Consider the following 88,085-nt stretch of genomic DNA (forward strand, 5'->3'; position numbering starts at 1 on the left):
TGCCCTTCAGCACCAGGCTGACGTGCTCGGCGATCGCGCCGTTGGCGATCTTGCTGCCGTCGAGCGCCGGGAATGCGCCCGCGCCCTTGCCGGTCGGCTGGTGGCAGACCGCGCAATTCGCCGCGTAGACCTTGCCGCCGCGCTCCATCAGCTCGGCCATGGTGTAGGTCTTGTTCGGATCGTCCTGGCCGGCGGCCATTTTCTTCTTCTGCGTGTCGACCCACTTCGCGTAGTCGTCGGCGGACAGCACTTCGACCACCACCGGCATGAACGCGTGTTCCTTGCCGCACAGTTCGGTACAGAAGCCGCGGAATGTGCCGACCTTCTCAGCCTTGAACCACGTGTCGCGCACGAAGCCCGGAATCGCGTCCTGCTTCACGCCGAAAGCCGGCACGTACCAGGAGTGGACCACGTCGTTCGCGGTGGTGATGATGCGGATTTTCTTGTCGACCGGGACGACCAGCGGATTGTCGACTTCCTGCAGATACGTGGTGGAAATCGGCTCACGGCCATCGGTTTCCGCACGCGGCGTGGCCAGCGTGGACAGGAAGTTGATGCCTTCGCCCGGGCCCTTCACGTAGTCGTAGCCCCATTTCCACTGATAGCCGGTGACCTTGATGGTGACGTCGGCGTTCGTGGTGTCTTTCATCGCGACCACCGTCTTGGTGGCGGGCAGCGCCATCAGCACGACGATGATGAACGGCACGATCGTCCAGATGATTTCGACGGTGGTGCTTTCGTGGAAGTTGGAAGCTTTGTGGCCTTTCGATTTGCGGTGCGCAAAGATCGAATAGAACATCACGCCGAACACGCCGACGAAGATGACCAGGCAAAGAACCAGCATGAACATGTGGAGGCTGAAAAGCTCCTCAGCGATTTTCGTCGCAGGCGGCTGGAGATTGATCTCGTTGACGGCAGGGCCGCCCGGAACATCGCCCACTGCCAGGGCCGCGCCGGCGAAAAGCAGTCCGCTCATCGCCAGCACGCCCATGAGGGCTCGCTTGATTGTTTTCATAGCTTCCTTACCCAAAATTTCCATTCAAACCCTCGACCCCGCTGGCAGGTTGCCTCGCGCTCCCCGTGAACGCCGCGCGACTCCACGCGTCTAAGAAAACGTCTGGGTCGCCCCAGGTTTTCTTCCCCCTTGGAGGGCCCGGCGCCAAGCGCCAGGTTTGGGGGCCCCTAACAACGCGTGAGCCACATACGCAATTCGCCTGCGAACTGCGCGCGCCGATACTGCGCGAGATGTTGCCCGATCATGATCGTCTGCCCGCGCGAGACCAGTTTGATCCGGTCACGCGGTGTTGCGCCCGCCTCGATCCGCACCCAGCGCGGATTGAACTCGAACTGCGTAAGCTGCTCGGCGCTGACCTGCTCGATGACGAGCCGGTTCTGAAACAACCGGATACGCTCGTAATCCACAGCATGACGCGCATATATGGCAAACGCGATGCCCACCGCCAGCAATTCGACACCGGTGAACGGCAACACCAGCCAGGCGCCGACCAGAACCAGCATGAAAGCAATTGCCAACGAGAACAACGCAAGCGACACGTAGAAACATACGAACTGCCGCGGCGATATCGAACAGTTGCGTTTCATCGTCCAGTCTTTGAGAACTGGTTCTGAATCCGCCAGCAGATCTGATGCTCCCATCGCTGCCTCCCGCCGATTGTCTCCAATCGCCGCCCGCGGCCATTGCTCGCGACCATTATTCCGGCCGCTCGATCACCGCTGCGCCATCTTATCTTGCTGCCCTGTGCCTCGGGCCTGCCGCCCCAAATGTGGGAACTCCGGGCGACAAACTGACGCATTATAGGCGCGATCCATAGCATCCACAAGCAAGCCTCTATTGGCCCACAAGCCAGGCGCGACAAGCCTCCGCGCCGTTTTGACGCACCTTTTGCGCGTCTTTTGAAGCGGTAATTTCAGACATAACAGATGTCCTCTTTACCGCCTCGTCGATTCCTCAACGATTCCTCGACGAACCGCGTCCGATGTCCTCGATTCGGACGATGCCGTGACCTTCCGCCGTGGTGCGCGGCACGGCTTTCCATGCGTGTCCGTAGATCACTTCGAAGGTCAGCGCGATCGTGCCGTCGGCACGCCGACGGGCTTCGAGGGCCGCCAGCAAAGCCTTGTGCAGCCGGCGCGCGGCGGCGCTCGACGACGCTTCGCGCTCGAACGGATAGGCGCCCCAGCGGCGCACGTCGGCGAGCAGCGACTGCGGCGACTTATAAGTAATGGTGAGCACTTCCTGGTCCATCACAGGAATCTCGAAGCCGCTTTCGACCAGCATGTCGCCGAGATCGTGCATGTCGACGAAGTCGATCACGTGCTTGCGCGAGGCAACGCCGTGCGCAGCCTCGACTTCGGCGTAGGCGCCACGCAATTCCTTGAGCGAGTCTGGACCGAGCGTGCTGAACATCAGCAGGCCGTTCACTTTGAGCACGCGCTGCCACTCGGGAAACACGAGATCGGGCCGCGAGTGCCAATGGAGCGCCAGGTTGGACCAGATGAATTCGAAGGCGCCGGCCGCGAACGGCAGCGCCGAAAAGTCGGCTTGCGCGAAACGCGGACCGCGGGCGCCGAGCGCTTTGCCGAGCGAGGCCGGCAGAAAGCGCCGCCAGCTCGTGTCGCCGGAATCGTGTTGCAGCGCGCGCGTGAGCATGCCGTGCGACAGGTCGGAGCCGAACACCGGCGCTTCGGGAAAGCGCTCGCGCAAAGCGGGGATGTCTTCGCCCGCACCGCAGCCGGCGTCGAGCACGCTCGCCGGCGTGACCTTGATGTAGTCGAGCCGCTCGCGCATGCGTTGCGCGATTTCACGAGGCAGGAACGCGACGTCGCTGAACGTCGCTGCGCGGCGGTCGAAGATCCGCCGGAGGCGCCGGGAATCATAGGCCGGACGGCCTGATTGAGCGGGAGTTGGGGACATGAGTGTCGTGCTGGCGTGGAGCAGGAAGTATACTCGCTCGCTTCCTTCCATTCAGCGTGAGAGGCCTTCGCGGGCGGTCCAATCATGCCATTCCGACCCAATTCGTCATTTTCCGGCGGCAGATTCGCGCGTTTCGCGCGCACCTTGCAATCGGCCTGGCCGCGCGTGATGCACGCCGCGTTGCCGAACCTCTGCGCGTTATGCGGCAATTTGTCGCATACGACGCTGTGCGCCGGTTGCGACGAAGCCTACTGGAACGAAAGCCGGTTGCGCTGCACCGTCTGTGCGGTGCCCTTATCCAGTTCGCGATGGGCGGCGCGCACGCAATATCGCTGTGCGGATTGCATCGACGAGCCGCCGCCGTTCGACGCGACCTTCGCCCTCGCCGACTATCGGGCGCCGCTCGACACGTTGGCGGTCGGCCTGAAATTCCGCGCCCGCCTGCTGCTGGCGCGCGAGTTCGCACAACGGCTCGCACGTCTTGCACAGGACTCGTGGCAAGACCTTACTGAATGGCCGGATGTGATCGTGCCCGTGCCGCTTGCAAGCAAACGTCTCACCGAGCGCGGCTACAACCAGGCGTGGCAAATCGCGAGGCCGCTGGCCCGCGCGCTGGATGTACGCAGCGACGCGACCTTGCTGAATCGCGTGATTCACACCGCGCCGCAGTCGCGGCTCGATCTCGACGCCCGCCGCCTGAACGTGGGTCGCGCTTTCAAGGTCGCCGGGCCCGTGCAAGGGCTGCACGTCGGCATCGTCGACGATGTGATGACGACCGGCGCCACGCTCGAAGCGCTGGCGCGCACGCTCAAGGCAGCCGGCGCGCGGCGGGTCACCAACTTCGTCGCGTTGCGCACACCGAAAAACTAGTCTCCACCTGAGTTCACCATGTTCAATGTCGTTCTCGTAGAACCGGAAATCCCGCCGAACACCGGCAACGTGATCCGCCTGTGCGCCAACACCGGCGCCCGGCTGCATCTGATCGAGCCGCTCGGCTTTCCGCTCGACGACGCCAAGTTGCGCCGCGCCGGCCTCGACTATCACGAGTACGCGCAGATGAACGTGCACGCTGACTGGGCGGCGTTCATCGCCAAGGAATCGCCGGACCCGGCGCGCATGTTCGCCTTCACCACGCGCGGCTCGGGCCGCTTTCACGAGCACGCGTTTCAATCCGGCGACTGGTTCGTGTTCGGCGCCGAAACGCGCGGCCTGCCCGACTCGGTGCTCGACCAGTTCGCCAACGAGCAACGCGTGCGCCTGCCCATGCGTCCGGGCAACCGCAGCCTGAATCTATCGAATACCGTCGCGGTCGTGGTGTTCGAAGCGTGGCGTCAGACCGGCTTCGAAGGCGGCGCCTGACGGCGTTTCAATTCGGCCGCGTAGCGCGCGAACATGGCGTCGTCGAAACAGGCGAACACTACCTGCTCGATCTGCGGCGTGCGCGGCAACGTGTCGAGCACCGTGCCGACCGCAATTCGCACGGCCTCGTCAGCGGGAAAATGGTAGATGCCGCAACTAATCGCGGGGAACGCGATGCTGTTGCACTGCGCCTCGCGCGCCACCTCCAGCGAGCGCTGATAGCAGGACGCGAGCAAGTCGGCCTCACCATGCGTCCCGCCCCGCCAGACCGGGCCGACGGCATGAATCACATGTTTAGCCGGCAGACGGTAGGCGCCGGTCAGCTTCGCGTCGCCGGTCGCGCAACCGCCCAGCGTTTCACATTCGCGCAGCAAATCCTTGCCGGCCGCGCGATGAATCGCGCCGTCCACGCCGCCTCCGCCCAATAGCGACGTATTCGCGGCGTTGACGATCGCATCCACGGCGAGCGTGGTGATGTCGACCACGCGTGCTTCCAGCGTGCAACGATTGAATCTGAGCATGGGAACCTCGCTGATCCGAAGCGTCGATAAAAACGTGGACAGCGATAGCGGGCAGCCGTTCAGCGCATTTGTGCGCTAAACGGCTGAAAGACAAGGCTTATTCAGCTTTGGAGTCGCGCCGCAGCAAGGCGCTGACGGCGTCGCGCGGCGCCACGCCGTCGAACAGCACGGCACAGACCGCCTGCGTGATCGGCATCTCGATTGAATGAGCGCGGGCGATCGCGAGGACCGCTTGCGCGCAACGCACGCCTTCGGCCACGTGACCGAGGGCGCCGAGAATATCGTCGAGCGTGCGGCCTGCGGCGAGTTGCAGGCCGACCGTGCGATTGCGCGACAGATCGCCGGTTGCGGTCAGGATCAGATCGCCCAGGCCGGTCAAACCGGTGAACGTTTCCGCCCGTCCGCCGAGCGTCACGCCGAGGCGCGACATTTCAGCGAGGCCGCGCGTGATCAGCGCCGCGCGTGCGTTCAGACCGAGGCCGAGGCCGTCGGCGATGCCCGTTGCAATGGCCAGCACGTTTTTCACCGCGCCGCCCACTTCCACGCCGACGACGTCGTCGCCGGTATAGATGCGCATGGCGCCATGATGAAACGCGGCGACCGTGCGCTCGCGGCACGCCGCCGACGCGCTCGCGATGGTCAGCGCGACCGGCAAGCCCTGCCCGACTTCGCGCGCAAAGCTCGGACCGGACAACACGCCGTTACTGCCGTGCTCCGGCAATTCGGCCGCGACCACCTGATGCGGCATCAACTGCGAATCGGCTTCAAAACCTTTGCACAACCACACCACATGCGCCGGCACTGTGCCCGCGTCGCGCATGGCCTGAAACAGACCGCGCAGTCCGGCGACGGGCGTCGCCACGACGCATAACGCATCGTCGGCGAGCGCGTGGTCGAGCGCCGCGTTCAGATCGGCTTCATAGCGAAGCGCCGGCGGCAAAGCAACGCCCGCCAGATAGCGGGCGTTTTCGTGCGAAGCGGAGAGATCGGCAATGAGCGCGGGCTCCCGCGCCCACAACACCGTGTCGTGCCGTACGGCCAGATGGCCGGCGAGGGCTGTGCCCCACGCGCCGGCGCCAAGGACAGCAACCTTCATGGCCGGCACTGCTTGCGACACCGCGTGTGACACATCAATGCGTGACGCCGTTCTGCGCCGCGCCGTCCTGGCCACCCATCTGCGCGAGGCGTTGCTCGTACAGCGCCTGGAAGTTGATCTCGGCGAGGTGGATCGGCGGGAAACCGGCGCGGGTGATCGCGTCGGCGATGTTCGAGCGCAGGTACGGGAACAGGATGGTCGGGCAGGCAATGCCGACCAGCGGATCGATCTGCTCAGCCGGAATGTTGCGGATGTCGAAAATGCCGGCTTGCTTGGCTTCGATCAGGAACGCAACCTTGTCCGACACCTTGGCCGTGACCGTGCCCGTGACGAGGATTTCGAACACGGTGTCGGCGAGGCGCTCGGCCTTCACGTCGACTTCGACTTCGACCGAGGGCATTTCCTGCTCGAGGAAGATGCCCGGCGAATTCGGCTGCTCGAGCGACATGTCCTTCAGGTAGATGCGCTGGATGTTGAAGAACGGCTGGTTATTCTCGTCGGACATGATGAAGTGATTCCCTGATAGGTATGCATGGCGGCGGCCCATGCTTGCATGGGCCGCCAGATCGTTGCGGCGCGCCGCCCGCCCTGAAGAGGCGAGGCGCGCCGGCTTGGTGTTCATCCGCCCTGCTCACGCGCCTGCGGGCGCGCGAATTCAGGCGGTTGCTTCGAGCAGCGGCATCAAACCGCCCGCGCGATCGAGCGCGGAGAGGTCATCGTACCCGCCCACATGCGTCTCGCCGATGAACACTTGCGGCACCGTGCGGCGACCGGTCCGGGTCATCATTTCCTCACGACGGGCCGGGTCTTTGTCGATCAGTACCTTTTCAACGTGCTCGACGCCGCGCGACTTTAAAAGACGTTCGGCCATCTGGCAATACGGGCACACCTGGGTGCTGTACATGATCACTTTGTTCACTTCGCTGCTCCTTGTTTCACAACCGGCATACCGGCTTTCTGCCAGGCGTCGACACCGCCTTCGAGAACATGGACTTCCGCATAACCTGCATCCTGCACGATACGCGCTGCCTTGTTCGACTGCTGGCCGGTCTGGCATACCAGCAGCACCGGGTTGCTCTTGTTTTTCACGAGTTGCGCGACTTTTGCCTGCAACTCTGCAAATTCAAGGTGCCGTGCCGCGGGCAAATGCCCTTTGGCGTAGTCGGCGGACGGACGCAGATCGATGACCGCCGCATTGCGCCGGTTGATCAGTTGCGTGGCTTCAGCGGCCGACAGGCCGCCACGGCCGCGCCGGCTGATCGTCGGCCACAGCAGCAACCCACCGGAGATGAGGACGATCGCGATCAGTACAAGGTTTGTGTAATCAGTGAAAAACTTCACGGAAAATCCGCCGAAAAAGGGAGAAATCGGAAAGGGCAATCCAGCCATTATAAAATAACCATCTGACGCGATGGCGGCGCTCCTCTAGAGGACCTCCGCGGCGCTTGACGGCTTCTTCACTACCGACCGGCAATCTCATGTACAAACTCGTTCTCATCCGCCACGGCGAATCGACGTGGAACAAGGAAAACCGCTTCACGGGCTGGGTCGACGTCGACCTCACCGAGCAGGGCAACAATGAGGCGCAGCAAGCGGGCGTGCTGCTGAAGGAATCGGGCTACACGTTCGACATCGCCTACACGTCGGTGCTCAAACGCGCGATCCGCACCTTGTGGCACGTGCAGGACAAAATGGATCTGATGTACCTGCCGGTGGTGCATTCGTGGCGTCTGAATGAACGCCACTACGGCGCGCTGTCGGGGCTGAACAAGGCGGAAACGGCCGCCAAGTTCGGCGACGAGCAGGTGCTGGTCTGGCGCCGTAGCTACGACACGCCGCCGCCGGCGCTCGAACCGACGGACGAGCGCGCACCGTACGACGATCCGCGCTACGCCAAGGTGCCGCGCGAGCAACTGCCGCTTACCGAATGCCTGAAAGACACGGTCGCGCGCGTTCTGCCCCTGTGGAACGAGTCGATTGCGCCGGCCATCAAGTCGGGCCGCAAGCTCGTGATCGCGGCCCACGGCAACTCGATCCGCGCACTGGTGAAATACCTGGACAATATTTCGGACGACGACATCGTCGGCCTGAATATTCCGAACGGCGTGCCGCTCGTCTATGAACTCGACGAAAACCTGAAGCCTATCAAGCACTACTATCTGGGCGACCAGGAAGCGATCGCCAAAGCGCAGGCTGCCGTCGCCAAGCAGGGTAAGGCGGCGGGCTGATCTGCCATCTTGCCGCCATGCTGCTGTCAGAAATGCAGCGCAATGGCGGCAGAAGGGCCGCGCCGCCCGGCAAGACGCACCGGTCAGCGCGGCTCACGTCATTTGCGAGCGCCCTTCTGGCCGCCATCAGTCCGTTACGGCACATTACTTCATAGTTGTGCGCGCAATCCCACGAACCGGGCCCGGCGCGTGCTGTCGAATCACGATTGGCTGCGCCGCGCCCTGAGTTGGCGGGTGTGCAGTTATACTTGTCCGTCCCCATCTCTATCGACGCTGCCACGCGCTTCCGACCGCAACAGACTCTATGCGAAAGAACCTGAAAAATATCGGCCTGATTGCCGCGGGCCTTGCTACCGGTGTATTTGCCACCCTGCAACTCTCGGCTTCGGCCCAGCAACCCGCCAGCGCAGCGTCGAACGCTGTTGCACCGCTGCCGCTGGACCAGCTCAGGCTCTTTGCCGAAGTCTTCGGGCAAATCAAGCACGAGTACGTCGAACCGGTCGACGATAAAAAGCTTCTCACCGCCGCCATCAAGGGCATGGTGTCGAGCCTCGACCCGCACTCGTCATATCTCGACAAGACCGATTACGAAGAACTGCAGGAGCAGACCAAGGGTCGCTTCGCCGGTCTCGGCATCGAAATTTCGTCCGAAGACGGATTGATCAAGGTGATTTCGCCAATCGAGGATACGCCCGCGTTCCGCGCCGGCATCCGTCCGGGCGACCTGATCACCCGTATCAACGACAAACCCGTGCGCGGCATGACGCTCGACCAGGCGGTCAAGCAGATGCGCGGCGACCCGGGCACCAAGGTCACGCTCACGATCTTCCGCAAGACCGACGACCGCACGTTCCCGCTCACCGTCACGCGCGCAATCATCAAGGTCCAGTCGGTCAAGATGAAGATCCTCGCGCCGGGCTACGCCTATGTGCGGGTAACCAGCTTCCAGGAGCGCACCACGCCTGATCTGGCCGCGAAACTGCAAGACATCGCGCGTCAGCAGCCGAATCTGAAGGGCCTCGTGCTCGACCTGCGCAACAACGGCGGCGGTCTGCTGCAAAGCGCAGTCGGCGTGGCCGGCGCGTTCCTGCCGCCGAATTCGGTTGTGGTGTCCACCAACGGCCAGATTCCGGATTCGAAACAGGTCTATCGCGACACCTACGACAACTACCGCCTGCAATCCTTCGACAGCGATCCGCTGAAAGACGAAGCGCCGATCTTCAAGACCGTGCCGATGATCGTACTGACCAACGCGTACTCCGCGTCGGCGTCGGAAATCGTCGCGGGCGCGCTGCAGGATCAGCATCGTGCGCTGATCGTCGGCAAGACTACGTTCGGCAAGGGTTCGGTGCAGACCGTGCGCCCCATGACGGCCGACACCGCGCTGCGTCTGACCACGGCGTACTACTACACGCCGAGCGGCCGTTCGATCCAGAACAAGGGCATCCGTCCTGACATCGCGGTCGATCAATACGCAGAAGGCGATCCGGACGACGCACTCGTCACCCGCGAAGTCGACTACTCGAATCACCTTGCGAACACGCAAGACCCGAACGAGAAGAAGGAAGCGGAACAGCGCGAACAGGAACGCATGGACCAGTTGCGCCAGCTCGAAGAGCAGAACGATAAGAAGACGCCGGAACAGCGTCAGAAGGATCGTGAGCGCAAGCCGGTGGAATTCGGTTCGACCGACGACTTCATGCTGCAACAGGCTCTGAACAAGCTGGAGGGCAAGCAGGTGCAGGAATCGAAGTCGCTGACCGAGCGCCGTCTCGCGCAGAACAAGCCGGCCACGTCGGCGTCCGCGCCGGTCGCGGTGAAGCCGACGCAACCGGTGCCGGGCGCATCGGGCCCGGTACCGGCGCCTGCTTCGCAAAGCAACTAAGCAGCAAAACCTGACGTGTCTTCGCAGCGGAACATGCTGCGAAGACACGCTGTCATACCCGGCACCAGCAAGAACACCCGCTCCCGGCGCGATTAAAATATCGAAAACGCGCACGGCAGGCCCATCGGTCCTGCATCTCAGCGCGCGACACATTCACGCGCCCCGCCATGAACGACGATCAACTCCTTCGCTATTCCCGCCACATCCTCGTCGATGAAATCGGTATCGAGGCGCAGCAGCGCTTTATCGACGCGCACGCGATCATCGTCGGCGCTGGCGGCCTGGGTTCGCCCGCTGCGATGTATCTGGCGGCGGCCGGCGTCGGCCGCTTGACACTCGTCGATGCCGATACGGTCGACCTGACCAACCTGCAGCGGCAGATCCTGCACGTGACCGCTTCGGTCGGACGCAAGAAGGTGGAGTCCGGGCGCGACGCGATCGCGCAGATCAATCCCGAGGTCGTGGTGAACGCGGTGGCCGAGCGCGTCGACGACGCGTGGCTCGACGCGCACGTGCCGAATGCGACCGTCGTGCTCGATTGCACCGACAACTTCGCGACGCGCCATGCGATCAACCGCGCCTGTGTTAAGCACGGCGTGCCGCTGGTGTCGGGCGCGGCGTTGCGCTTCGACGGCCAGATCAGCACCTTCGATTTCCGCGACGAAGCGTCGCCCTGCTATGCCTGCGTATTTCCCGAAGACCAGCCGTTCGAGGAAGTCGCGTGTTCGACCATGGGCGTGTTCGCGCCGACGGTCGGCATCGTCGGTTCGATGCAGGCCGCCGAAGCGCTCAAGGTGATCGGCGCAATCGGCACGCCGTTGCTCGGCCGCCTGATGATGCTCGATTCGCTGCGGATGGAGTGGACCACGATGCGCATCGCGCGCCAGCCGGATTGCCCGGTATGCGGGCAGACGCACACGGCTTGACGCCAGCGCCTCAGCCACGCACAGAAACAGAAACGCCGCACATTGCGCGGCGTTTCTGTTTCTGACGATGTGAACGCGGCGACTCAGGCCAGCATCACGCGCTTGAGCGCAGCCTGCACTTCTTCCGGTTCGAACGAAGCCAGCACATCCGCCACCGGCTTCTCCAGCGTCTTCAGATGCGAGCGCAGCACTTCCTGTTTTACCACCAGCAGTTGGCTCGGATGCATCGAAAACTCGGTGAGGCCCATGCCGAGCAATAGACGCGTCAACGCCGGATCCCCCGCCATCTCACCGCACACCGAGACCGGTACGCCGGCCCGCTTCGCTTCGCGCAGCGTGAATGCGATCAGATACAGCACGGCCGGATGCAGCGGGTCGTACAGATGCGCGACCGAGTTGTCCGCGCGATCGATCGCGAGCGTGTACTGGATCAGATCGTTGGTGCCGATCGACAGAAAATCGAGCCGCTTCAGGAACAGCGGCAACGCGATCGCGGCAGCCGGGATCTCGATCATCGCGCCGACCTGCACGTTCGGATCGTAGGCCATGCCCGCGTCGTCGAGCTGGCGCTTGGCTTCGCGAATCAGATCGAGCGTCTGGTCGATTTCCTGCGCATGCGCGAGCATCGGAATCAGAATCTTCACCGAGCCGAACGCCGACGCACGCAGAATCGCGCGCAACTGCGTGAGGAACATCTGCGGCTCGGAGAGGCTCCAGCGAATCGCTCTCAGCCCCAAGGCCGGGTTCGCTGCGGTTTCGTAGCCGTCGCCCCCGCTCATCGAATCGAGCGGCTTGTCGGCGCCCACGTCGATCGTGCGGATCGTGACCGGCAGGCCGTTCATCAACTCGACCGCGCGACGGTACGCGCCGAACTGCTCTTCCTCTTCCGGCAAACGGTCCTTGTGATTCATGAACAGGAACTCGGTGCGGAACAGGCCGACGCCCGTCGCACCCGCGTCGATCGCGGCGAGCGCGTCGTCCGGCAACTCGATGTTCGCGCACAGTTCGATGCGGGTGCCGCATAGCGTCTGCGTGGGCGAAAACTTCAGCCGCTGCAGCTTGCGCTGTTCGAGCGCTTTCTCGCTCTGCCGATATGAGTACTCTTCCAGCACGATCGGCGCGGGGTCGACGATCACAATGCCGTGATCGCCGTCGACGATGATCAGGTCGTCCTGACGAATCAGCGCGCTCGCGTGCTGCACGCCGACTGCGGCCGGAATGCCCAGGCTGCGCGCGACGATCGCCGTATGCGACGTGCGGCCACCGAGGTCCGTGACGAAACCCTGAAACGTCTGGGTCTTGAACTGCATCATGTCGGCCGGCGCGATGTCGTGGGCGACCACGATCATCTCGTCGCAGGCGCCGTGCACGCCAGCGCCCAGCGCCACCGACGCACCGGCAAGCGCCTTCAGCACGCGCTCCACCACCTGTTCGATGTCGGCTTTGCGCTCGCGCAGGTACTCGTCTTCGATATCGTCGAAATGACGCGACAGGCGCTCGAGTTGTTCGGTCAGCGCCCACTCCACGTTGTAGCGGCGCGTGCGGATCAGGTCGAAGGTTTCCTGCACGAGCATCGCATCGTTCAGGATCATTGAATGAACGGTGATGAACGCGCCCATTTCACTGGGCGCGTCCGCGGCGAGATCGGCGCGCAGCGTGTCGAGCTCTTGATGCACGTGTTGCTGGGCCGCGCGAAAGCGTTCGATCTCGCTCTCGATCTGGGCGGGTTCGATCAGATAGTGGTCTACGTCAAGTGCAGCCGGGGCGATCAGATAAGCCCGCCCGATGGCGATACCGCGTGACACGGGAATTCCATGCAGCGTGAAGGACACGCGCACCTCCTCTAGTTGTGTAATGCCGCGGCAAACCGCTGCAATGCTCTCAGACACTGGTCGTCATTATAAATTCCGCGCCCTTTGCAGGTGCGCTGGGGCTGTGTGCAGTGCAGCACGAATACCGTAAGCAGCCGTAGTGATACGCCTTCATCCGTCTCGCGTTTCGGCAATGCGAATCCTGCATGTGCATCTCGACGCGCGCGCCCTCACGCGCGTTTCGTCCGGCCATTGTCACGCGCTAAAAAAAACGCCGCGGACAACCGCGGCGTTTTTTGCTCATCGCAACGTGGACGCGTTAGCTCACTGCCCTTCGCCGAATTTATCGGCAATCAGTTTCAACAATGCGTCCATCGCTTCTTTTTCGTCCGAGCCTTCCGTTTCGATCAGCACCGTGCTGCCGATGCCCGCGGCCAACATCATCACACCCATGATGCTCTTGGCATTGATGCGGCGGCCATTGCGGCTCATCCAGATTTCCGCCTGGTAGTTGCCCGCGAGTTGGGTCAACTTGGCCGACGCGCGCGCGTGCAGCCCCAGCTTGTTCACAATAGTCGTTTCCTGTTGCAGCATGTGATGGTCCGAAGCGCGGGTAAGTGTTGTGAAAAGTGAAACTGCTAAGCGGTTGCAATGCGTTTGACACCCTGACACGCCGGCCGAGCTACTTACAAGCCAGCCGAGTCGGCTTTCTGCGTCAGGTCGGCGTCGGCCGGCAAGGCGGGCAAGCACGCGCCACCGCACGCCGCATCGGGCGGCAGAGCCGGCAAACAGTCGCCGGACTCCGCAGTCGGCGCGACGGGCGCCGGGGTCGCCGGTCCGATCGCATGCACGCCCTTGGTGGCGCCGGCGAGTGCCTTGTCGACCAGCGTGTCGAGTGGCGTGGCGCGATAACAGACCGCGCGCACCAGCATCGGCAAGTTGACGCCGCACAGTACGCGCACGTCCGGCAGCGACGCGAGCCGTCCGGCGATATTCGCCGGCGTGGCGCCGAACATATCCGTGAGGACGAGCGCGCCGTTTTCTTCCTTGAGGCGCTCGATTTCCGAGTTCGCAAACGCAACCTGCTGTACGGGATCGCAATCCGGCGATACGTCGATTACGCCGATGCGAGCCGGCAAACCACCATAGATGTGCGAAATACAATCGCGCAACGCGGTGGCGAACGGAGCGTGCGCAATGATCAGAATGCCTGCCATGTCAGCCTTACTGCAAAAGAACGGCCCCGAACCGTGGACCGGGCTCAAGCCCGGTTCGTCAGCGCCCTCTGCCGGCCGTGGGCCATGAGGGCCGGAACGCATCGTTTGACGAGCGGCCCGCCGCGCATGGCCTCGTGCCTGCGCCGGCGAAACACTGCTCGCCTACAGTCCGCAAACCATGCCTATGACACCCGTCAGGTGCCAGCGATTGCGCCTGGCGCGGAGGAGCGGGCATTGTATCAGGCTCATTTTCGCGCCAAATCGGGCGTGCTGCGTGATGCGGATTTACTACACAGTTTGGGGGACATGGCGGGCATTCAAGTGCCGCCAATCGGCCGCGCCATCAAGCCGCCGCGCGCTCCAAGGCGTCGATGAACATGGCGGCGACGTCGAAGCCGGTTTGATCCATGATCTCGCGGAAACACGTCGGGCTGGTCACGTTCACTTCGGTCAGCCAGTCGCCGATCGCGTCCAGCCCCACCAGCACCAAACCGCGCGCGGCCAGCACCGGCGCCAGCGTATCGGCGATCTTGCGGTCATGCTCGGTCAGCGGACGCGCCACGCCGAGGCCACCGGCCGCGAGATTGCCGCGCACTTCATTGCCCTGAGGAATACGCGCGAGCGAATACGGCACGGCTTCGCCACCGATCAGCAGGATGCGCTTGTCGCCCTCCTTGATCTCGGGGATGAATTTTTGCGCCATCACCGAACGCGCGCCATCATGACTCAGCATTTCGATGATCGAACCGAGGTTCATGCCGTCGGCCTTCACGCGAAACACGCCCATGCCGCCCATGCCGTCGAGCGGCTTCAGGATCACGTCGCCGTGCTCCTCATGGAAGGCGCGCAAGCGGGTTGCGTCGCGCGTAACCAGCGTGGGCGCGACGAACTCCGCGAACTCGCCGATCGCGAGCTTTTCCGAGTGATCGCGAATCGCCTGCGGTTTGTTGAAGATGCGCGCGCCGCCGCGTTCGGCCATTTCGAGCAGCCACGTCGACGTGACGTATTCCATGTCGAACGGCGGGTCTTTGCGCATCACCACGGCGCTGAAGCTTTTGAGCGTGCGCGGCGCGGCCGGTTCGGCGTCGTACCAGACTTCGCGATGCAGATCGGTGACGTCGCCGACAATCGCAAAGCGCTGCACGTTCGCCTCGACGTCGCCCCCCGTCCACGCCAGATGCTTCGGCTCGCACGTGTACACCACGTGACCGCGGCGCGCCGCTTCGGCCATCATCGCGTAGGTCGAGTCTTTGTAGATCTTGAATTGCGTGAGCGGATCGGCGATGAAAAGAATGTCCATGAAGGTCCCGGTGCGCCCTGACGGGCTTGGCATTGATCGTAAATATAGTCGTTGAAAATGGCGATGGCGGCACGCATGCCGCCATCGACCACCCAAGGTGGCTTAGACCTGAATCGCTTCCGGATCGGTCTTTTCCAGTTCCACCGATGCGGCCAGCAGTCCGAGCCGCGCCACCACGCCGTACATATAGAAGCGGTTCGGCGGCGCCGCGCCGGGCTTGGCGTGCGCGTCGGGCAGCGCCGTATGCTCGAAGCCGAGCGGCACGAAGTGCATGCCCGGCGCGTTCAGATTCTGATCGCGCTCGCGGCTGCCGTGCACGCGATAGAAGCCGCCCACGACATAGCGGTCGATCATGTACACGACCGGCTCGGCCACTTCTTCCCCGATGCGCTCGAAGGTGTACACGCCTTCCTGCACGATCACGTCATGCACTTCGAGGCCATCTTTGGTCGCGGCCATCTTGGCGCGTTCGCGCTTGGTAAGCGCGGCGACTTCCGACGCGTCGTGCACGGTCATCACACCCATGCCGTACGTGCCCGCATCCGACTTGATGACGACATACGGTTTTTCGGAGATGCCGTACTCGCGATACTTCTTGGCGATCTTCTTCAGCACCCCGTCGATCGCGTCCGTCAGCGCTTCCTCGCCGGTGCGTTCCTGGAAGTCGACGCCTTCCACGTGCGCGAAGTACGGATTGATCATCCACGGATCGATCTCGACCATCTTCGCGAACTTTTTCGCGACGTCGTCGTAGCAGGAAAAATGCGTCGATTTACGGCGCACGGCCCAGCCCGCATGCAGCGGCGGCAGCAGATACTGCTCGTGCAGATTTTCGAGCACGGGCGGAATGCCGCCCGACAGATCGTTATTCAGCAGAATCGAGCACGGGTCGAAATTCTTCAGGCCGAGGCGCCGCTGCGAGCGCTCGAGCGGTTCGAGCACGAGCTTCTGGCCGTCGGAGAGGGCGATCGTGACCGGCCCGTTGATGGTTTCGTCGAGCGTGCCGAAACGCACGTTCAAGCCGGCCTGGCGCATGATCGCGGCCAGACGGGCGACATTCTCGAGATAAAACGCATTGCGCGTGTGGCGTTCGGGAATCACCAGCAGGTTCTTGGCGTCCGGGCAGATCTTCTCGATCGATGCCATCGCGGCCTGCACGGCGAGCGGCAACACTTCCTGCGGCAGATTGTTGAATGCGCCGGGAAACAGATTGGTGTCGACCGGCGCGAGCTTGAAGCCCGCGTTGCGCAGATCGACGGAACAGTAGAACGGCGGCGTGTGCTCCTGCCATTCGAGCCGGAACCAGCGTTCGATGGCGGGGGTAGCGTCGAGGATCTTCCGCTCAAGATCGAGCAGCGGGCCGTTTAACGCCGTAACTAGGTGCGGAACCATTGATCACTCGCAGACTGGAGAAAAAAGATTGTAGAGCAAATGCTTTGTCCATTTGGGGACGGTTTCTCCATTCGCAAGCGGACGCGAATGCATTCTCGCTATCGCCATGATAGGCGGGGAAAACTACCGTTTACAAGATAGCCCGCAAGAAAAAAGCCCGCCATGAAGGCGGGCCAAAATCGCTGCGCTTATTCGTGATCCAACGAGCCCGGGAGCGCGGGCTCGCGGTGCGTTGCTTATTCGACGTGTTCGCCGTGCAGCGTCACGTCCAGACCTTCGCGTTCCTGTTCTTCGGTTACACGCAGGCCCATCACCATGTCGATCACCTTCAGCAGGATGTAGCTCACCACACCGCTGTAGATCAGCGTCGTCAGCACGCCCTTGGCTTGCAGGATCACGCTGCCGTCCGCGCCGCCGATGTCCTTCACCGCGAACACACCGGTCAGCAGCGCACCCACGATACCGCCGATGCAGTGCACGCCGAACGCGTCGAGCGAGTCGTCGTAACCGAGCTTGTGCTTAAGCCAGGTTGCCGACCAGAAGCAGACCACGCCTGCCACGATACCGATCACCAGCGAACCCGCCATACCGACGAAGCCCGAAGCCGGCGTGATCGCCACGAGACCCGCCACTGCGCCCGACACGATACCGAGCACCGACGGCTTACCCTTGGCTGCCCATTCGGCGAACATCCATGCGAGTGCTGCTGCCGCCGTTGCCACTTGCGTGGCGAACATCGCGAAACCGGCACGGCCGTCAGCCGCCACTGCCGAACCCGCGTTGAAGCCGAACCAGCCTACCCACAGCATGGCGCCACCGATCAGCGTGAGCGTCAGGTTGTGCGGCGCCATCGCTTCCTTGCCGTAGCCGACACGCTTGCCGAGCACCAGAGCGCAGACCAGCGCCGCGATACCGGCGTTGATGTGCACCACCGTGCCGCCTGCGAAGTCGAGGATGCCCGCGCTAGCCAGCCAGCCGGTCGGTTCCCAGACCATGTGCGCGATCGGCGAGTAGACGATGATCGACCACAGCGTCATGAACACCAGCATGGCCGAGAACTTCATACGGTCGGCGAACGCGCCCGTGATCAGCGCCGGGGTAATGATCGCGAACGTCATCTGATAGACGACGTAGACCGTTTCCGGGATCGTCGGCGCGAGGTGGCTGACGGTCAGTGTCGTGGCCTTGTCGCCCTTGATGTAGTTCATGCCCGACATGAAGAAGCGCGAGAAGCCGCCAATGAACGATCCGCCAGGCGTGAAGGCGAGGCTGTAGCCCACCACGACCCAGATGATCGACACGAGGCAGGTGATCGCGAAGCTTTGCATCAGGATCGCGAGCACGCTCTTCTTGCGGACCATGCCGCCGTAAAACAGCGCCAGACCCGGAATCGTCATGAACAGCACGAGCGCGGTGGAGGTCAGCATCCAGGCGGTGTCGCCCGAATTGATCTTCGACGAATCGACCGAGAACGGCGCGGTCGGGGCAGCCGGCGCAGCGTCCGATGCTGCGGGTGCGGCGGCAGCCGCGCTGGCAGCCGGTGCGGCGGACGCGTCAGCGGCCGGTGCCGAAGCCGCGGCGGCAGCAGGTGCTGCCGAAGCGTCCGGCGCCGGCGCGCTCGCCGTCGTATCGGAAGCAGCGGCCGAGGCGGCTGCGGGGGCGGAAGCGTCGTCCGCGAGGGCGGCGCCGATACCGCCCGCGAGCAGCGAACCGGCCATCAGCAAGGACATCATTAATTTGCGCATCTTTCGTTTCCTCTTGTCGCTATCTGTGTCGCTATCTTTTGGTATTACAGAGCGTCCGCGCCGGTCTCCCCGGTACGGATCCGAATCACTTGTTCGATCGGCGTGACGAAGATCTTGCCGTCGCCGATCTTGCCGGTGCGTGCCGCGCGTTCGAGCGCCTCGATCGCCTGGTCGACGATGTCGTCCGAGACAGCGGCCTCGATCTTCACCTTCGGCAGAAAATCGACGACGTATTCAGCGCCGCGATACAGCTCCGTATGGCCCTTCTGGCGACCGAAGCCTTTGACTTCCGTCACCGTGATGCCCGAGACGCCGATGGCCGACAAGGCTTCGCGCGCCTCATCGAGCTTGAACGGCTTGATGATTGCGGTAATGAGTTTCATGAAATCCCTCGCTTAGTTGCGTAACCCGTTTGCGTAACCCGTGTTGCCTGACTTTCGTTGCGTAACTCTCGTGCGTTCCCGTAACACGTTCGCGTGGTCTCGTTCCGCTGCCGGTAAAAAGGCGCCGGCAGTGCGCGCGGGGCAGTAACAGCAACTCGCATGCCATGTTGTGTCAGACTCCGCACCGTGGCCGTCGCAAAAGGGGCGCAAGCCGCCCTGGCCGGACGGCCAACGTTGGCGGGGGCACGCTGGCGCGGCGTATGGATCGTTGCTAGAGTGTTCGAAGGTTTTGAACGCACGGGCGCGCACCAAAGGGGCTCATGCGGCAGCGGCACGCAACGGGCCATGCACCAACACCGCCCATTTGCCGTCACAAAGCACAGGCGTAACGAAACATGCACAGTTTTTGTGCACCTAGGGGAACACCATGAAACAACCGAACGATGTTTTTAACGACTTTCAGGCCCGCATGAGCGAGCTGTTCAAGAACTCGCCGGCCAAAGATGTCGAACGCAACGTCAAAGCCATGCTGTCGCAGGGTTTCTCGAAGCTCGATCTGGTCACGCGTGAGGAATTCGATACCCAGACCCAGGTGCTGGTGCGCACGCGCGCTCGCCTGGAAGAGCTGGAACGCCGCGTCGCCGAGCTCGAACAGAAGCTGCCGGTCACGCAAACGCCGTAACGCTTTGCTCGCGGCGGAGTCGCCGCGCAGTGCTGCACATCACAGGCAAGCGAGCCGTGACGTCATCAGCGTTTTAGGGGACTTGCGCGCGCCCTCGGCGCGCCGTCCGACGGGAGAAAACATGTCGCTTGCCGTGGTGCGCAGTCGCGCGCCGGCCTCTGGCCGCGCGCCCGAAGTAACCGTCGAGGTCCACCTCGCGAACGGATTACCCTCTTTTTCGATCGTCGGCCTGCCTGATCTGGAAGTGCGCGAAAGCCGCGAGCGCGTGCGCGCGGCGCTGCAGAACTGCAATTTCGACTTCCCCGTCCGACGCATCACCGTGAATCTAGCGCCCGCCGATCTGCCCAAGGAATCCGGCCGCTTCGATCTGCCAATCGCGTTGGGCATCCTCGCCGCGAGCGGCCAGATTCCCGCCGAGTCCTTGCTGCATCGTGAATTCGCGGGCGAACTGTCGTTGACCGGCGCGCTCAGGCCGATGCGCGGCGCTTTCGCCATGGCGTGCGGAACGGCGCGCAGCGCCGTGGCTCAAGGCGACGGTGCGGCGCAGTCCGGCGAGATTGAGAGCTCGCTTGCCGCATGCGAGTCGCCCGCTCATTCCACGCCTCAGCTCTATCTGCCCGCTGCAAGCGCGGCGGAAGCGGCGCTCGTACCCGGCGTCGATGTCTACGGCGCGACCGATCTGCCTTCGTTGTGCGCTCATCTCGCGGGAGCGCCGGACGCGCGGCTCTATCCAGTCGCCGTGCCGGACCTCGCCGAAAGCCCAGCCGCCGTCGTCCCGGACATGGGTGATGTCATCGGGCAACGCGGCGCGCGCCGGGCGCTTGAAGTCGCCGCGGCCGGCGGCCATCATGTCTTGCTGGTCGGGCCGCCGGGCGCGGGCAAGTCGATGCTCGCCGCCCGCCTGCCGGGCCTGCTGCCGCCCATGACCGACGACGAAGCGCTCGCCTCCGCTGCGTTGCTGTCCGCCAGCCGGGCCGGTTTCACGCCCTCGCAATGGCGTCGACGGCCGTTTCGCGCCCCGCATCATTCGTCGAGCGCCGCGGCGCTGGTCGGCGGGCGCAATCCGCCGCAGGCCGGTGAAATCACGCTGGCGCATTTGGGCGTGCTCTTTCTCGACGAACTTCCTGAATTCGATCGCCAAGTCCTCGAAACGCTGCGTGAGCCGCTTGAAGCCGGGCGCATCACGATCTCACGCGCCGCCTTGCAAGCGGATTTTCCGGCAGCCTGCCAGTTAATCGCCGCCATGAATCCGTGCCCATGCGGCTGGCGCGGCGATCCCAACGGCCGCTGCCGCTGCACACCCGAGATCGCTGCGCGCTATTTGCGCAAGCTTTCCGGGCCGCTGCTCGACCGGATCGACATCCAACTTGAGATACCAGCGCTCACGCCGGCGGAACTGTCCGCCCGTTCAACGGCGGCCGGCGAGACAAGCGCGGCCATTGCGGCACGCGTCAGCCGCGCCCGCGAGCGGCAATTGAGCCGTCAGGGCAAAACCAATCGCGAACTGGGAGGACGAGAAGTGGACGAGGTCTGCCGCCCCGACTCGGCGGGCGAAGCCTTGCTGCGCGAAGCAGGCGAGCGCTTCGGCTGGTCAGCGCGTGCGTACTACCGGGTTCTGAAGGTGGCGCGCACCATCGCCGACCTCGCCGGCGCGACCATGCCGAGCGCCGCGCAGATCGGCGAAGCGATCCAATATCGCCGGGCTTTTGGCTCCCTATGAGGTGAAAAATCTGCTGTCAAGACTTGACTTATGCACACGCGCACGTTCCAGATAGATTTTGAAACAACTGAAAGGTACGTCGCGGGCAGCATCCAAAAAGCATTGATTTAATTGACTTTTTTTAACGACCTTGTGCGAGGCGAATCTGACAGAGTGCCCATAGAATGGGCATCTCCGGCCAATTTGCCCGAGTTCTCAACAGAGTTATCCACAGGCGCGGTGAGTAACAGGAAAACTTCAACGTAAACCGGGAATTAGCGCGCGATGCTGCGAAGGAACTTTCACTGTGCGCAGCGCCTCAGTTGAGCCCCATCACGCGCCGAATCGGACTAAAATACCGCTCTCAATACAGTTGGAAGGACGAAAAAAATTGGTCGATCTGTTCCTGTTGCATCGGCTTGGATGCAATGATCGCCGCCTGATAGACGTGCCGGCCGCGCGCGACGAGTCGTGCGTAGACGGTGCGCGCTTCGTGTTGCGAACCCGCCTCGCCGCTCAGCTTCATTTCCAGGCCAAGCACCTGGCCGCCGGCCGCCAGCGGGATCTGCACGGCACGCGCTTCGGGCGCGGCGCCCACGTTGCGGGCCAGGCCGTTGCGCAGGAAATCGAGTGCGGCGCGTTGCGTGGCCGCGTCGTCGTTGGGCAGCATCACGGTGCCGACCGCGAAGACGGCGTCGCCAGCTTCGGCCGTCTGCATCGCCATCTGCATCGGCGTGCCGTTGATCTGCACAGCCCGCTGATCGTTGCCCGGCTTGGCGGGCAAGTCGACGGTATAACCGTTGTCGTTATTCATGATGGTCCGCCAGTCGAAGGTCGGCGAGCAGGCGCTCAGCGCGGCACCCAAAACGACCGTGCAAGCCAGCGTGCCGAGGATTGCACGCGCGCTCGACAGCCGAGACGTGGAGTCGGCCGCCACACAACGCGGAGAGCGCTCCGTCGAGCGGCTGGCAGAAGTAGGACGGGACGGAATTCGAGCGAGGAAGTGACTGACGCGGCCAACGCGACTGACGCGAAAAACAGTTCGGAACATGGGGACAGAAGATCGGACTGACGAGAACGTAAAACCCTATTATCCGCTCCCGGCCGACGTCCTGCCGCGCCGCCGGAATGGGGCTACAATAGCGACGCTGTTCAGCACGGGCCGTAAGCCCAAACCGACGCACTGTCCCGCGCGTTCCGCGCGACTCTCGAGGTTCCGTTCATGAGCTCCACCCCGTCCACCGCCGCCCGGCGCGCGAGTCCGCTTCGCTACATCATCATCGCCGCCGTGGCCGTTGCGATCGCCATCGCCGGTTATTTCGCGTTTGCCGGCCAGCAGCGCGTGCCTGATGCGACCTTCACGTTGCTGTCCGGCCAGAAAGTCTCGACCGCCGACCTGAAAGGCAAGGTCTACCTCGTCAACTTCTGGGCGACGAGCTGCGATACCTGCATGAAGGAAATGCCGCAGATGGTCCAGACCTATAACCGCTTCAAGGGGCAAGGTCTCGAATTCGTCGCCGTGGCCATGAACTACGACGCGCCGATGTACGTGGCCAACTACACGCAAACTCGCCAGTTGCCGTTCAAGGTGGCAATGGACGACGGCTCGGCCGCCAAGCAGTTCGGCAACGTCCAGCTCACGCCGACCACGTTCCTCATCGACAAGGACGGCAAGATTCTGAAGCGCTATGTCGGCGAACCGCAATTCGCGGAACTCGACCAGTTGCTGGAAAAGGCGCTCAAAGCGGCTTGACGGGATTCAGTTGATTCAAAAAAAACGCCGGCCTCGCATCTCAAGGCCGGCGTTTTCATATCCTCACCGTTCCCCTTCCCCTTTGGCCGCGAGGCCATATCGCTTGATCTTTTCATAGAGCGTCGCCTTGCCGAGTTGCAGCTTGTCTGCCGCGACCGCGACCACGCCGCCGGTCTGCTCCAACGCCTCCGCGATCACCGCCCGCTCGAATTGTTCGACGCGCTCCTTCAAGGGCTGCGTGTCCGCACCGTCGTCGCCGAAAGACATGACCGGATCGTCGGCGATGCCGAGCACAAAGCGGTCGGCGGCGTTGCGCAACTCCCGCACGTTGCCCGGCCAGTCGCGCTGCATCAGGCTCGCGCGCTGACGATCGGTGAGAATCGGCGCGGGGCGTTGATAACGCACGGCCGCGTCCAGCAGGAAGTGTTCGAAGAGCGGCACGATATCCTCGCGACGCTCGCCCAATGGCGGCAGCGCGATCGTCACCACGTTCAGCCGGTACAACAGATCGCGCCGGAACGAGCCGTCCGCGACATGCTCGGCCATGTCGCCCTTGGCGGCGGCGACCACGCGGCAATTCACGCGAATCGGCTGATTCGAGCCGAGCCGCTCCAGCACGCCGTCCTGCAGCACGCGCAGCAGCTTGACCTGCAAGGCGAGCGGCATGCTCTCGATTTCATCCAGAAACAGCGTGCCGCCCGACGCATGTTCGAGCTTGCCGATGCGGCGTTTCGCCGCGCCGGTGAAAGCGCCCGGCTCGTAGCCGAACATTTCCGACTCGAACATAGGCTCCGGCAACGCGCCGCAGTTCACCGCGATAAACGGTTTGTCACGGCGCGGAGACAGTTCATGCAGGCTGCGCGCGATCAATTCCTTGCCCGCGCCCGTGTCGCCGTTGATCAGCACCGAGGCGTCGGTCGGCGCGACATTGGCGATCAGCCGCCGCACCTGTTCGATGGCCGGACTCCTGCCGATGATGCGCGGCGCCACCGAGTTCTGTTCCGCCAACTCACGGCGCAGCGCGAGGTTCTCCAGCACCAGCTTGCGACGCTCCAACGCGCGCCGCACGGTTTCGATCAGACGTTCGGACGCGAAAGGCTTTTCGATGAAGTCGTACGCGCCGTCGCGCATCGCCTGAACGGCCATTGAAATATCGCCATGGCCCGTCACCAGAATCACCGGCACGTCGGGCGCGCGCTCGTGGCATTGCGCGAGCAGATCGAGGCCGCTTGCGCCCGGCAGGCGAATGTCGCTGACGATCACGCCGGAGAAGTCCGCGCTGATCGTCTTCGCCGCGGACTCCACCGAGGCATGGCCGATCACGTCGAAACCCGCCAGTTGCAAACTCTGCACGCTGGCGCGCCGCACCAGTTCGTCGTCTTCGATATACAGCACTTGCAGGCCGTGGTTCAGCATGGCGTCTTCCGTGTGATTCAGGAGCCCGTGGTCAGCGGGTCCGATGTGTGGTTCGTCTGCACGCGCGCACGGCGCAGCGTCAACACGAATAATGCACCGCCGTCCTGCGCGTTGCGCGCCACCAGCGTGCCGCCGCAATCGCGCGCGATCGACGACGAGATCGCGAGGCCGAGCCCCAGCCCGTGGCCCATTTCCTTGGTGGTGAAGAACGGTTCGAACAGATGCGGCAGGACATCGTCGGGAATGCCGGGGCCGTTATCGCTCACGGCGAACGACAGATTCGCATCGGCGACTTCGATCTCGATCGAAATGCGCGGCGGGTGCACGTCGGCGGTTGCATCGAGCGCGTTGCCGAGCAGGTTGATCAACACCTGTTCGAGCCGCAGATCGTCGCAATGCGCGATCAGTTCGGGATGATCGTCGGCGAGATTCAGCGGCGTGCGCATGCCGCTGTCCGCATCGAGCAAAGCAAATTCGACCTCGACGCCCTGCAAGCGCTTTTGCAACAGCGCGACGACATTGCGCAACGCCCGCACGATCGGCGCGCGCGCACTGCGTGGCCGCGCGCGTCCGACGAACAGTTTCAACTGATTGGTGATCTTGCCCATGCGCTCCGTGAGCGCGGCGATCGCTTCGAGATTTTCGCGCGCCGACGCCTGGTCGCCGCGCTCGAGCAGCACACGCGTGTTGTCCGAGAAACCGCGCAACGCGGCGAGCGGCTGATTCAGTTCGTGCGTGATACCGGCGGCCATCTGACCGAGCGCGGCGAGCTTGCTCGCCTGGATGAGCTCGTCGTGCGCGGCGCGCAACTCCTGCTCGGCGCGCGTGCGTTCGGCCACTTCCTTCTGCAACTGTTCATTCGCCTGAGAAAGATCCGCGGTGCGCTCGGCCACTCGCCGGTTCAGTTCAGCGTAGGCTTTTTGCAGAAGCGCGCGGCTGCGCATCACCTCGCGCACGCGCGCCCGGCGCATTCTCCAGTAGAACGCGAGCAACACCAGCGACACGTAGCCGAAGGCGGTCACGATGGTCGCCTTGCGCGCGTCGGCGTCGACCGGATCGACGGGCGACAGGGTGATCAGATGCCAGTCCGGCTCGCCCATGCCGCGCCGCGATGCCAGATAACGCGGAGCGTAGCGGCCGCCGCCAATGCGCACGATCTGCGCGTTGCCTTCGAGCGTGCGTTCGATCGACACCGGCAGCGCCGCGATCGGCTGCTGCGCGTATTGACGCGCCTGGTAGATCGAATCGGCGATGGGCCCCGACAGCGGCCGGATCGTATGGTATTTCCACGCCGGTACCGACGACAGAAAGATCACGCCGTGGTCGTCGGTCACGACGAGCGGCTCGGACGCATCCGCGCCCTGAAACCATTCGAGGTCGAGTTTGACGACCGCCACGCCGACGATCTTGCCCTCGCGCCGCACCGGCTGCGAGATGTAGTAGCCCGGCGCCTGCGAGATCGTGCCGATGCCGAAGAAGCGCCCCACGCTGCCTTTGACCGCATCGAGAAAATACGGCCGGAATTGATAGCCCGCGCCGACGAAGCTGCCCGGCCCGCGCCAGTTGCTCGCCGCGACGCAAAAGCCGTCGAGCGGAATGATGTAGGTGACCGTGGCGCGCGCGTGGCGGTTCAGGTCTTCAAGATAAACATTGGCGCGCGCGACATTGGCCGGAGTGGGACTAACCAGCACGTCCTGCACGATGGGATGTTCGGCCAGCAGATAAGGCAGCGATTCGTAGCGTTCGAGCGTGCTCTTCAGCGCGCTGGTCGTACGGTCGACCCGTACCGAGGCGTTGCGCCGCAAATGGTCGATGCCGCTTTGCCACGCGATGCTGTACGTGAGCCCGCACGCCACCACGAGCCCGGCGACGAGCGCGAAGAGGATCAGCAGGCGTCGCGTCACGTTGGCAATATCCGATCGATGAGGATCGTTTATTGTGGCATAAGGCGACGCGTCGTCGGCGCTAGCCTCGTCGGCCGACGGCGCGGGAGTCTGGCCGGCGGGCACCGGATTCATACGCTGGTGTCCGCGGCCGGGAGGGTTGCGTTACAAGACGTTGCCGATGCGCGGCTTAAACGCCGGCCGGCTCTTTGACCGTCACGTCGCCACGCAAGGCGGCGTTCAGCTTGTTGCGGTCCAGTTCCTTTTCCCACGCCGACACCACCACGGTCGCCACGCCGTTGCCAACGATGTTCGTCAGCGCGCGGCATTCGCTCATGAAGCGGTCGATACCGAGAATCAGCACCATGCCCGACAGCGGAATGGTCGGCACCACGGCCAGCGTCGCGGCCAGCGTGATGAAGCCCGCGCCGGTCACCCCGCTCGCGCCCTTCGAGGTCAGCATCGTCACCGCCAGCAGCGTGAGCTGCTGCGTCCACGTGAGGTCGGTGTTGGTGGCTTGCGCGATGAACAGCACGGCCATCGTCATGTAGATGTTGGTGCCGTCGAGGTTGAACGAATAACCGGTCGGCACCACGAGGCCCACCACCGAACGCGAGCAGCCGAGCTTTTCGAGCTTCAGCATCAGTTGCGGCAGCGCGGCTTCGGACGAGCTCGTGCCGAGCACGATCAGCATCTCTTCCTTGATGTACGCCACGAAGCGCAGGATGTTGAAGCCCACCGCACGCGCGATGATGCCAAGCACCACCACCACGAACACGATCGAGGTCAGATAGAACGTGCCGATCAGTTTCAGCATCGGCAGCAGCGAGCCGATACCGTACTTGCCGATCGTGAAGGCCATCGCGCCGAACGCGCCGATCGGCGCCAGCTTCGTGATGATCCGCACAATGCCGAACAGGATATGCGAGAGCCCGTCGATGAAGTTCGTCACGACCTTGCCCTTCTCGCCGGCCGTCGCGAGCACCGCACCGAACAGCAGCGCGATCAGCAGAATCTGCAGGATTTCACCCTGCGCGAATGCCGACGAGAGCGTGTCCGGAATGATGTGCATCAGGAAGTCGACCGTGGTCTGGCCGTGCGCCTTGGCGGCGTACGACGCGACCGACTTGCCGTCGAGAGTCGCCGGGTCGATGTTGAAGCCGACGCCCGGCTTCAACACGTGCGTGGCGATCAGGCCGAGCACCAGCGCGAAGGTCGAGACGATTTCGAAGTACAGCAGCGCCTTGCCACCGACGCGCCCGACCTTCTTCATGTCTTCCATGCCGGCGATGCCCGTCACCACCGTGCAGAAGATGATCGGCCCGATCACCATCTTGATCAGCTTGATGAAGCCGTCGCCGAGCGGCTTCATGTCGACGGCTAAATTCGGGTAGAAATGCCCGAGCGCGATGCCGATGATGATCGCCACGATCACCTGGACGTACAGCACTTTGTGGATAGGTTTCTTCACGATGGTTCCTGCGATGTGGATGAGCTCAATGGCCTGCCACGCTGCGCATCATGCGAACGAATAGTCGTCACGCCTGTGCACGGCATTAGGCCGCGACAAGACGACGAATTCAGAAATACCGGGAAGGGAAATCGGACATCGTTGTCTCCTTGCTTTAGTTGTCGGACCGTTGCGGCCGCGGCTTCTATTTCGCAAGGTCGATGCCAGCTTGATGCCGGGCTCGGCGCCTTGATTCTTATGGGTTTTCTGGCGCTTCATCCTATGTGCCGTCCGGGATTCCGGAAATCCGGACAAGGGCTGTCGGGGAATCCGGAATCCATTGTGGCGGCAGCCTCGGGATAACCCGTAGGGCTTTCTACGGCGTGCACTGCCGGACGCAAGCGCCGCCTGACTCGTATCGTTTAAACGCTGCCCTCTTCCAGCACCAGCAGATTCTCGTGCGAGAAACCGAGCGACACCGGCTGCCCGCGTTCGGGCAAACCGCGATTCGGGTCGTTGAATATGTCGAGCGAAATCACGGCGTCTTTCACGCGGGTTCGGATGCGCACTACGGCGCCGAGGAAATTCACTTCCTCGACGGTGGCGTTCAACGTGTTGCGGCCAGGCGCGGCCGGCTCCAGCACGATAGCTTCGGGCCGCAGCGCGAGCAGGCGTTTCTTGCCCGCATCGTTCGACGGCAACTCCTGCGTGGTGGTCAGCTCCTGGCCGTCCACGATCATCTTGCCGGTCGCCGGATCGACCACATGTCCGGCCAGGATATTCAGCGTGCCGACGAACGACGCAACGAAGCGTGTGCGTGGAAAGTTGTAGATCTCCGAGGGCGTGCCGATCTGTTCGACGCGGCCCTCGTTCATCACGACGATGCGGTCGGAAATCGACAGCGCCTCTTCCTGATCGTGCGTGACAAAAATCGACGTGATGCCCAGTTCGCGTTGCAACGCGCGAATGTCCTGGCGCAACGAGATGCGGATCTTGGCGTCGAGTGCGGAGAGCGGTTCGTCGAGCAGCAACACCTGCGGCTTGCCGGCGAGCGCGCGCGCGAGCGCCACGCGCTGCTGCTGGCCGCCGGACAATTGCCACGGATAACGCCCGCCGAGATGCGGCAGCTTGATCAGTTGCAGCATCTCCTCCACGCGCTGACTGATCTCCGCCTGCGGCCGATGCGTGATCTTCAGTCCGAAGCCGATGTTCTCGGCCACCGTCATGTTCGGAAACAGCGCATACGACTGGAACACCATGCCGACCTTGCGTTGCCGCGTGCGAAGGTGCGTGACGTCCTTGTTGTCGAGCCGGATGATGCCGCGCGTCGGCGTTTCGAAGCCGGCGATCATGCGCAGCACCGTCGTCTTGCCGCAGCCGGACGGTCCGAGGAAAGTAATGAATTCGCCGCGTTCGATCTGCATGTCGAAGTGATGCAGCGCAATGTTCGCCCCGAAGGACTTATGCAGATTTTCGATCTCAAGAAATGCCATGATTCGCCGCCTCAGTCCGTCAAACTCATTGGTCACACTTTCTGGCCGCTCATCGCGCGGGCCGAGCCGAATACCTGAATCAATCCCATCGATGCCCACGTGATCACGAACGCGATGATCGCGAGCGCCGACGGCTCGTACGCGCGGTTCGCACCAATCAATTGCAGGTACGGACCGAACGCGGGACGGTCGAGCAGGCTCGCCAGCGTGAACTCGCCGATCACCACCGCAAAGGTGAGAAACGCGCCGGACAGAATGCCCGAGCGGATGTTCGGGAAGATCACCTTGAAGAGAATGGTCGGCCAGTTCGCGCCGAGACACTCTGCCGCTTCGGTGAGCGAGCGCACGTCGACCGCACGCAGCCCGGCATCGACGGCGCGGTACATGTACGGCAGCGAGAGCGTCACATAGCCGAACACCAGCAGCAGATCGGTGGCGCGCTCGTTGCCCGTGAGCGGCAGAATCGAACTGCTGTTATAGATGCGCAGATAACCGAACACGATCACAATCGCCGGCACCACCAGCGGCAACAGCGTGATGAATTCGACCAGCGGCCGCAGCTTTGGCAAGCGCAACTGCACCCAGTACGCGGTCGGCACAACCAGCAACACGCCGACGACGATCGTCAGCAGCGCCATCAGAATCGAGTAGCCGAACGAGGCCTGAAAGCGCGGATCGCCGAGCACGACGCTGTACGCTTCGAAGCTATAGGTGCCGCGCTTCATGCGCAGGCTGAACTCGAATGTCGCGATCAACGGAATGAGAAAGTACAGCGAACCGACGATCATCGCGGTCCACGCACCCACACGCGATTGGCTTTTCATCGACGTCCCCTTTCAGCGCGCGAGCGCAGCCAGATGTAGCCGCCATTCGAAAGGCCCGTGACAAGCACCATGCCGAGCGCGAGTGCATAGCCGAGATTCTGGTTGTGCATCACGTCGCCGCGAATCTGCGCGTACAACAGGATCGTCACGATGTTCAGCGAACTGCCGGTCAGCGCATAGGCCGTGGCGACCGCGCCGAACGAATTGGCGAACAGCAGCAGCGCGGCGCCGAGCACGCTCGGCCACAGCACCGGCAGCGCGACGTAGCGCCAGTATTGATATGCGGTGCCGCCGAGGCAATCGCAGGCCTCGCGCCATTCGCGCTTCAGGCCGTCGAGCGCGGGCGTGACGATCAGCACCATCAACGGAATCTGGAAATACAGATAGGTCAGCGTCAGACCGGAAAAGCTCAGGATGCTGAAGCCGGTCGAGTACAGATTGAAGCCGAGGTATTTCTTCAACAGCACAGTGACGAGCCCGACCCGCCCCAACGTGCAGATGAAAGCGAACGCGAGCGGCACGCCGGCAAAGTTCGACGCGACGCCCGAAAACGTCATCAAGGTCGGACGAATCCACCCGGGCAATTTGCCCTGCACCGCCGCCCATGCGAGCAGCGAGCCGATCACCGCGCCGCCGATCGAGGAGGCGGCGCTCACCTTGAAGCTGATCCAGTACGCATCCATCACGGTCGGCTGGAGCAGGTCGCGGAAATTGGCGAGCGTGAAATGGCCTTGCGAATCCTGGAACGCGCCGACCATCAGAAAGCCGGTCGGCAGAATCAGGAACAGCAGCGCGAACGTGAAAAACGGCACCACGCCGATCCAGGCGAGCAACGACGACGCGCGGCTTGGACCGTTGACGCGAGGCGTTGGGGTGGGCACAGGCGGAACCAGCAATTCCGGCTGCACCGATCCAGCATCCGATGAAGCGCTCATAGCTCACCCTTGGGGCAATCTGGCAAACGCACCCGGCGCGCAGCGCTCATCACGAGCGGCGGCGCGCCGGGGCGACAAAACTTCAGGCTTCGGTTCGGCGTCGCGGCGCGCGTGCTGCGTTGCCGCCGCGACTCACGCTATGCCGCTTACTTGACGTTCGCGCCAACCGCTTCGTCCCAGTGCTTCGTGATGGTGTCCTTGTACGCGTCCTGTTGCGAGAGCGTCGGGAACACCACGTTCTTGTAAGCCGACGGCGGCGGCAGCTTGTCGAGCAGCGCTTGCGGCACTTTCTTGCCGCTCACCAGTTCGTTGTAGCGCATCGGATGGCAGTAACCCTTCAGCCAGCCGATCTGGCCTTCGTCGGAGTACAGATACTCCATCCACAGCTTGGCTGCGTTCGGATGCGGGGCGTAGGCGCTGATCGCCTGAACATACACGCCGGCGACCACGCCCGTTTTCGGTACCACCACTTCCACCTTCGGATTGCCCTTCAGCGTGTCGCGGTCGGCCAGCGCGTTGTAGTCCCAACGCACGATGATCGGCGTAGTACCTTGCGCGAGCGATGCGGCCTTGCCGATCACCGGCACGAAGTTGCCGCTCTTGTTCAGGTTGGCGAAATACGTGAGGCCGGCCTGTCCGGCTTTACTCGCATCGCCCTTGCTTTGCGACAGACCGGCGGCGTACACGGCTTGAATCGCCTGGTTGGCCGAGCGCGGGTCGCCGGCCAGCGAGACAGCGTTCTTATAGTCCGGCTTGAGCAGGTCGCTCCAGTCCGACGGCGCCTTGTCGATCATGTCGGCGTTGACTTCGAACGCGAGCACGCCGTAGTAATCGCCATACCAATAGCCGTCGGCATCCTTCGACTCTTTCGGAATCGAGTTCCACGTGGCGACCTTGTACGGCTGCAGCAGACCTTCCGCCTTCGCCGACGGACCGAACGACAGACCCACGTCGATCACGTCGGGCGCCTGTGGACCCTTGTTGCCCTTGTTCGCCTTGATGGCTTCGATTTCATCGCCCGAACCCGCGTCCGGATTCAATTCGTTGATCTTGATGCCGTACTTCTTCTGAAAGCCGGCCACCAGTTCACCGTAATTGCACCAGTCGTGCGGCAGCGCGATCACGGTGAGTTGGCCTTCCTGCTTGGCGGCGGCGATCAGTGCGTCGAGCGGCGCGGCCGAAGCGCTGCTGCTGACGCCGGCGGCGGTGACACCCGCAACGGCCGACATCGAAAGTATGCGAGCTAACGCGGTGCGGTTCATAGTCTTTCCCCATCCTCTGCCGAAATTGCTACGTTTGGAAAATTTCTAATTCGAGCTTCGGGGCGCGTCGTGCACTCCTGCACTTGCGCGCCCACGCCATGTTCAGGCCGGGTTGGCCGGCGCCGAGAACATGTCGGGTCGCAGTGTATCGATGCGATCTGTACAAATCATGTCGACGCCCCATTGCGCGAGCAGTTGCGCGCGCGCCGTGTCGTTGACCGTGTAGGCGAGCACGCGCAGGCCGGCGCAGTGAATCTCCGCAACCAGCCGCTCCGTGAGATAGCGTTGGTTCGCGTGAAAGGACACGCAGTCCAGTTCACGCACGATGCGCAGCCAGTCGTCAGGCACCTCGTCGAACAGCATGCCGCGTTGCACCGACGGCGCCGCGTCGCGCGCCGCGGCCAGCGCCTCGAACGAAAACGACGACAGCAACGGCGGCGTCTGGCCTTGCCATAACGTCAGCGCGCCGCTTGCCACCAAAGTGCCGGTGATCTCGTCGCGGCCCGGACACGGTTTGATTTCGATGTTGGCGGCAACGCCGTCGCGCGCGCAACGCTCGGCCGCCTCGGCGAGCGTCGGCAAACGCGTGCCGGCGAACTGCGGTCCGTACCAAGCGCCGGCGTCGAGCGTTGCCAGTTGCTGCCATGTGTGTTCGGCGGCGGCGCCGTGGCCGTTGGTGGTGCGCTCGAGTGTGTCGTCGTGCAGCAGGAAGAGTTGGTTGTCGGCGGATAGCTTGGCGTCGAATTCGACCATGCGGTACCCATAGCGCACGCAGGCGTCGAAACCGGCTAGCGTGTTTTCCGGCGCCAGCGTGCCGCCACAGCGATGCGCGGCCAGTCGCGGATAAGGCCAGTCTGCGGATAAGGTGCGATTAATCCCGTTTCCCACGTCTCGTTACCTTTCAGATAGAGCGGGTTGACTATGCTCTCGACACGTTCCCGGCCATCACCGCTGCCTCGGCCATCATGAGGCAGCGCGGCCTCATGCTGTCTCCACGCGCGAGCCCGTGCGTAGTATCGCGCTAAGGCGAGCGCGGCGATACCCGGGCGTACGCTGCATGTTCTCATCGCGCCGCACACTGCAATGCCATTGTCAGGATGACGAAGCGTGGAGTCATCCCGCAGCGCGAAACATCACCGGCCAATCGCCCGGACGGCAAACCCCAAGAGCCATTATGGCGGCGGCACGGGTCAATCAAATCGCCAAAAACGCCGCGAAATGCTCGGAACCGGACATTTCAATTCCTTTTCGAACATTTGATGTTCGAAATAGACTCAGCGCTTCGATCTGCGAAGGCTAAGTTGAAATACACAAACTTGCAAGCTGCCAAAAAAATACAACACAATTCGGCTAAAGTAGTACGCTTGACATCCTCCGGACACACATTCGTGACCACGATGTCGCAGTTAAATACAAGCTGAATCAACGCGCGTACGCATCCAGGGAAAAATGCATGTGGCAGGAAGACCGGCATCAAAGAATTCGCGCGTTGCTGTCCACGCTGCAACGTGTGTCCACGGAACGGATCATGGCGGATCTCGGGGTGTCGCGCGAAACCGTGCGGCGCGACCTGCTCGATCTCGAAGCGCTAGGTGAACTGCGGCGCGTGCACGGCGGCGCGATCAAGCCCGCCGACGAAGCGCCGATCGCCGAACGCGCCCATATGCGTGTCAAATCCAAAACGGCGATTGCGAAGGCGGCTACGCGTTTGATCGCGAGCGGCCAGACGCTTTTCATCGACGCCGGCACCACCACCGCCGCGCTAGCCGAAGAACTGGCGAAACTCGCGAACCTCACCATCGTCACCAATTCGATCGATGTCGCGCTGAAGATGCGCGGCGCCGTCGATCAAACCGAAGCCGCCAACGAAGTCATTCTGCTTGGCGGCTCGATCAGCGACCGCGCCATGGCGACCACGGGCGCCACCACCGTGCTCGACATCCAGCGCTATCGCGCGGACCTCGCGCTGCTGTCGCCGGTCGGCATCGATCACCGGCATGGCGCGACCAACTACGATCACGCCGAAACCGAAGTCGCGCGCGCGATGGTCGCCAACGCGGACCGCGTGGTGATCCTCGCCGACTACAGCAAGATCGGCCAGCGCAGTCGTATCTCGTACTGCCCGGTCGAGCGGATCGACGTGCTCGTCACCAACAAAAAGGCGGCCGAAGCCGCCGAGTTTGCATCGCTGAAAAAGAAGCTCGAAGAGATCGTGCTCGCTTAGGGCTTGGGCCTTAGGTCAGGAGACTCGAGGTCTATTCCTTCACATGCATCGTGTCGAGCGAACGCTTGCGCAAGCGGGTGTCGTGCAACGCGCCGGCTGCGTCGAGTACCGGATAGGCGGTCGAGCAGAACAACGAGTTGAGCCGCTTCATGTCGCTGATCAGATCGAGATGCAGCGCACTGGTTTCGATGCTTCGCAAGGTCTGTCCGGTGAGCCGGTCCAGATGGCGGTATGAATACGCGCGCTCCAGATCACGAAAGCGCTCCTTCTCCGCGAGCAGGCGCTCGGCACAACGCAGATCGTTGTTCAGAAAGACCGACAAGCCAAGCTGCAAATTGCTGACGAGCCGCGCCTGCAAGTCGTCCAGTTCACCCAGCCCTTCCTCCGAAAACGACAGACGGTGGGCGATCTTCTTTTCCTCGATGTCGCGCACGATCCGCTCGATGATGTCGCCCGCATGCTCCAGATTGATCGTCAATGAAATGATGTCGGTCCAGCGGCGGCTGTCGGCTTCGTCGAGTTGCTCGCGCGAGATAAGCGTCAGATAGGTTTTGACGGCGGCGTAGAGCTCGTCCACGTCGTCGTCCATGCGCGCCGTTTCGCGCGCTTTGTCCAGATTGTTGTTATGGATCAGGTCCGCGACGTTGTCGAGCATAGTGCGCACAATGTCGCCGATCCGCAGCACCTCGCGTGCGGCATGCGCGAGCGCAAGCGTCGGCGTGGACAGCGCCGCGGTATCCAGATGGAGCGGCCGCAGCTCGCCATTCGGCATCGGCCGGTCGGGCAAGATGCGCACACAGACGCGCGCCACCGGATCGATCAGCGAGAGGCACGCGCAGCAACGCAGCGTGTTGTAGATCAGATGGAAGCCGACCGTGGCTTCACGCGGATTCGCGATCAGCACCGGCAGACCGCGCGCGAGCAGCGTAGTGAACGGCAGGATCAGCAGCGCGCCGGCCAGCTTGAACGCAAAGCTGCCCAACGCGAGACGCCGCGCCGCCGCATTTTGTGCGACGGTGCCGAGGAGCGCGAGCAAGCCGCTGCCAAGATTAGCGCCGATCACGAGGCACAGGGCGACCTTCAGCGAAATCACACCGGACGAGGCGAGCGTCGCGGTCAGCAACACCGCGGCAAGGCTCGAATAGGACAGCATGGCAAACGCGGCGCCGACCAATGCGTCGAGCATGGTGTCGCCAGTCAGTGCACCGAACATCACGCGCACGCCGGCGCCTTGCATCATCGGCTGAGCAGCTTCGACGATCAGACGCAGCGCCAGCAGAATCAAGCCGAGGCCGATCAACGTTCGGCCGGCCTGGCCGAGACGGGTTTGCTTTCGCGAAAGGAACAGCGGCACGCCGAGCAGAATCAGGATCGGCGACAACCAGGACAGATCGAGTGTGAGGATCCGCGCCATCAACGCGGTGCCGACGTCGGCGCCGAGCATGATCGCGAGACCACTGGTGAGCGGCAATAGTCCCTGCGCCGCGAACGACGTGACGATCACCGCAGTGGCATTACTGCTTTGCACGAGACTCGTGACGCCAACACCCGAGAGGAAAGCTCGCCAGCGGCTACTGGTGCTGCGCCCCAACACGCTGCGCAGGTCGGCGCCGAGGACTCGCAGGATGCCGGTGCGCACAATGTGCGAACCCCACACGAGGAGCGCCACACCGGCCAGAAGGTTTAGGAGAATCAACATAATGCACTGCGCATCCGTTCCTGCTGCCATGACCCGAACCGCATGCCGCGCGAACCGGCACCCGGGGCGTATGACAGTAGTGTTGCACATTTTTGCCTTATTGTAATTTTGTGCTTTTAAATATAGGCTCGTGTCAAGCTGTGGATGGCTGTGTGCCGGCTCATGGTCAGTCATACGGGGAGTTCGACCACTCGACCGCTCGCCCACTTAATCACGAGGACTCTGGATGAGCCGCAACCTTGCGCTGTTCGACCTGGATCACACGTTGCTGCCGCTGGATAGCGATCAGGCGTGGGCCCACTTCATTGCGGGATTGGGTATAGAAGGCGCCGCGCGGCACGCGCAGGAAATCGACGATTACTACCGGCAATATGTGGCCGGCACGCTCGACATGGCTGCTTACCTGAACTACACGCTCGCGCCGCTTGCCCGCCGCTCGCGCGAGCAGCTCGACACGTGGCATACGGAGTTCATGCAGCAGGTGATTGCGCCTGCGATCCTGCCGGCAGCGCGTGCGCTCGTACAACGCCATCTGGATGCGGGCGACCTGTGTTGCATCGTTACCGCCACTAATGTGTTCATCACGGAGCCGATCGGTAAGGCGCTCGGCTTCGAGCATCTGCTGGGAATCGAGCTTGGCACCGAAGGCGGCGATCCGTTGGCGCGCTTTACGGGAATGGCTGTCGGCACACCGACCTTTCGCGAAGGCAAGATCACGCGCACCGAGAGTTGGCTGGCCTCGCTCGGGCATCGTCTGCAGGATTTCCCGCAGAGCTGGTTCTATAGCGATTCGATCAACGACGTGCCGTTGCTGGAACGCGTTACGAATCCGGTTGCGACCAATCCTGACGCGCGGCTGCGGGCTATCGCCACGGAACGCGGCTGGCGCGTGATTGAGCTGTTTGCCTGAGTCTTGACCTGAGCCTGAGCCGCCGCGCTACGCGCGCCCTTTCCACGGCACGAGCCGCCGTTCCAGCGCACGCATACCGAGATCGAAGAGCCACGCGATCAGCCCGATCAACACGATGCCCATTACCACCACGTCGGTGCGTAGAAAGCTCGATGCGTTCAACACCATCTGACCCAGGCCCGCAGTGGCCGCAACCATTTCGGCGGCGACCAGCGTAGTCCAGCCGAAGCCGATCGCGATGCGCAGGCCGGTCAGAATCTCCGGCAACGCCGCAGGCAAAACCACGTGCCGTACGATCTGCGAGAAGCGGCCACCCAGCGAATAGGCCGCATGAATCTGCTCGATGGTCGCGCTGCGCACGCCGCCGCGCGCGGCCATGGCAATAGGTGCGAAGCAGGCCAGATAGATCACGACGATCTTCGCCGTTTCGTCGATGCCGAACCAGATCACCACGAGCGGCAGATAAGCGAGCGGCGGCAGCGGTCGATAGAACTCGAGCGGCGGATCGAGAAGGCCGCGCGCGACCCGGCTCACTCCCATCAGAATGCCGACCGGCACGGCCGTGACCGCAGCCAGAGCAAACGCGCCGAACACACGCAAGGCGCTCCACGCGAGATGCTCGGAGAGCGGCAAGCCGCCTTGAATGCGGCCGTGCCACGCGTCGAGAAATGCGCTCCACACCGCTTCCGGTGTCGGCAGAAAGAGCGGCGGCAACCAGTGCAGATGCGTGGCAAGCCACCACAACGCCGCGAGCGTCGAGACCGAGACCGCGCTTAGCGCCGCGCTCGGACCTTCGCCCGGCAAACGCCAGCCGCGCACGAGCCGCGCGGCACGCTGCGGCCGCTTGCCGGCCTGGGCGAGCGGCACCTTGCCCAAGGATTCACGCGAAGCCGTCACGACAGCACCTCTTCCTGATTGCGCTCATGCAGCCGATGCACCAGCCGCTCGCGCCATTCGATGAAATCCGCCGACGACTTCACCGCACGTGCGTCGCGTGTCTGTAGAAAACGCCGCGCGAACGGCAAGTCGTAGCTATCGGCGATGCGGCCCGGGCCCGGCGTCATGACGACGAGACGGGTCGCGAGAAAAAGCGCCTCCTCGACGCTGTGCGTGATGAAGAACACCGTTTTGCGCGTGCGGCCCCAGACATCGAGTACGAGTTCCTGCATCGACTCGCGCGTCATGGCGTCGAGCGCGCCCATCGGTTCGTCCATCAGCAGCACGTGCGGATCGCTTGCGAGTGCACGGGCGATACCCACACGCTGCTGCATGCCGCCCGACAACTCATAGACCCGCGAGCGCGCATGCTTCTCAAGCCCGACGAGCTTCAGCATCTCGAACGCAATGCGCTCGCGCTCCGCCTTCGGCACGCGCTGAAAGCGCAAACCGAGCGCGACGTTGTCGAGCACGTCGAGCCACGGCATCAACGCGTACTTCTGGAACACGACGCCACGGTCCGCGCCCGGCCCGAGCACGGGCTCGCCGTTCAGCCGCACCTCGCCTTCCGTCGGCGGGATGAAGCCGGCAATGCAATTGAGCAAGGTCGTCTTGCCGCAGCCCGACGCGCCCAGCGCGACCACGAACTCGCCGGGTTCGATACGCAGATCGACATCGGCCAGCGCGACATGTGGCGCCGCGCCGCGCGCGCCTTCGTAGGCGACGTGCAGTCGCCGGATTTCAAGACCGCTCATCGCCGCACCTCATGATGTCGATAGGAGACAGCGCGCGACGATCAATGCGCCGCGCGTTGCACGAACTGCGGATCGACGCCGGTCGAGTAGTCGGCCAGCACGTTCTGGATCGTGCCTTGGGTCTTGAGAAACGCCGCGGTGGCGGCCAGCGACTTCGCCGCACCCGATTGCGCGCCGCCGCCAAGCCATGCATTCGAAGCCTGTTGGGCCGGCGTCGGGAACGCGTACAACGCGAGGCTCGCCGGCACTTCCTGCGCGTTCGCGCCCGACTCTTTGGCGACCGCCTCGACCTGCGGCGACGCTGCCGTCCATGCCGACGTGTGATCGCGGTAATTCGCGTCCGTCGCGGCCAGCACCTTCACGAAGCGCGCGACGAACTCGGCGTTCTGACTGGCGAACTTGCGATCGACGACAAAACCGTCGAAGGTCGCCTTGCCGGTCTGCTGCGCAACCTGCCCCGAGGTGATGAGCACCTTGCCGTTCTTCTTGACCTTGGCGAGCACGGGGTCCCAGATATACGTCGCGTCGATGTCGCCGCGCTCCCACGCCGCCGCGACTTCAGGCGGACGCAAGTTGACGATCTTGACATCGGACGTATTCACGCCGGCGCTCTGCAACGCGACCAGCGTGTGAAAGTGCGACGTCGACACGAACGGCACGCCGATTTTCTTGCCTTTGAGACCGGCGACGCTCGTTACATTGGAGCCGTCGCGTGCGACTAGCGCTTCGGCGTCGTTGATATTGTCGAGAATCCAGAACAGCGAAATATCCACGCCTTGCGACAATCCCGCGGCGATCGGACTCGAACCGGCTTCACCGAGTTGCACCGAGCCGGACGCAAGCGCGCGGATCACGTCGGCGCCGCTGCCGAGTTTGCGATAGGTGACCTTGTAGCCGGTGGCTTTCTCCACTTCGCCGGTGGCCTGCGCGTAGCGCCACGGCACCACCATGTCCTGATACGCGATCACGACTTCTTTGGTGTCGGCGTGCGCCGTGGAAACAAACGACGCGGACAGTGCAAGCAGCGTAGCGAACGCGGCAAGCGGACGGCGGAAGCGGTTCATCGGAATGCCCCTTGAGCAGGTGTTGTTCGGGAGGCTTTCGACTATAGGCAGTTTGTTCGCGGCCGGTTCTAACTAATCCGCGATTGCTAATCACGCTGTTCGAGCATTGCTTTTCACGTTCGGTTGGTTAGCGGCGACTGCTGTTGCGGGGGGGGTGGACGGTTCCAGCGAATGATGGCGGATCGTGGCGCTTATATGCAAGCTGGCCGTTCGGCAGATTGACCTGCAGTTGACCGGAGCGGGATCATCTTTGCGTCGCCAAAGCTTCGCATTCCTATGATCGATTTTATTGGGCGCATTTGCTGGTTGCTTTTCAACGTCGGCGTGCCAGTGTGCGCGCCCTTTGCGCTGCTGCCTCTGTTGAGCTTCTCGCGCTTCTATCGGGAGTCGTCGAAAGGGATTGCGATACGTTCCGTGCAGAACGGACAACTTCTCTGGGTCGTCATTTCGATGTGCGCCAGCGCGTGCTACGAGATCGGCAGCGCGCTGGGCGAGGCTTCGACAAATAGCACGCTAGTCTTCATGCTGGCCGGATTGCTCTGGCATGTTCTGTTTCTCGTCGTGGCGTCCATCCTCGTCACGTTCGGCGCGGCTGACTCGGCGCCGCATCTTGATTATCATCGCGGCGACGAGGCACGCGAACGAAGGTTGATGTGGACATCGGCGATCATGACTGCAGCGGTGGCTGCCTCATTTACCCTATCTCATTATTCGTTAAACTAACTAATTGGCAATCGTCAGAGCTATACTTTCAAGCACGTCTAACAGGGAGAACTTAAATGCCCAATCTGATCGACTACGTCATGGAAAATCGCGAACTGCGCAATCGCCTGATCGAACTTGCCGCTCCTTTTTCAATCATCGGTAGCACGATTGCCTCGATCTGCATGCTGCTCGCACGGCACTACCGGTAACGCTTCGCAGAGAAGCGCAAAGATGCGCAGTGCCGGCAGTCAAAGTCTGACCGTCCAAAAGAAAAAGCCTGCAACACGTGCAGGCTTTTCTCAAACTGACAGCTCTAGCTAAGACATTCAGACCACGCCAGCTCCATGCGCCTGCAAATCGGCGTGGTAGCTCGAGCGAACCATCGCGCCCACGGCTGCGTGTGTAAAACCCATCTTGTACGCTTCTTCCTCGTACATCTTGAACGTGTCCGGATGCACGTACGAGCGCACCGGCAGATGGTGTTCCGACGGTTGCAGATACTGGCCGATCGTCAGCATGTCCACGTCGTGTTCGCGCAGGTCGCGCATCACCTGCAGAATCTCTTCTTCGGTTTCGCCGAGGCCGACCATCAGACCGGACTTGGTGGCGACGTCAGGGTGCAGCGCCTTGAAGTCCTTCAGCAGCTTCAGCGAATGCGCGTAGTCGGAACCCGGGCGCGCTTCCTTGTACAGACGCGGCACCGTTTCGAGGTTGTGATTCATCACATCGGGCGGGGCGGCGTTCAGAATACCGAGCGCGCGATCCAGACGGCCGCGGAAGTCCGGCGTCAGAATTTCGATGCGCGTCTCGGGCGAAAGCTCGCGCGTCTGACGGATACATTCCACGAAGTGGGCCGCACCGCCGTCGCGCAAATCGTCGCGGTCGACGCTGGTGATCACCACGTACTTCAGCTTCAGCGCGGCGATAGTGCGCGCGAGGTTACCCGGCTCGTCCACATCGAGCGGATCCGGGCGGCCGTGGCCGACGTCGCAGAACGGGCAGCGGCGCGTGCACTTGTCGCCCATGATCATGAAGGTCGCCGTGCCCTTGCCGAAGCATTCGCCAATGTTCGGGCAGCTCGCCTCTTCACACACCGTATGAAGATTGTGCTCGCGCAGAATCTGCTTGATTTCGTAGAAGCGTGAATTGCCGGTCGCCGCTTTGACGCGGATCCAGTCGGGTTTCTTCAGCTTTTCGATCGGGATGATCTTGATCGGAATACGGGCGGTCTTGGCTTGCGCCTTCTGCTTCGCGGTGGCGTCGTAGGCCGGCACGGCGTCAGGAGTGGGGGAAGCTGCGAGGTTCGCGGTAACGTCAGTCATTCGTTCGGTCCAGTCAGGCGGTGAGGGCACCGGCCTGTGGTTGGGCGACGGCCGCGGGACTGCCGTCGAGGTTTGCGGTGAGGCGTTCTGCAAAGGTACGGGCCACGTCGTCCCAGCCGGCGGTCACGCCAAGCGTGGCCATATCGACTGTTTCGAGCCCTGCGTAGCCACATGGATTGATGGCCAGAAACGGCCGCAAATCCATGTTCACGTTCAGGCTCACGCCGTGATAGCTGCAGCCGTTGCGGATCTTCAAACCCAGCGCCGCAATCTTGGCGCCGGCGTGCCGCCCGGCGTCCGGCCCAGGCGCCACGTAGATACCGGGAGCGCCCGCCTTTCGTTCTCCGGCGAGATTATACGCCGCAAGGGTGTCGATCACGGCTTGCTCGATCCGCGTGACCAACTCGCGCACCATCAACTTGCGGCGGCGCAAATCGAGCAGCAGGTAGGCCACCACCTGGCCGGGCCCGTGATACGTGATCTGCCCTCCCCGGTCGACTTTGACCAGAGGAATGCCGCTGTCGGCGGCGAGCAGATGGGCGGGATCGCCCGCCTGGCCTAGCGTGAAGACGGGTGGGTGTTCGACCAGCCAGATTTCGTCGGGAGTGTCGGCCGTGCGCCCGTCGGTGAACGCGCGCATGGCTTCGAAACTGGCTTCGTAGGGTTCGCGGCCACGCCAGCGCAGCGTGAGCGGCACCGCGAGGGGCAAGGGAGTCGGGGAAACCGGGGTGGCGCACATGATCCCGGCAGTTTACCGAAATCTGGGAATTCCCGCCGGAGGCGGCTACATTAGGAATGTGTTAAATCGCGCGACGGCGCGGCCGCGCCGGGCCGTCGCCAGAATCAATTGCGCGGCGCGCCGTTCGTCCGAACCGGCGCGCCGCGAGCCACGTCCTTCGATCAAACCGTGCGCCAGCCGCCTCGCATACGCGCCGCCAACCGTTCGCCGATGCGCGCAAACCAGTTCAGCGCACGCTCGTCGCAGCGCGTCGGCACGGAAAACGCCACTTTCGCCTGTCCGTTGCCCTCGGCGCTCAACCACAAACGTTCGCCGCGCCGCAGTCTCAGCGTATGGCCGGGCTGCAGCCAGTAGTCTTCCGTATCGTCGCTGCGCGTGACCCACACCGCACCGCCACGAACGACCAGCTTGGTGCTGCGCGCCACCTTCAGGGGAACTGTTTCGCCACTGCGGATTTCAAACGCGATGCTAGAGGAAATTTCTCGCATGATGCCCTCGCCAAAAATCGTTTCATGACTACAATCCTAGGCGTAACAAGGGTTTACGCAAAACGATCTATTTTCACCTCTATGTGAGAAATATTGCCATGGACCTTCGGCAATTACCGCCACTGAACGCGATCAAGGCATTCGAGGCCGCCGCCCGCCACGAAAGCTTTTCGCGCGCCGCCGACGAGCTGTTCGTCACCCACGGCGCCGTCAGCCACCAGATTCGCGCGCTCGAGGCCGAACTGGGCGTCTCGCTGTTCGCGCGTGACGGCAAGCGTGTGCGGCTCACCGAGACCGGCCGGCGCTACGCCACGCACGTGCGCTCGGCGCTGATGGCGCTCGCCGATGCCACTCGCGAAATCCGCGCCGGCGACCGCGAGCGGCGGCTGGTGGTGTCCATGCTGTCGTCGTTTGCGGCGCGCTGGGTGACGCCGCGCGTGGGCAGCTTTATCGAGGCGCATCCGCAGTGGGACCTCGAACTGCTGTCCACCAACGCGCTCACGGACTTTGCGCGCGACGACGTCGACGTGGCAATCCGTTTCGGCTTCGGCAAATATTCGGGTTTGCATTCGGAGTTGCTGCTTGAGGAGATTTTCTTTCCCGCCTGCGCGCCGAACTTCAACGGCGGCAAGCTGCCGAAAACGCCGGCCGATCTGGCCAAAGTCCCGCTCCTGCGCTCCGACGACGAACTCTGGCGTCCCTGGTTCGACGCCGCCGGCCTCACCGACTGGCCCGAGCCGAAGCGCGGCGTGCTGTATCAGGATTCGTCGAACCTGTTGCAGGCGGCCATCGACGGCCAAGGCGTCGCGCTCACGCGCCGCTCGCTGGCCATGCACGAGATCGCGGCGGGCCGCCTCGTGCGGCTATTCGATGTGGATGGGCCGAGCCCGTGGCAGTACTACCTCATCTGCCCGCCGCAGATGCTCGAGACCGCCCGCGTGAAGGCGTTTCGCGACTGGGTGTTCGAGGAGGTGGGACGCTTCAAGCAGCTTTTCGACCGGGCTTGCGAGTTGAGACCCGCCGCAAGCGCCGATCTGTCCGAGGACGCATTGCGCGTCACGCCGTAATACGAACGAGGCGGCGAGCGGGGCTTAAAGCACCACTTTGACCATCGGATGGCCAGTGAGCGCGCGATAGATGTCGTCGAGCTGCTCACGGCTCGTAGCGCGCACCGTGACCGTCAGGCCCGTATAGTTGCCGCCGCTGGACGGGCGCGTTTCGATGCGCGAGGCATCGACTTCATTGTCGAACTGCCGCACAACCGTGACGATCGTCTCGGCGAACTCGGGATGCGATTTGCCCATGATCTTGATCGGGAAATCGCAAGGAAACTCAAACAGTGACTCGTTCACGGGACTCATTCTCTACTCCTTGCTGCGCCTCGCGCGCTTCCTGGGTCTTGGCTCGCTGATAAGCAGCGTACAGCGCCGCAAAGACCGCACCGGGCTTGCCCTCGCCGACCGCTTGGCCGTCGAGCTGCGTGACCGGCAGCACTTCCTTGGTTGCCGAACTGACGATGATCTCGTCAGCCGCGCGCAGTTCGGCTTCGCTAATCTCACGCGCTTCGAAACGGATGCCGCACTCGCCCGTCAGTTCCTCGATCAGACCGTAGCGGATCCCTTCGAGGATCTTGTGGCTGCGCGGCGGCGCGGACAACACGCCGTCCTTCACCATCCACACATTCGACGACGATCCCTCGGTCAGCATGCCGTCGCGAAACTGGATCGTCTCGAACGCGCCGTTCTCGGCGGCATATTGCGCCATCAGCACATTGCCGAGCAGCGACACGGACTTGATGTCGCAATTGAGCCAGCGACGATCTTCCGCGCTCACGCAACGCACGCCTTGCGCGCGCTGCGCCGCGTTCGGCAGGTTCAGCGGCGTGACCATCACGAACACGGTCGGCCGGATGCCGGCTGGAAACGCGTGACCGCGTTTGGCGACGCCACGCGTGACCTGAATATAGGCAATTGCGTCCTGATCGGCACGCAGACCGCCGTCCGCCTCGTTCGCCGCGACCACGCGCTCGATCAGCGCGCGCCAGCCGGCATCGTCGAACGGATTGACGATGCCGATCTTGTCGACGGAACGCGCGAGCCGCGCCAGGTGCTGCTGGAAGCGAAACGGCGTACGGCCGCGCGCGCCCCCAGCTTGCGCATACAACGGCGCGACTTCGTAAATGCCATCGCCGAAAATAAAGCCGCGGTCGAGAACCGGCACGCGCGCTTCGGACAACGGCACCAACTCGCCGTTCAGATAGACAATCGGATCAGGCGACACATCGGAAACAGCGGTCATCGCAATCGGGCTCTTACTTCTTCTTGTTGAACATGAGCATCAGGGAATCCCACACGCGGCCGACCACGCCGGCTTGCGGCACAGCCTGCAACGCCACGATCGGGAATTGCGCCAACACCTTGCCGTCGGCGACCAGCTTCGCCGTGCCGACCTGCTGACCGTTTGCGATCGGTGCGATCAGCGGATCGACCTGCTCGATCTGCGGCTTCACCTTGTCGCCCATGCCCTTCGGCACGGTGATGTACTGATCGCTCTTCACGCCGATCTGCACGCTATCCTGCGCACCCTTGTAGACGCGCGGCGTGCCCACCACCTGATTCGCCTTGTACAGACGCACCGTGTCGTACGCGCTGTAGCCGTAGTTCAGCATCTTCAGGCTGTCCTGCACGCGGTCGTGTTCCTTGGTCTCGCCCATCATGACCGAGACGAGACGGCGCGACGCATCGGTCGCGCCCGGCAGCGAACGCTTCGCGCTCGCGATCAGGCAGTAACCGGCGGCTTGCGTGTGACCGGTCTTCAGACCGTCGACCGTCGGGTCGATCCACAGCAGGCGGTTGCGGTTCGGCTGCTTGATCTTGTTGTACGTGAAATCCCTGACCGAGAAGATGTTGTAGTAGTCAGGGAAGTCGCGAATCAGACGCGCCGACAGCACCGCGAGGTCGCCCGCCGTGGTGTAGTGCTGCGGATCGGGCATGCCGTTCACATCGGCGAAATGCGTGTTCTTCATGCCGAGGCGCTGCGCTTCCGTGTTCATCATGTTGACGAACTGCGACTCGCTGCCGCCGACCAGTTCGGCCAGCGCGATCGCCGCGTCGTTACCCGACTGGACGATCATGCCGTACACCAGATCGTGCACGGTCACCGGCTTGTTCGCTTCGATGAACATGCGCGATTCGTCGGTGCGCACGCGGCGCACCGCTTCGCTCGGCATGACCGTCTGGTCCATGTTGATCTTCTTCGTCTGCAGTGCTTCGAAGACGAGGTACGCCGTCATCAGCTTGGTCAGCGACGCCGGTTCCACGCGCTCGTCGGGGTTGCCCGAGGCGAGCACCTGGTTGCTGGTCGCGTCGACGAGCACCCATGAGCGCGCGTTCACGGCCGGCGGCGGCACTTGCGCAAACGCGGTGCTGGCGACGAGCGTGGCCGGCAGCACGACACCGAGGGTCACGGCACGGCTAAGCGCGGAAGGAACGAAGGAAGCAACTGAAGGGAATGACGTGCGGCCGGAGGTGGAGAAACGCATAGGGTCGATTGGTGCAGAAAAATACATCGCGCGCAGGGCGCAAAGTTTGGAAGAGCCGGTCGGCGAGCGTCTGGCCGTAAAAACGGCGCGGCGCCCATTGGACTTCCGGCCACGCGATCGGTTCGCGCAGCACGCCTTGCATCCGGCACCGCTGCGCGCGAAAAGACGCTACGCGTCGCGCGAACTGCCGGATGGGCGGCGCTGCGCCCAAAAAAGAGTCGCCATTATACGCGCGCTATCCCGGTTACTTTGCGCCAAGGTCGGCGATTAATTTGCGTTTGTGCGTACCTGTACCCCGGAAAACACACATCGCCTGCCGATTACCGCCACGCGTCGACGATGATCCGCTTCAGCACGTGCAGCTTGCGATGCAGAAAATGCTCCGCCCCCGGAATCACGACGACCGGCAATTCCTGCGGCCGCGCCCAGTCGTAAACGGATTGAATGGGAACCGTCTCGTCGGTTTCACCGTGAATCACGAGCGTGTTTTCCGGCACGGGCGCGACGTCCCAGCGGCTCGCCGCGGTGCCGACCAGCACCATTCGCTCGATCTCCTGACCTTCTTCGCGCAACTGCGCGGCCACGTGCGACAACACGAACGTGCCGAACGAAAAACCCGCCAGCACGAGGGGCAGATCGCCTTGACCCGGTTCGGCGCGCATGTGATCGAGCACGGCGCGCAGGTCGTCGCGCTCGCCGATGCCCGCGTCATGCTCGCCTTGCGTTTCGCCGACACCGCGAAAATTCGAGCGATACGTCACGTAGTTCAACTGCACGAGCGTGCGCGCGAGCGTCTGCGCGACCTTGTTGTCCATGGTGCCGCCGAACAGCGGATGCGGATGCGCGACCAGCGCGATGCCGCGCGGCGCGGCGCCGTTATCGCGCGTCTCGTCGGGCAGATCCAGCGCGACCTCGATCTTGCCGACCGGGCCGTCGATCAGATACTTCCTGGTGTGTACGTTCATGGCGACGCTTTATTGATCGATTTTCAGACGCTCGACAATCTTGCCGTTCGCGAGGTGCGAGTCGACGATTTCGTCGATGTCGCTCTCGTCGACGTACGTGTACCAGATACCTTCCGGATACACGACGACCGTCGGACCGAGTTCACAGCGGTCGAGGCAACCGGCCTTGTTGATGCGCACCTGGCCCGGACCTGCGAGACCGAGTTTCTTCACGCGTTTTTTCGCGTACTCCTGCATCTCCTGCGCGTTGCAGTTCGCGCAGCTCGGGCGCTCGGCGCCGGGCTCGCGCTGATTGAGACAGAAGAAGACGTGGTACTTGTAGAAGGAGTCCATGATGTCCGGGGGCGAGGCTGTCAATGTGGGGAACGGCGCTGGAAGCACGGCGGCGCGCCTGTTGTCCGAACGATTATAACGAGCGGGGCTGGCGGTCGCTGATGCTGTCTACGCTTGCCCCACGCTCCGAGTGCGCGCTTCACGTGTGCTTCATGCGCCGTTTGAGCCATGCCTGCTCGACGATATAGGCGAGCCACACGAGTGCGGCATATGGCCAGATCCACGCGAGCCAGTGCGCCAGACCGTTGAAGTGCAGATAACGCCCTTGCCGCCAGTCGGCCAGCACGGCATCGAAATACGGATTCACCGGCAGCAGATTGACGAACACCAGTGCGACGGTCAGCGCGGCGCCCGCCAGCGCCGCGCGCGATCTGCGCCGCAGACGCAACGTGAAGAGTGCCGCGCCGGTACCGCACACAAGGCCCGCCAACGCGCCGGGCGTCGCCCAGTCGAACGCGAGACCGGACTGCGACTGCAGAAACGTCGCGCCCACCTTTACGCACAAGGTCATCACGATAAACAGCAGCAACAGGCGCACGCGCGGCGCATGGCGGCGCACCGGCAACGACGCCAGCGCGAGCGCGGCGAACAGGTTGAGCGTGGTGATCACCGCTTCCCACACGTCGTCAGGCATCCAGGCGGCGGCGAGCGCCGGCCATGTACCGACGTGCCAGCCCGGTGGCGTCCACGCGAGCAAGGCATCTTGCGTCGTCGAATCGAAACGCAGCCAGAGCGCGCGCGGCCAGTTGCCGAGACCGAACAGACGCGGCGCCGGATACATCGTCGCGAACGGCCAGGCCAGCACCAGGCACGCGAGCGCCGCTCGGTCGCGCTCGAACCACAGAAGCCGCACGCGCCGCAGCAAGCCGCGATCGAGCAGCGCGCCCGTCGCCGGCGACATGATCGCCGCGCCGAGCAGCGCGCCGAGCGCATTGGCGGCGAGATCGAGGTTGGAGGCGACACGCGTGGGCAGATAGGTTTGCACGGCTTCCATCACGCCGGACAGCAGCCCGCCGAGCACGAAGGCAAACGCGACCGCCAGCGTCCCGCGCCAGCGCGGATAGACCGCGAGCACCACGAGCGCGCCGAACGGCATATAGCCGAGCACGTTGGTGACGACGTCGAACGCCGTCAGGTACTGCGGCATGGGATCGGACAGGTAGGCAAACGGGCCGAGCCCGAGCGAACGCCAGCCCGTAAACGGATACCACGAACCGTAGACGATCAACGCGGTATACAGCACCAGCGCCTGCCGGGCGAGCACCGACGGACGGCGCGCCCAGGGTTTTACGCTCATGCAGCGCTCCTGTGTGTGCGCTGCAAGCCGGTCATTGCGCGGCGACCAGCGCCTGCACGCCGAGCCATGCGCCGATTTGCGCGACCAGATCGTCGCTGGCGGTGGCGAGCGCTTGCGCGCCGCCGGCGGCGTCCGCCGAACTGGACGGTGCGCGCGCGATGAACGTGCGCTGGCTGAGCACCTTACCGTTCTGCGTCAGAGTGGCGCGCGCGGTGACCGCGGCGTGACTTTGGGACTGGCTGTCGAAGACCTGTTCGAATTCGCTCAGATCGACCTTCAGCACCGGCGCGGCGACACCGTCGGCGCCCGTCAGCACGGTGCCGCGCGAACTGAGCGCGCCACGCAGACGCTGGGTCAGCAACTGCGAAGGCGTCATGGTCCAGTGGCTGTTCGCGTACGCGGCCGTCTGCTGTGCGTCGGCGTAGCTCAGGCGGTAAATCAGCTTGTCCGACTCGAGCACGTCGGGCGCGCTCACATCGAGCACCTTCACAGCCGGCGACGTGCCCGCTGACGCTGCCGGACTCGGCGGGCCGAAGTCGTAGCGGATGTCCGAGAGCGCTGCGGGCGTACCGGCGCAGCCCGCGGCGAGCACGCCGAATGCGAGCAGCACCGCCAACGCGGCGCGCGAGGACAAGAATCGGTGAATCGAGCGTGACATGACAATCTTCCTTTCTTCAAACCTTCAAAATCATTGAGCAGCGCGGGCGGCGGGCCACTTGAAGCCTGCTTCACCGGGGCCGGGCGCCGCACCCGGCGCGCCGAACAGGACGCTGCGCGGGCTGGTGCTGAACGTATCGGCGGCGCGGTCCACCGAGCGGGCCGCGGAGCGCACGTCTTCCGCGAGCGAGTTGACGCGCGGCAAGGTGTCGTAGCCGACTCGCGCCGACAGTTCCTGCACGACGCCATTGATCGACACCAGCGCGTCGCCGGCCTGCTGCGCGGCCGTGCCGACCTTGTTCAGGTTGGTCTCGAACGGGCCGTTCGGCTGGTTCAGGCCGGTGATCAGCTGGTTGGTCGACACCAGCGTGCGATCCAACTGTTTGATCGTGTCGGGCAGCATGCCGGCGGCCGGCGTCATTTTCTGGCTCAGCGTGGCCACGCCGTCGGCGGCTTTCTGCAGGCTTGCGGCCGTACCTTGCAACTGGTCGGCCATTTCCGGCGACAGCAAATTGTCGACGTCGTCCGCGACTTTTTCGAGTTTGCGCAGCAACACGTCGCCGCGTTGCTGCAGTTGATCGAGCAAGCCGGGGCGCATCGGCAACTGCGCCACCTGTTTGGCCGACGACGGCAGCGGCGACGGGTCGCGCCCATTGTCATCCAGCTGGATGAAGGCAATACCCGTCACGCCCTGGAACCCCAGGCTGCCGAACGTCGAATGGGTAATCGGCGCGTGCGTATCGACAAGGATGCGGATCAGAATCTGCCCCGGATGAGCCGGGTCGAATTTGATCGACTGCACCTTGCCGACATCGAGCCCGCGATAACGCACCGCTGCGTCGGTAAACAGGCCCGTCACGTTGGTGCGCGCAATCAGATCGTACGGCACCCGCACGGCACGGTCGACGTTGAACAAAAATGCCGCCAGCGCAATGGCCACCAGCAGAACGATCGTGAAGAGCCCGGCCCAGAAGGCATGTGATTTGTTTTCCATTGTCAGGTTCCCTGGTTCACAGCGGCAATTCGGACGATGCCGGCTCGAGCGCCGCCCGCGGCAGCCTCGCGCGGCGCTCCGGCGGCAGCGCCTGCAACGCGCGGCGTCCGCGCAGGCCGAGGAAATATTCGCGGATGAACGGATGATCGACCCCCGCGGCCTCCTCCACCGGCGCGGCGACCAGCACCTTGCGATCGGCCAGCACGGCGACGCGGGTGGACAGCGCGATCATCGTGTCGAGATCGTGCGTGACCATCACCACCGTCAGGCCGAGCGCGCGATGCAGCGCGGAGATCAGTTCGACGAATTCATCCGACGCCTGCGGATCGAGCCCGGCGGTCGGTTCGTCGAGAAACAGCAACTCGGGTTCGAGCGCGATCGCCCGCGCAATGCCCACGCGTTTGATCATGCCGCCCGACAGCGCCGACGGCATTTTCGACGCGTGCTTGCATGGCAGACCGACCATCTCTAGCTTGAGCATCACAATGTCGCGCAACAGATCTTCGGGCACCTTGCCGAGTTCGCGCACCGGCTGCGCGATGTTGTCGAACACCGAGAGCGATGAGAATAGCGCGCCGCGCTGAAACAGCATGCCGGAGCGGCTGCGCATCAGCAGCGCGGTTTCCGGCGAAATGGTCGCGAGATTCTCGCCGAACAGCTTGATGGTGCCCGACGAAGGACGCTCGAGACCGAGAATCTGCCGCACCAGCGTGGTCTTGCCGGAACCCGAGCCGCCGACGATCGACACGATCTCGCCGCGCCGCACGTCCAGGTTCAGATGCTGGTGCACGATGTTGCGGCCGTAGCGCTTGGTCACGTCGATCACTTCGATCACCGGCTCGGCGATCGAGGGCATCGGCTGGCCGCGCACGGCCTGAGTGAGTGGCGCGATCATCCGAGCCCCACGTTCTGGAAGAGAATCGCGAACACGGCGTCCGCGAGAATCACGATGGTAATTGAGGTCACCACCGAGGTCGTCGTGCCTTCGCCAAGACTCTGCGAATTGGCCTTGATACGGAAACCGAAATGACAGCCGACGATCGCGATCAGCATACCGAACGCGACGCCCTTACCCAAGCCGATCCACAGATTCGCGACCGGCACCACGCTCGGCAAGGCCCGCGCGAAGTAGTTCATGTCGATGCCGAGCGCGATCTTGGCGGCGAGCGCGCCGCCCGTCAGCGCAATGATGTTAGTCCACATCACGAGCAGCGGCATGGCCACGCCGAGCGCGACCACGCGCGGGAGGATCAGCCGCAGGCCGTGCGGGATGCCCATCACGCGCATCGCGTCGAGTTCCTCGGTCACGCGCATCACGCCGATCTGCGCGGTGATCGCCGAGCCCGAGCGGCCTGCCACCAGAATCGCCGCGAGCACGGGCCCGAGTTCGCGAATCACCGAAAGGCCGAGAATATTGACGATGTACTGGTTCGCGCCAAACAGCCGCAGTTGCTGCGCCGACAGATAGCTGAGCACGATGCCGATCAGGAACGCGACCAGCGCGGTGATCGGCATGGCTTTGGTGCCGGCGTTATAGATATTCGCGGAGATCTCGGTCCACGGCGTGATTTTCGGTTTGCGCGCGATCGCCAACAGATCGAGCACGACGCGCCCGAGCATGGCCACGCCGCCATACAGATGCTCGAAGAACGAGAAGATCGCGAGCCCCAGCCGCGTGAACGGATCGAACTTGATCACGGGCTCGGCGGTTTCGCGCACGGTGTCCAGCAGGGCGATGCGCTCGAAAATGTCGCGTTGCGTGTCGGTGAGCGTGGTGTCCGGCGGCATCTTGTGGCCCCACACGCGCCACAGCGCCTGGCCGCCGACGTGGTCCATCCGGTCGATACGCGACAGGTCCCATTGACCGATGCCTTCGGCGCCGACCAGCGACCGCAATAGAGGGATCACGTGCCCGGTGGCCTTATCGCGCGCGAGCGCGAGCGCCGTCCACTGGCCCGAGAGCCGGACGATCTTGCCTTGGCTGCCTGCCGCGACTTCGAGGCCGGGCGGAGTGTCGTAGTTCAAGGATCGTTGAATCTGGTTATCGGATTAGCGGCCATTGTAACGAAGGCGCGGCGCAGGAACCGTGCGCGCGGGCTTACCGGGTTCGCTGTCGCTACAATATGAACCATGAACGCTTCCAAGACTCCCCCTCAAGCAGACTGGCGCATCGATCGCGAACGCGCAGTCGCCCTGTTCGGCCCGCACGCGCATGACTGGCCGATCGAAATCGTCGAGGAAACCGGCTCGACCAACGCCGACCTGATGGCACGCGTCAAAGCGCTGCCGCGCAAGGCCGGCGCGCTGCCGCGGCCGATCGTGCGGGTCGCGTATCTGCAAACCGCCGGGCGTGGCCGCCGTGGCCGTCCGTGGTATGCAGAGCCGGGCAATGCGCTGCTGTTTTCCGTGGCGTGCGTGCTGCCGTGTCCGCTCGAAGGGCTCGCGGGCCTGAGTCTCGCGGTGGGCGTCGCGCTGGTCGACGGGCTGCGCTCGCTGCCGGTCGCCGGCCCCGGTCAGATCGCGCTGAAGTGGCCGAACGACGTCCTGCTCGAAGGCGACAAGCTGGCAGGCATCCTGATCGAGACCGCGTGGAGCACCGACGACGCCAGCGCGGTGGTGATCGGCATCGGCACCAACGTCAAGGGCGCGGACGAACTCGCGGCCAAGGTCGGCGCGCTGAACGCCGGCGTGCCGCCGCAAGCGCGCGGCACCGCGCCGACCGCGCTGCAGCGCGCGCTGCCCAACGCCAACCTCACCGACACGCTCGCCGCCGAGTTGAACGCGCTCGAACCGGCCTTGCAGCGCTTCGGCGCTGAAGGCTTCGCGCCGTTCCAGGCGCGCTGGAACGCGGTGCACGCCTACGCGGGCCGCGAAGTGGTATTGCTGGAACAAGGCGAAGAACAGATGCGCGGCGTGGCGGCGGGCGTCGACGAGCGCGGCCAGTTGCTGCTCGACACGCCGACCGGCCGCGAGACCGTGGCGACCGGCGACGTCTCGCTGCGTCTGGCCGACGGTGCCGCATGACGAGCGGCGCGCCCTGGTTGTTGATCGACGCGGGCAATAGCCGCATCAAGTGGGCGCTGGTGCAGGCGGACGGCTCCCAGATCGCGGCCGGCGCGCTGACGCATGGCGGCGCGGATCGGCCGGACTGGTCGGATTTGCCGGCGCCCGGCGGCGCATGGTTGTCGAATGTGGCGGGCGAAAACGTCGCCGCACGGATTGCCGCATTGCTCGACGCGCGCTGGCCGCAACTGCCGCTTACGACGATTCGCGCCTGCGCGCAGCAATGCGGCGTGACCAACAGCTACACCACGCCGGATGCACTCGGCAGCGACCGATGGGCCGGCATGATCGGCGCGCATGCGGCGTTTCCCGGCGAACATCTACTGATTGCGACGTTCGGCACGGCGACCACGCTCGAAGCATTGCGCGCGGACGGCTGCTTTGTCGGCGGCCTGATCGCGCCGGGGTGGAGCTTGATGATGCGCTCGCTCGGCGAGCACACGGCGCAACTGCCGACGCTCGACGCCCAAGCCGCGCGCGGCCTGCTCGACGGCAGCATGCCCGATACGACGCGCCGCGGCCCGTTCTTCGCGACGGACACGCCGCGCTCGCTATCCGCCGGTTGCACGTTGGCGCAAGCGGGCTTGATCGAGCGCATGTGGCGCGATCTGCAGGATGAATGGCAGGTTCCGGTGCGCCTCCTGGTCAGCGGCGGCGCCGTGGACGAAGTGGCGAGCGCGCTGAAAGTGCCGCATACTCGCCACGATTCGCTCGTGCTCTCCGGTCTTGCGCTGATTGCTGCCGAGCGCGTCATGGAACGCGGCAACTGAATCGCGGCCATAGGGATAACGGCGGCTCAACTTCTGGACGGGGAAAACCAACAATGCTGCGCTGGCTGATCGCCATATTGTTTCTTGCCAACATGCTGGCATTCGTCGCGGTGCGCGGCGTATTCGGCCCGACGCCTACAGCCGGCGGACGCGAGCCCAACCATCTGAATCGCCAGGTTCATCAGGAATGGTTGAAGGTGCAGCCGGTCACGGCGTCGGAGGCTGCCGATCTGGCTGTTGTCGGCGGCCCAGCGCCGGTGGCGCCGATCGCGGCGTCCGCGCTGTCGCAGTAACGCAAGCAGTAACTCGAGCAGTCACGCAACGAGCGGACAGACTTCGCGGCGGGCGACGCGAGACGCGAAGTCGGTGCGTTGCTCGCGCGGCAGTTGGCCTTTAGCCCTGCGTACGAACTTTCTTCAGCAGTGCGGTAGTCGAGCGGTCGTGTTCGAAGGGAATCGCTAGCGCCTTACCGCCCCAGCTTCGCACAATGGCCGACTCGGGCAGCACATCCATGTCGTAGTCGCCGCCCTTGACGAGCACGTCCGGCCGCACCGCCGAAATCAACTCGACGGGCGTCTTTTCGCCGAAGCACACCACGTAGTCGACACTCTCTAGCGCCGCCAGCAAAGCCATCCGGTCAGCCTCGTTATTGATAGGCCGATCGTCGCCTTTGCCGAGCATACGAACCGACGCATCGCTATTCACGCCGACGATCAGGCAGGCGCCCAGAGCCTTCGCATCGGCGAGATAAGTCACATGCCCGCGATGCAGGATATCGAACACGCCGTTGGTAAACACCACCGGCGCGTTCAGCGAAGGACGCAGCGTCACCAGTGCGTCGCGCGTCAGCATCTTGCGTTCAAAAATGGCAGCCATGGAGGAATCGGAAAGGACAGGAAGGTGCCGTCACCATACACGATGGGCCGCATGAAACAAAACGGCCTGGCGCACATAAGTGTGCCAGACCGTTCTTTTTTTCAAACCAGTTCGCAGCGCGTGGCGCCGCGAAGCCGAGTCACCTGCTCGCGACCATCAGGCCGGCTGTTCAGCCGACTTCTGATCCGCCTGCAGACGCGCGACCACTTCCTTGCGGTAGCGATTCAGTTCCTGCGCCGTGTTGAACGTGCGCTCGAACAGAATGGAAAGGTTGTGCAGAATGCGCTCCACCACCTTCTTTTCCCAGCCGTCGTCGAAACGGATCTGTTCGTCGAGCCAGCGTTCGAGCCATTCCGGATCCGGCAAACGCGATTGAATCGTGTCGCGCGGGAACAGCGCCTGGTTCACGTGCAAGTTGGTGGGGTGCAGCGGTTTTTCCGTGCGGCGAGCCGATGCCATCAGGACACCGATCTTCGCAAACGCGGCACGCGCGATGTCGCCGGTTTGCGCCATCGCCTTCTTCATGTAGCGCAGGTACGCGCCGCCATGACGCGCTTCGTCGCGCGAAATGGTTTCGTAGATGTGCTTGATGACCGGCTCGGTGTGCCATTCGGCGGCACGGCGATACCAGTGATTCAGGCGGATTTCGCCGCAGAAGTGGAGCATCAGCGTTTCCAACGGCGGCGCCGGATCGAATTCGAAGCGCACCGCGTGCAGTTCCTCTTCGGTCGGACACATTTCCGGCTTGAAGCGGCGCAGATATTCCATCAGCACCAGCGAATGCTTCTGTTCTTCGAAGAACCACACGCTCATGAACGCGGAGAAATCGCTGTCGTGATGGTTGTCACGCAGAAACATTTCCGTGGCGGGCAACGCCGACCATTCGGTGATCGCGTTCATCTTGATCGTCGCTGCCTGCTCGTCGGTCAATAGCGATGCATCGAATTTGTCCCAGGGAATGTCTTTCTCCATGTCCCATCGAACGGATTCGAGCGATTTATAAAGTTCCGGATAAAGCATGGTGTTCATAGTCCCACCCCTGTTCTGCGCATACTGTGTGTGTCTGTCACTACTACGTGTAGTACTTTTGCTCACGACGAACGGATGTGCACCGTTTGCCGGCCAAGCATTCAATTTTACGCGGTAATCGGCCGCCTAGATGCACCCGACGGCAAAGAAGTCCAGGCATTTGCGCCCGCGCGCCTACCCCTACGTTACGCGCTGCGCGGCCAACCGTGGGTGAGGGATACCCTGTGCCTGAGGTCGAGCCAGTTTGCGATGAAAACCGCACCGTCCAGCCCTGCGCCGGTGTTGCCGGCGGTGAATGGAGCAAGGGCGGCTGGATTGGTAGTTTTCAGCGCACGCCCAAAAGCCAAAAATAAAGCTTACACAATGATAGCACGCTGACCTGGCCGAACCCGCGCCGTAACAGCCGCAATTCCGGTGCCTGCTGACCTTGCGCAAGAAAACGCGCGATTCGCGGAGTGTGGCGGACGATCGGGGTCAAAACCATGACAGACGGCGAACTCGCCTTTCTGTGCTGCGTCGTCACCCGCGTCACGCCACCGCGTTTCATTCCCGCCTTTAGACAGACTTTTTCGTGGCTTTCGGGCTGGCGCTCGCGCCGCTCGTGCGCTTCGCGGCCACCGGCGCCCGCTTCGCCGCCGGTCGCCTGGCCGCGGATTCCGCGTCCTGTGCCGGCGCCTGCGGCGCGTCGGCCGCTGGCCCGCCGCCGGCTGCCGAAGCCTCCGCATCGTCGGGCACAAAATCAGATGCCTCGGCACCCGCACCGGCGTTCGGCGGTTGCGTCATCGCGAACTGGGCGATCTGGTTGAATTGGGATTGCAGCAGATTCCACCACGCGGATGCGTCGAAGGGCGGCGTGCCGGGCGCCTCCTCTTCCCCGCCGGCCGGCTCCTCAGCCGACGAAGCGGCGCTCGCCGAAGCGGCCGGCGCTGGCGCCGGGGCAGGCGCCGCCGGATGCGGCCAGCCCGTCGCCGGCGCGGGACTCGGCGCGGCCGACTCTGCGGGTTGCGCCATCGACGACTGCGCGAAAGCGCCGAACGCGCGTAGTGTCGCGAGCGTCGCGCGTTGCACTTCGAGCGCCTGAATCGCGGATTGCAACATGCTCAGGTTCAGCTTGAGCCATTGCTCGACCGCGCGCATGTCGGTGATGCGCTTGTCGAGTTCCTCGACGTTGGTGAGCGGCGCCATCATGTCGGACATCATCGAGAGCGACGGTCCGAGGCCGCCGCCGGCCGGCTGCGCGCCGGAAAAAGCCGAGCCGAACGGCGACAGCCGCATCATGCCCCACATGCGTTCGAGCATTTCAGCGGGCGGGAAACCGGGAAAGCCGGGAAAGGGCGGCGTGGAGCCAGGAGTATCGGTCATGCTTGTCGCCTCGCTGCGTAAAGTAAAGAAGGGGCGCCGTCCCGCGCGCGTCTGTTTCGATCATACCGTGCGGCAGGCGGCCTCAGGAGCCCTCGCCGCCTGTCGCGCCGCCGTTCGACGGCGGTGCGCGCCACGGGTCGGCGCCGCCGAAATCCGGCGCGCGCCGCTCGCGCAGCGAGTTCACGCCTTCGCGCACGTCCGGCCCGGCAAAGCCCATGAATTCCAGCGCGAGCGACGTATCGAACGCCGGTCCCGCCGAGCGCAGCCAGTTGTTCAACGCGTACTTGGTCCAGCGAATCGCCGTTTGCGAGCCGTTGGCCAGCTTCTGCGCGACATCGAATGCTTTGGGCAACAAATCTTTCTCGTCGACGGCGAGCGAGACGAGCCCAATGCGCTCCGCCTCCTCGCCGCTCACCGGCTCGCACAGCATCAGGTAGTACTTGGCTTTCGCCATGCCGCACAGGAGCGGCCAGACGATCGCCGCATGATCGCCCGCGGCCACGCCCAGACGCGTATGCCCGTCGATGATGCGCGCAGTCTTCGTCGCGATGGAGATGTCGGCGAGGAGGCCCGCGACGAGCCCGGCACCCACCGCCGGTCCGTGCATGGCCGACACAACCGGCTTGCTGCAATTGATCACGTTGTAGACGAGATCGCGCGCCTCGCGCCACACTCGCGCGCGCACGTCGAAATTGGTCGCCATGTCTTCGACGAGTTGCAGGTCGCCACCCGCCGAAAAGCCCTTGCCTTCACCGCGAATGATTGCCACACGCGTATCGGGATCGCGGTCGATGTCGCGCCAGATCTCCGCGAGTTCGAAGTGCATGCGCGCGTTGGCGGTGGCGAGCGCGCTCTTGTTGGCGCCCTCGCCGCTCATCACGACTTCGAGCACGCCGTGCGGATGGCGATGCAACTGGAGCGACTGGTAGTGCGCGTAAAACGCGTCGTTACGGTGTGGTGCCTGAGACATGATGAGCAGTCCGTGTATCGTGTGTCGGTTGAACCGTGCCGCGTTCATTCAACGCGGCTGATAAATCCACTTCGCATTCTTGATTTCCACCATCACACGCGCCCGTTGATCGAGCCCGAGGTGATCCGTGGCGCTCATGTTGACGACGCCGTTGGTGTCCGCGAGACCGCGCGTCGCCTCGAGCGCATCGCGCAGCGCGCGACGAAATTCCGGCGTGCCCGGCGCGCCCCTTTTCAGCGCGATCGGCACAGCGTTGCTGAGCAGCATGCCGGCGTCCCATGTGTACGAGCCGAACGCCGACACGCTGCCCGCGCCACGCACCGCTTCGAAGCGCGCGATGTAGTCGAGCGCGAGGCGCTTGGCCGGATGATCCGCCGGCAATTGCGCGGCGACCAGCACCGGACTCGCGGGCAGGAACGTGCCGTTGCAGTCGGCGCCGCACACGCGCAGGAAATCGTTATTTCCGACTCCATGATTGTGATAAATCATGCCTTTGTAGCCACGCTCCCTGAGCGTCTTCGGCGGCAACGCGGCGGGCGTGCCGGCCGCGCCGACCACTACCGCGTCGGGGTGCGTCGCGAGAATCTTGAGGACCTGGCCAGTCACGCTCGGATCAGTGCGATTGAAGCGCTCGCTCGCCACCATCTCGATGTGATGCAGTTGCGCGAACTTCGCGACCTCGGCGTAGAAGGTCTCGCCGAGCGCGTCGGCCTGGCCGATGAACGCGATGGTTTTGACGCCGTGCAGGCTCGCATGTTCGGCAATCGCCGACGCCATCATTGCGTCGGTTTGCGGCGTCTTGAAGACCCAGTGGCGTTTTGCATCCACCGGCTCGATGATCTTCGCCGACGACGCCAGCGAGATCATCGGCGTTTGAGCTTCGGCGACCACGTCGATCATCGCCAGCGAATTCGGCGTAATCGACGAACCGATGATCGCGTCGACGTGATTTTCGGAGATCAGCTTCTTGGTGTCCTGTACGGCCTGGGTCGTGTCGGACGCGTCGTCGAGCACGATGTATTCGACGCTCTGACCGCCGATCTGTTTGGGCAGCAGCGCGACCGTATCGCGCGCGGGAATGCCGAGCGACGCTGCCGGCCCGGTGAGCGACAACACGAGGCCGATTTTCACTTGCGCCAGCGCGATGCCGGGCAACACGCCGGCAAGCGTCGCGCATAACGCAACGGCGCGGCGCGCAAGCCGATTGCGCCAGGGCGTCAAGCCCAAGTGGTTGGATGCGCGAGCGCGCCGGGTTCCAGGTTCAAGAGATTCGAATCGCGGCATGCTGTCTCCTCACGTTGGTTTTTCGTTTTTGATGTGCTGCCGATGTCCCGGCTCATGCCCTGCTCACGTGCCGTTCACACGCGGCTTTGCGACGGTCCTGCGATGAACCCGCAGTCGGCCACCCCCGCCACGCCGTCGCGCCAGTCAGTGTAGCCGCGCGCACTCGCCGCGGCATCGGGCGAAACCCTTTCGAATCCGGCGCGGCGCGCTGCGGAACGCGGCCCGGACGCCGCACTCCGCACAAAAGCGGTGCTTCAATCCAGCGGCGCGATGCCCTGGTCGATCGAACCGAAAATCGACTTGCCCGCTTCGTCGAACATTTCGATCTTCACCGTATCGCCGTACTTCATGAACTCGGTCTGTGGCGCGCCGTGCTCGATGGTTTCGAGGCAGCGCTTCTCGGCGATACAGCAGTAGCCGCGCTTGGCGTCCTTGTTCGACACCGTGCCCGAGCCGACGATCGCGCCTGCTCGCAGGTTGCGTGTCTTCGCCGCGTGCGCGATCAACTGGCCGAAGTGAAACACCATGTCAGTGCCGGCGTCCGGCTGACCGACCTTCCTGTTGTTCCAGTGGACGATCATCGGCCGATGCACGCGGCCTTCGCGCCAGTGTTCGCCGAGTTCGTCGGGCGTCACCGCGACCGGCGCGAACGAGGTGGCCGGCTTGCTCTGGAAAAAGCCGAAACCTTTCGCGAGTTCGGCGGGAATCAGATTGCGCAGCGAGACGTCGTTGACGAGCGTGATCAGACGCACGCTTCTGAGCGCCTGGTCGGGCGTGGCGCCCATCGGCACGTCGGAGGTGATCACGGCGACTTCCGCCTCGAAGTCGATACCGAATGCTTCGGATGCGCACAGCACGTCGTCTTTCGGCCCGATGAAGTCGTCGCTGCCGCCTTGGTACATCAGCGGATCGGTCCAGAATTCCGGCGGCATTTCCGCGCCGCGCGCGCGCCGCACCAGTTCGACATGATTCACATACGACGAGCCGTCGGCCCATTGAAACGCGCGCGGCAGCGGCGCCATGCATTCCTTGGCGTCGAACGAGAAGGTGTTGCGCGCGCGGCCCTGATTGAGCGCGTCGTACAGATCGTGCAATTGCGGCGCGTAGAAGGCCCAGTCGTCGAGCACGCGCTGCAACGTGGGCGCGATCACGTCGGCGATAGCCGCGGTGTGCAGGTCGCGGGACACGACGATCAGCTGGCCGTCGCGCGTGCCGTCCTTCAGCGTGGCAAGTTTCATAGAGGAATGAACCGTGTTAGTGACGATAGAAGGAATCTATTCTACGATGGTGAATCGGCGCGGCCCAAGTCCCCGCAGTCTGCGTCATCCGTGTACCACTTTTTGAATGCGCTGCGCGCGCCTCGCTCATGCCTCCAAATGCCCGCTCCGGCGCGATCCATACCGACGCCGACTCCGCTCCACCGCTCGACCCGACCGAACCCGACGACGACAGCGTCGAGAGCGGCGAGGAAAAGCTGCGCTCGGGCATCCAGTCGATCGAAGTCGGCTTCAAATTGCTCGACGTGCTGACCCACGAGCCGCGCGCCATGATGCTGCGCGATCTCGCCCAGCGTGCGGGCATGAGCCCGGCGAAGGCGCATCGTTATCTCGTGAGTTTTCTGCGCCTCGGTGTGGTGTCGCAAGACCCGCTGTCGGGCCGCTATGAGCTTGGCGGGTTCGCGCTGCAATTGGGACTCGCGCGGCTGGCTCGGGTCGACGGCGTCAAGCTCGCACGCGTCGCGCTGTCGGAACTGCGCGACCGGCTCGATCTCACGGTGGGCATCGCGGTATGGGGCAATCAGGGGCCGACCATGGTGCACTGGATGGAATCGAGCTATCCGGCCAAGGCGTCGCTGAAACTCGGCGATGTGATGCCGCTGCTCAGTTCCGCCACCGGTCTGCTGTTCGCCGCGTACCTGCCATCGAGCAAGACCGCTGCGATGCTCGAACGCGAACTGGCCGACTCGCGCCGTTCGTCGCATATGGGTGGCCCGCGCACGCGCGACGAAGTCGAGCAGGTCCTCGCGCAAGTGCGGGAGCATCAGGCGGCGCGCGTGGAAGGCATGTTGCTGCCGACCATTCACGCGTTCTGCATGCCGGTGTTCGATTCGACCGGCGAACTCGCGCTCGGCCTCGTCGCGCTCGGTCATGAAGGCGCGTTCGATATTCGCTGGGGCGGCGAGATCGATACGGCGTTGCGCGAGTGCGCGGAAAAGCTCTCGTATGAGCTAGGGTATAGTGCGTCGCCACGCGACGAATAGGCGTGTTGTTGCGCGTTGGGCGCTTGTTGGTCGCAAGACTTGAAGCGAACTCAGTCGGCAAGGCGACGATACGGCGTTGCATGCGTGGTTCTGCGTACTGAACGTACGCGTGTTTTCATCGGCGCGGAACATCGCTCGCGGCTGTGCGGTCGAATCGGTTCGCTGCCTGCCTCGTACGCATCAGGCATCAGGCCTGGCGCCTTTTTCGCAATAATCGCCGCTCGCACGCGCCGCTCGTCGATCCCGAAGCTTTCCGCCCGCACACATTCACTGACCGATGTCCTCAGCTCCCGTGACCCGCCGATCCGATCGCACGCCGCCCAGCGGGCCGCGCACCGGTTTGCGCGTGTGGCGCTGGATCGTGGTGCTGCTGGTCGTGGCCGTTTTGCACTGGATCGCCGCGCAATGGGTCGAGCGCAATCGCGCGACGCTAAACCCCTCGGACAATGAGCATGTTCCCGTGCAGGTCGCGTTGCTGACGCCCGAACGCATCGAACGCAAACCGGCCGCCGCGTCACCCGTGCCTGAACCGGCACCGGCGCGCCACGCCGCGGCGAGCAAGCCGCGCGAACATGTGCTCACCGCCTTGCAACCGGCAAAGCAGGCCGCGCCAGCAGCACCTGCCGCGGCATCTGACGTCATGGCAAGCTCCCCGGCCGCAGCAGGCCCCACCGCGGCACCCAATGCCACCGCCAGCGCCGCCGGCACAGCCAGCGCGCCCGCTGCCGCGAGCGCGCCGCAAGCGTCGCCCGGCGTGAAGTTCTCCGTCCCGCCATCGGGCGAACTGCAATACGACACGTTCTACAACGGTGTGCGCAACCAGCCCGGCACGATCCACTGGACCAGCAACGCGCAAAGCTACGAAATGGTCGTCTCCGTGCCGCTGCCTTTCATCGGTACATTCGTGTATTCGAGCCACGGCCGCATCGACGCATTCGGCCTCGCGCCAGAGCAGTACGTCGAAAAACGCGGCCGCCGGCCGGAAGACATCGCGATCTTCAACCGCACTGACAAGAAAATCGCCTTTACCCGCACCCCGACCACGCTGCAGTTGCCCGACGGCGCGCAGGACCGTTTCAGCATGGTGATGCAACTCGCCAGCCTCGTGCGCGGTGACCCGGCCGCCTACAAACCGGGCGTGACGCGGCAGTTCTTCGTGGTGGATAACGATAGCGGCGAAAACTGGCCGGTCGAGACGATCGGCGACGAAACCATCCGCACCGCCCAAGGTTTCCTCGACACGCGCCATTTCAAGCGCCTGCCCCGCCGTGATGGCGATTTGCGCCGCATCGACGTGTGGCTTGCGCCGTCGCTCGGCTGGCTGCCCGCGCGTATCGTTCAGACGGAACCTAACGGCACGCAATTCGAACTGGTGTGGCGCGGCAAGCTCAATGCCGACACGGCCGGCAGCCCGCCCAGCAGCAATGGCGATGCAAGCACGGCTTCCCCTGATATTTCGACCAGCCCGCCAGCGCCGGCCGCATCGGCAGTTACGCCCGAGGCCATGCCCTCATCTCCGGTCGATCCGACCGATCCCGCCAATACACCCGGCATCATCAAACCATAAGCAACGAATCCGAACTAGGTCTCCATCAGATCGGCGAAACTTCCGCACTAAGGTTGACTCGCACCACCTGCTGCAACCGTTCGCGCCTATGCTGCGTATATGGATCAGCGGTAATTAGCCCATGACAGATGGGACACAGCGCGCGCGAATGGACCCTTCCACTGCGTTCCCCTTCAAAGGAGCCCGCATGCAAGTGAACATCAACGGTATCGAGACGCGCTATGTGCTGAGCAACGAGGGCGGCGGCCCGTGGCTGACGTTCATCCATCAGCTCGGTGGTGATTTGTCCGTGTGGGACCAGCTCGCAGGCTATTTCCGCGACGACTACACCGTGCTGCGCTACGACGTGCGCGGCCACGGCAAGACCGCCGCATCCGGCGCGCCCTTCAGCATCGCCGATCTGTCGCACGATCTCGTCACGCTGCTCGATGCACTCGACGCACCCAGTACGCATCTGGTCGGCATGTCGATGGGCGGCATGATCGCCCAGCAATTTACACTCGATCATCCCGCGCGCGTCGACTCCTTGACGATCGCCGACAGCAGCGCCGGCACGCCGCCGGAAGCCCGCGCCACGTGGGATCAGCGCGCCGCGGCGGCCCGCCGCGACGGGATGGCGTCGCTCGTGCCCGCGACATTGAGCCGCTGGCTGACGCCCGATTTTCAGGCCGCGCATCCCGAAGCGGTCGAGCAGATCCGCGACGTGTTGACCCACACGTTGTCAGAAGGCTACGCCATGGCGTGCGAAGCCCTGCGCGATTTCGACGTACGCAGTAAGCTGGGAGCAATCCGATGCCCAACATTGACCGTGGCGGGCCGCCACGACACGGGCACGCCGCCTGCTTCTACACAGGCAATAGCAGACGCCATCGAAGGCGCACGTTTCGAACTGCTGGATGCCGCTCATCTCGCGCCCATCGAGCAACCTCACCGTTTTGCTGCACTGCTTGAAACGTTTCTTGAAAGGCCGGTCTAACCGGTAGGTTCGGAACTTTACAAGCGTCAATCCGGACCCACCCCTTGAATTCCAAACCATACGCTCCACCTATGGCGCAGGAATGGCCAGGAGCCAACGGAAATAAGGAGTGTCGCCATGCAAATGATCTACAACAGCCCCAACTATTGTGTCGTCGAGTTTCCGCCGCAGGAAGGCCCGCTGGCCATGAAGTCGGGCGGCTACGAGATCGTCGACAAAAACATGCAGCGTGAGATCTATATCGACGGAGCAATGGCGGCGCGTTTTCGCGAGCACGTGCAAAAGCTGATCGAAGAGGAGCCGTCGCTGGATGAAGTAGACGAATTCCTCGGCCAGTTCGACAGCCTGATGCATCAACCGGTGATTCTTCACTAACGGCAGGGTTCGATTTAACGTTTTTGGCGACATACATCGACCGCGCCGTCCGGCCCCGTAACCGGGTAACCCGGCGGCTTTTACAAGTCGGTCGGCAAATATGAAGCGGCCCAGCAGGCTTTTGCCTCGCTGGGCCGTTTTCTTTGCCGTGCCGGTTTAACGTTTGCTTTAACGTTCGCTTTTACGTTCGCTTTTACGTTCTTTTCGATGCAGCGCACCTCGACAGCCCGGGTGACTGCGCCTCGCCCGCGCCGGGCGGATCTGCCCGGCAGCGGCTACAATGACAGGTTTCCCGAAAAAGCCGGCGCAAGCCCTCGTCCGCCATGAACCAGCCCGCTCAAACCGCCACGCCAGTCCGTCCCGACGCCGCCTACACGCGCGGCACGGGGCTGCCCGCGCTGCTCAAGTCGCGCATCCTGATCCTGGACGGCGCAATGGGCACGATGATCCAGCGCTACAAGCTCGACGAAGCCCGCTATCGCGGCGAGCGCTTCAAGGACTACGGGCGCGACATCAAAGGCAACAACGAACTGCTGTCGATCACGCAGCCGCAAATCATCAGCGAGATCCACGAGCAGTATCTGGCGGCGGGCGCGGACATCATCGAAACCAACACGTTCGGTGCGACCACGGTTGCCCAGGCGGACTACGGCATGGAAGCGCTCGCCGTCGAGATGAATCTCGAATCGGCGAAACTGGCGCGTGCCGCCTGCGACAAATTTTCGACGCCCGACAAGCCGCGCTTCGTGGCCGGCGCGATCGGACCGACGCCGAAGACCGCGAGCATTTCCCCTGACGTGAACGATCCGGGCGCGCGCAATGTGACGTTCGACGAACTACGCGCGGCCTACTACGACCAGGCCAAGGCTTTGCTCGACGGCGGCGCGGATCTGTTCCTTGTCGAGACCATTTTCGACACGCTCAATGCGAAGGCTGCGCTGTTTGCTCTCGACGAACTGTTCGAAGACACCGGCGAGCGTTTGCCGATCATGATCTCCGGCACCGTCACCGATGCGTCGGGCCGCATTCTGTCGGGTCAAACGGTTGAAGCGTTCTGGAACTCGCTGCGTCATGCGAAGCCGCTCACGTTCGGTTTGAATTGCGCGTTGGGCGCGGCTTTGATGCGCCCGTATATCGCCGAATTGGCCAAGCTTTGCGACACTTACGTGTCGTGCTATCCGAACGCCGGCTTGCCGAATCCGATGAGCGATACGGGCTTCGACGAACTGCCCGCGGATACGTCGGGTCTACTGAAGGAATTCGCGCAGGCCGGGCTTGTGAATATTGCCGGCGGTTGCTGTGGCACGACGCCGGAGCATATCGCGGCGATTGCGCAGGCGCTGGCCGAAGTGAAGCCGCGCGCGTGGCCCACGCAATACCGCGACGCAGCCTGAGCCCAGCGGCGCCTCGCCGAGCAGGCGCCGCCGCACTTCCGCTATCGAACACGACGCACTTAATCGCAGCAATCGAGCACATACGCCATGACCGATCACACCATGCGCCTTTCCGGCCTCGAGCCGTTCAACGTCACGTCCGGGACGCTTTTCATCAACGTCGGTGAACGCACCAACGTGACCGGCTCGAAGGCGTTCGCGCGAATGATCCTGAACGACCAGTTCGACGACGCGATCGCGGTGGCGCGGCAGCAGGTCGAAAACGGCGCGCAGGTCATCGACGTCAACATGGACGAGGCGATGCTCGATTCGAAAGCGGCGATGGTGCGCTTCATGAATCTGATCGCGTCGGAACCGGATATCGCGCGCGTGCCGATCATGATCGACTCGTCGAAGTGGGAAGTGATCGAAGCGGGCCTGAAGTGCGTGCAAGGCAAAGCGATCGTCAACTCGATCTCGCTGAAGGAAGGCGAAGAAGCGTTTCGCCACCACGCGAACCTGATTCGCCGCTATGGCGCGGCCGCGGTGGTGATGGCCTTCGACGAAAAGGGCCAGGCCGACACCTTCGAGCGCAAGACGCAGATCTGCAAGCGCTCGTATGATTTCCTGGTGAACGAAGTCGGTTTTCCGCCGGAAGACATCGTCTTCGATCCGAACATCTTCGCGATCGCAACCGGCATCGAAGAGCACAACAACTACGCCGTCGACTTCATCAACGCCACGCGCTGGATCAAAGAGAATCTGCCATACGCAAAGGTGAGCGGCGGCGTGTCGAACGTGTCGTTCTCGTTCCGCGGCAATGATCCGGTGCGCGAGGCGATCCACACCGTGTTCCTCTATCACGCGATCCAGGCGGGCATGGACATGGGCATCGTCAACGCGGGCCAGCTCGGCGTGTATGCCGACCTCGATCCGGAGTTGCGCGAACGCGTTGAAGACGTCGTGTTGAACCGCCGTGAAGACGGCACCGACCGGCTGCTCGAAATCGCCGACAAGTTCAAGACCGGCGCGGCGAAGAAGGAAGAAAACCTCGAGTGGCGCAACCAGCCGGTCGAGAAGCGTCTGTCGCACGCGCTCGTGCATGGCATCACCAACTTCATCGTCGAAGACACCGAAGAAGTCCGCGCGAAGATCGCCGCGGACGGCGGCCGCCCGATCAACGTGATCGAAGGGCCGTTGATGGACGGCATGAACATCGTCGGCGACCTGTTCGGCCAGGGCAAGATGTTCTTGCCGCAAGTGGTGAAGTCGGCGCGCGTGATGAAGCAGGCCGTCGCGCATCTGATTCCGTACATCGAAGAAGAAAAGAAGCTGATGGCCGAAGCGGGCGCCGACGTGCGCGCGAAGGGCAAGATCGTCATCGCCACGGTGAAGGGCGACGTGCACGACATCGGCAAGAACATCGTCTCGGTGGTGCTTCAGTGCAATAACTTCGAAGTGGTCAACATGGGCGTGATGGTCTCCTGCAACGACATTCTCGCCAAGGCGAAGGTCGAAGGCGCGGACATCATCGGGCTCTCCGGCCTGATCACGCCGAGCCTCGAAGAGATGGCGTATGTCGCCTCGGAAATGCAGCGCGACGACTACTTCCGCATCAAGAAGATTCCGCTTTTGATCGGCGGCGCGACCACCTCGCGCGTGCACACTGCCGTGAAGATTGCGCCGCATTACGAAGGGCCGGTGGTCTACGTGCCGGACGCGTCGCGCTCGGTCTCTGTGGCATCGAGCCTGCTGTCCGACGAAGGCGCGGCGAAGTACCTCGACGAACTCAAGTCCGATTACGACCGGATCCGCGATCAGCACGCCAACAAGAAAGCGCTGCCCATGGTGACGCTGGCCGAAGCCCGCGCCAACAAAACCAAGGTCGATTGGGCGAGCTACCAGCCAGTCAAGCCGAAGTTCATCGGCCGCCGCGTGTTCAAGAACTTCGATCTGAGCGACCTGGCGAACTATATCGACTGGGGTCCGTTCTTCCAGACGTGGGACCTGGCCGGCCCGTATCCGGCCATCCTGAACGATGAGATCGTCGGCGAATCGGCGCGGCGCGTGTTCTCGGACGGCAAGTCGATGCTCGCGCGTCTGATCCAGGGTCGCTGGCTGCAAGCGAACGGCGTGATCGCGCTGCTGCCGGCCAACACGGTGAACGACGATGACATCGAAATCTACACGGACGAATCGCGCTCGGAAGTCGCGCTCACGTGGCGCAATCTGCGCCAGCAGAGCGTGCGTCCGGTGGTGGACGGCGTGATGCGGCCGAACCGCTCGCTTGCCGACTTCATCGCGCCGAAGGATTCGGGCGTGGCCGACTACATCGGCATGTTCGCGGTGACGGCGGGTCTGGGTGTCGACGTGAAGGAAAAACAGTTCGAAAAGGACCACGACGACTACAGCGCGATCATGCTGAAGGCGCTCGCCGACCGTTTCGCCGAAGCCTTCGCCGAAGCGCTGCATGCGCGCGTGCGGCGCGACCTGTGGGGCTACGCGAACGCCGAAACCCTCTCCAACGACGACCTGATCGCGGAAAAGTACCACGGCATCCGTCCCGCGCCCGGCTATCCGGCCTGCCCGGATCACTTGGTGAAGCGCGACATGTTCGACGTGCTGCAAGCCACCGATATCGGCATGAGCGTGACCGAATCGCTGGCCATGCTGCCGGCGGCGAGCGTCTCCGGCTTCTATCTGGCGCATCCGGACAGCACTTACTTCTCGGTCGGCAAGATCGGTCAGGACCAGTTGGAAGACTACGCAAAGCGCATGTCGCTGTCGAAAACGGATGCGGAACGGGCCTTGGCGCCTTTGCTGTAAGCCTTCGGGCGTGGCGGGAAGCCCACTATATCGGCCTTGAAAGACTGAATATTTGCGGCAACGTAATTTTCGGCTTTGTAGACTGAGGCGGCTTGACCCCGCCAGACGCGGCCAAAACGCGTCGGCTTACTAATTGCAATCGTCAACGGAGAAAATCGTATGAAGAAGCTGACGCTGTTGTTGACCGCTGTTTCGCTTGCCTTGGGCGCCACGGCGGCGCTGGCCCAGCCCGCCGCGCCTGGCGGTTCCAGCTCGGTCAGTTCGTATTCGCCGCCCACGGTGAAACACGTCAAGAAACCGAAGAAACAGAAAGCGAAGAAGGGTGCGTCGGCTCCCGCGGCCGCGCCGGCGGACGCCGCCAGCCAGTAAGCACAGTACGGCAGCGCCGGTCGGTCTGAATCTCTGAACGACAAAGAGCCCGCATCGAGCGGGCTCTTTTCGTTGGTGCGCAAGGTTCGCGCCGCCGGGCGCCGCGGCTCTATCTAAAGCGCCGCGCACAGCGGTTCAGCGCCGGCTCAGATACCCCAGACGATATCCGCGTTTTCCTTCTGCGCCGCGCGCAGCATGTCGAGGAACGGATACGCGCGCTGCGCGAGTCCCGGCGGAATCTCGTGATGCTCGTGGCCGTCTTCGCCTTCGTGGAAATGGCCGTCGTGCTCGGCACGTTCCTGCTTGTCGACGGAAATCGCTGCCTCGAGTTTCTCGATGGCGGGGGCCAGTTCGTCGTGAGTGATGACGCCGCGTTGACCCAGCCGCTTGCCGACGATGCCGACCAGGTACTGGGCAAGGTTTTCCAGCATCATCACGTCCGGGCTGGCTCGGCATTTGAAAGTAATCAACATGACTGTTCCCTTTTTCGTTATGTTGGATTGGCGCGCGAGCGGCTCAAAGGCGGCAGCCAGCGCGCGTTACGTTGGCTCGCCGATCAGGCGCGGCGGCCACGGCCCTTGTTGGGCATCTCATTGAACATATTAGCACCTGCTAAAATCCGTCTGGACGGAAAAGCGTGCCGCAATGCGCCGCGCGCGGCGAAGCCACAGGTAGCGTGGCTCGGCCGGTTGGGCGCAACCCGCATGCCGCGCCAGCCAACGCCATGGCAAGCCGCCGCGCACCGCACTCGATGCGTTGCAGGCAACGTGCCTGATACCGCACCCATTGCGACCGCTGCGCTTCGGCAGATGCATGCCGCTTTCCACGCTTCTGACGAACCGGCCGCGCCTGCCGCGCGGCCGGCGCCTCTCCCGCATCACCGGATTGCCTCACTGGACTCGCAACAAGCATGCTGCCTGCACATAAACATACCCTCGAAACACTGCTCGCCGACACGGTGAAGCAAGTCGCGACCGCCTCGCAAGGCGCGGCCGAAGCCGCGTTCGTGTCGCCCACCATCACGCTGGAGCGCCCCAAGGTCGCCGCGCACGGCGACGTCGCGTGCAACGTGGCGATGCAACTCGCCAAGCCGCTGCGCGCCAATCCGCGCCAGTTGGCGCAACAGATCGTCGACGCGCTGCTCGCGCAACCGCAGGCCCAAGGCCTCGTCGAAGCCGCCGAAGTGGCCGGCCCCGGCTTCATCAATCTGCGCCTTGCGTCCGCTGCGAAGCAGGCGGTGATCGCCGCCGTATTCGCCGAGAAAGAGGCCTTCGGCCGTTCGCAACGCGACGCCGGCAAGCATGTGCTGATCGAATTCGTCTCGGCGAACCCGACCGGCCCGCTGCACGTCGGCCACGGCCGTCAGGCCGCGCTCGGCGACGCGCTCTCGAACGTGCTGGCCTCGCAAGGCTGGGACGTGCATCGCGAGTTCTACTACAACGACGCCGGCGTGCAGATCCAGACGCTCGCGCTGTCGACTCAGGCACGCGCCCGCGGGCTCTCCCCCGGCGACGAAGGCTGGCCAGCTTCGGCGTACAACGGCGAGTACATCGCCGAGATCGCGCAAGACTATCTGAGCGGCGCCACCGTGGCCGCGAGCGACGGCGAGCCGGTCACCGGCGCGCGCGACGTCGAAGACCTCGAAGCGATCCGCCGTTTCGCCGTGGCGTACCTGCGCCGCGAGCAGGACATGGACTTGCAGGCGTTCGGCGTGAAGTTCGACCAGTACTACCTGGAGTCGTCGCTGTACAAGGAAGGCCGCGTCGAGAAAACCGTCGACGCATTGATCGCCGCCGGCAAGACCTACGAGCAGGAAGGCGCGCTGTGGCTGCGCACCACCGACGACGGCGACGACAAAGACCGCGTGATGCGCAAGAGCGACGGCACCTACACGTACTTCGTGCCGGACGTCGCCTATCACGTCGCCAAGTGGGAACGCGGCTTCACCAAGGTCATCAACATTCAGGGTTCGGACCACCACGGCACGATCGCGCGGGTGCGCGCCGGCCTGCAGGGTCTCGGCATCGGCATTCCGAAGGGCTATCCCGACTACATCCTGCACAAGATGGTCACGGTCATGCGCAACGGCGAAGAGGTGAAAATCTCCAAGCGCGCCGGCAGTTACGTGACGGTGCGCGACCTGATCGAATGGTCGGGCGGCGCGACGCCGGGCTCGGAAGCCGCCGTCGATCTGATCGACGAGGAAACGATTCGCCGTGGCCGCGACGCGGTGCGCTTTTTCCTGATCTCGCGCAAGGCCGATACGGAATTCGTGTTCGACATCGACCTCGCGCTGAAGCAGAACGACGAGAATCCGGTGCACTACGTGCAGTACGCGCATGCGCGGATCTGCTCGGTCATCGCCGAGTGCAAGGCGCGCTACAGCACGGACGAAAGCACGCTGGCTGACGTGGACGTCTCGCCGCTCACCAGCGAACGCGCGATGGCCCTGCTGAACAAGCTCGCCGAATTCCCGGACATGCTGCAACATGCCGCCGACGAACTCGCGCCGCACGCCGTCGCGTTCTATCTGCGCGACCTCGCCGGGGAATTCCACTCGTTCTACAATGACAGAGCCGAGCGCGTGCTGGTCGACGATGCGGCCGAGCGCAATGCACGCGTCGCGCTGCTCGCGGCCACGCGTCAAGTGCTGGCCAACGGTCTCGCGACGATCGGCGTCTCCGCTCCCGTCAAGATGTAAGTCCTCCGGCGCAACATGCATGCGGCCGTCGTTATAATCGACGGCCGTTCCAGGATTCTTTTTGCAGGTGATTCATACAATGGCAAAACCACGCCGCACAACAAAGCAATCGAAACAAACCGGGGGGACTTTTCTCGGCATCGTGCTGGGCCTGATCGTCGGCCTTGCGATCGCGGTAGTGGTGGCGCTGTATATCACCCGTGCGCCCACGCCCTTCGTCTCGAAGGTGGCGCCGCCGGCGGCACCCGATTCGGGCGCGAGCCAGCCGCAGTACGACCCGAACCGCCCGCTGCAAGGCAAGACGCCGGGCCAGCCGGTGCCGCAAGCCGCGCAGCCGGCGCCGCCGAACACCGCGCCGGGCCAGACCAACTCGCAGACGCAGTCGGGCATGCTGGAAGAACCGCAGATCGTCGAAGTGCCGCCCGCCAACGGCAACGCGAACGGCACGGCGGTTGCGCCGAAGCCCGCGCAGGATAACGGCAACGGCACGGCCACCGCGCCCGCGAAGAAGCCGCAAGCCTCCAGCGCACCCGCCGCCACCGCGGCAGGTTCGGCGCCGAAGAGCGGTTCGTCCGCCACGGCCGCCAACGCCAAGCCCGGTTCGGGCGCGGCGCCGGCGCCGGGCGATGCCAACACCGGCTACTTCCTGCAAGTGGGCGCGTACAAGACCTCGGCGGATGCCGAACAGCAGCGCGCGCGTCTCGCCTTCCAGGGGTTCGAATCGAAAGTCACGCAGCGCGATGCCGGCGGCGTCACGTATTTCCGCGTGCGCATCGGGCCGTTCTCGAAGTTCGAAGATATGAATTCGAGCCGTCAGCGTTTGTCGGACGCGGGCGTGGATACCGCAGTGATCCGCTTCACGAAGCAATAAGCCAACAATAAACCTACGGTGATTTGCCGGAACGCGCCGCCGCCGAACTATCGGCGTGCGGCGCGTGTCACAAACACGACGGACGGTTCAAACCGTCCAACGCCGAATCTTGAAGACGGTGACGGGCATTTGCGTGGCGCCACCGTTTTACGCCTACTTGGGTCAACACAACATGAAGAAACTGCTGAGCATTCTGTTCCTCTCGCTGGGCCTCGTTGCAGCCTCGGCACAGGCATCGCCGGCCGCGCCGGTGTCGGGCAAGGATTTCACCGTGCTGCCCACCGCGCAGCCGACCGACGTGCCGGCCGGCAAGATCGAAGTCACCGAATTCTTCTGGTACGGCTGCCCGCACTGCAATGAATTCGACCCGTACCTCGAAGCGTGGGTGAAGAAGCAAGGTCCGGACGTGGTGTTCAAGCGCGTGCCGGTCGCCTTCCGTGACGACTTCATTCCACATTCCAAGATGTATCACGCGCTCGACGCGCTCGGCCTGGCAGCGCAGCTCACGCCGAAGGTCTTCAATGAAATCCACGTCAACAAGGACTACCTCCTGACGCCGGAAGATCAGGCCAAATTCCTCGCGAAGAACGGCGTCGATCCGAAGAAGTACATGGACGCGTACAACTCGTTCTCGACGCAAAGCGCGCTGCAGAAGGACAAGAAGCTGCTGGACGACTACAAGATCGACGGCGTGCCGACGCTGGCCGTGCAGGGCAAGTATGAAACCGGCCCGGCTGCGACCAACAGCCTGCCGGGCACGATTCAGGTGCTGGACTACCTGGTCGCGCAGGTCCGCGCCAAGAAGATGTAAAGCCGAGGCGCCGGAATGAGTTCACCCCTGAAGGTTTTCATTACCGGCGCATCGAGTGGCATAGGCCTCGCGCTCGCCGCCGAATATGCGCGGCGCGGCGCGATTCTCGGCCTCGTTGCCCGCCGCGGCGACGCTCTCGCCGCCTTCCAGCAGTCCCATCCGCAGAACACCGTCTCCATCTATTCCGTCGACGTTCGCGACGCCGAAGCGCTCGCCGATGCAGCCGCGCAGTTCATCGCGCGGCACGGCTTGCCCGATGTCGTGATCGCCAATGCCGGCATCAGCCGCGGCGCGGTCACTGGTCACGGCGATCTGCGCACCTTCCGCGAAGTGATGGACATCAATTACTTCGGCATGGTCGCCACCTTCGAGCCGTTCGCCGCCGCGATGAGCGCCGCAAAACGCGGCACGCTGGTCGGTATCGCCAGCGTCGCGAGCGTGCGCGGCTTGCCGGGCTCTGGCGCGTATAGCGCGTCGAAATCGGCGGCGCTCAAGTATCTGGAAGCGTTGCGCGTTGAAATGCGACCGTATGATGTCGGCGTGGTCACTATCGCGCCCGGCTATATCCGCACGCCCATGACCGAGCACAATCCGTACACCATGCCTTTCCTGATGGACGCCGATCGTTTCGCGGTGAAGGTGGCGCAGGCGATCGAGCGTCAAACGGCATTCGCGGTGTTCCCCTGGCAGATGCGCGTGGTGGCCATGCTGCTGCACGTGCTGCCGCGCTGGCTCTACGACCGCGCGTTCGAACGCGCGCCGCGCAAGCCGCGCGCCACCGCCGAAGCCGAGTAACTCATGCAACCTCGTGCGGTCGATGCAGCCGGCGTCGCGCACGAACCAGCGGGCGCCGCAGCGCGCATCGTTTCGCTGGTGCCGAGCATCACCGAACTGCTGTTCGCGCTCGGACTCGACAGCCAGATTGTCGGCCGCACCGGCTTTTGCGTGCATCCTCACGACAAGGTGCGGCAGGTACGCAAGGTCGGCGGCACCAAGGCCGTGAATCTCGACGCCATTCGTGCGTTGCGCCCCACCCATCTGATCGTCAATATCGACGAAAACGAGCGCGATACCGTCGAGCGATTGCGCGCGTTCGTGCCGCATATCGTCGTGACACATCCGCGGACACCGCAGGACAATCTGGCGCTCTATACGCTGCTGGGCGCGATCTTCGATCGCGCCCAGGAAGCGCGGCGCCTGAGCGATGCGCTCGAAGCCCGTCTGAGCGAAGCGACGGCGCGCGCGTTCACTCCGCAAAACGTGCTGTATCTGATCTGGCGCGAGCCGTGGATGACAGTGGCGCGCGACACCTATATCTCGACGATGCTGCGGCTCGTGAACTGGCACACGCTGCCGGACGTGCAAGGCGGTGCGGCAGGCGCCGCGCGTTACCCGACACTCGACTTCGACGCCGCGCCGTGGCTCGCCCAGGTCGACCGCATCCTGCTCTCCAGCGAGCCGTATCGCTTCACGCAGGTCCATTGCGACGCGCTGAAACGCGATCCGCGACTGGCCGGCAAGCGCATCGAGTTGATCGATGGGGAAATGGTGTCGTGGTACGGCGTGCGCGCGATTGAAGGCGTCACCTATCTGCTGCGACACGCGGCGACGGCGTGAGCGCAAGCCCGCTGCCCGCTCCATATGAATATGCGGATTATGTTGTTGTCGCCGCAACCACCCTTCGATAAGCTTTCGCGAAGGCCGACGCGCGCGTAGGCGGCATTGCCCGACCCATGCGCCAGCGCCGGAAACGTATCACAATAAAGACGACGGCTACGCCGCAAGGCCGCCCGTCCCTCGTCAACGGAACATAACCACACAACCAGACGCACTGCCTGACTGCGCTTGTTATGGGAGATCCTATGCGCTTCAAACTGCTCGCAGCCGCCGTACTGTTCACGGCGCCCGCGCTCGTGCTCGCCAAACCGCTGACCGTCTGTACCGAGTCGAGCCCCGACGGCTTCGATGTCGTGCAGTTCAATTCGCTCGTCACGACCAATGCGTCGGCCGACGTGATCTTCAACTCGCTGGTCTCGTACGACGAGGCCACGAAGAAAGTGGTGCCGGCGCTGGCCGACAAGTGGGACGTGAGCGCCGACGGCCTCACCTACACGTTCCATCTGCGCCCGAACGTGCAGTTCCAGACCACCGACTACTTCAAGCCCACCCGGCCGCTTACCGCCGACGACGTCGTCTTCACGTTCGACCGCATGCTCAACGACAGCAATCCGTGGCACAAGGTGACGGGCGCGAGCGGCTTCCCGCATGCGCAGTCGATGGGTCTGCCGAAGCTCATCAAGTCGATCAGCAAGGTCGACGACAACACCGTCAAGTTCGAGCTGAACGCGCCCGACGCGACCTTCGTGTCGATCCTGACGATGGGTTTCGCCTCGATCTATTCGGCCGAATATGCCGACCAGTTGCTGAAGGCCGGCAAGCAGGTCGATCTGAATTCGAAGCCGATCGGCACCGGTCCGTTCGAACTGAAGAGCTATACGAAAGACGCGGTCATCCGCTACGACGTGAACCCGACCTACTGGGGCCCGAAGCCGAAGATCGACCGTCTGATCTACGCGATCACGCCGGACGCCACGGTGCGGGCGCAAAAAGTGAAGGCCGGTGAATGCCAGATCGCTTTGTCGCCGAAGCCGCAGGATCTCGCCGATGCGAAGGGCGACAAGTCGCTCGCCATCGTGCAGACGCCCGCGTTCATGACGGCGTTCGTCGCGTTGAACACGCAGAAGAAGCCGCTCGACAGCCAGAAGGTGCGCGCCGCGCTGAACATGGCGTTCGACCGCACCACGTATCTGAAGACCGTGTTCGACAACACGGCGACACCGGCCGTGAACCCGTATCCGCCGAACACGTGGAGCTACGACAAGGCCGTGAAGGGCTGGCCATACGACCCGGCGAAGGCGAAGAAGCTGCTTGCCGACGCGGGCTATCCCAACGGCTTCGAAACGACGATCTGGGTGCGGCCGAACGGCAGCGTGCTGAATCCGAATCCGAAGGCCGGGGCCGAACTGCTGCAAGCCGACTTCGCGAAGATCGGCGTGAAGGCCGACGTGAAGGTGATCGAATGGGGCGAGTTGATCAAGCAGGCCAAGCAAGGCCAGCATGATTCACTCTTCATGGGCTGGGCCGGCGACAACGGCGACCCGGACAACTACCTGTCGCCGCTCTTCAGTTGCAACGCGGTGAAGTCGGGGATCAACTTCGCGCGCTTCTGCGACCAGGATCTGGACAAGCTGATCGCCGACGGCAAGGCAACGCCGGATCAGGCCAAGCGCGCGAAGGCATATGAACAGGCGCAGCAGATCATCCACGACCAGGCGCTGTGGATTCCGCTCGGGTATCCGACTGCGGCGGCGATCACGCGCACGAACGTGAGCGGTTATCACGTGAGTCCGTTTGGACGGCAGAACTTTGGGGCGGTGTCGGTGCAGTAATCGCCTTCGCGTTTGAACCTGTGAAAAAAAGCCCGGTTGCGAAAGCACCGGGCTTTTTTCATCGATACACCACCGCATTCACGCCGGCGAAAACCGAATCACACCATCCGCATCCTGCTTACGCTTCAACTCACCCGCAAGCCACAGCAGATGCAAGTGCGCCAGCGCTTCCCCCATCGCAAACGTCATCTGATGGATATCGAGTTGGCGCTTGAACATGAGCGGCACGATATCAGCGGCGCTCTGCGGTTTCTCTGCACACGCCTCGCGCACTTCGGCCAGACGCGCGTCGTGATGCTCGCGCAATTGCCGGATGCGGGTGCGCACGCCGCGAAACGGCTTGCCATGCGACGGCAGCACCAGCGTGTCTTCCGGCATCGTCTCGTAACGGCCGAGCGACTCCAGATACAGCGCCAGCGGCGAGCCTTCCGGCTCCATATCGAACACCGACACGTTAGTCGAGATACGCGGCAGCACCATGTCGCCCGAAATCAGCACACCGGTCTCTTCGCAGAACAGCGCGCAGTGCTCCGGCGAATGGCCGAAGCCGGTCACCACGCGCCAGGTCTTGCCGCCGATCTTCACGCCATCGGCTTCGCGCAAGCGGCGATACTGCCCCGGAATCGCCGGCACGAGGCTCGCATAGTAGCTCTTGCGATTGCGCAGTTTCTCGAGCGATTCCTCGTCGGTCACGCCGTGCCGCGCGAAGTGCCGCGCCGCGCCCTCGCCGCCCGCATTCGAGCCGTCGCCGGCGCCCATTACGCGCGCCTGCATGTATTCGCCGAGCGTCATCCATAGCCGCACGTCCCAGCGCTTCTTGTCGCCACCCGCGCAGATCCAGTGCGCGAGGCCGATGTGATCGGGGTGGCAATGCGTGACGATCACGCGCAGTACCGGCAGGCCGTCGAGCACCGAGTCGAACACTTTCTCCCAGTTCTCCTTGATCGTATCCGAGGTGATGCCGCAATCGACCACCGTCCAGCCCTGCTGGCCGTCGATCTCGTCGCGTAGCAGCCAGAGGTTGATGTGATCCAGAGCGAAAGGCAGCGGCATGCGCAACCAGAACACGCCTGGCGCGACTTCCATCGCGTGGCCCGCGTCCGGCAAGGTGTCGCTGAACGGGTAGTCGAGTTGATGTTCGAGTGCATTCATTGTGGGTGTCTTCCTCCGTCGGCCGTCCGGCATGGCGAGGTGTGCGATGCCGGGCGGCGTGGTTGCGGCGTGCGAGTGACGTACCGCCGCCGTACTGCGCCTGGTTGCGTTCAACTCAAGTTGACGATAACGTAAACGTCGATTCTATCGTTCAATCCGATTTTCTGCCCGGCCACGGAATGCCCCGATGAACACGCAATACACGATCACCGAGCTCGCGCGGGAATTCGACGTCACGCCGCGAGCCATCCGCTTCTACGAAGATCAGGGTTTACTCTCACCGAGCCGCGAAGGATCGAGCGGCTTGCGGCGCGTTTATTCGGGCCGCGATCGAACGCGTCTGAAACTCACGTTGCGCGGCAAACGGCTCGGCTTCACGTTGTCGGAGATTCGCGATCTGCTGGACGCGTACGAGTCGCCCACCGACACGGTGCCGCAGTTGCATGCGTTCCTCGCCACGGTGGCGCGTCATCGCGAAGTGCTGGAGCGCCAACTGGAGGACCTGAACGCGACGCTCGAAGACCTCGCGCAATACGAAACCCAGGCGCGCGCGTTGCTGGAAAGCGGCACGCGCGAAGCCAAACCGGCATGAACGGCGCTCGGCGAAATATTTTTTGTCGAAAGTTACGTCTGTTAAGGCATGCCAAACTGAGGCATTGAGCGGAGATAGTCTGAAAGTCGGCGAACGCCTGATAACGCGCGAAGGCGCCAGGGCACGAGTCGAGCGGCGCGATGCGTCGCGGGTCCACCCGAACGATACAATCACGGGTGTCTTCACGACATGAGACGAATGCACGGTCGACATGAATCACTTCCCCAAACTGTTGTCGTCGCAAATCGGCTTTGACCTCGCGCAGACGATGCTCGAAGGATTCGACCGGCATTACCGGATCTTTCGCGACGCCGCGATCCATGCCAAAACGCTCTTTGAAAAGGCCGACTGGCACGGTCTGCAGAAGCTCGCGCGCGATCGCATTACCTCATACGACGAGCGCGTCGACGAATGCGTCGAATTGCTCGAAGACGAATACGACGCGGAAAAAATCGACAGCGAAGTGTGGCAGCAGATCAAGCTGCATTACATCGGCCTTTTGACCACGCACCGCCAGCCGGAGTGCGCGGAAACGTTTTTCAATTCGGTGTGCTGCAAGATCCTGCACCGCTCGTACTTCAACAACGACTTCATTTTCGTGCGCCCGGCCATCTCGACCGAATATATCGAGAACGACGAGCCGGCCGCGAAGCCGACTTACCGCGCATACTATCCCGGCAAGGACGGGCTCGCGGCGACGCTCGAACGCATCGTCACGAACTTCCAGCTGGAGCCGCCGTTCGAAGACCTGACGCGCGACGCCGGCTGCGTGATGCAAGCGATCCACGACGCGTTCGGCGTGTTCGACGAAGCGGCCAACTTCCAGATTCACGTGCTCTCGTCGCTGTTTTACCGGAACAAGTCGGCATATATCGTCGGACGGATCATCAACGGCGATCTGCTGCTGCCGTTCGCCGTGCCCTTGCGTCACGTAACGCCGGGCGTGCTCGCGCTCGACACGGTGCTGCTCAAGCGCGACCAGTTGCTGATCATTTTCAGCTTCTCGCATTCGTACTTTCTGGTGGACATGGAAGTACCGTCCGCGTACGTCGAATTTCTCGGCACGATCATGCAGGGCAAGCCGAAGGCGGAAATCTATACGTCGGTGGGTTTGCAGAAGCAGGGCAAGAATCTGTTCTATCGCGACCTGCTGCACCATCTGTCGCATTCGAGCGATCAGTTCATCGTCGCGCCCGGCATCAAGGGGCTTGTGATGCTGGTGTTCACGCTGCCGTCGTTTCCGTACGTGTTCAAGCTGATCAAGGACAACTTCCCGCCGCCTAAGGAAACCACGCGTGCGCAGATCCAGGGCAAGTATCAGCTCGTCAAACGGCACGACCGTTTGGGCCGCATGGCCGATACGCTCGAATATTCGAGCGTCGCGTTGCCCCGCTCTCGCCTCGACGACGCGCTGGTGCGCGAGCTCGAAAGGGAAGTGCCGTCGCTGATCGAATACGACGGCGACAACCTGGTGATTCGACATATGTATATCGAGCGCCGCATGGTGCCGCTCAACCTGTTCCTGCAGAACGGCAACGACGAGGACGTCGAGCACGGCATCAAGGAATACGGCAACGCGGTGAAGGAACTGATGCAGGCGAACATCTTCCCAGGTGACATGCTGTACAAGAACTTCGGCGTGACGCGTCATGGCCGCGTCGTGTTCTACGACTACGACGAAATCGAATATCTGACCGACTGCAACGTGCGCGCGGTGCCGGCGCCGCGTAACGAGGAGGATGAAATGTCAGGCGAGCCGTGGTACTCCGTCGGCCCGCACGACATCTTCCCGGAAACGTACGGCACATTTTTGCTCGGCGACCCACGCGTGCGCCGTTCCTTCATGCAGCATCACGCGGACTTCTTCGATCCTGCGCTATGGCAACGGCACAAGGATCATCTATTGAAAGGCGAACTGCCCGACTTTTTCCCGTACGACGACAGCGTGCGCTTCTGCAACCGCTATCCGGAACGCTTTGCCGATGCCGCCGGCCGCGCATCGCCCGCGCCGGCCGCGCCAGCCGACGAGCGCAGCGTGCGGGTGGCGTGAAGCTCATACGCACCCGGCAGCGTTGACTGCCTCGTCCGAACCTTATGTAACGACATCGACCGGTCAATCGGTCGAGCAACCGCCAAGACGCAACATGAACACGAACGATTCCACTCCTGACAATCCGCTCTCACATCTGTTCGACAACAACGAAGCGTGGGTCGCCCGCAAGTTGTCCGAAGACCCCGAGTATTTCTCGCGTCTCGCGCATCAGCAGACGCCCGAGTATCTGTGGATCGGCTGCTCCGATTCGCGCGTGCCGGCGAACCAGATCATCGGCTTGCCGCCGGGCGAAGTGTTCGTGCACAGAAACATCGCCAACGTAGTGGTGCATACCGATCTGAACTGTCTCTCGGTGATCCAGTTCGCCGTCGATCTGCTGAAGGTCAAGCACATCATGGTGGTCGGCCACTACGGCTGCTCGGGTGTCGGCGCGGCGCTGCATGGCCGTCGCGTGGGTCTCGCGGACAACTGGCTGCATCACGTGCAGGACGTGCGCACCAAGCATGCGGCGCTGATCGAGGAATGGCCGCTCGGCGAGGTTCGGCACCGGCGGCTGGTCGAACTGAACGCGATCGAACAGGTGATGAACGTGTGCCGCACCACCATCGTCAACGATGCGTGGGCGCGTGGCCAGGAGTTGACGGTGCACGGCTGGGCGTACGGCGTGCATGACGGCAAGGTGCGCAACCTCGGCATGACGATCAGCGAGCCGGCCGCGCTCGATGCAACCTATCAGAAGTGCGTCGCGGCGGTGTCGGCGAGCGGCGCGCACAAGGCAGAGAACGACGTGGTCGCCGCCGATGCGGCGCAGCTCGGCGACGTGCCGGCTATCGTCGAAGGCGTAATCAAGGAGCTTAAACATGAGTGAGACAAAAGGTGATCCGATCGTCATCGTAGGCGTGGCTCGCACGCCAATGGCGGCATTTCAAGGCGACTTCGCCGCACTGACCGCACCGCAGTTGGGCTCGGTGGCGATCCAGGCGGCCGTGCAGCGCGCGGGCCTGAAGCCCGATCAGATCGACGAAGTGGTGATGGGCTGCGTGCTGCCCGCCGGCCTCGGCCAGGCGCCCGCGCGTCAGGCCGCGCTCGGCGCCGGCTTGCCGCTCGCCACCGGCAGCACCACGGTGAACAAGATGTGCGGCTCCGGCATGCGCGCGGCGATGTTCGCGCACGACATGCTCGCCGCGGGCTCCGTCGACGTGATCGTCGCGGGCGGCATGGAAAGCATGTCGAATGCGCCGTACCTCCTGCCCAAAGCGCGCGGCGGCATGCGCATGGGCCACGGCCAGGTGATCGACCACATGTTCTACGACGGCCTCGAAGACGCCTACGAAAAAGGCCGTCTGATGGGTACCTTCGCCGAAGAATGCGCGGCGTCGTTCGACTTCACGCGCGAGGCGCAGGACGCGTTTGCCGTCGAGTCGCTCAATCGTGCGAAGCGCGCGAACGAAGACGGCTCGTTCGCCTGGGAAATCGCGCCGGTGAAAGTGGAGAGCCGCAAAGGCGATGTCACCATCGATCGCGACGAACAGCCGTTCAAAGCGAACCTCGAAAAGATTCCGACGCTTAAACCTGCGTTCAGCAAAGCCGGCACGGTGACGGCGGCGAACTCGTCGTCGATTTCCGACGGCGCGGCCGCACTCGTCATGATGCGCGAGTCGACGGCGAAGCGGCTCGGTGTCGAGCCGATCGCGCGCGTGGTCGGTCACTCGACCTTCGCGCAGGAACCGGCGAAGTTCACCACCGCGCCGGTCGGGGCGATTCGCAAACTGTTCGAGAAGAACGGCTGGCGTGCCGACGAGGTCGATCTGTATGAGGTCAACGAGGCGTTCGCCGTCGTGACGATGGCGGCCATGAAGGAACACCATCTGCCGCACGAGAAGGTCAACGTGAACGGCGGCGCCTGTGCGCTCGGCCATCCGATCGGCGCGTCGGGTGCGCGGATTCTCGTCACGCTGATCGGCGCGCTGAAGAAGCGCGGGCTGAAGCGTGGCGTCGCGACGCTGTGCATCGGCGGCGGCGAAGCGACGGCAATGGGTATCGAACTGGTGTAACGCGCGTTTTCACAGCGCTTTATTTTGACGGCCTGGGGTATTCGATGAAGACAGTGTTGATCGTCGGTGCGTCGCGCGGCATCGGCCAGGAGTTTGTACGGCAGTACAAAAAGAGCGGCTGGCGCGTGCTCGCCACCGCGCGCGACGGCGCCGCGCTCGACGCGTTGAACGAACTCGGCGCCGAAACGTTTTCGCTCGATGTGAGCGCACCCGAGGAGATCGCCGCGCTCGGCTGGAAGCTCGACGGTGAACGGCTCGATGCGGCGATCCTGGTGTCGGGCGTGTACGGCCCGCGCACGGAAGGCATCGAGACGATTACCGCAGAAGACTTCGACCACGTCATGCACACCAACGTGCGCGGACCGATGCAATTGATGCCGATCCTGCTGCCGCTCGTCGAAGAGGCCGACGGCGTGTTCGCGGTGATTTCGAGCAAGATGGGCAGCATTGGCGACGCGAGCGGCACGACCGGCTGGCTGTATCGGGCGAGCAAGGCGGCGTTGAACGACGCGCTGAAACTCGCGTCGCTGGAAGCAAAGCGCGCCGTGTGCGTTTCGTTGCATCCGGGCTGGGTGCGCACCGACATGGGCGGCGCCCAGGCGGCGATCGATCCGGCGCGCAGCGTCACCGGCATGCGTGAAGTGCTGGCGCAGGCCGCGGCCGCGCACGACGAGTTCAACGGCCGCTTCTATCAATACGACGGCACGCTGCTCGACTGGTGAGCAACGAGCTTGCATGGGACCGGAGTAAGCGCTAAAGCGCCAACTCTGGTCGACTGCGGTGCATGGGGCCAGAGTAAGCGCTAAAGCGCCAACTCTGGTCGACAGCGGTGCATGGGACCAGAGTAAGCGCTAAAGCGCCAACTCTGGTCGACAGGAGACAGACTCATGGTGCTTGATCAGGATCACTTGATGGTCCGCGACGCGCTGCGCACCTTCGTGCGCGAAGCGATCACGCCGCATGCGGCGGCGTGGGATCGCGAGCGCACTTTTCCAAAGGACGTGCATCGGCAACTCGCCGGACTGGGCGCATACGGCGTGCTGGTGCCCGAAACGTACGGCGGCGCCGGCATGGACGCGCTGGCGCTCGCTTTGATTCTCGAAGAGATCGCTGCCGGCGACGGCGGCACCTCGACGGCCATCTCCGTCAACAACTGCCCGGTGTGCAGCATTCTGCTCACCTATGGCAATGATGCGCAGAAACGCGACTGGCTGACGCCGCTCGCACGCGGCGAAATGCTCGGCGCGTTTTGCCTGACCGAACCGCAAGCCGGTTCCGATGCTTCCGCGCTCCGAACCACTGCGACACGCGACGGCGACGCGTATGTGCTGAACGGCGTCAAACAGTTCATCACGAGCGGCAAGAACGGCAACGTCGCGATCGTGATGGCCGTGACCGACAAAGCCGCGGGCAAGCGCGGCATCAGCGCGTTTGTCGTGCCCACCGATACGAAGGGCTACGTCGTCGCACGGGTGGAAGACAAGCTCGGGCAGCATTCGTCGGATACGGCGCAGATCATCTTCGAGGACTGCCGCGTGCCAGCCGCGAACCTGATCGGCGCGGAAGGCGAAGGCTACCGGATCGCACTGTCGGGGCTCGAAGGTGGCCGTATCGGTATTGCCGCGCAAAGCGTCGGCATGGCGCGCGCCGCGTTCGAAGCGGCGTTGAGTTATGCGAAGGAGCGCGAAAGCTTCGGCGCGCCGCTCTTTTCGCACCAGGCCGTGCAATTCCGCCTCGCCGACATGGCGACGCAACTCGAAGCCGCGCGTCAGCTGATCTGGCACGCCGCGTCGTTGAAGGACGCCGGCCAACCATGTCTGACCGAAGCCGCGATGGCCAAGCTATTCGCTTCCGAAGCCGCAGAGCGGATCTGTTCGGCCGCCTTACAGATTCATGGCGGCTACGGCTACCTGAGCGACTTCCCGGTCGAGCGCATTTACCGCGATGTGCGCGTGTGCCAGATCTACGAAGGCACCAGCGACATCCAGAAAATTTTGATCGCGCGCGGTCTTGGCTGAAAGTCTGATGAATAAGCAACTGTTGGCAATGCAACGACCATCCGAGTGTCCCTGCGGCGGTGCCGCGCCCGACCAGCGCAGCGGCGCCAGGGCGCCGCGCTTCGCGCAGTGCTGCGGGCGCTATATCGACGGCGGCGAAGCGGCGCCACGCGCCCTTGAACTGATGCGTTCGCGCTATAGCGCGTATGTTGTCGGTGCAACGGATTATCTGCGCGCCACGTGGGCGCCTCACACCTGCCCCGCCGATCTCGACGTCGACCTGGCCGCACCCGACGCGCCGCGTTGGCTCGGACTGCAAATCAAGGCGCTCGCTGAAACCGGCGCCGATCACGCCACGGTCGAATTCGTCGCACGTTACAAGGTGGGCGGCCGCGCACACCGGCTGCACGAACTGAGCCGCTTCGTTCGCGGCGACGATGGCCGCTGGCGCTATGTCGACGGCGACGTCAGCGAATAAAGTCCCTTTCTGCCCCTTACAAGACGCCACAACGTCCTTACGCCGCGCTCACATATGGCCCTGATAGCAGGGCCATTTTTTTGTTGGCTCGATGCCACAGGACCCGCGCCGCGCCTGATTGTTTCGTTGCGCCAAAAACCGGCGAGGCCTGCATCGAGCGGCCTGAGGCGGCAAATCAGCACGCCGCAATTGATGGTTCGCGGGTTCTCCTTGATTGCACAAAACAAAATTGTCGTGCCAGGATGAGGCTGTAGCTTCATGACGTCACGTTGCGAGAGCCGGTCCATACCAACTCCGCAAAATGCGCAGGAAGCCCTGCCGGACACCAGACAGTGTGGTTCCGGCGGCGGTTTCAGGCAGCAGCCGTGACGCTCATCATCGGCGCGTGGGGTCGCGTCGGCCGTTTGGGTTCATCCCGTGCGATCTCGATTAGCGTGCGTGCGCCTCTGGCGCACTCCGTACGCGAGTGTGTTTTTGTTTGTCGAAAACCTGCCCGAAAGGCAAATGTCAGCAATGACTTTCGACGAACAGGCATCACGGTGTTCAGGGCAGGTTTTTGAGGCAGGTGCGTGAATGGTGTTCAGCAAGGTTCTGACGAAGTGTGCGGTGATCTGTGCAGCGGCTGCGTGCGCTGTCGCACTCGCACACGCCGATCCGCTCGCGGACACCCAGGCGGGGCCGTTGACCCGCGCGCACGTGCCGCGCATCGCGCTCGACGACGACGTCTATCTGCCCACCGCAGGTCTGAACGAACAGATCATCCGCGTACCGGTTGACGCAGCCGGCACCGTCACCCTTGAAACGACGATCTACAAACCGGACGGCGCTGGCCCGTTTCCGATGATCGTTTTCAACCACGGCAAGATCCCCGGCGATCCGCACACGCAGGAACGCAGCGACCCGCTGCCGTTCGCGCGCGAATTCGTGCGGCGCGGCTACGTGGTGGTGGCGCCGAACCGCCAGGGTTTCGGCCACTCGGACGGCGTGTATCAGCAGGATGGTTGCGACGTCGAAAAGAACGGCATCGGCCAGGCCGGCGATGTCGCCGCGACGGTCGACTTCATGTCGAAGCAGCCTTACGTGGACGCCACGCATATCGTCGTGGCCGGCACCTCGCACGGCGGTCTTGCAACGATGGCATACGGCACGGAAGCCGCGTCGGGCGTGCGGGCGCTGATCAATTTCTCGGGCGGCTTGCGGCAGGATGCGTGCAGTGACTGGCAAGGCAATCTGACGCGTGCGTTCGGCGCGTATGGCGAGAAGACCAAGGTGCCGTCGCTGTGGATGTACGGCGATAACGATTCGGTCTGGAACGCGCCGTTGGTGGCGGGCATGTACGCCGCTTATGGCGCGCATGGCGCGAGCGCGAAGATGGTGGATTTCGGCAACTACAAGAACGACGCGCATCGTCTGGTCGGTGATCGCGATGGTGTGCACGTATGGTGGCCGGCTGTCGAGGCGTTCCTTGCGCAAGTGGGGATGCCGACTGGTGTGCAGTATCGGGTGTCGGATCCGTCCATGCCAAAGGCGAGCGGGTTTGCTGCTGTCGATGCGGTCGACGCCGTGCCGTTTGTCGATGAAGCCGGGCGTAATGGGTATCGGAATTTCTTGCATCAGTTTCCTAGTCGGGCGTTTGCTGTTTCTGATTCAGGGGCCTGGTCCTGGGCTGAAGGTGGTGATGACCCGATGTCTGTCGCGGTCGCGAATTGCCAGAAGCAGTCTTCCGCGCCTTGCCGGTTGTATGCGGTGAATAATGCGGTTGTTTGGGGGGATCGGTCTTCCCAGACGGCTGATGGTGGAGTTGCTGCTGGTGGCGCCGATGCGCGGCGGGCTATTGCTAGTCGGGAATAAGGGTTGAGGGTTTTGCCTTGCTCGGCTCGTGTTTTTTCTCTGTGTTCTCTGAGGCGTTGGCCTTTCCTTGAATTCATGGTGGTCTATTGGCGTTGCCCCTGTGCGGGGCGGCACCTACTTTCTTTGCATGCCGCAAAGAAAGTAGGCAAAGA

At 63.5% G+C, this 88,085-nt stretch carries 87 protein-coding genes (1 of these 87 running past the window's edge); 38 read left to right on the forward strand and 49 right to left on the reverse strand.

The window, feature by feature from the left end; genetic code table 11:
- The 3 genes from coxB to P0D73_RS15180 form a co-directional block, all read right to left on the reverse strand.
- Positions 1-1,039 carry the 5' portion of a cytochrome c oxidase subunit II gene (coxB, locus tag P0D73_RS15170; RefSeq protein WP_408178256.1) on the reverse strand. Its footprint begins 599 nt before the window's first position, so the window shows 1,039 of its 1,638 coding nt (coding positions 1-1,039); its start codon is at positions 1,037-1,039; its stop codon lies beyond the left edge, outside the window.
- A 143-nt stretch (positions 1,040-1,182) separates the two neighbouring features.
- Entirely contained in the window at positions 1,183-1,656 is a 474-nt protein-coding gene (locus tag P0D73_RS15175) for a DUF2244 domain-containing protein (RefSeq protein ID WP_132376156.1), read from the reverse strand.
- A gap of 313 nt (positions 1,657-1,969) precedes the next feature.
- Positions 1,970-2,935 (reverse strand): methyltransferase domain-containing protein, encoded by a 966-nt coding sequence (locus P0D73_RS15180; protein WP_408178255.1) that lies wholly within the window; start codon positions 2,933-2,935, stop codon positions 1,970-1,972.
- Positions 2,936-3,019: 84 nt separating this feature from the next.
- Here P0D73_RS15180 and P0D73_RS15185 point away from each other — a divergent pair, with 84 nt between their 5' ends.
- Both P0D73_RS15185 and trmL read left to right on the forward strand, forming a co-directional pair.
- Positions 3,020-3,805, forward strand: a complete 786-nt coding sequence (locus P0D73_RS15185; RefSeq protein WP_408431812.1) for a phosphoribosyltransferase family protein — start codon at positions 3,020-3,022, stop codon at positions 3,803-3,805.
- An 18-nt stretch (positions 3,806-3,823) separates the two neighbouring features.
- Positions 3,824-4,294 (forward strand): tRNA (uridine(34)/cytosine(34)/5-carboxymethylaminomethyluridine(34)-2'-O)-methyltransferase TrmL, encoded by a 471-nt coding sequence (trmL, locus tag P0D73_RS15190; RefSeq protein WP_132376159.1) that lies wholly within the window; start codon positions 3,824-3,826, stop codon positions 4,292-4,294.
- Here trmL and P0D73_RS15195 read toward each other — a convergent pair.
- From P0D73_RS15195 to P0D73_RS15215, 5 genes are all read right to left on the reverse strand, one after another.
- Positions 4,267-4,815: an O-acetyl-ADP-ribose deacetylase gene (locus P0D73_RS15195; RefSeq protein WP_408178253.1), complete on the reverse strand. Its 549-nt coding sequence runs from the start codon at positions 4,813-4,815 to the stop codon at positions 4,267-4,269. The two genes, trmL and P0D73_RS15195, sit on opposite strands and share 28 nt — an antisense overlap.
- A 97-nt stretch (positions 4,816-4,912) precedes the next feature.
- A complete protein-coding gene (locus P0D73_RS15200) occupies positions 4,913-5,911 on the reverse strand; it encodes an NAD(P)H-dependent glycerol-3-phosphate dehydrogenase (protein ID WP_408178252.1) in 999 nt (332 codons plus the stop codon).
- 34 nt (positions 5,912-5,945) lie between these two features.
- Positions 5,946-6,416 (reverse strand): protein-export chaperone SecB, encoded by a 471-nt coding sequence (gene secB, locus P0D73_RS15205; protein ID WP_007179465.1) that lies wholly within the window; start codon positions 6,414-6,416, stop codon positions 5,946-5,948.
- Between the two features lie 150 nt (positions 6,417-6,566).
- Positions 6,567-6,830, reverse strand: coding sequence for a glutaredoxin 3 (gene grxC / locus P0D73_RS15210; RefSeq protein WP_007179466.1), 264 nt, complete (start codon positions 6,828-6,830; stop codon positions 6,567-6,569).
- On the reverse strand, positions 6,827-7,252 hold the full coding sequence (locus P0D73_RS15215) for a rhodanese-like domain-containing protein (RefSeq protein ID WP_012431601.1): 426 nt from the start codon (positions 7,250-7,252) through the stop codon (positions 6,827-6,829). Before P0D73_RS15215 ends, grxC begins: the two co-directional genes overlap by 4 nt.
- A gap of 137 nt (positions 7,253-7,389) precedes the next feature.
- Between P0D73_RS15215 and gpmA the strand changes: the two genes are divergently transcribed.
- From gpmA to P0D73_RS15230, 3 genes are all read left to right on the forward strand, one after another.
- Positions 7,390-8,139 carry a 2,3-diphosphoglycerate-dependent phosphoglycerate mutase gene (gene gpmA, locus P0D73_RS15220; RefSeq protein ID WP_132376162.1) on the forward strand — a complete coding sequence of 250 codons (750 nt, stop codon included), beginning with the start codon at positions 7,390-7,392 and terminating at the stop codon, positions 8,137-8,139.
- 304 nt (positions 8,140-8,443) lie between these two features.
- Positions 8,444-10,024, forward strand: coding sequence for a S41 family peptidase (locus P0D73_RS15225; protein WP_132376163.1), 1,581 nt, complete (start codon positions 8,444-8,446; stop codon positions 10,022-10,024).
- Between the two features lie 167 nt (positions 10,025-10,191).
- A complete protein-coding gene (locus P0D73_RS15230; protein ID WP_408284139.1) occupies positions 10,192-10,950 on the forward strand; it encodes a HesA/MoeB/ThiF family protein in 759 nt (252 codons plus the stop codon).
- An 83-nt stretch (positions 10,951-11,033) separates the two neighbouring features.
- Here the strand turns inward: P0D73_RS15230 and ptsP are convergent, their stop codons facing one another.
- The 7 genes from ptsP to P0D73_RS15265 form a co-directional block, all read right to left on the reverse strand.
- Positions 11,034-12,782: a phosphoenolpyruvate--protein phosphotransferase gene (gene ptsP / locus P0D73_RS15235; RefSeq protein WP_408284137.1), complete on the reverse strand. Its 1,749-nt coding sequence runs from the start codon at positions 12,780-12,782 to the stop codon at positions 11,034-11,036.
- A gap of 303 nt (positions 12,783-13,085) precedes the next feature.
- The gene (locus tag P0D73_RS15240; protein WP_012431596.1) at positions 13,086-13,355 is read right to left on the reverse strand and encodes an HPr family phosphocarrier protein; all 270 of its coding nucleotides are present in this window, start codon (positions 13,353-13,355) and stop codon (positions 13,086-13,088) included.
- A gap of 92 nt (positions 13,356-13,447) precedes the next feature.
- Positions 13,448-13,978, reverse strand: coding sequence for a PTS sugar transporter subunit IIA (locus P0D73_RS15245; protein WP_132376166.1), 531 nt, complete (start codon positions 13,976-13,978; stop codon positions 13,448-13,450).
- A gap of 343 nt (positions 13,979-14,321) precedes the next feature.
- Positions 14,322-15,278, reverse strand: coding sequence for a glutathione synthase (gene gshB, locus P0D73_RS15250; RefSeq protein WP_132376167.1), 957 nt, complete (start codon positions 15,276-15,278; stop codon positions 14,322-14,324).
- 102 nt (positions 15,279-15,380) lie between these two features.
- Positions 15,381-16,670 carry a glutamate--cysteine ligase gene (gene gshA, locus P0D73_RS15255; protein ID WP_012431593.1) on the reverse strand — a complete coding sequence of 430 codons (1,290 nt, stop codon included), beginning with the start codon at positions 16,668-16,670 and terminating at the stop codon, positions 15,381-15,383.
- Between the two features lie 236 nt (positions 16,671-16,906).
- Complete coding sequence (locus P0D73_RS15260; RefSeq protein WP_408178249.1) at positions 16,907-18,415, reverse strand: ammonium transporter; 1,509 nt, start codon at positions 18,413-18,415, stop codon at positions 16,907-16,909.
- A 44-nt stretch (positions 18,416-18,459) separates the two neighbouring features.
- Positions 18,460-18,798: a P-II family nitrogen regulator gene (locus tag P0D73_RS15265; RefSeq protein ID WP_006048089.1), complete on the reverse strand. Its 339-nt coding sequence runs from the start codon at positions 18,796-18,798 to the stop codon at positions 18,460-18,462.
- Positions 18,799-19,225: 427 nt separating this feature from the next.
- Here P0D73_RS15265 and P0D73_RS15270 point away from each other — a divergent pair, with 427 nt between their 5' ends.
- Positions 19,226-19,480, forward strand: coding sequence for an accessory factor UbiK family protein (locus P0D73_RS15270; protein WP_012431591.1), 255 nt, complete (start codon positions 19,226-19,228; stop codon positions 19,478-19,480).
- A gap of 121 nt (positions 19,481-19,601) precedes the next feature.
- Positions 19,602-21,200 carry a YifB family Mg chelatase-like AAA ATPase gene (locus P0D73_RS15275; RefSeq protein WP_408431814.1) on the forward strand — a complete coding sequence of 533 codons (1,599 nt, stop codon included), beginning with the start codon at positions 19,602-19,604 and terminating at the stop codon, positions 21,198-21,200.
- A 343-nt stretch (positions 21,201-21,543) separates the two neighbouring features.
- Here the strand turns inward: P0D73_RS15275 and P0D73_RS15280 are convergent, their stop codons facing one another.
- The gene (locus P0D73_RS15280) at positions 21,544-22,230 is read right to left on the reverse strand and encodes a hypothetical protein (protein WP_408431816.1); all 687 of its coding nucleotides are present in this window, start codon (positions 22,228-22,230) and stop codon (positions 21,544-21,546) included.
- A 171-nt stretch (positions 22,231-22,401) separates the two neighbouring features.
- Between P0D73_RS15280 and P0D73_RS15285 the strand changes: the two genes are divergently transcribed.
- On the forward strand, positions 22,402-22,932 hold the full coding sequence (locus P0D73_RS15285; protein ID WP_132376212.1) for a TlpA disulfide reductase family protein: 531 nt from the start codon (positions 22,402-22,404) through the stop codon (positions 22,930-22,932).
- Positions 22,933-22,995: 63 nt separating this feature from the next.
- Here the strand turns inward: P0D73_RS15285 and P0D73_RS15290 are convergent, their stop codons facing one another.
- From P0D73_RS15290 to ugpQ, 8 genes are all read right to left on the reverse strand, one after another.
- Positions 22,996-24,348 (reverse strand): sigma-54-dependent transcriptional regulator, encoded by a 1,353-nt coding sequence (locus P0D73_RS15290; RefSeq protein WP_408181182.1) that lies wholly within the window; start codon positions 24,346-24,348, stop codon positions 22,996-22,998.
- A 17-nt stretch (positions 24,349-24,365) separates the two neighbouring features.
- Entirely contained in the window at positions 24,366-26,366 is a 2,001-nt protein-coding gene (locus tag P0D73_RS15295) for a sensor histidine kinase (RefSeq protein ID WP_408284127.1), read from the reverse strand.
- Between the two features lie 55 nt (positions 26,367-26,421).
- Positions 26,422-27,702: a dicarboxylate/amino acid:cation symporter gene (locus P0D73_RS15300; protein ID WP_132376214.1), complete on the reverse strand. Its 1,281-nt coding sequence runs from the start codon at positions 27,700-27,702 to the stop codon at positions 26,422-26,424.
- Positions 27,703-28,103: 401 nt separating this feature from the next.
- Entirely contained in the window at positions 28,104-29,174 is a 1,071-nt protein-coding gene (locus P0D73_RS15305) for an ABC transporter ATP-binding protein (RefSeq protein WP_408181180.1), read from the reverse strand.
- Between the two features lie 32 nt (positions 29,175-29,206).
- Positions 29,207-29,998, reverse strand: a complete 792-nt coding sequence (locus tag P0D73_RS15310) for an ABC transporter permease (protein ID WP_095417604.1) — start codon at positions 29,996-29,998, stop codon at positions 29,207-29,209.
- Positions 29,995-30,933, reverse strand: coding sequence for an ABC transporter permease (locus P0D73_RS15315; protein ID WP_132376216.1), 939 nt, complete (start codon positions 30,931-30,933; stop codon positions 29,995-29,997). Before P0D73_RS15315 ends, P0D73_RS15310 begins: the two co-directional genes overlap by 4 nt.
- A gap of 146 nt (positions 30,934-31,079) precedes the next feature.
- Entirely contained in the window at positions 31,080-32,195 is a 1,116-nt protein-coding gene (locus P0D73_RS15320) for an ABC transporter substrate-binding protein (RefSeq protein ID WP_132376217.1), read from the reverse strand.
- A 102-nt stretch (positions 32,196-32,297) separates the two neighbouring features.
- The gene (gene ugpQ, locus P0D73_RS15325; protein ID WP_408284123.1) at positions 32,298-33,083 is read right to left on the reverse strand and encodes a glycerophosphodiester phosphodiesterase; all 786 of its coding nucleotides are present in this window, start codon (positions 33,081-33,083) and stop codon (positions 32,298-32,300) included.
- Between the two features lie 565 nt (positions 33,084-33,648).
- On the opposite strand from ugpQ, the gene P0D73_RS15330 reads away from it, so the two are divergent.
- Positions 33,649-34,419, forward strand: a complete 771-nt coding sequence (locus P0D73_RS15330) for a DeoR/GlpR family DNA-binding transcription regulator (RefSeq protein WP_408181176.1) — start codon at positions 33,649-33,651, stop codon at positions 34,417-34,419.
- A gap of 31 nt (positions 34,420-34,450) precedes the next feature.
- On the opposite strand, the gene P0D73_RS15335 is transcribed toward P0D73_RS15330, so the two are convergent.
- The gene (locus P0D73_RS15335) at positions 34,451-36,118 is read right to left on the reverse strand and encodes a Na/Pi cotransporter family protein (RefSeq protein ID WP_408284117.1); all 1,668 of its coding nucleotides are present in this window, start codon (positions 36,116-36,118) and stop codon (positions 34,451-34,453) included.
- Positions 36,119-36,344: 226 nt separating this feature from the next.
- Here P0D73_RS15335 and P0D73_RS15340 point away from each other — a divergent pair, with 226 nt between their 5' ends.
- On the forward strand, positions 36,345-37,028 hold the full coding sequence (locus P0D73_RS15340) for a histidinol-phosphatase (RefSeq protein WP_408431818.1): 684 nt from the start codon (positions 36,345-36,347) through the stop codon (positions 37,026-37,028).
- Positions 37,029-37,055: 27 nt separating this feature from the next.
- On the opposite strand, the gene P0D73_RS15345 is transcribed toward P0D73_RS15340, so the two are convergent.
- Genes P0D73_RS15345 through tauA form a run of 3 tightly spaced genes read right to left on the reverse strand, consistent with a single transcriptional unit; the run spans position 37,056 to position 39,783 of the window.
- Positions 37,056-37,925, reverse strand: a complete 870-nt coding sequence (locus P0D73_RS15345; RefSeq protein ID WP_408431820.1) for an ABC transporter permease subunit — start codon at positions 37,923-37,925, stop codon at positions 37,056-37,058.
- Positions 37,922-38,719 carry a taurine ABC transporter ATP-binding protein gene (locus P0D73_RS15350; RefSeq protein WP_408431822.1) on the reverse strand — a complete coding sequence of 266 codons (798 nt, stop codon included), beginning with the start codon at positions 38,717-38,719 and terminating at the stop codon, positions 37,922-37,924. The genes P0D73_RS15345 and P0D73_RS15350 overlap by 4 nt, the downstream gene beginning before the upstream one ends.
- A gap of 41 nt (positions 38,720-38,760) precedes the next feature.
- Positions 38,761-39,783: a taurine ABC transporter substrate-binding protein gene (gene tauA, locus P0D73_RS15355; protein ID WP_408431824.1), complete on the reverse strand. Its 1,023-nt coding sequence runs from the start codon at positions 39,781-39,783 to the stop codon at positions 38,761-38,763.
- A gap of 276 nt (positions 39,784-40,059) precedes the next feature.
- On the opposite strand from tauA, the gene P0D73_RS15360 reads away from it, so the two are divergent.
- A complete protein-coding gene (locus P0D73_RS15360; RefSeq protein ID WP_408431826.1) occupies positions 40,060-40,506 on the forward strand; it encodes a hypothetical protein in 447 nt (148 codons plus the stop codon).
- 56 nt (positions 40,507-40,562) lie between these two features.
- A complete protein-coding gene (locus P0D73_RS15365; protein ID WP_279388592.1) occupies positions 40,563-40,697 on the forward strand; it encodes a hypothetical protein in 135 nt (44 codons plus the stop codon).
- Positions 40,698-40,814: 117 nt separating this feature from the next.
- Here P0D73_RS15365 and lipA read toward each other — a convergent pair whose 3' ends face one another.
- The 3 genes from lipA to P0D73_RS15380 all read right to left on the reverse strand — a co-directional run bounded on the left by lipA (position 40,815) and on the right by P0D73_RS15380 (position 43,037).
- Entirely contained in the window at positions 40,815-41,810 is a 996-nt protein-coding gene (gene lipA / locus P0D73_RS15370) for a lipoyl synthase (RefSeq protein WP_408284102.1), read from the reverse strand.
- 13 nt (positions 41,811-41,823) lie between these two features.
- Positions 41,824-42,549 (reverse strand): lipoyl(octanoyl) transferase LipB, encoded by a 726-nt coding sequence (gene lipB / locus P0D73_RS15375; RefSeq protein WP_408431828.1) that lies wholly within the window; start codon positions 42,547-42,549, stop codon positions 41,824-41,826.
- A gap of 161 nt (positions 42,550-42,710) precedes the next feature.
- Positions 42,711-43,037 carry a DUF2917 domain-containing protein gene (locus tag P0D73_RS15380; RefSeq protein ID WP_408431830.1) on the reverse strand — a complete coding sequence of 109 codons (327 nt, stop codon included), beginning with the start codon at positions 43,035-43,037 and terminating at the stop codon, positions 42,711-42,713.
- Positions 43,038-43,135: 98 nt separating this feature from the next.
- Here P0D73_RS15380 and P0D73_RS15385 point away from each other — a divergent pair, with 98 nt between their 5' ends.
- Positions 43,136-44,104 carry a transcriptional regulator GcvA gene (locus tag P0D73_RS15385; RefSeq protein WP_408181167.1) on the forward strand — a complete coding sequence of 323 codons (969 nt, stop codon included), beginning with the start codon at positions 43,136-43,138 and terminating at the stop codon, positions 44,102-44,104.
- Between the two features lie 24 nt (positions 44,105-44,128).
- On the opposite strand, the gene P0D73_RS15390 is transcribed toward P0D73_RS15385, so the two are convergent.
- Genes P0D73_RS15390 through P0D73_RS15400 form a run of 3 tightly spaced genes read right to left on the reverse strand, consistent with a single transcriptional unit; the run spans position 44,129 to position 46,578 of the window.
- Entirely contained in the window at positions 44,129-44,398 is a 270-nt protein-coding gene (locus tag P0D73_RS15390) for a DUF493 family protein (protein ID WP_132376230.1), read from the reverse strand.
- Positions 44,370-45,335: a D-amino acid aminotransferase gene (locus P0D73_RS15395; protein ID WP_408431832.1), complete on the reverse strand. Its 966-nt coding sequence runs from the start codon at positions 45,333-45,335 to the stop codon at positions 44,370-44,372. The genes P0D73_RS15390 and P0D73_RS15395 overlap by 29 nt, the downstream gene beginning before the upstream one ends.
- Positions 45,336-45,348: 13 nt before the next feature.
- The gene (locus P0D73_RS15400; RefSeq protein ID WP_408284085.1) at positions 45,349-46,578 is read right to left on the reverse strand and encodes a D-alanyl-D-alanine carboxypeptidase family protein; all 1,230 of its coding nucleotides are present in this window, start codon (positions 46,576-46,578) and stop codon (positions 45,349-45,351) included.
- Here P0D73_RS15400 and P0D73_RS15405 point away from each other — a divergent pair.
- Entirely contained in the window at positions 46,475-46,849 is a 375-nt protein-coding gene (locus tag P0D73_RS15405; protein ID WP_408313012.1) for a hypothetical protein, read from the forward strand. The genes P0D73_RS15400 and P0D73_RS15405 overlap by 104 nt on opposite strands.
- Before the next feature lie 49 nt (positions 46,850-46,898).
- On the opposite strand, the gene P0D73_RS15410 is transcribed toward P0D73_RS15405, so the two are convergent.
- The 7 genes from P0D73_RS15410 to P0D73_RS15440 form a co-directional block, all read right to left on the reverse strand.
- On the reverse strand, positions 46,899-47,543 hold the full coding sequence (locus P0D73_RS15410; protein ID WP_408431834.1) for an alpha/beta hydrolase: 645 nt from the start codon (positions 47,541-47,543) through the stop codon (positions 46,899-46,901).
- A gap of 9 nt (positions 47,544-47,552) precedes the next feature.
- A complete protein-coding gene (locus P0D73_RS15415; RefSeq protein ID WP_132376234.1) occupies positions 47,553-47,876 on the reverse strand; it encodes a (2Fe-2S) ferredoxin domain-containing protein in 324 nt (107 codons plus the stop codon).
- 139 nt (positions 47,877-48,015) lie between these two features.
- Complete coding sequence (locus tag P0D73_RS15420) at positions 48,016-49,173, reverse strand: VanZ family protein (RefSeq protein ID WP_132376235.1); 1,158 nt, start codon at positions 49,171-49,173, stop codon at positions 48,016-48,018.
- Positions 49,174-49,204: 31 nt separating this feature from the next.
- Positions 49,205-49,831, reverse strand: coding sequence for an ABC-type transport auxiliary lipoprotein family protein (locus P0D73_RS15425; protein ID WP_408181165.1), 627 nt, complete (start codon positions 49,829-49,831; stop codon positions 49,205-49,207).
- Positions 49,832-49,861: 30 nt separating this feature from the next.
- Positions 49,862-50,824: an MlaD family protein gene (locus P0D73_RS15430; protein ID WP_132376237.1), complete on the reverse strand. Its 963-nt coding sequence runs from the start codon at positions 50,822-50,824 to the stop codon at positions 49,862-49,864.
- A 16-nt stretch (positions 50,825-50,840) separates the two neighbouring features.
- Positions 50,841-51,719 carry an ABC transporter ATP-binding protein gene (locus tag P0D73_RS15435; protein WP_132376238.1) on the reverse strand — a complete coding sequence of 293 codons (879 nt, stop codon included), beginning with the start codon at positions 51,717-51,719 and terminating at the stop codon, positions 50,841-50,843.
- Entirely contained in the window at positions 51,716-52,849 is a 1,134-nt protein-coding gene (locus tag P0D73_RS15440; RefSeq protein ID WP_408284075.1) for an MlaE family ABC transporter permease, read from the reverse strand. The genes P0D73_RS15435 and P0D73_RS15440 overlap by 4 nt, the downstream gene beginning before the upstream one ends.
- Before the next feature lie 105 nt (positions 52,850-52,954).
- Between P0D73_RS15440 and P0D73_RS15445 the strand changes: the two genes are divergently transcribed.
- The 3 genes from P0D73_RS15445 to P0D73_RS15455 are packed head-to-tail and all read left to right on the forward strand — an operon-like array spanning position 52,955 to position 54,950.
- Complete coding sequence (locus P0D73_RS15445; RefSeq protein WP_132376240.1) at positions 52,955-53,848, forward strand: biotin--[acetyl-CoA-carboxylase] ligase; 894 nt, start codon at positions 52,955-52,957, stop codon at positions 53,846-53,848.
- Positions 53,845-54,657, forward strand: coding sequence for a type III pantothenate kinase (locus tag P0D73_RS15450; protein WP_408284072.1), 813 nt, complete (start codon positions 53,845-53,847; stop codon positions 54,655-54,657). The genes P0D73_RS15445 and P0D73_RS15450 overlap by 4 nt, the downstream gene beginning before the upstream one ends.
- Positions 54,658-54,710: 53 nt before the next feature.
- Entirely contained in the window at positions 54,711-54,950 is a 240-nt protein-coding gene (locus P0D73_RS15455) for a hypothetical protein (RefSeq protein ID WP_408284069.1), read from the forward strand.
- A 100-nt stretch (positions 54,951-55,050) separates the two neighbouring features.
- Here the strand turns inward: P0D73_RS15455 and rfaE2 are convergent, their stop codons facing one another.
- The 6 genes from rfaE2 to P0D73_RS15485 form a co-directional block, all read right to left on the reverse strand.
- Complete coding sequence (gene rfaE2 / locus P0D73_RS15460) at positions 55,051-55,533, reverse strand: D-glycero-beta-D-manno-heptose 1-phosphate adenylyltransferase (RefSeq protein WP_408284066.1); 483 nt, start codon at positions 55,531-55,533, stop codon at positions 55,051-55,053.
- Positions 55,534-55,689: 156 nt separating this feature from the next.
- Positions 55,690-56,562, reverse strand: coding sequence for a ferritin family protein (locus P0D73_RS15465; RefSeq protein WP_132376243.1), 873 nt, complete (start codon positions 56,560-56,562; stop codon positions 55,690-55,692).
- A gap of 555 nt (positions 56,563-57,117) precedes the next feature.
- The gene (locus P0D73_RS15470) at positions 57,118-57,924 is read right to left on the reverse strand and encodes a PhaM family polyhydroxyalkanoate granule multifunctional regulatory protein (RefSeq protein WP_408312813.1); all 807 of its coding nucleotides are present in this window, start codon (positions 57,922-57,924) and stop codon (positions 57,118-57,120) included.
- An 82-nt stretch (positions 57,925-58,006) separates the two neighbouring features.
- Positions 58,007-58,894, reverse strand: a complete 888-nt coding sequence (locus P0D73_RS15475; protein ID WP_408431837.1) for an enoyl-CoA hydratase/isomerase family protein — start codon at positions 58,892-58,894, stop codon at positions 58,007-58,009.
- Between the two features lie 48 nt (positions 58,895-58,942).
- Entirely contained in the window at positions 58,943-60,178 is a 1,236-nt protein-coding gene (locus P0D73_RS15480) for an ABC transporter substrate-binding protein (protein WP_408431839.1), read from the reverse strand.
- 254 nt (positions 60,179-60,432) lie between these two features.
- Positions 60,433-61,416, reverse strand: coding sequence for a fumarylacetoacetate hydrolase family protein (locus P0D73_RS15485; RefSeq protein ID WP_408181156.1), 984 nt, complete (start codon positions 61,414-61,416; stop codon positions 60,433-60,435).
- 128 nt (positions 61,417-61,544) lie between these two features.
- Here P0D73_RS15485 and P0D73_RS15490 point away from each other — a divergent pair, with 128 nt between their 5' ends.
- The 7 genes from P0D73_RS15490 (at position 61,545) to P0D73_RS15520 (ending at position 69,924) form a co-directional block, all read left to right on the forward strand.
- Positions 61,545-62,438, forward strand: coding sequence for an IclR family transcriptional regulator (locus P0D73_RS15490; RefSeq protein WP_408431841.1), 894 nt, complete (start codon positions 61,545-61,547; stop codon positions 62,436-62,438).
- Positions 62,439-62,715: 277 nt separating this feature from the next.
- A complete protein-coding gene (locus P0D73_RS15495; protein ID WP_408181154.1) occupies positions 62,716-64,005 on the forward strand; it encodes a DUF3108 domain-containing protein in 1,290 nt (429 codons plus the stop codon).
- A gap of 187 nt (positions 64,006-64,192) precedes the next feature.
- On the forward strand, positions 64,193-64,981 hold the full coding sequence (gene pcaD, locus P0D73_RS15500; protein ID WP_408181153.1) for a 3-oxoadipate enol-lactonase: 789 nt from the start codon (positions 64,193-64,195) through the stop codon (positions 64,979-64,981).
- Between the two features lie 117 nt (positions 64,982-65,098).
- The gene (locus tag P0D73_RS15505) at positions 65,099-65,356 is read left to right on the forward strand and encodes a BTH_I0359 family protein (RefSeq protein ID WP_007179533.1); all 258 of its coding nucleotides are present in this window, start codon (positions 65,099-65,101) and stop codon (positions 65,354-65,356) included.
- A 323-nt stretch (positions 65,357-65,679) separates the two neighbouring features.
- Positions 65,680-66,750: a homocysteine S-methyltransferase family protein gene (locus tag P0D73_RS15510; RefSeq protein ID WP_132376251.1), complete on the forward strand. Its 1,071-nt coding sequence runs from the start codon at positions 65,680-65,682 to the stop codon at positions 66,748-66,750.
- An 87-nt stretch (positions 66,751-66,837) separates the two neighbouring features.
- A complete protein-coding gene (gene metH, locus P0D73_RS15515) occupies positions 66,838-69,555 on the forward strand; it encodes a methionine synthase (protein ID WP_408181152.1) in 2,718 nt (905 codons plus the stop codon).
- Between the two features lie 159 nt (positions 69,556-69,714).
- Entirely contained in the window at positions 69,715-69,924 is a 210-nt protein-coding gene (locus P0D73_RS15520; RefSeq protein ID WP_012431543.1) for a hypothetical protein, read from the forward strand.
- A gap of 146 nt (positions 69,925-70,070) precedes the next feature.
- Here the strand turns inward: P0D73_RS15520 and P0D73_RS15525 are convergent, their stop codons facing one another.
- Positions 70,071-70,397 (reverse strand): DUF1840 domain-containing protein, encoded by a 327-nt coding sequence (locus P0D73_RS15525; protein WP_408284039.1) that lies wholly within the window; start codon positions 70,395-70,397, stop codon positions 70,071-70,073.
- 437 nt (positions 70,398-70,834) lie between these two features.
- Between P0D73_RS15525 and argS the strand changes: the two genes are divergently transcribed.
- The 6 genes from argS (at position 70,835) to P0D73_RS15555 (ending at position 77,756) form a co-directional block, all read left to right on the forward strand.
- Complete coding sequence (argS, locus tag P0D73_RS15530; protein WP_408431844.1) at positions 70,835-72,625, forward strand: arginine--tRNA ligase; 1,791 nt, start codon at positions 70,835-70,837, stop codon at positions 72,623-72,625.
- Positions 72,626-72,686: 61 nt separating this feature from the next.
- Positions 72,687-73,496 (forward strand): SPOR domain-containing protein, encoded by an 810-nt coding sequence (locus P0D73_RS15535; protein ID WP_408431846.1) that lies wholly within the window; start codon positions 72,687-72,689, stop codon positions 73,494-73,496.
- A 172-nt stretch (positions 73,497-73,668) separates the two neighbouring features.
- Positions 73,669-74,307 carry a thiol:disulfide interchange protein DsbA/DsbL gene (locus P0D73_RS15540; protein ID WP_132376255.1) on the forward strand — a complete coding sequence of 213 codons (639 nt, stop codon included), beginning with the start codon at positions 73,669-73,671 and terminating at the stop codon, positions 74,305-74,307.
- 15 nt (positions 74,308-74,322) lie between these two features.
- On the forward strand, positions 74,323-75,102 hold the full coding sequence (locus tag P0D73_RS15545; RefSeq protein WP_408284031.1) for an SDR family oxidoreductase: 780 nt from the start codon (positions 74,323-74,325) through the stop codon (positions 75,100-75,102).
- Between the two features lie 3 nt (positions 75,103-75,105).
- Positions 75,106-75,924: a cobalamin-binding protein gene (locus P0D73_RS15550; RefSeq protein WP_408431848.1), complete on the forward strand. Its 819-nt coding sequence runs from the start codon at positions 75,106-75,108 to the stop codon at positions 75,922-75,924.
- A gap of 245 nt (positions 75,925-76,169) precedes the next feature.
- A complete protein-coding gene (locus P0D73_RS15555; protein WP_408181145.1) occupies positions 76,170-77,756 on the forward strand; it encodes an ABC transporter substrate-binding protein in 1,587 nt (528 codons plus the stop codon).
- 78 nt (positions 77,757-77,834) lie between these two features.
- On the opposite strand, the gene P0D73_RS15560 is transcribed toward P0D73_RS15555, so the two are convergent.
- Positions 77,835-78,908, reverse strand: coding sequence for an MBL fold metallo-hydrolase (locus P0D73_RS15560; protein WP_408431850.1), 1,074 nt, complete (start codon positions 78,906-78,908; stop codon positions 77,835-77,837).
- A 187-nt stretch (positions 78,909-79,095) separates the two neighbouring features.
- Here P0D73_RS15560 and P0D73_RS15565 point away from each other — a divergent pair, with 187 nt between their 5' ends.
- From P0D73_RS15565 to P0D73_RS15600, 8 genes are all read left to right on the forward strand, one after another.
- A complete protein-coding gene (locus P0D73_RS15565) occupies positions 79,096-79,500 on the forward strand; it encodes a MerR family transcriptional regulator (protein ID WP_132376260.1) in 405 nt (134 codons plus the stop codon).
- Positions 79,501-79,711: 211 nt separating this feature from the next.
- Positions 79,712-81,550, forward strand: a complete 1,839-nt coding sequence (gene aceK / locus P0D73_RS15570) for a bifunctional isocitrate dehydrogenase kinase/phosphatase (protein WP_408431853.1) — start codon at positions 79,712-79,714, stop codon at positions 81,548-81,550.
- Positions 81,551-81,644: 94 nt separating this feature from the next.
- Complete coding sequence (gene can, locus P0D73_RS15575; RefSeq protein ID WP_132376262.1) at positions 81,645-82,421, forward strand: carbonate dehydratase; 777 nt, start codon at positions 81,645-81,647, stop codon at positions 82,419-82,421.
- Entirely contained in the window at positions 82,414-83,607 is a 1,194-nt protein-coding gene (locus P0D73_RS15580) for an acetyl-CoA C-acetyltransferase (RefSeq protein ID WP_408431855.1), read from the forward strand. The genes can and P0D73_RS15580 overlap by 8 nt, the downstream gene beginning before the upstream one ends.
- A gap of 44 nt (positions 83,608-83,651) precedes the next feature.
- Complete coding sequence (locus P0D73_RS15585) at positions 83,652-84,329, forward strand: SDR family oxidoreductase (RefSeq protein ID WP_408181140.1); 678 nt, start codon at positions 83,652-83,654, stop codon at positions 84,327-84,329.
- Positions 84,330-84,494: 165 nt separating this feature from the next.
- Positions 84,495-85,625 (forward strand): acyl-CoA dehydrogenase family protein, encoded by a 1,131-nt coding sequence (locus P0D73_RS15590; protein WP_408431857.1) that lies wholly within the window; start codon positions 84,495-84,497, stop codon positions 85,623-85,625.
- A gap of 7 nt (positions 85,626-85,632) precedes the next feature.
- Positions 85,633-86,082, forward strand: coding sequence for a YchJ family protein (locus P0D73_RS15595; RefSeq protein ID WP_408431859.1), 450 nt, complete (start codon positions 85,633-85,635; stop codon positions 86,080-86,082).
- 573 nt (positions 86,083-86,655) lie between these two features.
- On the forward strand, positions 86,656-87,933 hold the full coding sequence (locus tag P0D73_RS15600) for a dienelactone hydrolase family protein (protein ID WP_408312782.1): 1,278 nt from the start codon (positions 86,656-86,658) through the stop codon (positions 87,931-87,933).
- The last annotated feature ends 152 nt before the right edge of the window (positions 87,934-88,085 follow it).

The sequence above is a fragment of the Paraburkholderia sp. RL18-101-BIB-B genome, from assembly GCF_046026985.1.
In the GTDB taxonomy this organism is placed as follows: domain Bacteria; phylum Pseudomonadota; class Gammaproteobacteria; order Burkholderiales; family Burkholderiaceae; genus Paraburkholderia.

Bases quoted from the DNA above. Each gene is read 5' to 3' on its own strand.
- P0D73_RS15175 (WP_132376156.1), bottom strand. From the start codon at position 1,656: ATGGGAGCATCAGATCTGCTGGCGGATTCAGAACCAGTTCTCAAAGAC.
- P0D73_RS15180 (WP_408178255.1), bottom strand. From the start codon at position 2,935: ATGTCCCCAACTCCCGCTCAATCAGGCCGTCCGGCCTATGATTCCCGG.
- P0D73_RS15185 (WP_408431812.1), top strand. From the start codon at position 3,020: ATGCCATTCCGACCCAATTCGTCATTTTCCGGCGGCAGATTCGCGCGT.
- trmL (WP_132376159.1), top strand. From the start codon at position 3,824: ATGTTCAATGTCGTTCTCGTAGAACCGGAAATCCCGCCGAACACCGGC.
- P0D73_RS15195 (WP_408178253.1), bottom strand. From the start codon at position 4,815: ATGCTCAGATTCAATCGTTGCACGCTGGAAGCACGCGTGGTCGACATC.
- P0D73_RS15200 (WP_408178252.1), bottom strand. From the start codon at position 5,911: ATGAAGGTTGCTGTCCTTGGCGCCGGCGCGTGGGGCACAGCCCTCGCC.
- secB (WP_007179465.1), bottom strand. From the start codon at position 6,416: ATGTCCGACGAGAATAACCAGCCGTTCTTCAACATCCAGCGCATCTAC.
- gpmA (WP_132376162.1), top strand. From the start codon at position 7,390: ATGTACAAACTCGTTCTCATCCGCCACGGCGAATCGACGTGGAACAAG.
- P0D73_RS15225 (WP_132376163.1), top strand. From the start codon at position 8,444: ATGCGAAAGAACCTGAAAAATATCGGCCTGATTGCCGCGGGCCTTGCT.
- P0D73_RS15230 (WP_408284139.1), top strand. From the start codon at position 10,192: ATGAACGACGATCAACTCCTTCGCTATTCCCGCCACATCCTCGTCGAT.
- P0D73_RS15240 (WP_012431596.1), bottom strand. From the start codon at position 13,355: ATGCTGCAACAGGAAACGACTATTGTGAACAAGCTGGGGCTGCACGCG.
- P0D73_RS15245 (WP_132376166.1), bottom strand. From the start codon at position 13,978: ATGGCAGGCATTCTGATCATTGCGCACGCTCCGTTCGCCACCGCGTTG.
- gshB (WP_132376167.1), bottom strand. From the start codon at position 15,278: ATGGACATTCTTTTCATCGCCGATCCGCTCACGCAATTCAAGATCTAC.
- gshA (WP_012431593.1), bottom strand. From the start codon at position 16,670: ATGGTTCCGCACCTAGTTACGGCGTTAAACGGCCCGCTGCTCGATCTT.
- P0D73_RS15260 (WP_408178249.1), bottom strand. From the start codon at position 18,415: ATGCGCAAATTAATGATGTCCTTGCTGATGGCCGGTTCGCTGCTCGCG.
- P0D73_RS15265 (WP_006048089.1), bottom strand. From the start codon at position 18,798: ATGAAACTCATTACCGCAATCATCAAGCCGTTCAAGCTCGATGAGGCG.
- P0D73_RS15270 (WP_012431591.1), top strand. From the start codon at position 19,226: ATGAAACAACCGAACGATGTTTTTAACGACTTTCAGGCCCGCATGAGC.
- P0D73_RS15275 (WP_408431814.1), top strand. From the start codon at position 19,602: ATGTCGCTTGCCGTGGTGCGCAGTCGCGCGCCGGCCTCTGGCCGCGCG.
- P0D73_RS15280 (WP_408431816.1), bottom strand. From the start codon at position 22,230: ATGTTCCGAACTGTTTTTCGCGTCAGTCGCGTTGGCCGCGTCAGTCAC.
- P0D73_RS15285 (WP_132376212.1), top strand. From the start codon at position 22,402: ATGAGCTCCACCCCGTCCACCGCCGCCCGGCGCGCGAGTCCGCTTCGC.
- P0D73_RS15290 (WP_408181182.1), bottom strand. From the start codon at position 24,348: ATGCTGAACCACGGCCTGCAAGTGCTGTATATCGAAGACGACGAACTG.
- P0D73_RS15295 (WP_408284127.1), bottom strand. From the start codon at position 26,366: ATGAATCCGGTGCCCGCCGGCCAGACTCCCGCGCCGTCGGCCGACGAG.
- P0D73_RS15305 (WP_408181180.1), bottom strand. From the start codon at position 29,174: ATGGCATTTCTTGAGATCGAAAATCTGCATAAGTCCTTCGGGGCGAAC.
- P0D73_RS15310 (WP_095417604.1), bottom strand. From the start codon at position 29,998: ATGAAAAGCCAATCGCGTGTGGGTGCGTGGACCGCGATGATCGTCGGT.
- P0D73_RS15315 (WP_132376216.1), bottom strand. From the start codon at position 30,933: ATGAGCGCTTCATCGGATGCTGGATCGGTGCAGCCGGAATTGCTGGTT.
- P0D73_RS15320 (WP_132376217.1), bottom strand. From the start codon at position 32,195: ATGAACCGCACCGCGTTAGCTCGCATACTTTCGATGTCGGCCGTTGCG.
- P0D73_RS15330 (WP_408181176.1), top strand. From the start codon at position 33,649: ATGTGGCAGGAAGACCGGCATCAAAGAATTCGCGCGTTGCTGTCCACG.
- P0D73_RS15335 (WP_408284117.1), bottom strand. From the start codon at position 36,118: ATGTTGATTCTCCTAAACCTTCTGGCCGGTGTGGCGCTCCTCGTGTGG.
- P0D73_RS15340 (WP_408431818.1), top strand. From the start codon at position 36,345: ATGAGCCGCAACCTTGCGCTGTTCGACCTGGATCACACGTTGCTGCCG.
- P0D73_RS15350 (WP_408431822.1), bottom strand. From the start codon at position 38,719: ATGAGCGGTCTTGAAATCCGGCGACTGCACGTCGCCTACGAAGGCGCG.
- tauA (WP_408431824.1), bottom strand. From the start codon at position 39,783: ATGAACCGCTTCCGCCGTCCGCTTGCCGCGTTCGCTACGCTGCTTGCA.
- P0D73_RS15360 (WP_408431826.1), top strand. From the start codon at position 40,060: ATGATCGATTTTATTGGGCGCATTTGCTGGTTGCTTTTCAACGTCGGC.
- P0D73_RS15365 (WP_279388592.1), top strand. From the start codon at position 40,563: ATGCCCAATCTGATCGACTACGTCATGGAAAATCGCGAACTGCGCAAT.
- lipA (WP_408284102.1), bottom strand. From the start codon at position 41,810: ATGACTGACGTTACCGCGAACCTCGCAGCTTCCCCCACTCCTGACGCC.
- lipB (WP_408431828.1), bottom strand. From the start codon at position 42,549: ATGTGCGCCACCCCGGTTTCCCCGACTCCCTTGCCCCTCGCGGTGCCG.
- P0D73_RS15380 (WP_408431830.1), bottom strand. From the start codon at position 43,037: ATGCGAGAAATTTCCTCTAGCATCGCGTTTGAAATCCGCAGTGGCGAA.
- P0D73_RS15385 (WP_408181167.1), top strand. From the start codon at position 43,136: ATGGACCTTCGGCAATTACCGCCACTGAACGCGATCAAGGCATTCGAG.
- P0D73_RS15390 (WP_132376230.1), bottom strand. From the start codon at position 44,398: ATGAGTCCCGTGAACGAGTCACTGTTTGAGTTTCCTTGCGATTTCCCG.
- P0D73_RS15395 (WP_408431832.1), bottom strand. From the start codon at position 45,335: ATGACCGCTGTTTCCGATGTGTCGCCTGATCCGATTGTCTATCTGAAC.
- P0D73_RS15400 (WP_408284085.1), bottom strand. From the start codon at position 46,578: ATGCGTTTCTCCACCTCCGGCCGCACGTCATTCCCTTCAGTTGCTTCC.
- P0D73_RS15410 (WP_408431834.1), bottom strand. From the start codon at position 47,543: ATGAACGTACACACCAGGAAGTATCTGATCGACGGCCCGGTCGGCAAG.
- P0D73_RS15415 (WP_132376234.1), bottom strand. From the start codon at position 47,876: ATGGACTCCTTCTACAAGTACCACGTCTTCTTCTGTCTCAATCAGCGC.
- P0D73_RS15420 (WP_132376235.1), bottom strand. From the start codon at position 49,173: ATGAGCGTAAAACCCTGGGCGCGCCGTCCGTCGGTGCTCGCCCGGCAG.
- P0D73_RS15425 (WP_408181165.1), bottom strand. From the start codon at position 49,831: ATGTCACGCTCGATTCACCGATTCTTGTCCTCGCGCGCCGCGTTGGCG.
- P0D73_RS15430 (WP_132376237.1), bottom strand. From the start codon at position 50,824: ATGGAAAACAAATCACATGCCTTCTGGGCCGGGCTCTTCACGATCGTT.
- P0D73_RS15435 (WP_132376238.1), bottom strand. From the start codon at position 51,719: ATGATCGCGCCACTCACTCAGGCCGTGCGCGGCCAGCCGATGCCCTCG.
- P0D73_RS15445 (WP_132376240.1), top strand. From the start codon at position 52,955: ATGAACGCTTCCAAGACTCCCCCTCAAGCAGACTGGCGCATCGATCGC.
- P0D73_RS15450 (WP_408284072.1), top strand. From the start codon at position 53,845: ATGACGAGCGGCGCGCCCTGGTTGTTGATCGACGCGGGCAATAGCCGC.
- P0D73_RS15455 (WP_408284069.1), top strand. From the start codon at position 54,711: ATGCTGCGCTGGCTGATCGCCATATTGTTTCTTGCCAACATGCTGGCA.
- rfaE2 (WP_408284066.1), bottom strand. From the start codon at position 55,533: ATGGCTGCCATTTTTGAACGCAAGATGCTGACGCGCGACGCACTGGTG.
- P0D73_RS15465 (WP_132376243.1), bottom strand. From the start codon at position 56,562: ATGAACACCATGCTTTATCCGGAACTTTATAAATCGCTCGAATCCGTT.
- P0D73_RS15470 (WP_408312813.1), bottom strand. From the start codon at position 57,924: ATGACCGATACTCCTGGCTCCACGCCGCCCTTTCCCGGCTTTCCCGGT.
- P0D73_RS15475 (WP_408431837.1), bottom strand. From the start codon at position 58,894: ATGTCTCAGGCACCACACCGTAACGACGCGTTTTACGCGCACTACCAG.
- P0D73_RS15480 (WP_408431839.1), bottom strand. From the start codon at position 60,178: ATGCCGCGATTCGAATCTCTTGAACCTGGAACCCGGCGCGCTCGCGCA.
- P0D73_RS15485 (WP_408181156.1), bottom strand. From the start codon at position 61,416: ATGAAACTTGCCACGCTGAAGGACGGCACGCGCGACGGCCAGCTGATC.
- P0D73_RS15490 (WP_408431841.1), top strand. From the start codon at position 61,545: ATGCCTCCAAATGCCCGCTCCGGCGCGATCCATACCGACGCCGACTCC.
- P0D73_RS15495 (WP_408181154.1), top strand. From the start codon at position 62,716: ATGTCCTCAGCTCCCGTGACCCGCCGATCCGATCGCACGCCGCCCAGC.
- pcaD (WP_408181153.1), top strand. From the start codon at position 64,193: ATGCAAGTGAACATCAACGGTATCGAGACGCGCTATGTGCTGAGCAAC.
- P0D73_RS15505 (WP_007179533.1), top strand. From the start codon at position 65,099: ATGCAAATGATCTACAACAGCCCCAACTATTGTGTCGTCGAGTTTCCG.
- P0D73_RS15510 (WP_132376251.1), top strand. From the start codon at position 65,680: ATGAACCAGCCCGCTCAAACCGCCACGCCAGTCCGTCCCGACGCCGCC.
- metH (WP_408181152.1), top strand. From the start codon at position 66,838: ATGACCGATCACACCATGCGCCTTTCCGGCCTCGAGCCGTTCAACGTC.
- P0D73_RS15520 (WP_012431543.1), top strand. From the start codon at position 69,715: ATGAAGAAGCTGACGCTGTTGTTGACCGCTGTTTCGCTTGCCTTGGGC.
- P0D73_RS15525 (WP_408284039.1), bottom strand. From the start codon at position 70,397: ATGTTGATTACTTTCAAATGCCGAGCCAGCCCGGACGTGATGATGCTG.
- argS (WP_408431844.1), top strand. From the start codon at position 70,835: ATGCTGCCTGCACATAAACATACCCTCGAAACACTGCTCGCCGACACG.
- P0D73_RS15540 (WP_132376255.1), top strand. From the start codon at position 73,669: ATGAAGAAACTGCTGAGCATTCTGTTCCTCTCGCTGGGCCTCGTTGCA.
- P0D73_RS15545 (WP_408284031.1), top strand. From the start codon at position 74,323: ATGAGTTCACCCCTGAAGGTTTTCATTACCGGCGCATCGAGTGGCATA.
- P0D73_RS15550 (WP_408431848.1), top strand. From the start codon at position 75,106: ATGCAACCTCGTGCGGTCGATGCAGCCGGCGTCGCGCACGAACCAGCG.
- P0D73_RS15555 (WP_408181145.1), top strand. From the start codon at position 76,170: ATGCGCTTCAAACTGCTCGCAGCCGCCGTACTGTTCACGGCGCCCGCG.
- P0D73_RS15560 (WP_408431850.1), bottom strand. From the start codon at position 78,908: ATGAATGCACTCGAACATCAACTCGACTACCCGTTCAGCGACACCTTG.
- P0D73_RS15565 (WP_132376260.1), top strand. From the start codon at position 79,096: ATGAACACGCAATACACGATCACCGAGCTCGCGCGGGAATTCGACGTC.
- aceK (WP_408431853.1), top strand. From the start codon at position 79,712: ATGAATCACTTCCCCAAACTGTTGTCGTCGCAAATCGGCTTTGACCTC.
- can (WP_132376262.1), top strand. From the start codon at position 81,645: ATGAACACGAACGATTCCACTCCTGACAATCCGCTCTCACATCTGTTC.
- P0D73_RS15580 (WP_408431855.1), top strand. From the start codon at position 82,414: ATGAGTGAGACAAAAGGTGATCCGATCGTCATCGTAGGCGTGGCTCGC.
- P0D73_RS15585 (WP_408181140.1), top strand. From the start codon at position 83,652: ATGAAGACAGTGTTGATCGTCGGTGCGTCGCGCGGCATCGGCCAGGAG.
- P0D73_RS15590 (WP_408431857.1), top strand. From the start codon at position 84,495: ATGGTGCTTGATCAGGATCACTTGATGGTCCGCGACGCGCTGCGCACC.
- P0D73_RS15595 (WP_408431859.1), top strand. From the start codon at position 85,633: ATGAATAAGCAACTGTTGGCAATGCAACGACCATCCGAGTGTCCCTGC.
- P0D73_RS15600 (WP_408312782.1), top strand. From the start codon at position 86,656: ATGGTGTTCAGCAAGGTTCTGACGAAGTGTGCGGTGATCTGTGCAGCG.